Here is a 112,532-nt window from a genome sequence, read left to right on the forward strand (position 1 = left end):
GGGGCACCTTCCCGCGCTACCTGGGGCACTACGTCCGCGAGCTGGGAGTGCTCGGGCTGGCCGAGTGCGTCCAGCACCTGACCTCCCGTCCGGCCCGCCGGCTGCGGCTGCCGGACCGGGGCCTGGTCCGCACCGGCTACCGCGCCGACCTGGTGCTGCTCGACCCCGCCACGGTCGCCGCCGGGGCCGACTTCGAACGGCCCAGGACCCCGCCGCTGGGCATCCCGTACGTGCTGGTCGACGGCGTGCCGGTGATCGCGGACCACCGGCGCACCGGGGCCACCCCCGGACGGTCCGTCAGGAGGTCGACGGGGTGACCGTCAGCGTGTGCACCAGCCCGGCCTTCGGGGGAACGGTGATCGACAGGATGTGCGTCCTGGGGTTCCAGGTGCTGGTGTACTCGCCGTTGAGGCTGACGTCCCCGCCGTTGGGGAAGTCGGACGGCGGCAGGTACAGGTCGGTGCTGCCGGTGACCCCGGCCTTGTCGGTCCAGTCCACGGTCAGCTGCAGCGTGCCCTTGTCGTAGCCGAAGGACACCGGCTCCCCGGCGATGGCCCTGGGGTACGCCGTGCCCAGCACCGGCGCGATGTCGGAGGGCTTGCCCGGCGCCTGCCAGGGCGACCAGCTGCCGGGGTCGCTGGACCAGTACGACTCACCGATCATCATCTGGTCCAGCAGCGTCTGCACATGGTCCACGTAGAGGTGCGAGCCCGGCTGGGTCGCGTCCAGGCCCCACTCCCCCAGCAGCACCGGGGCGTCCAGCCGGGTCGCGGTGCGCTGCACCTGGGCCGCCCAGGAGGCCAGGGTGCGGTCGGTCAGGAAGACGTTGCCACCGGTGTAGCTGCCGCCGGAGTCGATCGGCTCGGGGTAGAGGTGCGGGGCGTACCCGATCCTGGCCTCCCCGGCGCGCGGGTCGGCCAGCTTGGGCAGCGCGCTGGGCATCCCCCAGTTGGTGCTGACCGCGGCCGGCTCGACGAACAGCCAGTGCTTCTGGTCGACGGTGCGGATGGCGTCGATGGTGTCCTGGTACATCGAGGCCAGCGGCCCGGACTCGAACGCGGCGCCCTGTACCGAGCCGCCCCAGGGCTCGTTCATCAGGTCGTAGCCGATGACGGTGTCGTCACCGGCGAAGTACTTGGCGACATGGGTCCAGGCCGCCGCGTACTGCTGCCGGTACTCGGGGTGGTCCGGGGCCGTGCCCCAGAACTCGTCGAAGGCGTGGATCACGCCGGGCTGAATGTAGGTCAGCTCCCAGGGGTTCTGCGGCTTCGCGGGCAGTCCGTCGCTGTCGGTGGCCCACGGCGGCGCGCCGTTGCCGCCCACGGCGGGGCCGTAGACGTCCTGGTGCATGTCGAGCAGCACGTGGTAGCCCTGCTGCCGGTACCAGGCCACCCGCTGCGCCACCTGGGCCAGATAGGCGTCGTCGTAGTGCCCCGGCCGCGGTTCGACCTGGCGCCACTGGATCAGGTAGCGCACGAAGTCGGTGCCCAGCAGGTTGTACTCGGCCGCGACGTCCCCCTGCTTGATCCAGGGCATGCCGTCGGCCGAACTCTTCGCACTGCTGGACGTGTTGAGCCCGTACAGGATCAGCGCCCGGCCCTGGGCGTCGGTGATGAACCGCTCCTGCCACGGCCCTGTTCCCGAGGGCTGCGGCCCCACCGCGGCCAGTAGTCCGACCGCACAGGCCAGCGCTACCAAGCCCACCAGCCAACGCCGCAGCCGACCCATCCCCACACCCCGCCCCTAGTGCTGAACGAGGTGATCCTAGATCGTCGGGCCGGGCGCGGCCCAGCGATCCCTTGTCATGATTCTGTACCGGAAATCCGGGCCGGGGTTTCGCGGGCAGTCGGCGGAAACTAGAGTCCGCGCATGGCCATGATCGAACAGCAGCCCGCCCAGCCCATCGCGGTGCTCGCCCGCACCGCGGCGGGCATCGTGGCCCGGGCGGTGCTCAGGGGTTCCGGACGGGCCCTGGCCGGCCGCAGGGTGGCGGTGGTCGGCGCCGCGGTGGCCCTGCTGCTGGTGCTGCTGCTCGGACTTCCCGGGCTGCGGCTGTGGATCACCACCAGCTACGGCTACCTGCTGATACCCGGCGCCCTGGGCGTCCCCATGCTGCTGCCGGGACTGCGGCTGACGCCGCTGCCGGACCAGAGCTGGACCGCCCTGGGCTGTGAGGACTTCGCCGCACTGCTGCTGGTCGGCATGGTGTACTTGCTGCTGGGACGGCACCGCAGGAACAACCCCGGCTCCGGCCGGCTGCACCGTTTCCTGGTCGGCTGGGGCGCGCTGATGGCCGGCGGGCTGCTCTCGGGCTTCTTCCGCGGCCTGGTGGTGGCCCGGGTGACGGCCGGCGGCCCGCTCGCCTACTTCGGCTACCCGGTGCTGGGCGCCGTCTTCGAACTCGGCTGGTGCCTGATGCTGGGCTGGCTGACCGGCCTCGCCGCGGTGTTTGCCCTGGTCCCGTCGGCGGCCGTGGAGCGGGGCCGGGAGTGGTGGGCCGAGAGCGGCCGGCTGGTGCTGGTGTACCTGGTCGAACCGGTCGGCGAGGGCCTCGCCCGGCTGCGCGCCGAGCTCCGCGAGAGGAACATCGTCTGGCCCGGCACCGGGGCGGGCAGCGGGATGGACGCCGGGACCGGCACCGGGCCCGGCACCGCGACCGGCACCACGACCGGCAGCGGTGACGCCGGGCCACAGGACGAAAATCACAGGGCGTCGGGCGGCACCGCCCCGTAGAGTACCGAGCCATGCAGGTGATCCAGTCCAGCAAGCTCGCCAATGTCTGCTACGACATCCGCGGCCCGATCCTCGACGAGGCCATGCGGCTTGAGGACCAGGGGCACCGGATCCTCAAGCTGAACACCGGGAACCCGGCACCCTTCGGCTTCGAGGCGCCCCCCGAGATCCTGCAGGACATCCTGCGCAACCTCGCCACCGCACACGGCTACGGCGACTCCAAGGGCCTGCTCGCGGCCCGCCGCGCCGTGGTGATGCACTACGAGCAGCGCGGCTTCGAGGGCCTGACGGTCGAGGACGTCTACATCGGCAACGGCGTCTCCGAGCTGATCCAGATGTCGATGCAGGCGCTGCTGGACGACGGCGACGAGGTGCTGGTCCCCTCGCCCGACTACCCGCTGTGGACCGCCTCGGTCAGCCTGGCCGGCGGCACCGCCGTGCACTACCGCTGCGACGAGGAGGCCGACTGGTACCCGGACCTCGCCGACATCGAGGCGAAGATCACCGACCGCACCCGCGGCATCGTGGTGATCAACCCCAACAACCCCACCGGCGCGGTCTACTCCGACGAGCTGCTCCGCGGCCTCACCGAGATCGCCCGCAGGCACAACCTGATCGTCTACTCGGACGAGATCTACGACAAGATCCTCTACGACGACGCCACCCACACCCCCACCGCGCTGTTCGCCCCGGACCTGCTCTGCATCACCTTCAACGGCCTGTCCAAGGCCTACCGGGTGGCCGGCTTCCGCTCCGGCTGGATGACCATCTCCGGCCCCAAGGAGCACGCCCGCAGCTACATCGAGGGCCTGGGCATCCTGGCCAGCATGCGGCTCTGCGCCAACATGCCGGCCCAGCACGCGATCGCCGCCGCGCTCGGCGGCAAGCAGTCCATCAAGGACCTGATCCTCCCGGGCGGGCGGCTGCTGGAGCAGCGCGACGCCGCCTGGAAGCTGCTGAACGACATCCCCGGCGTCTCCTGCGTCAAGCCCCGGGGCGCCCTCTACGCCTTCCCCCGGCTCGACCCCAAGGTCTACAAGATCAAGGACGACGCCCAGCTGGTGCTCGACCTGCTCAAGCGCGAGCACATCTACGTGGTCCAGGGCACCGGCTTCAACTGGCCCGACCCGGACCACTTCCGCCTGGTCACGCTGCCGCGGGTGGAGGACCTGACCGACGCCGTCACCCGGATCGGCACCTTCCTGGACGGCTACTCGCAGCCCTGACCCGCACCGTCGCGCACCGCCCCCGGCCGTCGGCGACACGGGGCGCCGACCACGATATGGGACACCATCCTTTCCTGGACTCAGTCCAAGTTAGGATGGTGTCCCATTCCGTCAGCACCGGCCTGACAGCACCGGCCCGCAGCAAGGGGGCGCCCCATGTACGAGCCGCCCAGAACGGTCCCGACGCGGCGCCGCGGCAGCCACCGGCTCACCTCCGCGCCCGCCCAGTCCTCGCCCGGCCAGTCCGCACCCGCCCACGAACCGCCGGCCACCGGCCGCGCCCACCAGCTGGCCGGCCACCTGGCCGCACTGGTCGCCGCGACCGAGTCGCTCCGCACCACGGTGACCGGAGACACGGCGGCCGACGCGGCCCAGCGGGCCGAGCTCGACGCCGCGCTGGCAGAGCTGCGGGACCGGCTCACCGAGCTGGGCCCGGTCGGCGCCCCGAGCCCGCCGGGCGGCCTCGTCCCCGCGGCGACCCCGGCCGAACGGCACGACCGCGCCCATGCGCTGGCCGGACGGCTGCTGGTGGTGGCCGCCGCCCAGCAGGACACCACCACCGCGATGCTGGCGTGCCGCCGCATGGATGCCCATGCGGCGGCACGTACGGCCTCGGCCTGAGCAGACCCGGCCCGAGCAGACCCGGCCCAAATCGGTCGGCGCGAACCGGTCGGCCCGAATCTGTCGGCCGGACTCAGCCCAGGCGCTGGACCAGCTTGTCGTACTCGGCCCACAGCTCCCGCGGCGTGTGCTCGCCGAACAGCTCCAGGTGGGCCGGGATCAGAGCGGCCTCCTGCCGCCAGATCTCCGGGTCCACGCTCAGCAGCAGCTCCAGGTCGGCGTCGCTGATGTCGAGCCCGTCCAGGTCCAGCGCCGCGCGGGTCGGCAGCACGCCGATCGGCGTCTCCACCCCGGCGGCCCGGCCCTGCAGCCGCTCCACGATCCACTTCAGCACGCGGCTGTTCTCGCCGAAGCCCGGCCAGACGAACTTGCCGTCGGCGTTCTTGCGGAACCAGTTCACGTAGTAGATCTTCGGCAGCTTGGCGGCGTCCGCCTGCTGGCCCAGTTTCACCCAGTGGGCGAAGTAGTCGCCCATGTTGTAGCCGCAGAACGGCAGCATGGCGAAGGGGTCGCGGCGCAGCTCGCCGACCGTGCCCTCGGCCGCCGCGGTCTTCTCGCTGGCCACGTTGGCGCCGAGGAAGACGCCGTGCTGCCAGTCGAAGGACTCGGTGACCAGCGGGACCGCGCTGGCGCGGCGCCCGCCGAAGAGGATCGCCGAGATCGGCACGCCGGCCGGGTCCTCCCACTCCGGGGCGATGATCGGGCACTGCGACGCGGGCACGGTGAAGCGCGCGTTGGGGTGTGCCGCCGGGGTGCCGCTCTCCGGCGTCCAGCTGTTGCCGCGCCAGTCGGTGAGGTGCGCCGGGGGCTCCGCGGTGAGGCCCTCCCACCACACGTCGCCGTCGTCGGTGAGCGCCACGTTGGTGAAGACCGTGTTGCCCCACATCGACTCGATGGCGTTGGCGTTGGTGTCCGCGCCGGTACCCGGGGCGACGCCGAAGAAGCCGAACTCCGGGTTGATGGCGTACAGGCGCCCGTCCGCGCCGAAGCGCATCCAGGCGATGTCGTCACCGATGGTCTCGACCTTCCAGCCCGGGATGGTGGGCTGGAGCATGGCCAGGTTGGTCTTGCCGCAGGCGCTCGGGAACGCGGCCGTGACGTAGACCGGCTCGCCCTCCCCGCCCTCGACCGCGGGCGGGGTGAGCTTGAGGATGAGCATGTGCTCGGCCAGCCAGCCCTCGTCGCGGGCCATGGTCGAGGCGATGCGCAGCGCGTAGCACTTCTTACCCAGCAGCGCGTTGCCGCCGTAGCCGGAACCGTACGACCAGATCTCGCGGGTCTCCGGGAAGTGCGAGATGTACTTGGTGTCGTTGCACGGCCACGGCACGTCGGCCTGCCCCTCGGCGAGCGGAGCCCCGAGACTGTGCACGGCCTTGACGAAGTCGCCGTCCTCGCCCAGGAAGTCCAGCACGGCCTGACCCATTCGGGTCATGGTGCGCATGGAGACCGCGACATAGGCGGAGTCCGTGATCTCGACGCCGCACGCGGCGAGCGGGGAGCCCACGGGGCCCATGCTGAACGGGACGACGTACATCGTCCGGCCGCGCATCGAGCCCTCGAACAGACCGGAACTGTGCTTGTCTGAACCGAAAATCTCCCGCATCTCCGCGGGGGCCTTCCAGTGGTTGGTGGGTCCGGCATCCTTCTCCTGCTCCGAGCAGATGAAGGTACGGTCCTCCACGCGGGCGACGTCGCTGGGGTCGGAGGCGGCGTAGTAGGAGTTGGGGCGCTTCTCCGGGTTGAGCTTGGTGAAGGTTCCCTTGTCGACCAGGAGATCGCACAGGCGCTGGTACTCGGCTTCGGAGCCGTCGCACCACTCGATTCGGTCCGGCTGGGTGAGCTCTGCGATCTCCGAGACCCAGGCGAGCAGCCGTTTGTGCTGCGTGGGCGCGGAGGTGGCCAGGGCAGAGTTCTCGTACGGCACGATCGCTCCGTTTCACGCCGAATCGTCCTTGATCCGGCGGCGGGGGTTGAGGGTGTTGGCAGCGTAACGCTGAAGTCCGTAAAGCGACATACCGCCCCTGTCGACCCAATGTGACGCGGCGCACACGAACGGTGTCCCATGCGGTGACGAATCCGGAAATCAACGGCACGGCAAAGATCGCCGAGTGATGATTCACACCTTCTACCCGCCAGTAACCTACGGTCCCGTAAGTAGGGTGTCCCCATGACCCCCGAAGAGGCCGTACCAGCGGCCGCACCAGCGGCCGCCGAGCAGACCGTCAAACCCAAACTGCGCGGCTGGCTGCATGCCGGGATGTTCCCCGCCTCCGTGGCCGCGGGCATCGTGCTGATCTGCCTGGCCGACTCGACCCAGGCCCGGATCGCCTGCGCCGTCTACTCCGCGTCCGCCTGGCTACTGTTCGGCATCAGCGCCCTCTACCACCGCTTCAGCTGGGGCCCGCGCGGCGAGGCGGTGCTGCGCCGGCTCGACCACAGCAACATCTTCCTGATCATCGCGGGCAGCTACACCCCGTTCACCATCCTGCTGCTGCACGGCGGACGCCAGCAGCTGCTGCTCTGGCTGGTCTGGGCGGGCGCGCTGGCCGGTATCGCCTTCCGGGTCTTCTGGGTCGGGGCGCCGCGCTGGCTCTACACCCCCTGCTACATCGCGCTGGGCTGGGCCGCGGTGTTCTTCCTCCCCGACTTCCTGCGCACCGGCGGGACGGCGGTGGTGGTGCTGCTGGTCATCGGCGGACTGCTCTACAGCGCCGGCGGGGTGATCTACGGCCTGAAGCGGCCCAACCCCTCACCGCGCTGGTTCGGCTTCCACGAGGTGTTCCACCTCTGCACGCTGGCCGCCTTCATCGTCCAGTACGTCGGCGTCTCACTGATCGCCTACACGGCGGTCGCCTGACAGCGGATATCTCTTGACGCAGACATCAATCCGAGAGTTACTGTCATAAGACGTAGCCACTCAGTTGATGGAGCCTGCCATGTCCCAGCAGTCCCAGCCCATCCGCGCCGCCGCCCCGGAGCTGCGCGACCGGCCCGCCCCCGGCCCGCCCGTCCCCGAGCCGCCCGGCGCCGCCGCGCCGGTGCCGCGCCGCTGGTGGGCCCTGGGCGCGGTCTGCCTCAGCGTCCTGGTGCTCGGCTTCGACAGCACCGTCCTCAACGTCGCCCTGCCCGACATGGCCGTGCAGCTGCACGCCGGCACCGGGCAGCTGCAGTGGATCGTGGACGCCTACCTGGTCGTCTTCGCCGCCGCGATGCTCCCGGCCGGGCTGCTCGGCGACCGCTTCGGCCGCCGCCGGCTGCTGATCGCCGGGCTCACCCTGTTCGGCGCCGCCTCCCTGGTCGGCACGCTGACCAGCTCCGCGGCCGCGCTGATCGCGGTCCGCGCGGTGATGGGGCTCGGCGGGGCGTTCATCATGCCGCTCGCCATGGCGATCATCCCCAGCCTGTTCCCCGCGGCCGAACGCGCCCGCGCGGTCGCGGTGATGACCGCGGGTATGGCCGTCGGCATGCCGCTCGGCCCGATCATCGGCGGGTTCCTGCTCAACCACTTCTGGTGGGGCTCGATCTTCCTGATCAACGTGCCGCTGATCGCCGTCGGCATCCTCGCCCTGGTGCTGCTGGTCCCGGAGTCCCGCGACCCCTCGGTGCCCCGGGTGGACGCCGTCAGCGGCCTGCTCGGCGTCGCCGGACTGGCCGCGCTGACCTACGGGATCATCCAGGCACCCGCCGACGGCTGGGGCGCCCCGCTGATCGTCGGCATGCTGGCCGCTTCGGTGCTGCTGCTCACCGGACTCGTGCTGCGCGAACGCCGCCAGGCGCACCCCATGCTGGACCTCGGCCTGCTCGCCGACCGCACCTTCCGCTGGAGCACCGTGGCCACCGTGCTGGTCACCGCGGTGCTGGTCGGCGCCCTGTTCGTGCTGCCGCAGTACCTGGAGTCGGTGCTCGGCGCCGACGCGATGGGCACCGGCGTGCGGCTGATGCCGCTGATGGGCGGCCTGCTGGTGGCCGCGCGGCTGGCCGAACGACTGGTCGAACGGGTCTCCGTACGCTGGGTCGTCACCGCCGGGCTGCTGCTGGTGTCCGCCGCGATGCTGCTGGGCAGCCGGACCACCCCGGCCGACGGCTACGGCTGGACCGCCCTCTGGCTCAGCCTGCTCGGCCTGGGCATGGGCTTCACCATGGTCCCGGCGATGGGCGCGGCCATGGCCGCGCTCCCCGAGGACCGGGCCGGGGTCGGCTCGGGGCTGCTGCAGACGTTCCGTCAGTCCGCGGGCGCCATCGGCGTGGCACTCCTGGGCAGCCTGCTCGCCGGCATCTACGGCGACCACCTGGACACCCGCGCCCTGCCACCGGCGCTCGCCCACACCGCCCGGGGCTCCGTCTCCGCCGCCCAGTCCGTCGCCGACGCGCTGCACTCCCCGGCCCTGGCCGCCTCCGCGCACGGCGCGTTCCTGGACGGCATGACCACGGTCCTGCTGATCTGCGGCATCGGCGCGGCGCTGTCCGCCCTGCTGATCGCCCTGCGGATGCCCGGGCACGTCGCCAAGCCGTCCGGTGATCACGCACAATCAGTGGCATGACCCCTGCCGCACCGACGCCCATCGAGGACCTGCTCGCCGCCCCGCTCGGGCTGCGGGAGCGCAAGAAGCTGAAGACCCGCCGCGCGATCCGCGCGGCGGCCTTCCGCCTCTTCACCGAGCAGGGCTACGACGGCACCACGGTCGACCAGATCGCCGATGCCGCCGAGGTCTCGCCCAGCACCTTCTTCCGGTACTTCCCCACCAAGGAAGACCTGGTCGTCGGTGACGAGTACGACCCGGTGATGGAGGCCGCGCTGCGCGCCCGCCCGGCCGGTGAGCCGGTGCTGGAGTCCATGCGGCAGTCGTTCCTCCCCGCGTTGCGCCAGATCGTCACGGCCGAACCCGAGGAGATGCTGCTGCGGATGCGGCTGATGCAGGAGAACGCGGTGATCCGCGCGCGCAGCGCCGCGGAGATGATCCGCACCGTCGACCTGCTCGCCGGCATCCTCTCCGACCGCACCGGGGAACCACGCGACAGCCTGGAACTGCGCGCCGTCGTCGCCGCCGTCACGGCCGCCTGCGGCCAGGCGGTCGAGCACTGGGCCCAGCACGGCGGCAGCGAGGACGTGGTCACCCTCGTCGAACGCTCCCTCGACGCGGTGGCCGCGGCCTTCAGCGCCTAGCCGCCCCCCTCGGCCGCTCCGGTCGGCCGCGCCAGTCAGCGGCTCCGGTCAGCGCAACTGCTCTGCCAGCGCGGCCGGGTCGGTGACCGGGGCGTCGCAGCTGAAGTGGCGGCAGACGTACGCCGTCGCCCGGCCCTCGCGCAGCGGCCGGTCCGCCAGCAGCGCCACCTCCACGTCGCCGGTGTCACCCGCGTCGCGTCCGTCGCCCGCGCCCTCCCCGTCAGCGACTGTGGCGGCAGCCGGTGCGCCGACGGCGACCACCGCGCCCGGCGCGGTGGCGAGCAGCGCCGCGCGGTGCAGCGCCGCCCGCGCCGGGTCGTCGGCCCGCCCGAGCACGGCCACCTCCCGGGGGCCGTCGAGGAGTGCCTGGGCCACCGCGAGACCCCAGCCGATGAAGCGCGGGGCGCGCGAGCCCAGCGCGGTGACCACGCCGAGCGCCCGCTCGGCCGCCGTACGGTGCCGTGCCGAGCCGGTCAGCGCCGCGTAGCCCAGCAGCGCGCCGGCCGCCGCCGTCCACCCGGACGGGGCGGCGTTGTCGGTGGGGTCCTGCGGCCGCTTGATCAGCCGCTCCGCGTCACCCGCCGTGTCGTACATCCCGCCTGACGCCGGGTCGGCGAACTGGTCGAGCACCACGTCGAGCAGCAGCCCGGCCAGGGTGAGCCAGCTGGTCTCCCCGGTGACCGAGTACAGCGCCAGAAAGCCCTCGGCGGTGTCGGCGTAGTCCTCCAGCACCCCCGCATGACCGCCGGGCCGCCCGTCCCGCGAGGTGCGCAACAGCCGCCCCTCCGACGTCAGGTGCACCGAGAGCAGCAGGTCGGCGGCCGCGAGCGCGGCCTCGACGTACTCCGGCCGTTCCAGCAGCGCGCCGGTCTCGGCCAGCGCGGCGACGGCCAGGCCGTTCCAGGCCGCGACCACCTTGTCGTCCCGGGCCGGCCGGGGCCGCTCCGCGCGCGCGGCCAGCAGCCGGGCCCGGACCGAGGCGTACCACTCGGCGTCCTCGCAGTCGGCCGGAAGCTGCAGTACCGAGGCGCCGGCCTCGAACGTCCCCACCGCCGTCACCGCGAACAGGGCCGCCGCCCGCTCCGCGTCCTGCGGCCCGAGCACCCCCGTGAGCTGCTCCGGCGTCCAGGCGTAGAACGCGCCCTCGTGGTGCCCGCCGTCCGGTCCCTCGCTGTCGGCGTCGAGTGCCGAGGCGAACCCGCCCTCGGGCGTCCGCAGCTCCGCGAGCAGGAAGTCCGCCGTCTCCAGCGCCACCCGGCGGGCCGACGCGTCGCCGGTGGCGCGCCACAGGTGCAGGTAGACCCGCAGCAGCAGCGCGTTGTCGTAGAGCATTTTCTCGAAGTGCGGGACCACCCACCCGGCGTCCACCGAGTAGCGGGCGAAGCCGCCGCCGAGCTGGTCGTAGATCCCGCCCCGGGCCATCGCCGCACAGGTCTGCCCGACCATCCGCAGCGCCGCAGCCGAGCCGGTGGCGGCATGGTGCCGCAGCAGGAACTCCAGGACCATGGACGGCGGGAACTTCGGCGCCCCGCCGAAGCCGCCGCGCGCCTCGTCGAAGCCGCGGCCGAGCTCGACCACCGCCTCGTGCAGCTCCGCCGCTCCCGGCGGACGCTGTCCGGCCGCCCCGTACACGTCCCCGCGCGCCGCCAGGTCGGCCGCGATCCGCGCGGAGACCTCCGCCACCTCGGCCCGGCGGTCCGTCCACGCGGCCCGCACCCCCTCCAGCACCTGCCGGAACGAGGGCAGCCCGTGCTGCGGCTGCGGCGGGAAGTAGGTCCCGAAGTAGAACGGCTCCCCACCCGGCATGAGGAACACCGTCATCGGCCAGCCGCCCTGCCCGGTGGCCGCCTGCACCGCCTCCATGTAGACCGCGTCGACGTCCGGCCGCTCCTCGCGGTCCACCTTCACCGGCAGGAAGTGCTCGTTCAGATAGGCCGCCAGCTCGGCGTCCTCGAAACTCTCATGCGCCATCACATGGCACCAGTGGCACGCAGAGTAACCGACTGACAACAGAACGGGCACCCCCCGCCGCTCCGCCTCCGCAAACGCCTCCGAGCCCCACTCCCACCAGTCCACGGGGTTGTCGGCGTGCTGCAACAGGTACGGGGAGGTGGCATCGGCCAGGCGGTTCACCATGTGGGCAGTATCGCAGCACCGGCCGCGGGAACCCCGAAACCGGAACGACTGGTGGGACCGGTGCCAGCCGGTCGATCCGTGCAGACCCGCCGCACGCGCCGCGGCTATGGGGTCGAGCGGCGCAGCAATCCTCATCGCCTCCCTTCTTGTGCAAGTGACAGTAACTGAAGTACCTTGCAGAACATGCAAGATGACGTGTGGTCACCACCTCCTGTACTGCTGACGGTCGATCTCGTGATCCTGACGCTGCGGGAGAGCCGCCTGCACGTCCTCCTGGTGGAGCGGGGCGAAGATCCCTTCCGGGGCATGCTCGCCCTGCCCGGAGGATTCCTGAACCACGATGGTGAGGAGATTCTGGATGCCGCCCACCGCGAACTGAGCGAGGAAACGGCCCTGGCCGCCGGCTGGGTGCACCTTGAACAGCTGGCCGTGTACGGGGACTCGGGCCGCGATCCGCGGGGCCGAGTCGTCTCCGTGGCCCACCTGGCGATCGCACCGGGGCTGCCCGACCCGATCGCGGGAACGGATGCCACCGATGCCGCGTGGATTCCCGCGGAAGCCGTCCTGTCCGGCGAGGTGGCGCTCGCCTTCGACCACCGTCGAATCGCTACGGACGGGATCGAACACGCTCGCACCAAGCTCGAGTTCTCGGCGCTGGCCACTGCATTCTGCGGGGAGAACTTCACCATCGCAGAGCTGCAACAAGTGTACGAGGCCGTCTGGGGTACCGAACTCGACACCCGCAATTTCTACCGGAAGGTCCAAGCCGCGAAGGGATTCATCGTCCCCGTCGGCACGGATCGCAGGACCACGGGAGGACGGCCCGCACGGCTGTACCAAGCCGGTCCGAAAACCGTGCTGTTCCCACCGCTGATCCGACCCGCGCCATCCGCGATGGAAGAGAACACGAGAGGGGAAGAGGGATAGATGTCGAATGGCCCGGTGGTGGTTCTCACTGCCCTCAATCTTGAATACCAGGCTGTGCGCCAGAGGCTGGCGGATCCGCAGGTGCATCGCCATAAGCGTGGCACCCGGTTCGAGGTGGGAACCGTTCAGGGCACATCGTGCCGTGTCGCACTCGGCCTGACGAACAAGGGGAACCATTCCGCCGCAGTGATCGCCGAACGCGCGATTCAGGAATTCTCGCCGGTGGCTGTGCTGTTCGTCGGTGTCGCCGGCGCCCTATGGGACACCGCCAGGCTGGGCGACGTGGTGATGGCGACACACGTGTATGCCTACCACGGCGGGACCAGCGAGGACGACGGGCTCAAAGCCCGCCCCCGGGTGTGGGAAGCACCGCATGGCATCAGCCAGCTCGCCTCCCACCTAGCCCGCTTGAACGACTGGACGGACCCCACACCCGGTCACGAGGACGTGCCGCAGGTGCGCTTCGGGGCGATCGCCGCTGGCGAGGTCGTCCAGAACTCGAGGATCTCGGCCGAGGCGAAGTGGATCCGACAGCACTACAACGACGCACTCGCCATCGAGATGGAGGCGGCCGGTGTGGCACAGGCCGGCCATCTCAACGGGGCACCAGTGGCCATCGTCCGGGGGATCAGCGACCGGGCGGACGGCACGAAGAGCAGTGCGGAGGACCGCAACTGGCAGCCGCGGGCCGCAGCGAACGCGGCGGCGTTCGCTACCCGGCTGGCAGTGGAACTGGTGGGGGAACAGGAGGAGACCGCAATGCCCCGGGACGACAGGGTCCGTTCGGCCGACAGGTTCGACCGACGCGTCAGCAACGCCGCCCACAACAGCACCGTCGGCATCATGGCCGGCTCGGTCACGGGCAGCAGCGTGCACATGAATGCGGTCCCGAAGGCATCCGGCCCGACAGACCTGATCGCGGAACTGAACGGTTTCCGCGAGCAGCTGGGGCGGCACCTCGTCGAAGGTGTCCTCGACGAGGACACCTACCAAGAAGCCCTGACCGATCTGGACTCCGCCGTCCGGGCGGCCGGGAGGAACACCCCTGAATCGTCGAAGCGGACGGCCATGGCGCTCAGAAGGCTGCGTGGATTGGTAGCGGAGTGCCCCGCGCTGGTGGCCGAGTTGGCTCCCATGATCGCCGCGGCCGGTGACCTGGCATGAGCCACAGCAACGGTGCCGCGTACAACTCGGCCGCCTACGACTCCACCGTCGGGATCCAGGCCGAGACCGTACACAACTCCAACGTCTACTTCGTCCACCCGGACGCCTCGCCGCAGGAGAAGTACAGGGTGGGCGTGCGGTTCCTGGAGGACGGCATCCCCAGCCGCGCCCGCGAAATGATCACCGATGCGATCGCCCACGGGTACGACGTCGCAGAGGTTCGTTTCCACTTGGTGCTCGCCGTACTCAGCGCACGCACCTACCACGACCTCAGCACCGAAGAGATCCACTGGCTGCGCTACACCTCCGAGCTCGTACGGGTATGCGCCGAGGACGAGTGGAAGGAAGCCCTGCGCGTCACTTTCGACCTGCTGGCGGTGCTCAGCAGCGCAAGCGGCGAGACCGGCCCCGTGCTGAAGCAGTTGCAAGACCTGCCGCTCCGCCAGCACGACGCGATCCTCCGCCACCTCGACCTCATGCTCACCGGAGGGCTGAAGGACGACCTGTGGGCGGAGACCCGCGAACAGGCCAGGGCGGAGCGCTTCGGCAACGACCGGAGCCGGCGGGTCTGGGCCTACTTCGAGCCCGCCCCCATTGGGGCGCGGGCAGTTCCGCCCCGTCCGAGCACCACTCCCGCCGCCAAGGCGGCCCTCCCGGTCCGGGCGGTCCTGTTCGTCGTGAGCAGCGTGCTCCTCTGGGCCCTGGCACTGATCGCGGATCCAGCCAAGGCGATCGTCGAGTTACCGGTTGCGCTCGGCGCGGGTCTGACCGCGGCCCGCTTCGGCGTCCGGTGGTGGGGCCAGGAACCCCGGTTGGACCTCACGGCCGTGACCCGCGTCCCGCACACGCGCGGCCCCGCCTCCGCCGAGGACGGGTTCACCAACCACGTCCGCCATTCGTTCGATCACTACTTCAGCGTTCGCACGCCCTACGGGTTCACCCCGGACGCCTGGCTCGCCCACACCGACCAGGTCCGCAAAAGCCTCGCCGCCGAGATCGCGGACCTCTACCGGGAGAGCCGGATCAGTGTGGACCGGGTCACCTGGTTGATCCGGTACCTCGCTGAGGACGCCCGGAACCGTCACAACAACGGCACCCCGTTCGATCATCACCGCCAGGACCCGACTCCGGTCAGGACGAAGGCCCTGACCGTGGTGGCCCTGACCGTTCTCGGCAGCGCGGCTCTGACCGCGTTCGGAACGGCAGTCTCGGGTGCCGCCTCGCCGCAGCCTCTGTGGGCGTTCCTGGCCTTACTCGGTGCGGCCTGGTCCGGGCACGCGGCGGCTTCCCTCTGGCTGAAGGTCCGGCGTGAAGAGCACCGGGTGGCCCGGGAGACCCAGAAGTACAGTGAACAGCTCACCGCACGACAGATCGCCCACCAGCGCTGGCAGTCGCTCCTGGACGCCACGCGCCCCAGCGAGCTGGAAATGGCGACCTGGCTCACCTGCGACAAGACTTCGTTCGTCGATGAAGCGCTCCGGCACCACCGGCTCACTTGGCGCGACCTGATCACCCACACCATCCTGGTGGCCCCAGCCCCTTCCTATAAACGAGGCCGGGTCAGGGGCGGCCCCTGGCGGTACTCGCACTACGTCTTCCGCCTGTTCCTGTTCACCCAGGACGGCATCCGCGAGATCAGCTCCGAGTTCAACTTCTCCGACGCAACGCGCAAGAACGAGCAGCGGAGCAACTACCGGTTCGACGTGCTGTCCTCCGTGCAGGTGACGGAGAACGTCGACGTCGGCTACGACCTGGAACTCGTCCTCACCAACGGACCAGCCAGGAAGATCCGCGTCAAGGACGCCGATGCCCATCAACTGGCGCCGGACGAGAATTCTCAGGAAATCTCCGAGATCAACCTCAGCGCGGCTGGCTCCACCCACACCTTCCGGCTCCTGGAGGGGATAGCGGCGGACGGAAAGGGTTGGATCGAACGGCACAGCCCCAACAAGCTGACGCCCTTCCGGATCGCCGGCTGATCCTGAACTCGAGCATGGGAATGCCTGTGACCTCCACGGACGATGTCACCGAGAGCAAAATCCTGCTGGCCGAATACGACTGCCTCAAGGAGGAACAGAAGACCCGCATCGGGTTCCGCGACAACCTGCTCTACTTCACGCTCGCCGCGGCCACCGCGGTCGTGGCGGTCACCGTCCAGAGCGGACAGTCCCGACTGCTGCTCTTCGTCCCCGCGATCTGTCTGATCCTGGGTTGGACCTACCTGGTCAACGACGAGAAGATCTCGGCGATCGGCTGCTACGTCCGCGACCAACTGGGACCGCGCCTGGGGGAACTCGCCTCCGCCCACGGCACAGTGTTCGGCTGGGAGGTCTACCACCGCAACGTTGCGGGTCGCTCCATGCGCAAGCGGCTTCAGACCGCGGTGGACCTGTTCACGTACCTGGTCCTGCCAATGGTCTGCACGACCGCGTTCTGGTGCTCTCCCACCGTTCAGCCCCTACTCGTGCTCACTTCTCTCGTGCAGACACTCGCCCTGGCCGTACTGGGCTGGCAGCTCCTGCGCTGTGCGGAGCGGTAGCACCAGCCCCGCCGGACCCGCTCCACACACGCGTACGACGCCTCCGGTGCCCGGAGGCGCGGGCCGAGCTCCGCTATGCGGTCAGCAGGCGTCCGGCTCGGGCCGGGGCAGTTCGTCCAGGTCGAGGGTGTAGGTCCGCCCGTCGGCCAGCTCGATGGGCAGCTTGCCCGAGCCGTACTTGTGGGTGTGCGCCGCGATGTAACCGGAGCTGGTGGGCTGGGTGTGGACGACGACCTCCCCGGCGTACGGGTCCACCACCACATAGACCGGGATGCCGTAGCGGCCGTACTTCGCGGTGCAGTCGTCGTAGTCCTTGCGCGCGGAGGAGACGGACACCACCTCGGCGATCAGCAGCACGTCCTCGAAGCCGTAGCGCTTGCCCTGCCGTTGCGCGTCCTCCCGCATGATTGCGAGATCGGGGGCCGAGTTCTCGTCCGCGGGGAAGTCGATGTAGACGTCGGAGACAGTCTTCGCATGGCGCCCGAACGACAGGATCGTGTCGTACTGCATCGACTTGATGGTGCTGGAATGCTCTTCGCTCTGCGGGGTCATGACCACCTTCCCGTCGGCTCCGAAGAAGACCACGTACCCAGTGGGGAACTCGGTGTGCATGACCGCGTCGACGCTCATCAACGGCTCCTTCCTGTCGCCTCTCAGGATATGGGGCCACGGTCTCCGACGGGGTGCGGCAGCGAGGATGTGCGCTCGGGCGGGGTGGCCAGCTGGTCTTCGACCCAGGCATCCATGTCCCTGCCTAGCCACTCATCTTACGTGTCCATCCCGGTACTCCCCGGAAACACCCCAGGTCAGGACTACCTACTTGTGCGAGATCACTGGCACCAGTGGCATGCGGAGTACCCCACTGACAGCAGCACCGGCACCCCCCGCCGCGCCGCCTCCGCGATCGCCTCCGCCTCCCAGGGCCACCAGTCGACCGGGTTCTCGCCATGCTGCAGCAGATAGGGCGAGGTCGCACCGGCGAGACGATTCACGCCGCCACCCTACTCATGGCGGGCAACGGAACCACTGCCAAAACAACGGCCCGGCGCACCCGAGTACCGGCGGTACCCCCGGGCAGACTTTCCGCCTGGGGGTACCGCCGGCCACGGCACCGCTTACCGGCCGACTCAGGGCTTCACGGCCTCCACAGCTCCCCTCGGCTGTGCGTTCGCGGTGTGCTCGACACCCCGGAACCCGTTCCCGAGGTAGCCGCCGATCATGATGACGGTCGCCGCCGCGCCAAGGGCGAGCGCCAGTCGTTCGCCTCTCGACAGAGCGGTCGCGCCCTCCGACGGTGTGGTCCAGCGGTAGACGAGCGCCCCGGCCGCGAAGGCCCCGGAAACAACAAGGGCAGTCATCAGGTCAAAGGTTACGTACAAGAAGCCCCCTGGATCGGAGCCCGCCGCCGAAACGGGATGTCTTGGCGGCGGGAACAGGCAAACGGCTGGTTCACGGACGGATGTGGCGCCCCTCGGTCGAGGGCTGCCTGGGTCGGCTACTCGGCATCCAGCTTCTGTCGCAGCTGGTCCAACGTCGAGCCGTCGGGCGTCCGCCATAGGGTCCAGCCATTGATGATGTTGCCGGTCACGGCTTCTGCGGCCTTCGACGGCGAGGGGAAGGGAGAGGAGTGCCCGTCGACGACGAGCTGGCCGTCGGCGGTGACGACAGCGCGGCCCGACCTGTTGGCGCGGCGCTGACGAAACGTGAGGACCGTCCCCGGTTCGAGCAGGTCGGCGCGCATCAGCCCGGCCAGGGGCCCTTGGGGAATCACCGGAGCAGCCTGAGCGGAGACGACCCCTCCACCGAGGGACAGGGTGACGTGGACGGTGTCGTCACGGCTCGCACTCACGAGTCGGGCGATGACAGCGGGGTCGAAGTGGATGCTCAGCGTGGCCATGCCCGCTCCTGACGTAGACGGCCTCCCCGACGGGATGCCTTGGCTTGCCTTCGATTCTAAGCAGCATGAGCGACTTGATTCAACTCTTTATTCCAGCGACTCAGGAGAAACTTCGGGAGTGCCGGACAACGACCGGCTCGCCTGCGGACGCGGTTGGCAATGGAGCGCCGACAGGGCGCGGGACCTGCAGGCGCCACAGCCGCACGGGAGGCACCCGGAGCAGCGCCGCCTGCCGGACCCCGGGCCGGGGCTCCGGCCACCTTCATCTCGCCAGGAAGCTGTCCAGCGCCTTGCCGCGGATGTCCCGCGTCGTTGCAAGTTGGTCCAGCAACCGCCGCTCATGGGCATCGAAGCTCGCCATGGCTTCGCCAATGGACCGCTGGGTGTCGAGATCGGGAAGGGCGACGGGCAGCATCCCGAGCACCTCGAGCGAGATGGTCCGCAGAGCCAGGCTCCCGGTCGAATGCGTGTCGAGCCAATCCCGAGCTCCGGGACTGCGCAGAAATGCCGCCAAGTAGTGCGAGTCAACGGTGCCGGGAGGACTGATCACGAAACAGCCGGTGCCGCAGACCCAGTCCTGCTGTTCTTCTCCGACCACGGCGCATCGCCCGAGATCGCCCCGGCGGGCGACGACAATGTCCCCGCGATTCAACCGAAAGCGGTCAAGTCGTTCGGCATGCTGCTCGGAGATGTACTTGATGCCGTCCTCGATGAAGCCGATGTTCGAGATGTCCTTCGGCATCACAACGGGCACCCCTGCGGCGTGCACGTAGTCCTGAGCCCGGACCAGGCTCCCCGAAGGCCCTGCGAGCAGCCGCACGGAACGACCACCGACCGCCGGCCCGCCGCTCACCACGTCCTTCAGCAGCAGGTCCTGGCATCGGATGCCGTCCTGCGCCAGCTGATCCTGTGCGCCGGCGATCTGCGCCAGTTCCGCTCCAAGCTCCGATGTCTCGCGGTTGCGCCGCTCGAAATCGGCCAGCATGACGCTCAGGTCTGCGGACCCGCCCGGCCCGCTCTCCGTCCGGAGGTAGGTCCGCGGATCCAAGCTGCCGGCGTTCTCGATGAGTTCGGCGTAGGCAACCGATCGGGAGAAACCCGACTCGTCCGCCTCCTCCGAGGTTCCGAGCCAGAGCCGGAAGCGATCTGCGATGCGGTCGACCTCCTCGCCAGACAGCACGCGGGGCCGCTCCGACGACCGGCCCCCCACGCTGCGCGCATCGACAAGGATCACGGAGTCGCTTCGGTGCGCCGGGCGGGACCGACGGCCCCGGCCGAGCACCCAGACGTGCACGGCGATGTTGGTACCCGCGAAGAGGTGCGCCGGCAGGGCGATCACCGCGAGAACCGCGCCCAGGGTGACCATCTCGCGCCGGATCAGCGCCTCCGCTCCTCCCGCCCAAGCCGCCCGCGCAGGCATCACGACCGCCGCGATCCCGCCTTCCTTGAGCTGGGACCAGGCAAGCTGCAGCCAGGCGAAGTTGGCGCTCGACTCCGGTGGTGCGATGAACTGCCCCTGTCCCCACCCGTCGATCCGCTGATTGAACGGCGGGTTGCTCAGCACCCGATCGGCACGGCCCAGGTTCCGGTCCCGCAACAGCGTCGCCGGATCCGCCAGTTCCACCTGCGGCAGGCTCACCCCGTGCAGGGCCAGGTTCAACATCGCCGGACGCACGTTGCTCCGATCCACCGCGTAGACGGGTTGCACGGGCACAAGTACGCGATCGACGCCCTCGTCGCCGCACTTGCGCTCCGTGTTCCGGCCCCCGTGATCGTCCTGACCTCCGACCGCGACGACTGGTCGAAGCTCTGCGGGAGCCGCGTGATCATCAGAGAGGTGTGAGCACCTCCGACTACCGCGTTTGCGAGTTCACTGGCACCAATGACATGCGGTGTAGCCGACACTCAGCAGGACCGGCACCCCGCGCCGCGCCGCTTCGGCAAACGCCTCGGGGCCCCGGGGCCACCAGTCCACGGGATTGTCTGCGTGCTGGAGCAGGTAGGGCGAGGTGGCATCACCGAGCGGGCGTCCTGACCACTACGGACAACTCCTTGGACAAGTCTCTGCTCCTGCGTCTGGAGGACATGCTGCTGCGCAAGGCGGAGACAGACGGAACCATCGAGATCGACGACCCAACCCGGACGGTGAACGAACCGGTGCGGTCTCCCGCCAGCCGTTGACCGGCGGCCCTCGACGGCCCGGTCGCCGTTCAGTCGCCGGGAATCAGCTGGTCAGGCCCTTGAGGATCTCGCGGCCGGCCGGCCAGTCGCCGACCCCGGAGGCGCTGTTGAGGTGGCCGAGCGGTCCGGCGTCGACGAAGTCGGAGCCCCAGGCGTCGGCGAAGCGGCGGGCCCGCTCGATGGTCGCCCACGGGTCGTCGGTGCTGGCGACGACGATGCTCGGGAACGGCAGGGGCGCGAGCGGGACCGGGGCGAAGGTGGAGATTGCGTCGAGCCCGGCGTTGTCGATGTCGACCGGCGCGACGAGCAACGCGCCCTGGATGACCACGCCGTGACGGGCCGCCCAGTGCGCGACCGTCGCGCAGCCGAGGCTGTGGGCGACGATGACGACCGGTCCGGTCTGGGCCCGGACGGTCTCGTCGAGGGTCCGGACCCAGTCGTCCAGGAGCGGGGCGTCCCAGTCGGCTTGCTCGACACGGACGAAGTCCGGGTTCGCCTGCTCCCACAGGCTCTGCCAGTGCTCGGGCCCCGAGTTCTCGTATCCGGGCTGGATCAGGACGACGGGTTCGGTGGTCATGGCGGCTCTCCAGTTCACAGGCTTGGAACGGCGAGCCTAGCGAGCCGAGCCTGCGGACGGCTCCAGGGGTCCGCAGGACGGACAGCTCGGCGGCCGGGCTGTGCGCCCTGGACGCGTGTTCAGCGCCTGTGCCTCAGGCCACCTCGAGCATTCGATCTTGTTCACTTCGAATCCTTCCATCAGACACCGCATCGACCCCGGGTGACCCGAAACTCCAGGGCAACCAGTCCTCCCGGACTGCCATCACCTCCGGAGAAACCATGACCAAGACCCTTCGCGTGCGCCACCTCGTCACCGCGCTGACCCTGACCGCCGCGATCGCCGCCGCAGCACCCCTCGCCGCCAGCGTGTCAGCGGCACCGTCTGCGAAGACCCACGCGGTCGCCACCCAGATCAAGTGGGGCCTGAGCTACTGACCGCCGGCCGCGCGAGTCAGGCCGGGCCCTGCTCCGCAGTGGAGCCGGCCCGGCCTGTCGCGCGTGTTGCCGTGCACCATCAGGCCGGCGAGCCCGCGCGCAACGCGCTACCCCGCTGCGGTGTCAGCGCCGGTGCAGGGTCTGCAGGGCCTCGACGAGAATCTTGGGGTCGTGCCGGCCCTTGTAGACCGGCGGCGGCTGCTTGTCGAGGTGAAGCGGACCGGCGACCGCCGCCCAGGCGGTACGCACGGAGTACTCCACGGTGAAGACGACGTCGTCGGGGACCTCGGCGTACTGGCCGATGAAGGCCAGTTCGTGGTGTCCAGAACCGGGGCGGCATCGGTGGAGCCCAGGGTCGAGTTCGCGGTCATCGACCCGTTGGTCACCAGCACCAGATCCCCCGGGGTCAGGGCGACCTCCTCGCTCTTCCCGTCGCGGACCCAGCTGACGGCCTCCACGGTCAGCGCTTCGCCCGGCGTCAGCCGCAGGTCGGTGACCCGGGTGCCGAGTTGGACGGTGACGCCCTGGTCGGTGAGCCACTTCAGCAGCGGGCGCACGATCGAGTCGAACTGGTTGAACTTGGTGCGGTAGATCCCCGACATGGTGTCGAAGGTCTTGAACAGGTGCACGAAGCGGTTCAGGTAGCGGCGGAACTCGATCGCGCTGTGCCAGGGCTCGAACGCGAAGGTGGTGCACCACATCGCCCAGAAGTTGGTGGAGAAGAACTCCTCGTGGAACATGTCCGCGATGCGCTTGCCGTTCAGCAGCTTCTCCGGGGTCGACACGCACGTGACCAGCTCAAGCCGCCCGGAGCTGCGGACGGACTGGCAGCCCAGCGAGCGTGCGACCAGAAGGGGTACCCCACGCCGGCGGCACCGACTCCGCCCCACACCCCGGGTCACCGGATTGGCCGCAGGCCAGATCGCACAGCCGCTGACCTCTGCCCCACCAGCGGGAGGACAGTACGCTGAGCCGAACGGCACCGGAACTGTCGAGCGTCCACGAGGGAGGTAGGCCATGACCGCGGAGATGGTCGCGCCCGCATGGATGCACGCGCAGATCAGCGCGGAGCAGTACGACTCCTGGTCCGAGGAGCAGTGCGCCGGCATCGAGATCATGGACGGGATGGTCGTCGTGAGTCCGAGCGCGTCCAAGCGGCACAACCGGCTGGCCCGGATCCTGGCCAATGCCCTGGACGCCGCCGCAGGCCCGGACTGGAACGCCGACACGGACTTCGACGTCCGCCTGCAGGACGTTCCGCTCACCAACCGGCGTCCGGACGTCGTCGTGTACCGGGCGGAGACCATCGACCTCACACCCACCCGCCCCGAGCATCTGCTCCTGGTGGTCGAGGTCGTGTCGCCCGGCTCGGAGACCACCGACCGGATCGTCAAGGTGGACCAGTACGCCAGGGCCGGGATCCCCTTCTACTGGCGAATCGAGCACGCCGCCACCGGAGTCCCGCTCGTCTACACCTACGTCCTCGACCCCGCCGGCCGGGTCTACCGGGACGGCGAGATGTTCACCGGCGTGATCAAAGCCGTCGTGCCCTTCGCCGTCACGGTCGACCTGGGAGCCGCCTGACCGACTCGGGCGCTCTTCGCTCCTACGGGGCGCGCTCGATTGCGACCGGGTTCTCAGCGTGCGCCCGATGTGACCATGCAGGATGCCTACGTGCCGTAGTAGCCGAGGATGTCGACGACTTCATGCGCATGGATCCGTTCTCCGGAGCGAGCGACGTCAGGTGTGGACTGGGTGTGCCGAAGCAGTCCTCGCCTTGTGCGTGCCTTCTACGTGCCTTCTACGTGCCTTGTACGGATCGACGGGACACCGCAGCTGTCTCACACCCCGTCGTGTACCCGGCGGGGGGCCATGGACCGGATCGTGATGGTGGACCAGTACGCCAAGGCCGGGATCCCCCTTCTCCTGGTGAATCGAGCAGGCTGCCACCGCTGTCCCGCGCGAGCCCTTGCCTGTGGCGCTGTCTGGTAAGTTGCGCAGCCGACACTTCGCGCTGCCCCGAGACGGGGCGCTGTGGCGGAGAGCAGAACCCAGGGGGAACACCGTGTCCAGATCTCGCGCGGCCGGGCTCGCCGCTCTGACGCTCCTGGCCGCGGGTGTGGTCCTGCCGCCCACCACAGCGTCGGCCTCCGCAAGGACGCTGTACGTCGACGTCCGCAACGCCCACTGCTCGGACACCACCGCAGACACCGGTACCGCGGCGGATCCCTACTGCACCATTCAGGCCGCGACGGAATCCGCCCAGCCCGGCGACACCGTCCAGATAGCCACCGGCGGCACCTACCCGACGACCACGATCACCACCTCAGGCACCCCTGGGGCCCCGATCACCATCACCGGCGACAACTACATCAACCTTCCGCAGTTGAGCTTCCGGGGCGTCCACGACGTGGCGCTACGCAACCTGCAGCTGGTCATGTCCACAAGCAGCCTGCTGGTCAAGGACTCCAGTGACGTCACCCTGGACGGCGTACGCGTCGACGTCCCGGCGAATACCACGGCCGTCGAGGTGTCCGGCCAGAGCAACGGCGTCACCGTGAGCCGCAGCTTCCTCGAACCGCAGGCCGGTGACGCCATCAAGGTGGACCAGGGCGTTCAGCACACGGTCATCACGACCGACCAGATCAGCTCGGGCAACGGCTCCGGCACGGGTGTCGTCCTCGACGGAGCCATCGACACCGACGTCACCAGCAACACCTTCGAGCAGGCCCGAACGGCGCTGACCGCGGGCGGCGGCTCAACCGGCCTCAGCATCGAGAACAACCTGGTCTACGGCGGCGAGATCCAGGTCAGCGCCGACTCCACCGGTCAGTCGACAAGCGGGTACAACCTCTTCTACCCGCTGTCAGGTGCCGACCTCTACACCTGGTCGGGAGCCCCCTACACCACCGTGGCGGCATTCCAGACCGCCACCGGTCAGGGCAAGCAGGACATCGTCGGCGGTAAGGCCGGCCCGTCGGGCCCGGGGTGGCCCAGGGAGGGCAGTCCGGGCATCGACTCGGCCGACGCCGGCGCACCCGGCGAGCTGGCCACCGACATCTTCGGCAGGCCTCGTGTGGACGACCCGCTCGTCCGCGACACGGGTACCGGCAGCGGCTACTACGACCGTGGGGCGATCGAGTTCCAGAACCCCCTGTGGTACGACGCCCCGACCGTCGAGCCCCAGAATGCGGCGGTCGGCTATCCGGTGACCGTCACCCCGGATGACAGCAACCCCTGGGGCACGGTCATCACCCGCACCTTCGACTTCGGCGACGGAACCCCCCTCCTCACCTCGACCGCCGCGTCCGTGCACCACAGTTACACCACCCTGACCGGCGGCAGGAGCACCGTCTACGCCATCACCGAGACCGAGGGCGGACAGAGCTACACGCGGGGGGTCACCATCAACCCGCCCGGCCCACTGATCGACCGGATCAGCTCCAACGAGCAGAATCCGAACGCCCCGCTGAGCGTGACGGTGCATGCAGACGGCAGCAACTCGCCGTTCGACTTGGCCTCCTGCACGCTCAACTTCGGTGACGGGACGCCGGTCGTCCAGGCCGACAGTTGCGAGGGGGTCGAGCACGCCTACAGCAGGCCCGGTACATACACCATCAACAGCACCCTGACCGACATCGGCGGACGCAGCGCCACCGCGAGCACCAAGGCCGCCGTCGGTCCCGTGTTCGTGCCGGTCGGCCCCACGCGCGTGCTGGACACCCGAGCGGGTCTGGGTGCACCCAGGGCCCGGCTCGGAGCGGGCGGCGTGGTCCGGCTACGCGTGAACGGTGCCGCAGGCGTGTCCAACGCCTCGTCCGTGCTGCTCAACCTCACCGCCACCGACACCACGGGCAACGGCTTCGTCACCGCCTACCCCGACGGTGGAAGCCGCCCCACGGCCGCCGGTCTCAACTACCGTCCGGGACAGACCGTCGCCAACCTGGTGGACGTTCCGGTCGGGGCCGACGGCGTCGTGGACCTCTACAGCTCCGCCGGATCCCTCGACATGGTCGCCGATCTCGAGGGGTACAACACCGTCACACCCTCGTCGAACGGCACGACCCTGATCAACGACGACAACACCTGGGGGCAGTTCCGTCCGGTCCTGGACACCCGGGGCGAGCAGGGGCTGCCCAGGCTCGGCAAGGTCGGACCGGGCGCGTCGGTCACGTTCTCGACCCTGCAGACCGAGAACCCGGGCTCCTACGAGTACGGCGCGACCGCAGTGGTCCTGGACGTCACCGAAACCAATGCGACCGCGAGCAGTTACGTCACCGCGTCCAAGCCCGGCACCGGTCGGCCAAGCACGTCAGACCTCAACTTCACAGCAGGCGAGACCCGTTCGACGACGGTCGTGGCTCCGGTGGACGCGCAGGGCCGGGTCTCGTTGTTCAACCACTCCGGCTCGGTGGACCTCATCGCCTCGGTGGAGGGCTTCTACCTGCCCTTCGGCCCAACGACCGATCCCGTCAACGAGCCCATGACCCCGATCACCCCCGTGCGGGTCCTCGACACGCGCTCGGGCGTCGGTGCCCGCAAGGCGCCGATGGGGCCCACCAACGACCTGAGCTTCAAGGTCGCCGGTGTCGACGGAATCCCCGCCGGTGCCACCGGGGTGCTGGTCAACCTGACCGCCATCGGCCCCACCGCCGACGGCTACCTCACCGCCTGGGGCGACCTGGCGAGCCAGCCGTTCGACTCGGCGCTCAACTTCATGCGCGGCCGGATCACACCGGTCCTGGTCTACCTGCCCATCGCCCACGGATACGCCAGTCTCTACAACCCCTTCGGCTCGGTCGACGTCACCGCTGACATCGAGGCGTACTCGACGAACTGACCAGCACGGTCAGTGAGGCCCAGTGCCAAGCTGCCGGAGGACGGTCTGCGCCGCAGCGCGGTGGTCGGCGGCTGCGGTGGGATCCGACTCGTCGAGGAGGATCGCCATCCCCTCGTGGGCCAGCGCCTGCTCGTGCCGGTAGGCCGGTCCCGGGGCCAGCTCCAGGGCCTGGCGGTGCAGCCGTAGCGCCTCCTCGGGGAGGCCCGCGAGGCGGCAGGTCTCGGCGTACCCGTTGAGGAAACGGATCTTCCAGTGCTCCTCGAACAGCTCGTCCAGCAGCGCGAACGCCTCCCGGTGGCTGACGAGCGCCTGCTCGTACCGGCCCATCCGCCGGTACGCGACGCCCAGGCAGTTGAGGCACGATGCCTCGTTGTGCAGGTGCCCGTCCTCGCGGGCCAGGGCCAGCGCCCGGTGCAGGTGCTCCGCCGCCTCGTCGGGTTGCTCGTGGGCGATGGCCACGCCGAGGGTGATCCGGGCCCTCAGCGTGGGCGGCCAACCGGGGTCGGTGTGCGGGAAGTCCAGCACCTTCCGGGCCCGCTGTGCCGCCTCCTCGCGGTGTCCCAGCTGCAGCATCGCCCAGGCCTCCGACGCGGCCGCGTGGGCGGCGCCGGTCGGGCAACCGGCCTCCCGGTACAACGTCCCGGCCTGTCTGAAGAGTTCGAGCGGCTCCTCGACATATCCCTGATCCCAGCTCAGATAGCCGCGACGCATCGCCGGTTCGGCCTCCGCCCGGGCGTCCCCCGCCCGGGACAGCTGCGGTTCCGCCGCCTCGTACGCGGCGGAGGCCTCCGCCGCGCGGCCCGCGTTATCCAGAAAACAGCCGGGCCTGGGCCCGGTCCAACTGCCGTACGGACATGGCGAACGCGGTGTCGAACTCGCTCGCGCCCTCCGCCAGCCGCTCGACCAGGATGCCCACGGTCCAGCCCGGCCGGTGTCGCAGCCGGGCCGCGGCCAGCCGCAGCGCCAGCGGCAGACGGCCGCACATCCGCAGCACCTCGGCGGCGGACTCCGGCTCGCGGGCCAGGTGCTGATGATCGGCGTGACCAACCTGTTCAACCGGCTCAACGCCACGACCCGTCAGATCGCCGGTGCCTGGGGGTGACATGCGCCGGATGCCGGGGAGCCGCGGCGGCGGCTCCCCGGCTCGACCACGCTCCCGCGCAGCGCTACGGCTGTTCCGGTGTCAGCCGGGTGGTGAAGCTGAAGCGGTCACCGCGGTAGAGGGATCGGACGCATTCGATCGGGTGGCCGTCCCGGTCGCGGGAGACCCGGTTGATCAGCAGCATCGGCAACGCCGGGCTGGTGCCGATGAGTTGTACCTCGCGCGGCGAGGCGAGGACGGTCTCGATCCGCTCGTCGGCCTCGGCGAACTGCACCCCGGCCGCGCGCAGGAACGCGTAGAGGGAGGTGGCCGGGTCGAAGTGGGTGGCGAGGGTGGGGAAGCGCTGCACCGGCAGGTAGGTGCTCTCGATGCCGATCCGCTCGTCGTCGGCGAGCAGCAGACGTTCGAGGTGCATCACCGCGGCCGCGGTCGGGATCTGCAGCAGCGCGGCCAGATCGGCTCCGGCGGGGAGCTGTTCCAGGGTGAGCAGTTGCCGGCCCGGTCGCCGGCCCTGCCTGCGGACCCCCTCGGTGTAGCTGGCCAGGATCAGCGGCTGGACGAACTTGGGCCCCGCCACGACGGTGGAGCGGCCACGGCGCTGGAGCCGGCCCTCCAGGCGCAGCTCCCTGATGGCCTGACGCACCGTCATCCGCGAGACGCTGAAGCGCTCGGCCAGATCCCGCTCGGTGGGCACGGTGGCCCCCCGGCCCAGGGTGTCCAGGACCGCTGAGATCTTGTGCTTCACCTGGAAGTACTTGGGCGCCTCGCCGTGTTCGGGCAGGCCCTCGCGGGCGGGCCGCAGCGCGGCGGACGGTGGGGCGCTGACCTCGGCCGGGCGTGTGCTCACCCCGTCGAGAGTAGCCGAGGCGGGGTGCTGGACCGCCGCGGCCCCGCGTAGGCACCGGCTCTCGGGGCCGCCCAGGCACCGCCCCGGGGCGCCGGCCCTGGCGTCCGGGGCACCTGGCGACGGGTGCGCCCGGCTCCGGGCCCGGGCGCACCGGACGCCGTTCGCCCAGCCGTCGCCTGCCGGGCAGATCCCGGTTGTGCGCCGTCCTCCCGCCACGGCCATCCTCCACGTGATTGGGCTAGCCCAATTGCACGGACGGACCCCCTGTGGCTCGGATCCCGCATCCCTCGGAGGAACTCGATGTACGGCACGCTCAGATCAGCCCACCCGTGGACCCGATGGACGAGCCGGGCGGTAGCGGCCGCGCTGCTCGGCGCGGCACTGTCCGCCCCGACCGTCGGCCCGGCCGCCGCCGCGACCACCAGCGCGAACCTGCTGCTCAACTCCGGCGCGGAGACCTCGCAGTGCAGCCCCGGCGGCTGGGAGGAGACCACCCTGCCGGGCTGGCAGATCACCTCCGGCGACCCGGTGATCAACTGCTACAACGCCACCAACGGCGCCAACACGACCACCCCCGGCTCGCCGACGAAGGGCACCGCCTACTTCCAGGGCGGCTCCCGCGGCTCCTCGGAGATGACCCAGACCACCGACGTCTCCTCGGCGGCCGCCGCGATCGACGCCGGCGGCGTGCACGCCACCGTGTCCGGATGGCTCGGCGGCGTCGGCAGCTACAACGACGCCGCCGCGGTCACGACCACCTACCTCAGCGCGTCCGGCGCCGCACTGGGCACCTCGTCCATCGGCCCGGTGCTGGCCGCCGACCGCTCGAACACCACCCAGTTCCTGCAGCGCAGCACCACCGCCGCGGTCCCGGCCGGCACCCGCTCGATCCTGACCGCGGTCGACTTCACCATGACCGGGACGCAGAACGACGGGATGGCCGACGACCTCTCGCTCACCCTCGACACCGCGGCCACCGCGCCGACCCTGAGCGTCCCCACCTCCACCGTGCCCGGGTACGACCACGTCTTCGTCGTGATGATGGAGAACAACAACTACTCGGCCAGCTCCAACACCGCCGACGGCGGCGCCGGGATCATCGGCAACTCCGCCGCCCCGTACATCAACAACACCCTGGTCCCCATGGGGTCGCTGCTGACGAACTACCACGCCAACACCCACAGCTCGGACCCCAACTACGAGGCCATCGCGTTCGGCAACTCCTTCGGGCGCAGCAACAACAGCAATCCCGGGGCCGACTGCATCACCAACCCGGCCTGCGCCGCGACCAACAACGGCCTGAACGACAACCTCGACGCGGCCGGCAAGAGCTGGAAGCAGTACGTCCAGAGCCAGACCAGCAACTGCCAGACCAGCAGCAGCGGCAACTACGAGAGCGACGACGTCCCCTTCTACTACGACCCGAAGATGCAGAGCGACAACGCCTACTGCCAGTCCCACTGGCAGCCGCTGCCGCAGCTGCTCAACACCGACCTGGCCTCCACCGCGACGACCCCCGCGTTCGTCTGGGCCGACGCCGACTCCTGCAGTGACATGGAGGGCTGCGGCATCGCCTCCGGCGACACCTGGCTGAGCCAGACCCTGCCCACGCTGTTCCAGTCCCCTGCGTGGACCCAGCAGAAGTCGCTGCTGGTCCTCACCTGGGACGAGGACGGCGCCAACTCCCCCGGCGGCTTCGGCCCCGGCCAGACCAACCAGGTCGCCACGCTCCTGATCGGATCGCAGGGCACGGTCAAGGCCGGCTACCAGGACGCCACCCGGTACGACCACTACAGCACCGCGCGGGTCATCGAGGGCGCGCTCGGGCTGACCACCACGATGACCAACAACGACAAGTGGGCCACCCCGTACAACGAGGTGTTCACCAACGGCAGCACCGGCGGGAACAGCGTCACCGTCACCAACCCCGGCTCGCAGACCTCGACCGTCGGCACCGCGATCAGCCCGCTGCCGATCCAGGCCTCGGACTCGGCCGGTGGCCAGACCCTGACCTACACAGCCACCGGACTGCCCGCCGGCCTGGCGGTCGACGCGAACACCGGCCAGATCGCCGGCACCCCGACCGCAGTGGGCAGTTCCACGGCGACGGTCACCGCCACCGACACCACCGGCGCGGCCGGCAGCACCTCCTTCGCCTGGACCGTCGGCTCCGGCACGGGGTCCGCGTACTCGGTCCCGATCGCCAACCCCGACGCCGAGACCGGGGCCTGCCAGAGCTCCATGGGCACCGGAACCCCGGCCCAGGGCTGGACCCTGACCAACGCGCCGCAGCAGGTCTGTTACGGCGCCTCCGGCGGCTTCCCGACCTCCGCCGAGGGACCGACCTCTCCGGCGTCGCCGGGCAACGCCTTCTTCGACGGCGGGAGCACCGCCACCGCCTCGATGACCCAGACCGACAGCGTCGCGGCCCAGGCCGGCCAGATCGCCGCCGGCGACCTCCCGTACTCACTGTCCGCCTGGATCGGCGGCTACTCCACCCAGGGTGACAACGCCGGACTCGTCGCCACCTTCCTCAGCTCCTCCGGCGCGTCACTGGGCACCGCCACCCTGGCTCCGGTCACCCCGGCCCAGCGCGGCAACCAGACCGAACTGCTCTACCGGTCGGCCACCGGCACCGTGCCGACCGGCACCGCCTCCGTCACGTTCACCGTGAACTTCAAGCGTCTGGTGGGCACCGGCGACGACGGCTACATCGACGACATCGCCATGTCCTTCGGCAGCTGATCCTCGGCACGGCCGGCTCCCGGCGGGGCTGATCCGATTCCGGCAGCCCCGCCGGGAGCACCGTCATCCGGTCATCCGGCCGGGCGCTCGGCGGCGAACGGGCCCTCCTGGACGAAGCGGGCGAGGTGACGGGCGAAGGTCCGGGCCTCCTCCGGCGGCCAGTCGGCCAGGGAGTCCTCGATGCGGGCGGCGAGCCGCTCCCGCAGGATCCCGACCACCCGGCGGCCCTCGTCGGTGAGGACGAGCAGCGAGGCGCGGCGATCGGTGGGGTCCGGCTCGCGACGCAGCAGACCCGCGTGTTCCAGCCGGTCGGCGCGGCGGGTGACGTTGGAGCGGTCCAGCCCGGTCTCCGGGGCGAGGTCGGCGGCGCTGCGCGGTCCGGTGCGGGCCAGGCCGCTGAGAACCGGATAGCTGAGCTCGTCCACGGCCTCGCCCAGCCCCCGGGTCAGCTCCTGGTAGAGGCGGGCCCGGACGCTGCGCCGCAGCAGCGTGCCCAGGGAGTCGGCGATGTCGCGCCCTGCGTCGTTCATGGTCACGGTCATCAGTTTAGCGTGCGCCGCGCACGCTTCTGGGTGGTACAGTTGCAGCAATGCGTGCGCCGCGCACGCATCTCTGCCCCCGGAGGTCCACCATGCCCCGTACCGACGCCACGCCCCGCACCGACATCGCCACCGCGCTGACCGATCTGCTGTTCCGGCCCGGCCTGGACCTGCACGAGGCCGCCGACCGGCACTTCGCGCCGGACTACCGCCAGCGCACCGACGGCCGCTGGGACGACCGCGCCGGCTTCCTCGCGCACATCGCGCACCTGCGCCAGGTGGTGGCGAGCGGCTCGGTCGAGGTCCACGACGAGCTGGCCCAGGGCGACCGCTACGCCGACCGGCACACCGTCCGGATCACCAAGACGGACGGCTCCACGGTGTGCGTGGAGGTGTACCTGTTCGGCGAGTTCGCCCCGGACGGGCGGTTCCGCACGATCAACGAGACCACCCTGATGCTCGCCGGCGCCGAGGCCGACCGGGGCATCGGCAGCGCCCGCTGAGCGGTCGCGGTCCCGCGCCGCCGGGGGCAGCCTGGAGCCATGGACGCCAACACCCCCGACACCCCGCACACCGCCGGCACCACGCCCGGCGAGCCGCCGAAGCACCTGGTCCACGTGGACGCCTTCGCCATCGACCCGCGCCGCAGGCTGGTCAGCTTCAACGGCGCCCCGCACGAGCTGATGACCCGTGAGGAGTTCGAGCGGCGGGTGCACGCGGAGTTCCCGGACCTCGACCTCGACGACGCCCAGCAGGTGTACTGGGTGGACAGCCCGGGCGGCTGGCCGGTCTGGGATTCCGAGGAGCAGTGACTCCGAGGAGCAGTGACGCGGAGGAGCAGTGACGCGGAGGAGCAGTGACGCGGAGGAGCAGTGACTCCGAGGGTCCCCGCCGTCAGGCCGCGTCGCGCAGCCCCTCGGACCACTTCTCCTCGACCCGGCCGAAGCGCCAGACCAGCAGTGCCACCACCCAGGTGGCGACGAACAGCCCGACGATGACGAAGCCGACGTTGTTGAGGTCCAGACCGGCGACCCAGCCGATCGGACCGCCGCTGATGTTCAGCTGCTGGGCCAGCAGCCCGGTCAGCTCGATCCCGCCGATGATCACGGCGACGGCGACACTCAGCCCGGTGATGGTGATGTTGTAGTAGACCTTGCGGACCGGCTTGGAGAAGGCCCAGTCGTAGGCGAAGTTCATGAACGAGCCGTCGATGGTGTCCAGCAGCGACATCCCCGCCGCGAAGAGCACCGGCAGCACCAGGATCGCGTACCAGGGCAGCGCGAAGGCGGACGCCCCGCCCGCCAGGACCAGCAGCGACACCTCGGTCGCGGTGTCGAATCCGAGCCCGAACAGCAGCCCGACCAGGTACATCTGCCAGGGCTTGGTGACCGTCCGCATGATCGGGGCGAGGATCCGGTTCATCAGCCCGCGCTTGGCCAGGTGCTCCTCCAGCTCCACCTCGCTGTAGCCGCCGTGCCGCATCTCCCGGAAGACCTTGACCACACCCCGGAGCACCACCGCGTTCAGCACCGCGATGATCATGAGGAAGCCGCCGGACACGCTGGTGCCGATCAGGCTGGTCCAGTGCTGCAGCGACGAGGAGCTGTTCTCGACCTGGCCGGCCAGGGTCCGCACCCCCAGCGAGAGCAGCGCGCACAGCCCGAAGACCACGGACGAGTGGCCGAGCGAGAACCAGAAGCCGACCGAGAGCGGCCGCTGCCCGTCCGCCATCAGCTTGCGGGTGGTGTTGTCGATCGCGGCGATGTGGTCGGCGTCGAAGGCGTGCCGCATGCCCAGGGTGTAGGCGGTGACGCCCATGCCCGCGCCGAAGAGCTGGGTGCCGACGGTGTAGTGCGCCGGGGCGACGACGGCGAGCAGGGTGAACCAGCCGACGATGTGCAGCCCGGCGATGAACGCGACCATGCCGCCCATCCGGGCCCACTCCCGGCGGGTCAGCGCCCCCCGGATCCGCGCGACCGTCCCCATGCCAGTCGTCCCCGCCATGGCACGCCCCTCCCGATGATCAGTACTGACCTGACCACGTTAGGGGCTGACGATATGCAGTTGCAAGTAATGTGCAATAGCGACCGGGTCGCCGTGCGGTTCGGCGCTACGGCTTCTCGGCCGGGCCCGGCTCCTCCGGCTCCTCGACGAAGTCGACCCGGCCCAGGGACCGGTTCATGGCCTTGAGGATCCACCAGGTGCCCACGCCCAGCACGGCGAAGACGATGAACCCGAGCACGCCCGGGGTGACCTTGTTGTCGTCCAGGGCGAGCAGGGTGGCGGCGGTGTGTACGGAAGCAGGGCTCATGGCTCCATGGTCCCCCCACCGCCCGGCGGCGGGGGGACCGGGGTAGGTGTGTCACGCGTGCCGGTTCACGCGTACCGGTTCACGCGTGTCGGTCCAGCCGTGTCAGGCGGGGACGCTGGCGGTGATGCCGGCGAACAGGTCGTTCTCGGGCAGCGAGGTGTCCACCAGGGACCGGGCCAGCTCGTAGTCCTCGGTGGGCCACACCTCGCGCTGGATCTCCAGCGGGATCCGGAACCACGGGCCGTCCGGGTCGATCTGGGTCGCGTGCGCCAGCAGCGCCCGGTCCCGCACCTCGAACCAGTCGCCGCACGGCACCTTCGTGGTGATCTCGCGTGCCTTGCGCTCGAACTCCTTCCAGCGCGCGATCCACTCCTTGTACGGGGACTCCAGGCCGCGCTCGTCCATCGCCGCGTCCAGCGCCTTGATCCGGTCCAGCGAGATGCCCTGGTTGTAGTAGAGCTTCAGCGGCTGCCAGGGCTCGCCGGCGTCCGGGAAGGCGTCCGGGTCGCCGGCCGCCTCGAAGGCCGCCATCGAGATCTTGTGGGTCATGATGTGGTCCGGGTGCGGGTAGCCGCCGTTCTCGTCGTACGTGGTGACCACGTGCGGACGGAACTCGCGGATCAGCCGCACCAGCGGCTCGGTCGCCACCTCCAGCGGCTGCAGGGCGAAGCAGCCCTCCGGCAGCGGCGGCAGCGGGTCGCCCTCGGGCAGACCCGAGTCGACGAAGCCCAGCCACGCCTGCTTCACCCCGAGGATCTCCCGGGCCGCGTCCATCTCCTTGGCCCGGACCTCGTGGATGTTCTCCTCGATCCAGGGGTCGCCCTGGAGCTTGGGGTTGAGAATCGACCCGCGCTCGCCCCCCGTACATGTGGCCACCAGTACATCGACGCCCCGCGCCACGTACGAGGCCATGGTGGCCGCACCCTTGCTGGACTCGTCGTCCGGGTGCGCGTGTACCGCCATCAGTCGCAGCTGCTCAGTCAACGCCCCAAAGCCCTTCGTCGGTATTGCCTGCTTCTATAGTGACGGACTGGGAGGCGCGGACATTCCTCGATCCCGGAGCGAACCAGCGGTGGAGGCGAAAGTCCGATGAGTACTACGGCGCAGGGCGTAGCCGGTCGCTACGGCACCGACCCGGCCCGCTCGGACCGCCGCTGGAAGCGGGCCTACTGGGTCTTCGCCGGACTGTTCGTCCTGGTGGTCGCCGCGGTGGGCACCTCCTACGTGCTGCAGTCGCAGGTCAGCGGCGAGATCGTGGCCTTCCAGGTGGTCTCCGCCTCCGAGGTGCAGATCCATCTCCAGGTGGACAAGTCCGGCGGCAAGGCCGCCAGCTGCACGGTCCGCTCGCGCGACACCGACGGCAACGAGGTCGGCCGGCTCACCGTGCCGGTCCCGGCGTCCGGCAGCGAGTACGACACCGTGGTGACCTTGCGCACCAGCGCCCGGGGCACGACCGGAGAACTGGTCGGCTGTTCCTGAGATTGTTAGGCTGCTGGTTTCGCCCCATCCGGGGCGTTCCGTCCGCATGCACCACCAGCCATGTACCTACGAGGAGCACCTGTGGCCCAGACCAGCGAAAACGTCACCTGGCTCACCCAGGAGGCGTACGACCAGCTCCGCGCGGAGCTGGAACACCTGTCGGGTCCTGCACGCGCCGAGATCACCCAGAAGATCGAGGCGGCCCGCGAGGAGGGCGATCTCAAGGAGAACGCCGGCTACCACGCGGCGCGTGAGGAGCAGGGCAAGATGGAGCTGCGGATCCGCCAGCTCACCCAGCTCCTGGAGCGGGCCCAGGTCGGCGCCGCCCCCGCCGACAACGGGGTGGTCGGCCCCGGCATGGTCGTCGTCATCGCCTGGGACGGCGACGCGGACGACACCACCACCTTCCTGCTCGGCTCCCGCGAGGCGGCCTCCAGCGACCTGGAGACCTACTCGCCGCAGTCACCGCTGGGCCGGGCCATCGACGGGCGCAAGGTCGGCGAGAGCGCCACCTACGAGCTGCCCAACGGCCGCAAGGCCAACGTCAGCATCGTCTCGGCCAAGCCGTACCAGGGCTGACAGCCGGTCGCCGCTCCGCCGTGGGCCCCGCCGCACGCCCCGCGTGCCGCGGGCTCAGCCCACGGCGGAGCGGTACTTGCGTACCGACAGCCACGAGAACAGCGCCATGATCAGCAGTGACCAGCCGATCGACACCTCGATCGCGTGTGCCATCGGCCACTGCGTCGGCGCGGGCCCCGGCGGCAGGTTGCCGAACAGCTGACGGCAGGCCTGCACGGTGGCGCTGAACGGGTTCCAGTAGGCGACCGCCTGCAGCCAGCCCGGCATGGTGCTGACCGGGACGAAGGCGTTGGAGATGAAGGTCAGCGGGAACAGCCAGATCAGTCCCGCCGAGGTGGCCGCCTCCGGACTGCGCACGGACAGCCCGATCAGCGCGCCGATCCAGGAGAAGGCGTAGCCGAGCAGCAACAGCAGCCCGAAGCCGCCCAGCGCCTTCGGCACCCCGTTGTGGATCCGCCAGCCGATCAGGAACGCCACCAGCGCCAGCACCAGCACGGTGAGGCCGGTCTGCACCAGATCCGCCATGGTCCGGCCGACCAGCACCGCGGAGCGGGCCATCGGCAGCGACCGGAACCGGTCCACCAGACCCTTGGTCATGTCCTCGGCGATGCCGGCGGAGGCGCCGGCCACCGCGAAGGTCACCGTCTGCGCGAAGATGCCGGCCATCAGGTACTGCTTGTAGGCGTTGGGGTCGCCGCTCGCCCCCGGCACCTTGATCGCGCCGCCCATCACATAGGTGAACAGCAGCACGAACATCACCGGCTGCATCAGCCCGAACACCACGATCTCCGGGATCCGGGTCATCCGGCGCAGGTTGCGCTTCGCCACGACCCAGGAGTCGCGCAGGCTCTGCAGCGCGCCGCCGCGCTGGACCGGGACGGCGGAGCCGATCGCCCCTGTGGTCGCCGTCATCAGGACTCCCTCCCTTCCAGGACCTTCTCGTCGTCCGGCGCGCCCTCGTCCTGGGCGTCCTCGGCCTCCTCGTCCTCCGGCGCAGTGATGTGGCCGGTGAGCGCCAGGAAGACGTCGTCCAGGGTGGGCCGGCGCAGCCCGATGTCCTGGATCACGATGTCGCGCGCGTCCAGGTCCCTGATCACGTCGGCGAGCACCCGCGCGCCGCCGCTGACCGGGAAGGTGATCCGCCGGGTGTGCGGCTCCACCGTCGGCTCGCCCTTGGCGTACGGGACGAGCGCCTGGACCGCGGTGCCGAGCAGCGCCGGGTTCTGCACCACCACCTCCACCCGCTCGCCGCCGATCTGCGCCTTGAGCTGGTCGGCGCTGCCCCGGGCGATCACCCGGCCGTGGTCGACCACGGCGATGTCGTGCGCCAGCCGGTCCGCCTCCTCCAGGTACTGGGTGGTGAGCAGCAGCGTCGTGCCCTGCGCGACCAGGGTCTCGATGACCTCCCACAGCGCCATCCGGTTGCGCGGGTCGAGCCCGGTGGTCGGCTCGTCCAGGAACATCACCGGCGGCCGGACCACCAGCGCGGCGGCCAGGTCGAGCCGGCGGCGCATACCGCCGGAGTAGGTCTTGGCGGTGCGGTTGGCGGCCTCGGCGAGGTTGAACCACTCCAGCAGCTCGACCGCCCTGGCCCGGGCCTCGCGCGGGCTCATCTGGTACAGCTCGCCGACCATCTGCAGGTTCTCACGCCCGGTCAGGTACTCGTCGACGGCGGCGTACTGGCCGGACAGGCCGATCAGGCTGCGGACCTTCTCGGGATGCCTGAGGACGTCGACCCCGGCCACGGTCGCGTGTCCGGAGTCCGGTCTGAGCAGAGTGGTGAGCACCCGGACGGTGGTGGTCTTCCCGGCGCCGTTGGGGCCGAGCAGCCCCAGCACGGTGCCCTCCGGCACATCCAGGTCCACCCCGTCCAGGGCGCGGACCTCGCCGAAGGTCCGCACCAGGCCCTCGGCCGTTATGGCTCCCGCCATCTGCCTCTCCCTACGCCGCGGTGGATACCCCCCGGTCGGTACCCCTCCGTTGGTACTCCCCCAGCCTCCACCGGCCGGGAAAGGGCCGCTACCCGGCGTACCGGACTCAGTTCTGCGGCAGTACGGCGTAGCCGGCCTCGCGGAGCTCGGAGATCACGGCGTCGCAGTGCTCCGGGCCCTTGGTCTCCAGGTGCAGATCCACCTCGGCCTCGCCCAGGTCCAGGGTGGGATCGGTGCGCACGTGCGCGATGTCCACGACGTTGGCGTCCACCCGGCTGAGCACGCCCAGCAGCGTGGCCAGCGCGCCGGGACGGTCGGTGATCCGCAGCCGCAGCGACAGGTAGCGCCCGGTGGCGACCATGCCGTGCCGCAGCACCCGCTGCATCAGCAGCGGGTCGATGTTGCCGCCGGACAGCACCGCGACCACCGGTCCCTCCAGCTCCGCCCCGTGCTCCAGCAGCGCGGCGACGGTACTGGCGCCGGCCGGCTCGACCACCAGCTTGCACCGCTCCAGGCAGATCAGCAGCGCCCGCGCCAGCGCGTTCTCGCTGACCGTGAGCACACCGTCGGCCAGCCGGCTGACGATGTCGAAGGGGATGTCACCCGGGCGGCCCACCTGGATGCCGTCGGCCATGGTGGAGAAGCCGTCCAGGGTGACCGGCCGTCCGGCCCGCAGCGACGGCGGGTACGCGGCCGCGCCGGCCGCCTGCACGCCGATCACCCGGACGTCCGGGCGCAGCAGCTTCACCGCGGTGGCGATCCCGGCCAGCAGTCCGCCGCCGCCCACGCCGACCAGGATGGTGCGCACCTCCGGGCACTGCTCCAGGATCTCCAGGCCGACGGTGCCCTGCCCGGCCACCACGTCCTGGTGGTCGAAGGGGTGGATCACCACCGCCCCGGTGCTCTGCGCGTGCTCCAGCGCGGCGGCCAGGGTCGCGTCGAAGTTCTCCCCGTACAGCCTGACCTCGGCGCCGTACTCGCGGGTCGCGGCGACCTTCGGCAGCGGCGCCGCCACCGGCATGAACACGGTGGAGTGCACCCCGAGCGTGGTCGCGGCCAGGGCCACGCCCTGGGCGTGGTTCCCGGCGCTGGCGGCGACCACCCCGGCGGCGCGCTCCACCGGGCTGAGCCCGGCGATCCTGACGTACGCGCCGCGCAGCTTGAAGGAACCGGTGCGCTGCAGGTTCTCGCACTTGAGGTGCACCGGCGCGCCGAGCAGCCGGGAGAGGTGACGGCTGCCCTCCATCGGGGTGACCCGGGCCACCCCGGCCAGCATCTTGTGCGCGCCGCGCAGGTCGTCGAGCGTGATCTGGGGGTCCGACCAGCGGTTCATGGGGTTCAGCCTAGGGCGTCGGCCCGATACGCTCGGATGAGTTCACCGAACGACAGATCGTGACCACGATGACCTCAGAAGACAGCGCCCCGTCCGCCGTCGCCCCTTCCGGCGTCGCCGCGGACGGGACGGACGCGGCGGGCAGCACGGCCGACCGGCTCCAGTACCAGGTCGCGATCTTCGCGCGCCGGGTCGAGCAGGTGCGTATCGGCGGCGTCGGCGACCAGCGCAACTCCATGGACCGGGCCGCGTTCCTGCTGCTCAACCGGCTCGACTGGACCGGGGCCGTGGGCGTCAAGGCGCTGGCGCAGGCGATGGGGATCGACTCCTCCACCGTGACCCGGCAGGTCGCCCCGCTGGTGGACTGCGGCCTGGTGGAGCGGGTGCCCAACCCCGACGACGGGCGGGCGGTCCTCCTTGAGCTGTCCCCGCGCGGGCGGGAACGGCTCCAGGAGGTGCGCGTCTCCCGGCAGACGATGATCCGTCAGCTCCTGGCGGAGTGGCCGGAGCAGGACCAGGAGCAGTTCTGCGAACTGCTCACCCGGTTCAACCTGTCGATGCAGACGTTCAAGCCCTGATCGTTCAGGCCCTGATCGTTCAGGCCCCGATCGTTCAGGCCCCGATCGCTCAGGGCCCGAACGGTCAACCCCTCAGCCCTTCAGGGCGTCGGCCAGGTCGGCCAGCAGGTCGTCCACGGACTCGATGCCGACGGACAGCCGGACCAGGTCGGAGGGCACCTCCAGGGCCGATCCCGCCGCCGATGCGTGCGTCATCCGGCCCGGGTGCTCGATCAGCGACTCCACGCCGCCCAGCGACTCGCCGAGGGTGAACAGCTGCGCACGGTTGCACACCTGCACCGCCGCCTCCTCGCCGTCCTTGTGCCGGAACGACACCATGCCGCCGAAGGCCCTCATCTGCTTGACCGCGATGTCGTGCCCGGCGTGCTCCGGCAGGCCCGGGTACAGCACCTGGGCCACCTTGGGGTGGCCCACCAGGAACTCGGCGACCTTCGCGGCGTTGGAGCTGTGCCGGTCCATCCGCACGCCCAGGGTCTTGATCCCGCGCATCACCAGCCAGGCGTCGAACGGTCCGGCCACCCCGCCCATGGCGTTCTGGTGGTAGGCCAGTTCCTCGCCGAGCTCGGCGTCGTCGGTGACCAGCGCGCCGCCGACCACGTCCGAGTGGCCGCCCATGTACTTGGTGGTGGAGTAGACGACCACGTCGGCGCCGAGCGCCAGCGGCTGCTGCAGGTAGGGGCTGGCGAAGGTGTTGTCGACCACCAGCTTGGCGCCGGCTTCGTGGGCGATGTGCGCGACGGCGGGGATGTCGGTGATGCCCAGCAGCGGGTTGCTGGGCGTCTCGACCCAGACCACCTTGGTGTTCGGGCGGATCGCGGCGCGCACCGCCTCCGGGTGGTGGGTGTCGGCGACGGACCACTCGACGCCCCAGCGCGACAGCACCTTGGCGAACAGCCGGAAGGTGCCGCCGTAGGCGTCGTTGGGGATCACGATGTGGTCGCCCGGCTTGGTCACGGTGCGCAGCAGGCAGTCCTCGGCCGCCAGCCCGGAGGCGAAGGCCAGACCCCGGCGGCCGCCGTCCAGCGCGGCCAGGTTCGTCTCCAGCGCGGTGCGGGTGGGGTTGGCGGAACGGCTGTACTCGTAGCCGCCGCGCAGGCCGCCGACGCCGTCCTGCTTGTAGGTGGAGACCTGGTAGATGGGGGTGACCACGGCCCCGGTCTGCGGATCGGCCTCCTGCCCGGCGTGGATGGCCAGGGTCTCGAAGGCGTGCTGAGGGTGGGAGTGAGGGTGCTCGGTACTCATGGGTCCCGAGGGTAGTGGGAAACACGCTGTCACGCCGGTTGCGGCTGCCGGTACGATCCCCAATCGCACAGACGATCCTGTGCTGTTCGAGGGGGGCTTCATTCATGCGTACCTCCGTGCGCGCCGTCCAGGCACTCGCCCTGCTGGCGGGCTTCTATCTGATCGCGCTCGGCTGCCTGGCCGCCCTGGCGGCCGTGGACGTGCTGATCCTGACGCACAGTGACACGGTCGGCAGCGCCGGCGGGCTGAAGCTGGTGGGGGTCACCCTGCTGGTCGCGATCCCGCTGCTGCGCGGGGTGTTCTTCGTCCGCCGTCCCAAGGACGTGGCGCCCCCCGGAGTGAGCGTCAGCGAGCAGCAGCAGCCGGAACTGTGGGCGCGGGTCCGCACCCTGGCCGACCAGGTCGGCACCCGGGCCCCGGCCGAGATCCGGCTGATCCCGGCCGTCAACGCGGCCGTCAGCGAGAACCCCCGGCTGCTCGGGCTGATCCCCGGTCACCGCCGGATGCTGATCGGCGTACCGCTGATGATCGGGCTCACCGAACCGCAGCTGGACGCGGTGCTGGCCCACGAGCTGGGCCATTACAGCAACCGCGACACCCGGCTCGCCGGGATCACCGTCCGCGGCCGGCAGAGCCTGATCGCCGTGGTCCAGCACGCCCGGGCCGGCGGCCGCCACGTCACCGCGAGCCTGTTCGCCCGCTACGCCAACCTGTACATCCGGGTCTCCGAGTCGGTCGGACGGCGCCAGGAACTCGCCGCCGACCTGGCCGCGGCCCGGATCGCCGGCCGCGACCACGCCGCCGCCGCGCTGCGGCAGCTCCCCGCGCTGGACGCGGCCTACGACTTCTACCTGGACCGCTACGCGGGCGTCGGCTGGGACGCGGGGCTGCTGCCGCTGGCCGAGGAGTTCTACGGCGGCTTCCGGTCGCTGCTGGGCTCCGCGCAGCGACAGGAGGAGCTGGAGAAGGTCCGGCGCGAGCCCCCGGTCCAGGAGACCTCGCCGTACGACTCGCATCCGCCGATCACCGAGCGGGTCGCCGCGCTGGAGGCGCTGCCCCCGGACGGTCGCACGGTGACCGGCGCGGAGCGGCCCGCGCTGGCGGTGCTGCGCGACGTGGCACCGCTGTTCGCGGCGGTCGCGGCGACCGCGCTCTCCCCCAGGGCGGCCGGTAAGCGCCCGGTGCCCTGGCCCGAGCTGGCCAGCGGCGCGGGCCGCGCGGCGCTGGTGGCGGACTGCGCCAAGCTCACCGACGCGGCCGGCCGGGCCCTGGGCCGTCCGCTGCAGAGCCTGCCCGACCTGCTGGGCGCCATCGACGCGGGCTGGCTGGACGCCGTCAGGGCCCAGCTCCCGGCCGCCGCTCCGGCCGCCGACGGCCCGCCGTCCGACGCCGCGGCGGACGCCCTGCGGCCCCTGGTCCTGCTCGCGCTGCTGGACCAGGGACGGGTCGCCTTCACCCAGTCCTGGGAGCAGGTGCTGCACCTCGACTTCCCCGACCCCGCACTGCGCGAGGCGCTCGGTCCCGCGGTGGAATCCGCCGTCGCCACCCCACCCGACACCACCCCCCTCCGAGCCCTGCTCGGGACCGGGCAACCATCGGCCTGACCCGCTGTCACCGGGCGGCGGGCACAGCGGCGGGACACCGCGCCGGGAACAGGCCGCTACTCCGTGCGGAGCAGGGGACCGCCGAGAAGTGTTGCTCCGCAGCGCGCCGGAGGAGAATGAGACATCCCATTCCGGTTGCATCGACTGGGGAGTCGCCATGAGTCCTCCACCCGCAGATCCCGACGTACTGGAACCCCTCCCCGGGATGGGCTCCGGTTCGGGCGAGAAGGGGCTGAAGGGCAACGCGCTCGGCCTGTTCTCGTCCGTCGCGATCGGTCTGGCCTCCACCGCCCCCGCCTACAGCCTCGCGGCGACCCTGGGGATCATCGTGGCCGGGGTCGGCCTGCAGGCGCCGATCATCACCATCATGGGCTTCGTGCCGATGCTGCTGATCGCCATCGCCTACAAGGAGCTCAACGCCGTCGACCCGGACTGCGGCACCACCTTCACCTGGGCGGCGCGGGCCTTCGGGCCGCGGACCGGGTGGATGGGCGGCTGGGGCATCATCATCGCCGACGTGATCGTGATGGCGAACCTGGCGCAGATCGCCGGAAGCTACGGCTTCCAGCTGATCGGCAAACCCGGCCTGTCGTCCAACACGCTGTGGACCACGCTGGCCGGGGTCCTGTGGATCATCGTGATGACGGCCATCTGCTACGTCGGCATCGAGGTCTCCGCGACACTCCAGCGCTGGCTGCTCTGCGTCGAGGTGGCCATGCTGGTGGTGCTGTCGGTGACCGCGCTGGTCAAGGTCTACGGCAGCAACGCTCCGCACTCCTCGATCCATATCGCCGGCTCCTGGTTCAACCCGTTCGACGTGACCTCCACCAGCGCGTTCACCGCGGGCATCCTCTCCGCGGTGTTCATCTACTGGGGCTGGGACACCGCCGTGTCGGTCAACGAGGAGACCGCCGACAAGGAGCGCACCCCCGGCCGGGCGGCCGTGATGTCCACGGTGCTGCTGCTGCTCATCTACGCCCTGGTCTCCACCTCGGCCCAGGCCTTCGCCGGCGTCGGCACCACCGGGAACGGGCTGGGCAATCCGGACAACTCCGGGGACGTGCTGTCCGGCCTCGGCAACGCGATCTTCGGGACGGTGGGCTTCGGCGCGTTCATGTCCAAGCTGCTCATCTTCATGGTGCTCACCTCCGCCGCCGCCTCGACCCAGACCACCATCCTGCCGACCGCCCGCACCAGCTTCTCGATGGCCCTGCACAAGGCCATCCCGTCCCACTTCGGCCGGGTGCACCGGCGCTTCCTCACCCCGACCTGGTCGACGGTGGCGATGGGGCTGGTCTCGATCGCCTTCTACGTGCTGCTGACCCGGATCAGCACCAACGTGCTCAGCGACTCCATCGCCTCGGTCGGCCTCGGCATCGCCTTCTACTACGGGCTCACCGGCTTCGCCTGCGCCTGGTACTTCCGCAGGGTGCTCCGGCGCAGCGCGCGCGACCTGTGGATGAAGGGCATCCTGCCGGGGCTCGGCGGGCTGATGCTGCTGTACTTCTTCTGCTACGCCGCCTTCGACGTCTACGCCGACCCCTCCTACGGCCACACCACCATCAGCCTGCCGTTCATCGGCAGGACCGGCGGCGTGTCCGTCATCGGGGTCGGCTCGCTGGTGCTCGGCGTGGTGCTGATGCTGATCCAGTGGGCGGTCAGCGGCAGCTGGTTCCGCGACCCGGACGTCCCCAAGGGCGACGCGGTCAGCGACGGGGTGGCCGGGTCAGTCTGACGCCGCCGCCGTGCCGGGGCGGCGGAAGTCCATGGACCAGTTGGACTCCCAGCCGCCCGCCCCGGTGAGGTCACGGGTGAAGGCCTGCTCCCAGCGCGGCGTCGCGGTGTCGGTGCCGGACCAGATGTAGCGGACCCGGATCGGGCTGCCCTGGTACACGTCCTCGCAGAAGAACTCGCCGTAGCCGGGCGCGGTGAAGCGGCCGACCATCGGCGGGTCGAGGACGCCGGTGGAACTGGTGCTGGTCCAGTACAGCGACCACTGACCGCTGGCGGCGTCGAAAAGCCGCAGCGTGAGGCCCCGGCGGCCCAGGGTCGGGAAGTCGATCTCGTCGGTGTTGCCGGCGCCGCCCAGCACCATCGACGCCACCGAGTGGCCGGGGAACTCCTCCCACTCCTGCGAGTCGACGAAGCAGGCGGCGAGCCGGCGGTTCGTCACCTCCCAGACGCCGGTGAAGAAGTCGAAGCCCCGCCGGTTCAGCGCGGCCGTGGCGTCGTCGGATGTCGCAGTGGTGTCGGGCGCATTCGTGTCCGTGGTCATGGGACGACCGTAAACGGCAACCCTGACAGAACCTGTCAGGGAAAGCTGGCAGGATCCGGCCATGCGTGCAAGCCGACTGCTCTCGCTCCTGCTGCTGCTGCAGAACCGCGGCCGGATGACCGCCGAGGCCCTGGCGGCCGAACTGGAGGTGTCGGTCCGCACCGTGTACCGCGACGTCGACTCGCTCTCCGCGGCCGGGGTGCCGGTGTACGGGGAGCCGGGACGGGACGGCGGCTACCGGCTGGTCGACGGCTACCGGACCCGGCTGACCGGGCTGTCACCGGAGGAGGCGCAGTCGCTGGTGCTGGCCGGGCTCCCGGACGCGGCGGCCGAGCTGGGCATGGCCCAGGCCCTGGCGGCGGCCCGGCTGAAGGTGCAGGCGGCGCTGCCGGATCCGCAGCGGGACCGGGCCCAGGCCTTCCATGAGCGCTTCCACATCGACGCGCCCGGCTGGTACGGCGAGCCGGAACAGGTGCCGCGGCTGGCGGCGCTGGTCGAGGCGATCCTGCAGCAGCTCCGGATCCGGATCGTGTACCGGCGCTGGGCCGCGCCGCACGAGGTGGAGCGGCTGCTGGAGCCGTACGGCGTGGTGCTGAAGGCCGGACGCTGGTACGCGGTGGCCCGCACCGAGGGGGGCTTCCGCACCTACCGGGTGTCCAAGATCCTGGAGCTGGAGCCGGCGGCGGAGTCCGGCCGGCAGCACTTCGAGCGGCAGCCCTTCGACCTGGCCGCGCACTGGCGCGCCTACACCGCCGACTACGACGCCCGCCGGCTCAGTGGCAGCGCGGAGATCCGGCTCTCCCCCGCGGGTCTCGAACGGCTGCCGGACCTGCTGGACGCCCCGGTGGTCCGGGCCGCGCTCGCCGCCGCCCGCCCGGAGGCCGACGGCGGCTGGAGCAGGACCACCCTGCCGATCGAGTCGGTACCGCACGCGCACGGCGAGCTGCTGCGGCTCGGAGCGGACGTGGAGGTCCTGGCACCGCCGGAGCTGCGCGCGCGGATGGCGGCGAGCGCCCGCGCGATGCGGGCGGTGTACGCGGACGGTGTGGAGGACGCGGACGACGCGGGTTAGCGCTCCGGAGTGGGGGTGCCCGAACCCGGCGCCGCGATGAAGTCGCGGACCGCGGCGGCCAGCGGGGTGGGCTGGTCCTCCGGGATCAGCGTGCGGCTGTCCGGGATCTCCAGGAAACTGCCCCGCGGGAACAGCGCGGACAGCCGCCGGCCGTGCGCGAGCGGCATCACCCGGTCGTCCGCACCCCAGACCACCAGCACCGGACGGTCGAAGCCGGAGGCCCGCGCCGCCGCCTCCTGCAGCTGCCCCCGCCGCGCTCCGCGCAGATACGCCGTCAGGTCGCGGCGCGCCTCCGGCGAGTGGACCAGCGGCCGGACCCAGCCGTCGGTGACCGGCCGCGGCACGGTCCGCCTGGACAGCAGCCCGTACGCCAGCGGCAGCCGCCGCAGCGCGGCGATCCGCAGCGGCTGGACGGCGGCGTTGACTCCGCCGGGCAGTTTGGCCGCCAGCCAGACGGTGCGTCCGGGCAGTCCCGGCGGGAAGTTGTCGAAGGCCTCGACGGAGACCAGCACCAGCCGGGCGATCCTGGCCACGGCCGGGGCGTCGGAGACGGCCAGCAGCATGCCGGTGGCCACGTCGTTCTGCACCAGGGTGACCTCGTGCAGGTCCAGGGCGTCCAGGAAGTCGCCGAGCAGCGCGGCCATCCCGGCCGGGGACAGGTCCGCGTCCGGACGCATCGGCCGCAGATGGGAGCCGAGCGGCAGGGTGGGCACGACGACCCGGTGGGTCTCGCTCAGCTCGTCGACCACGTAGCGCCACACCGTGCCGTCCATCGCCAGCCCGTGGACCAGCACCACGGTCGGGCCCGACCCGCCGGTGTCGGTGTAGTCGAGGATTCCGGCCGGGAGCTCGATCGTGGCGGTGTCAGACATGCCGACCACCCTAGCCCGGAGGCTGACCGGGCGTCAGACGGCCTCGGAAGGGCGATGACTCTACGTCAGATCGCGCTGCCCGCCTTCCAGGCGGCCCAGTCCAGATTCCAGCCGTTCAGGCCGTTGGAGGGACTCACGGTGCGGTCGCCGGAGTTGACGACCTCGACCACGTCGCCGGTGATGGAGCTGTTGTAGAAGCGGGCCGCAGGGGTGCCGCCGTCGCTCGCGCCCTGGGCGTCGTGCAGTCCGATGCAGCCGTGGCTGGTGTTCTGGCTGCCGAAGATGGAGGGGTTGCTCCAGTAGTTGCCGTGGATGAAGGTCCCCGAGGTGGTCAGCCGCTGGGCGTGCGGGACGTCGGCGATGTCGTACTCGCCGCCGAGGCTGACGGTCTGCGAGTTCATCCGGGTCTGCAGCAGCTTCTCGGAGATCACCATCTTCCCGCCCCAGGTGGTGTGCTGCGGACTGCCACCGGCGATGGGGAAGCTCTGGGTGACCCGGCCGTCGCGGGTGACGGTGAGCGTGTGGGAGCTGAGGTCGGCGACGCTGACCTGGCTGCGGCCGATGGTGAAGCTCACGGTCCTGACCTGGGTGCCGAAGACACCGGGGGCGCCCTCGACGTCCTTGAGCGCCAGGGTGAGGGTCACCCTGGTGCCCGGCGCCCAGTAGGACTCCGGGCGGAAGTCGAGCCGGGAGTCGCTGAACCAGTGGCCGGCCACCGGTACCGCCGGGGAGGCGGTGACCGTGATCCCCCGCTGCACCGTCGCCCGGTCGGTGACCGGCTTGTTGAAGACGATGGAGACCGGCATCCCGACGCCGACGGTGGTGCCGTGCTCCGGGGTGTAGCTGCCTATGAAGGTCTTGGCCGGAGCGCCGGTGGTGAAGGCCGCGGTCCTGGTGGTCTGCACCTTGTCGGAGTCGGCGGCGACGACGGAGAGACGGTAGCCGGTGCCGGAGCTGAGCTTGCCGGAGCTGGTCCAGCCGCTGCCGTCGCCCGCCAGCCGTCCGGCGACCGGCTTGCCGTCGGCCGTGGTGAGGGTGACCGAACCGATGGTGCCGCCGGTGACCGCGACCGTGACCGGCTTGGTGAAATCGACCGTTTGGCTGCCGTCCGCCGGGGTGACGACCACCTGGGCCCTGGAGGCCGCCGGGGACTTCCCGGACCGCCCGGACCCACCGGACCCGGAGCCACCGCCGGTGCACGCCGCGGCCAGCAGCACCGGGGTCGCCGCCAGCCCTGACACGACGGCCCGGCGGCTCCAGGTGCCGCCGGGCCCGGGGTCCCGATGCTCTGCTGTCGTCACGGTCCGCTCCCTCATCCGCACGAGTCATACGAACATATGCCAGGAAGGGCCATCTCTCCCAATCCGGACTATTCATATGATCCTGCATTCAGGAACCGACGGTGCGCCAGTTGTGCGCCGTGCCGCGGCGTGGGCTTCCGCTGTTCGGCTACCGCGCCTCGGCCTCCGAGTCGTACTCGTCCCACCCCTCGTTCTCGGGGTCGTACTCGACCGGCTGGGACTCCCAGGTGGCCTCGGCCAGCTCGATGCCGGGGATGCCCTCCAGCATCGCGACCGGGTCCACGAAGTGGGCGATGGCGCCGGTCGGGTCGATCTCGATGGCGGCCACGGCCTCGGCCCGCTCGTCGTCCTCCAGGAACTCGTCCGCGCGCACCTGCTCCAGGGCGGCCACCTGAAGGGCCTTCTCGTCGACGATCTCGGCGATGAGTTCGATCTGCAGCCGGACGTAACGCGGTCCGGTCTCGGCTGTGGGGCTGGTCTCACTAGTCATGCACGAGAGCCTATACAAACCCTGTTCAACCAGGCCCGTGCTGATTAGCATCATCCGGACCAGTCACTGCTTTGGGAGTGTCATTGACCACCCGCCGCCCCCTCACCATCACCGCTGTCGCCGCCGGCATCGGGACCGTGTTCGCGCTGGCCCTGGGCCCGATCGCCTCGGCCGCGACCGTCCAGGCGGGCCACCGGGAGGCGTCGCGTCCGGCGGCCGGGACCGGCCACGGCGGGAGCAGACTGGCGCTGGCCGACACCGGAGCGGCGGACACCACCCCCTACGCGGTCGGCGGGGCCGGCTTCCTGGTCGCCGGCGTGGGCCTGGTGCTGGTGGGACGGCGCCTGGCCGGCTGAGACCGGACCGGCCGACACGCGACAGACCGACACGCGCCCGGCTCACGCCGGGCCGGGCGACAGACACCAGAAGGGCCGGTCCCGAGGGACCGGCCCTTCTGTCTCCGCTGGGTTCCCCCACCCGGGAACGCGGAGCCTGGTGCCGTGGGGACCGCCGCACCCCGTCGGGCCCGGACCTGACGGTCCAGGACGGACAGGGGCGGGACGACGGCGGTCCCCGCGGGCGGGACGCGGCCGGCCGGGTCAGGGCCGTCCGACGCGTCCTGAGGTGGCTGCGGAATCCGGGAGCCGCTCCGGACCCTCACTGCCACCACGCTCGGCTTCGTGCCGTGGTGACAACGATGCCGGTCCGTTGTTAAGCCCGTGCTGCCGGTACGTGTCGCGGGTGTACCAGTTCAGTGCACAGGACGGTTCTCGGTTGCTCCGGATTCCTCGCGGCGCTCCGAACCTCAGTGCACGGGACGGTGCGCCGCCATGAAGGCGAGCAGGTCCTGCCGGGTGACGATGCCCTGCGGCTTCCCGTCCACCAGCACCACCGCGGCGTCGGCCTTCTCCAGCACCCCCATCAGCCGGGTGACCGACTCGCCCGAGCCCACCACCGGGAGCGGGGGCGACATGTGACTGCCGATCAGGTCCGCCGGCTCGAACCGCCGGGCGAACAGCCCGTCCAGCAGGTCGCGCTCCACGATGGAGCCGATGACCTCACCGGCCATCACGTCCGGGTGCCCGGCACCGGGCGAGACCACCGGCATCTGCGAGACGCCGTACTCGCGCAGGATGTGTACGGCCTCGCCCACCGTCTCGTTCGGGTGGATGTGCACGAACTGCGGAATCCCGCCGTGCTCCAGCGCGTCCTTACGGCCGAGGACGTCGGCGGCGACCGCCTCCGGGCCGCCCTCGTCCAGGAAGCCGTAGTCCTGCATCCAGTCGTCGTTGAAGATCTTGGAGAGGTAGCCGCGGCCGGAGTCCGGCAGCAGCACCACGACCACGTCGTCCGGGCCGAGCCGCTCGGCCACCCGCAGCGCCGCCACGACCGCCATCCCGCAGGAGCCGCCGACCAGCAGGCCCTCCTCCTTGGCGAGCCGGCGGGTCATCTGGAAGGAGTCCTTGTCGGAGACCGCGACGATCTCGTCGGCCACCTCGCGGTCGTAGGCGGTCGGCCAGAAGTCCTCGCCCACGCCCTCGACCAGGTAGGGACGGCCGGTGCCGCCGGAGTAGACCGAGCCCTCCGGGTCCGCGCCGATCACCTTCACCGCGCCGCCGGAGACGTCCTTGAGGTAGCGGCCGGTGCCGGAGATGGTGCCGCCGGTGCCCACGCCCGCGACGAAGTGCGTGATCCGGCCATCCGTCTGCTCCCACAGCTCGGGGCCGGTGGAGTGGTAGTGGCTGGCCGGGTTGTTGGGGTTGGAGTACTGGTCAGGCTTCCAGGCGCCCGGGGTCTCCCGGACCAGCCGGTCGCTGACGTTGTAGTAGGAGTCCGGGTGCTCGGGGGCCACCGCGGTCGGGCAGACCACGACCTCGGCGCCGTACGCACGGAGCACGTTGATCTTGTCCGTGGACACCTTGTCCGGGCAGACGAAGATGCAGCGGTAGCCCTTCTGCTGGGCCACGATGGCCAGGCCGACACCGGTGTTGCCGGAGGTGGGCTCGACGATGGTGCCGCCGGGCTTCAGCTCGCCCGAGGCCTCGGCGGCCTCGATCATCCGCATGGCGATGCGGTCCTTCACCGATCCGCCGGGGTTGAAGTACTCCACCTTGGCCAGAACGGTGGCACTGATTCCCTCAGCGACCTTGTTGAGTCGTACCAGTGGGGTGTTGCCCACCAGGTCGATGATCGAGTCGTGGAACCGCACGGGGTCTCCATTCGCGGTAATGCCGTAGGGCGCCCGGTTTGTCGCCCCGTCGGGATCAGCGTAGTGGGGCAGACTGGCTGGGTAGGAACAGGAGTGTTGGGGCTCTGACGCTAGGGGGTCGTTCATGTCGAGGGCGCGAGTGGCACGACGGATCGCCGCGGCGGCGGCGTACGGGGGCGGGGGACTCGGCCTGGTCGGCGTCGGCTTCGCCGGTCTGCTGCTGACCGAGGCGAAACTTGCCGAGCACAGCTTGAACACCCTTCAGGGTGAACCACCCAACGCCGACGGGACGTACGGCCGGGACTTCGCCGAGGGCGACGCCGCGCCGCTGGTCCTGGGCGTGCTCGGCGACTCCACGGCGGCCGGCTTCGGGGTGAACCGGGGCCGGGAGACCCCGGGGGCGCTGCTGGCCGGCGGGATCGCCTCGATCGCCGAGCGCCCGGTCCGGCTCACGGTGGCCGCGGCGAACGGCGCCACATCCAAGGATCTGGAACGCCAGCTGGGCGTCATCCTGCCGCAGCAACCGGACGTCTGCCTGATCATGATCGGCGCCAATGACGTGACCCAGCGGATCAAGGTCACCGAGTCGGTGCGGATGCTGGCCGACACGGTCCGACGGCTGCGGGCCGGCGGCTCCGAGGTGGTCGTCGGCACCTGCCCCGACCTGGGCACCATCGAGCCGGTCCGGCCGCCGCTGCGCTGGCTGGCCAGGCGGGCCAGCCGGCAGCTCGCGGCGGCGCAGACCATCGGGGTGGTCGAGGCCGGCGGCCGCACCGTGTCGCTGGGCGACCTGCTCGGCTCGGAGTTCCGGGGCCGTCCGGAGATGTTCGCCTCGGACCGCTACCACCCTTCGGTGCAGGGGTACGCGACCGCGGCGATGGCGATGCTGCCGACGATCTGCGCCTCGCTGGACCTGTGGCCCGAGGGGCTGCTCGGCGAGCGTCCGGACGCCTTCAGGGGCGAGGGCGTGCTGCCGGTCGCCCAGGCGGCGGCGGAGGCGGCCGGGCGCGGCGGCACCGAGGTCGCCGCGGCCGCGGTGCTGGGTGCGGAGTCCGGCCCACGGGGCCGCTGGGCCCTGCTGAAGCACCGGCGGAGGCGCACCCTGCCCGACGCGGCGGGCGCGACGGACGCCGGACCCGGTGACGCAAGGTCAGGTAATTCACACTCGGTCGGCGCTGACGTCACGGCTACCTGAGGGTAACTTGACGGCAGGACCGACCATCCACCACCGCCCGTCCTCCTGGAGTCCCGATGCCCGAAGCCGTCATCGTCAGTGCCACCCGCTCGCCGATCGGCCGGGCCTTCAAGGGGTCGCTCAAGGACGTCCGCCCCGACGACCTGACCTCGCAGATCATCCAGGCCGCTCTGGCGAAGATCCCGGAGCTGGACCCCCGGGACATCGACGACCTGATGCTGGGCTGCGGCCTGCCCGGCGGCGAGCAGGGCTACAACCTGGGCCGCGTGGTCGCGGTGCAGATGGGCATGGACCACCTGCCCGGCTGCACCATCACCCGCTACTGCTCCTCCTCGCTGCAGACCTCGCGGATGGCGCTGCACGCGATCAAGGCCGGCGAGGGCGACGTCTTCATCTCGGCCGGTGTCGAGACCGTCTCGCGCAGCGTCAAGGGCTCCTCGGACGGCCTGCCGGACACCAAGAACCCGCTGTTCGCCGAGGCCGAGGCGCGTACCGCCGCCACCGCCGCCACGGCCGGCGCGCCGGTCTGGTCGGACCCGCGCGAGAACGGGCTGGCCCCGGACGTCTACATCGCCATGGGCCAGACCGCGGAGAACCTCGCCGGGCTGAAGGGGATCTCCCGCCGCGAGCAGGACGAGTTCGGCGTCCGCTCGCAGAACCTGGCCGAGAAGGCCATCGCGGACGGCTTCTGGGCCCGCGAGATCACCCCGGTGACCACGCCGGACGGCACCGTGGTGAGCCAGGACGACGGCCCGCGCGCGGGGGTCACCCTGGAGGCGGTCTCCGGTCTCAAGCCGGTGTTCCGCCCGGACGGTACCGTCAACGCGGGCAACTGCTGCCCGCTGAACGACGGCGCCGCCGCACTGGTGATCATGTCCGACACCAAGGCCCGCGAGCTGGGGCTGACCCCGCTGGCCCGGATCGTCTCCACCGGGGTGTCCGGGCTCTCCCCGGAGATCATGGGCTACGGGCCGGTCGAGGCCTCCCGGCAGGCGCTGAAGCGGGCCGGCCTGGGCATCGGCGACATCGACCTGGTGGAGATCAACGAGGCCTTCGCGGCCCAGGTCATCCCCTCCTACCGGGACCTCGGCGTGGACCTGGACAAGCTGAACGTCAACGGCGGCGGCATCGCGGTGGGCCACCCCTTCGGCATGACCGGCGCGCGCATCACCGGAACGCTGATCAACTCGCTGCAGTGGCACGACAAGCAGTTCGGCCTGGAGACCATGTGCGTCGGCGGCGGCCAGGGTATGGCCATGGTGATCGAGCGGCTCAGCTGACGCGGACCGTTCGTCTCAGCAGATTTTCATAATGACCCGTTTGGCCCCTTGGCCAGCGGGTAAGGTCCGGGTCGCCATTGGTAGCGGCCCGGACCGATTTCTTTATCCGGGGACAACAACTCGTCGACGGAAAGTAACCGCACGGTCGCATTGCGTCGACTTTTCACCACTTCGCGAATCGGACAATGTCGGACGTCACAAATGAAAAGGACATTACGCACTGCCGTTATTTGCGGCAGTGCGGCACTGTGGGGTTGACCGCCAGTTCGACCCTCCGCAAGGGGTGCCTCCCGTGACCGTCCTGCTGCCCGTACTCATCGCCCTGCTCACCCTCGTCGCCGTCGCCGCGGTGGCCACGCTCGTCTCCGTGCGCCGCCTCTCCCGGCGCTTCGACGCCGCCGTGCACCAGGCCGTCGCCGCCGCCCTCGCCGACGACCGCGAGCGCGAGATGGCCGAGGCCCGCGCGTTCTGGGCGGAGCAGGAGGCCCGCGCCGCCGAGGACGGCGTCTTTGGCGGCGACGTCTTCGGCAATGACGTCTTCGGCAGCGACGGCCTCGGGGGCGAGTCCTTCGGGAACGACGGCTACGGGACCGAGAGCCTGTTCGGCGAGGACGGCGTCGTGGTACTGCCGGCGCCGCGCGGCTATGCCGACGACGAGGGCGAGATGAACCCCGAGTTCGCCGACGCGCTGCGCACCGCGCTGGAGGAGCTGATCTCGGAGAGCAACGGCAGCGCCGGGCACCCGGTGGCCCACCCGGCCCCGCACCCCTCGCTGCCCGGCTTCACCCCGCAGCCCACGCCCACCCCCGAGTGGACCGATCTGCGGCTGGAGGAACTGGTCAGCGTCGGCACCACGCTGCGCGACGTGCGGCCCGGACCGATGGGGACCCTGGACGTCTACGTCTTCGAGGACGAGACCACCCTCTGCGTCGCCCCCGGCGACCCCGCGGCCGGCGCCCGGCTGCGCGAGGCCGTGCTGGGCGGCGAGGAGGTGCGGCTGCTGGGCAGCTCCCGGCTCACCGGCGCCCATGCGCTGACCTTCGCGCTGGGCGACGGACGCGCGACCGTCTACATCCTGGCCGACCGGGTGGTCGCCAGCCTGTAGCCGTCGGCCACCGCCGCGGTCGCCGCGGCGAGCACCGCCGCCGCCTCGGAGTCCGGCTCGCCGCCACCGCGGCCCCGCAGCGCCGCCGCCAGGTCGTGCGCGGCGAGCGCGATCTGGTCGCCGACCACGAAGGCGCCCGCCTCGGGCAGCTCGCCCCGGCTCGGCCCGCCCTCCAGCCGCTGAGCGGCACGGGCGAGCCTGCGGGCCAGTGCCAGGCCGTCGGCGGCCAGGGCCGTCAGCCGGCCGTGCGGCATCGAGCGGTAGCGGTCCGCCAACCGGTCGGCGGCGGCGAGCAGTTCGCCGAGCTCGGCGGCGAGCGGGTCGGGCAGTGCTTCGGGGAGCGGTCGGGGCATGGCTGGAGCGTATCCGGCGCGAAGCTGTTGCCAAGGACCGTGGGCTCAGGCAGAGTCGAAAGACGGTCAGGCCCATCTCTGGAGGCAGCCCAGTGTCCCTCATGTACTCCGCGGAAACCCACCAGAACCTGCTGTCCCGTATCCCCGCCGTCACCGGTCGCCCGCTGGACGAGTGGCTCAAGGCCGTCGACGACGGCCCCGGCCTGCTCCGCTGCGAGGAGAAGATCGAGTGGCTGCGCGTGGAGTACGGCATCTCCTACGGCTACGCCAAGGCGCTGGTCCACGAGTACGACCTGCGTCGAGCCGCCGCGCGCATGTCAAGCCACTAGTTGGCGTGGGGTGCCCGGAGCCGGATTTGAACCGGCACGGCCTGGCGGCCAGCGAGGTTTAAGCTCGCCGTGTCTGCGTTCCACCATCCGGGCCCTTCCGCATTCCCGAGCCTAACCTCAGGGCGGCCCCCTAGGTGGCCACTGGGCAGGAAGTTGTCTCATTTCACTGCAACTTGACGCTTCGTCGGCGCGGAGTACGCACTCGTGTAAGCAAGGGTCGCGGTCATCCCTGCGGAGGAGAGCAGGCTGCCCCCGGGTCCGACGGGAGGCAGTACCGGCAACCCTTCCCCAGGGCGACTACAGGGCGTGATCACACGGAGAGGATGGGGGACGTTCCCATCAGCTCCGACCGGACTGGAGAAGTCCTGTGACGACCACCCTGCTCACCGCCGCGGCCCGAGCCGTCGGCCTCAGCAAGGTCTACGGCGAGGGCGACACCCGTGTCACCGCCCTGGACAGCGTCTCCGTCGAGTTCGCCCGCGGGCAGTACACCGCGATCATGGGCCCGTCCGGATCGGGCAAGTCCACGCTGATGCACTGCATGGCCGGCCTGGACACGGTCTCCTCCGGCTCCGCGCAGATCGGCGACACCGAGCTCGGCGGCCTGAAGGACAGGCAGCTCACCAAGCTGCGCCGGGATCAGATCGGGTTCGTCTTCCAGGCGTTCAACCTGCTGCCCACGCTCACCGCGCTGGAGAACATCACCCTCCCCATGGACATCGCCGGGCGCAAGCCCGACCAGGCCTGGCTGCGGCAGGTGGTGGCCACCGTCGGGCTGGCCGACCGGCTCGGGCACCGCCCGTCCCAGCTCTCCGGCGGCCAGCAACAGCGCGTCGCCTGCGCCCGCGCGCTGGCGAGCAAGCCGGAGATAATCTTCGCCGACGAGCCCACCGGCAACCTGGACTCCCGCTCCGGGGCCGAGATCCTCTCCTTCCTGCGCTCCTCGGTACGCGAGCTGAACCAGACCGTGGTGATGGTGACCCACGACCCCGTCGCCGCCTCCTACGCGGACCGGGTGGTGTTCCTCGCCGACGGCCGGATCGTCGACGAGATGTACGGCCCGACGGCCGACAGTGTCCTGGACCGGATGCGTCGTTTCGACGCCAAGGGCCGCACCAGCTGACGGGGGGTCCGCAACCATGTACCGCACCGCACTGCGCAACGTGCTGGCCCACAAGGGCCGGCTGCTGATGACCATGCTGGCCGTGCTGCTCGGCACCGCCTTCGTGGCCGGCACCCTGGTCTTCTCCGACTCGGTCGGACAGTCCTTCAAGGACAGCATCTCCTCCAGCTACAACAGCATCTCGGTCCAGGTCAACGACACCTACGCGGGCGCCGGGACCGGGCCCAAGGACCTCACCGGCGCGCACCCGAAGCTCACCGACGCCGACCTGAAGGCGGTGGCCGCACTGCCCGGCACCGCGAGCGCCCGCGGCACCGTGAGCGGCTTCGCCGGTCTCTCGGACCCGCACGGCGACCTGATCGGCAGCCGCGGCAACACCTACGGCGGCAACTGGGTCCCCGCCGGCGACGGCCAGGACCCCAAGTACCCGATGGTCCAGGGCACCGGACCGACCGGCAGCAACGGGCTGGCGATCGACCGGAAGACCGCCGCGGACAACCACTTCGCGGTCGGCGACACGGTCCGGCTGGCCGTCAACGGACCGGTCCTGAAGATGACCGTGACCGGCATCTTCAGCACCGACGACCCGCAGGTGAAGGCGGGCGGCTCGCTGGTGCTCTTCGACACCGCCACCGCCCAGTCGCTCTACCTCCAGCCCGGCCAGTACGGCAGCATCGAGGCCACCGCCAGGCCCGGGGTCGGCCAGGACCAGCTGCTCGCCCAGGTGAAGCCGGTGGTCCCGCACGACAGCGGGATCACCGTCGAGACCGGCACTCAGCTCACCGCCGACCAGCAGGCGGCGGTCAACCAGGACACGTCCGGGATGCAGACCGCGCTGCTGGCCTTCGCCGGGATCGCGCTGTTCGTCGGGATCTTCCTGATCTCCAACACCTTCACCATGCTGATCGCCCAGCGCACCCGGGAGCTGGCGCTGATGCGGGCGATCGGCGCGAGCCGCCGTCAGATCACCCTGTCGGTGCTGCTGGAGGCCCTGTTCGTGGGCGTCACCGCCTCACTGCTGGGGCTCGGCGTGGGCATCGGCCTGGGCGCCGCGATGCAGGCGGCGCTGGGCTCGATGGGCAGCCAGATCTCGGTGAGCAGCCTGGTGGTCAGCCCCTCCACGGTGCTGGCCACGCTGCTCACCGGCGTCCTGGTGACCATGGTGGCCGCGCTGCTGCCCAGCATCCGCGCGTCCCGGGTCGCCCCGGTGGCCGCGATGCGCAGCAACGACACCCCGGCCAGCCAGAAGAGCCTGATCGTCCGCAACAGCATCGGCCTGGTCCTGGCCGGCCTCGGCCTGGCCGGGGTGGCGCTGGGCGCGGGGAAGAGCGGCAGCACCGGGCAGTCACTGGTCGGCGCGGGCGCGGTACTGCTGCTGGTCGGCGTGTTCGTGCTGACACCGCTGCTGTCCCGTCCGGCGATCGCGCTGGTCGGCCCGCTGTACGGGCGGCTGTTCGGCATCTCCGGCAAGCTGGCCCGGCAGAACGCGGTGCGCAACCCGCGCCGTACCGCGGCCACCGCCTCGGCGCTGACCATCGGGGTGACCCTGATCAGCGCGCTGACGGTGATCGGCGCCTCGATGAACCACGCCATCGCCCAGGACGTCACCCAGGGCATGAAGGCCGACTACGCGGTCGGCGCGATGCTCGGCCAGCCGGTCTCCCCCCAGCTGCTGCCGGTGATCGCCAAGGCCCCCGGGGTGGTCGCCGCCAGCCCGCTGGACCAGGTGGACCTGACCCTGCCGCACCAGCGGGACCTCACGGTCACCGGCGTCGACGCGGGCACCATCAGCCGGCTGATCAGTCCGACGATGGTCAGCGGCTCGCTGTCGGCGCTGGGACAGGGGCAGATCCTGCTCGACCAGGAGCACGCCACCGGCGGCGGCTGGACCCTCGGCAGCAGCGTCCCGGTCACCTATCCGGACGGCAGCAGCGGGCAGCTGACGCTCGGTGGGATCTACCAGAACTCCGGTCTGATGGGCCAGGCCCTGATGAGCGACGCGGCACTGCTGCCGCACGTCGCGGCGCCGTACTACGGCAACGTCCTGGTGAAGGGGGCCGACGGCGCCACGCCGCAGCTCAAGCAGGCGCTGAAGGACGCGACCGGCGACAGCCCGCTGATCACCGTGCAGTCGCAGCAGGACATCAGGGACCAGTTCAGCGGGCAGATCAGCCTGCTGCTGAACGTCATGTACGGGCTGCTGGGGATGGCCGTGCTGATCGCGATCCTCGGTGTGGTCAACACGCTGGCGATGTCGGTGTTCGAGCGCAAGCGCGAGATCGGGATGCTGCGGGCGATCGGCCTGGACCGGCACGGGATCAAGCGGATGGTCCGGCTGGAGTCGGTGGTGATCGCGTCCTTCGGGGCGGTGCTGGGCGTCACCATCGGCGGCTTCCTGGCCTGGGCCGCGGTCCGGCTGCTGAGCGGCTCGGTGGGCGGCCTGACCACCACCCTGCCGTACGGGCAGCTGGCGGCCTACGTGGTCGGCGCGGCCCTGGTGGGCCTGCTGGCGGCGCTGTGGCCGGCCCGCCGGGCCGCCCGGCTGGACATCCTGGGCAGCATCAAGACGGACTGAGCGCCGGAGCACCTAGCCCCGGAAGAGATGCCGGCGGGAAACGCGAGTGCCCCGGTCCTGTGAGGGACCGGGGCACTCGGGGCAGCGGTGCCGGTTATGAGCACCACGGTTGTGGTCCGGCGACGCTGCCGGGCATGAGGACGGTGCTACGCGGGGACCTTCTCGGTCGCGGAGGCCTTGTCGGTCGAGGATGCCTCGGCCGGCTTCGGCTTCGGGGCGGGGGCCGCCGCCTCGACGAAGGTCCCGCGCGGGCTCTCCATCTCCACCAGGGAGACGGTCTCGCGCTTGAGGAACATCGCCAGGGTCCAGTCGGCGAAGACCCGGACCTTGCGGTTCATGGTGGGGACCCGGCTGCCGTGGTACAGGCGGTGGAACCACCAGGCCGGACGGCCCTTCAGCTTGTACTTGCCGAAGAGGATCGCCACGCCCTTGTGCAGGCCCAGGCCGGCGACCGCACCGAGGTTCTTGTGCTTGTACTCCTCCTGCGGGAAGCCCCGCATGCCGGCGATCACGTTGTCGCCGAGCTTGATCGCCTGCCGGACCGCGTGCTGGGCGTTCGGCGGGCACCAGGCGCCCTCGCCCACGGCGAGGTCGGGGACCTGGGCGTTGTCGCCGGCGGACCAGACGTTGTCGAAGCCCTGGACCTGGAGGGTCGGGGCGGTGTCGACGTGGCCGCGCGGGCCGAGCGGCAGACCGAAGTTCGCCAGCGCCGGGTTCGGCTTGACGCCGGCGGTCCACACGATGGTGGAGGCGTCGACCTCGATGCCGTTCTTCAGCACCACGTGCTTGTCGACGCAGGAGTCCATCGAGGTCTCGATGTAGATCTCGATGCCGCGCTCTTCGAGCTTCTCCTTGGTCCACAGACCGAGGTCCGGGCCCATCTCCGGAAGGATGCGGTTGGCCGCCTCCACCACGATGAAGCGCATGTCCTCACGCTTCACGTTGCGGTAGATCTTGGCCGCGTCGCGGGCCATGTCCTCCAGCTCGGCCACCGTCTCGATGCCGGCGAAGCCGCCGCCGACCACGACGAAGGTGAGCGCCTGCTTGCGCACCTTCTCGTCGGTGGTGGACTCGGCCTTGTCCAGCTGGGCGATCACGTGGTTGCGGAGGCTGATGGCCTCCTCGACCGACTTGATGCCGATGCCGTTCTCGGCCAGGCCGGGGATCGGGAAGGTGCGGGAGACCGAACCGAGCGCGACGACCAGGTAGTCGAAGGGCAGCTCGTACGAGTCGCCGCCGGCCGGGGTGATGGTCGCCACCTTGCGGCCCTGGTCCACGGAGGTCACGTGGCCCGTGAGGACCTCCGCGCCCTTGAGGACACTGCGCAGGGGTGCGACGAGGTTGCGAGGGGCGACGTTGCCGCCGGCCGCCTCGGGAAGGAAGGGCAGATAGGTCATGTAGGACCGGGGGTCGACGACCGTGACGGTCGCCTCCCCGTAGCGCATCTTCTTGAGGATGCGCATCGCGGCATACATGCCGACGTATCCACCGCCGACGATGAGGATGCGGGGACGCTCCGTGGTGCTCATATCCGAAAGTATCCACCCCCCTCCGGAGCACCCTCTGTGGCCCTCCTCACATACCTCTGGACATCGTCTGCTACACTTCGCGGCCCATGAAAGCGGACCGGTGGCACACCGGGTCCAGCGGGCCGTTCAGCAGGACATAGCCGCAGCTCGACGCCCTTATTGCGATTGTGCCTGCGAAAGCGGGCCGAAGCCTTGGAAGCCTTCAGCCCGGGCCCTCGGGCACCTTGGGTCTCGCAATTCGGACTTACAGCCCAGCCGGGTGAGCCATCCACCCAGAACCTCATGTGAAGAAATTCACGAAGTTTCTCCGGCGACGCTCTCAGCAGCGCGTTCGGCGATGCTCCAGGCGATGCCGTCGAGGATGTCGTGCTCGCTCACCACGACCTCGGACGCGCCGGTCCGCTCCATGATCCCGAGCAGCACCAGGGCGCCCGCGCCGATCACGTCGACCCGCCCGGGGTGCATCACCGGGATCGCCGCGCGCTCGTCGTGCGAGGCGGCCAGCAGCATCGAGGTGACGTTGTGCACCTGGGCCAGCGAGATCCGCGAGTGGTGGATCGCGGCCGAGTCGTAGGCCGGCAGGCCCAGGGCGATCCCGGCCACCGTGGTGACCGTCCCGGCCAGGCCGACCAGGGTGTGCGCGCCGGTCAGCGGGACGGTCCCGGCGGCCAGGTCCAGGCCCTGCTTGATGTCGGCCCGCATGGACAGGGTGTCCTCGCCGTGACGCTCCGTCATCCGGACGCAGCCGATGTCGACCGAGCGGGCGGCCTGGACCCGGTCCGTGCCCAGCACGAACTCGGTCGAGCCGCCGCCGAGGTCGAACACCAGGTAGGGGCCCTCGGCCGGGTCGAGCTCCCGGGTGGCGCCGGTAAAGGAGAGCTGCGCCTCCTCGTCCCCGGTGATCACCTCGGGCTCCACGCCGAGGATCTCGCGGACCCCGTCGACGAACTCGGCCCGGTTCTCGGCGTCCCTGGAGGCGCTGGTGGCGACGAAGCGCAGCGGTGCGGTACCGCGCGGCCCCGTTCCGTGCAGCCCGATGCCGTGCGACTCGATGACGGCCGCGTACTCGCGGCAGGCGGCGAAGGTGCGCTCCAGCGCCTCGGGGGCGAGCCGGCCGGTGCGGTCGACGCCCTGGCCGAGCCGGACGATGGTCATCCGCCGGTCCAGGTCGTGCAGTTCGCCGGTGGCAGGGTCGAGGTCGGCGACCAGGAGCCGGATGGAGTTGGTGCCGCAGTCGATCGCGGCCACGCGCTGCGGCGTCTTGTCACGCGGCGTCTTGTCACGCGAGGTCATGACGTCCCGTCCTCGTCGGCGTCGTTGCCGGTGCAGACACAGGGTCCCTTGCGCCACCACTCCGGCAGCGCCGCCAGCGCCTCGTCGCCCAGCGGGTTGACGCCGGGTCCGGCCGCGAGGCTGTGACCGACCAGGACGTGCAGGCACTTCACCCGGTCCGGCATCCCGCCGGCACTGGGGAAGCCCTCCAGCACCTCGATGGCGTCGCGCTTGGCGATGTAGTCCTCGTGGGCGCGCTGGTAGGCGGCGGCCAGCTCGGGGTCCTCGGCCAGCCGCGCGGTCTGCTCCTTCATCATCCCGTCGGCCTCCAGGGTGCCGATGGCGGAGGCGGCGCGCGGGCAGGTCAGGTAGTACAGGGTGGGGAACGGGCTGCCGTCCTCCAGCCGCGGGGCGGTCTCCACCACGTCGGGCAGGCCGCAGGGGCAGCGGTGCGCCACGCCGCGCAGCCCGCGCGGCACCCGGCCGAGCTGGGCGGCGATGGCGGCGATGTCCTCGTCCGCGACCGGTTCGGGCGCGGGTACCGGGTTGTGCGTCATGGCCTTGCTTTCGTCGGTGATGAACTGTCGGCGCTGTCGAGCGACTCGAACATGCTGTCGTACCAGGGCTGCCGCACCGCGCCGGGCGCCGTCTGCGCGGAGGCGGCGGCCGGGGCCGAGTCGGCCGGGGTCGGATCGACCGAGGTGAACGGGGTCTCCCCGGGGAAGCCGTAGTGCAGCCGGGCCCGCGCCTGGGCCTCGACATAGGCGGGGTCCTGCCAGCGGGCCTTGTCCCGGCGCAGCTCGTCCACCTGGGCCTGGGCCTGCTGGGCGGCGGCCCGCTGCTGCGCGATCTGGGCGCGCTGGGCGATGAACTGACGGGTCGGGTAGGCCAGCGCCGCGACCAGCGAGCAGAGCACCAGGGCCAGCACCGCGGCCCGCCCGGTGAACCGCGGCCTGCGGCTGCGCGCGCCGGTGCCCTGCCCGCCGCTACCGCCCTTGCTGCCGCTCACGCGCTCGCCCCTCCCGTCGATGCCCGACCGTGCTGCTGAACAGGGATACGCCGGTGCCCCGCCGACCCACCCTAAAGGGTGCGGGCGACGGGGCACCGGAGCGACGTCAGCTCGCCGAGCTGTGCTGGAAGCGCGGGAACGCGGCGCGGCCCGCGTACTCCGCGGCGTCGTCGAGGATCTCCTCGATGCGCAGCAGCTGGTTGTACTTGGCGGTGCGGTCCGAGCGGGCCGGGGCGCCGGTCTTGATCTGGCCGCAGTTGGTGGCGACGGCGAGGTCGGCGATGGTGACGTCCTCGGTCTCGCCGGAGCGGTGCGACATCATGCAGCGGAAGCCGTTGCGCTGGGCCATCTCGACCGCGTCCAGGGTCTCGGTCAGCGAACCGATCTGGTTGACCTTCACCAGCAGCGAGTTCGCGATGCCCTCCTTGATGCCCCGGGCCAGGCGGGTCGGGTTGGTCACGAACAGGTCGTCACCGACCAGCTGGACCTTGCTGCCCAGACGCTCGGTGATGACCTTCCAGCCGGCCCAGTCGTCCTCGAACAGCGGGTCCTCGATGGAGACCAGCGGGTAGGCCGCGACCAGCTCCTCGTAGTACTCGGTCATCTCGGCGGCCGAGCGGGACTTGCCCTCGAACTCGTACTTGCCGTCCTTGTAGAACTCGGACGCGGCGACGTCCAGCGCCAGCGCGACATCGCGGCCGGGGACGTAGCCGGCCTCCTTGATGGCCTCGATGATGAGGTCCAGCGCGGCGCGGTTGGACTCCAGGTTCGGCGCGAAGCCGCCCTCGTCGCCCAGGCCGGTGGACAGGCCGCGCTGCTTCAGCACCGACTTGAGCTGGTGGTAGACCTCGACACCCCAGCGCACGGCCTCGGAGAAGGACTCGGCGCCGATCGGAGCGATCATGAACTCCTGGATGTCGACGTTGGAGTCCGCGTGCGAACCGCCGTTGAGGATGTTCATCATCGGGACCGGCAGCAGGTGCGCGTTCGGGCCGCCCAGGTAGCGGAACAGCGGCAGGTCGCTGGCCTCGGAGGCCGCGTGGGCCACCGCGAGGGAGACGCCGAGGATGGCGTTGGCGCCGAGCGAGGACTTGTCCGGAGTGGCGTCCAGGTCCAGCATCGCCTGGTCGATCAGGCGCTGCTCGGTGGCGTCGTAGCCGACCAGCTCCGGGCCGATCTGCTCGATGACCGCGAGCACGGCCTTCTCCACGCCCTTGCCGCCGTAACGGTTCTTGTCACCGTCGCGCATTTCCAGGGCCTCGAAGGCGCCGGTCGAGGCGCCGGACGGAACGGCGGCACGGCCGGTGCTGCCGTCGTCGAGGCCGACCTCGACCTCGACCGTGGGGTTGCCTCGCGAGTCGAGGATCTCCCGGGCTACGACGACGTCGATGGACGGCACAGGCATCTCCTTGGGGCTGCTCCTACTGGTTTACCCCCTGAGCCTATCCGCAGGAGGGCTCGCAGCGACGCGGCGCTCGCGGGAGTCCCACGATGCGGCGCCCCTACTCACCAGTAGTTCACCCAGGGGTGCGCTGGCGGGCAGGGACGCCCTCGTCCCGTCGGAGTCGACCCGTCAGCCGACCTGGAGCTGCTGGCCCGGGTAGATGAGGTTCGGGTTGCCGCCCACCGTCGACCTGTTGTCCTGGTAGAGCGTCTGCCAGCCACCGCCCAGGTGCGCGGACGCGGCGATCCCGGACAGGGTGTCACCGGGCTTGACGGTGTAGCCGCCGTGGCCGACCGCGTGCTGCCCGGGCACCGATGCCTGCGGCGCGGACTGCGCGGCGGGCTGCGTGGTGGACTGTGCAGTGGTGGACTGCGGCGCGGACTGCTCGGTGGCGGTCGGCTTGCGGTGCTTGCCGGTGCCGGTGTGGGTCGTGGTGCCGTGGGTCGGGGAGCTCTTGGTCGGCGTGCTCTTGGTCGTGGTGCTCCGCGCCGGGGTACCGGTGTCGACGGAGGCCGGGGCGCCGCCACGGGTCAGGCCGGCCTGCGGGCCGCACACCGGCCAGGCGCCGGGGCCCTGCGAGGCCAGCACCTTCTCGGCGACGGCGATCTGCTGGGCCTTGCTGGCCCGGTTCGCGGTGGACGCGTACGAACCGCCGCCGTAGGCGGACCAGGTCGAGGCGGAGAACTGCAGTCCGCCGTAGTAGCCGTTGCCGGTGTTGATCGACCAGTCGCCGCTGCTCTCGCAGTTGGCGACCTTGTCCCAGGTGGACACCGAGGCCGCGGAGGCGGAGGTGGCACCGATGAGCGGCAGGGCTATCCCGGCGGTGGCCAGGCCACCGGTGGCGACCAGGCGCCGGGTCTGGCTGGTGCGCGGCTTGCGATGGCGGCCGGTGCTGTTCACGGGCATGGCGAAGGGCATGGCAGGTGTCCTCTCCGACGCCTGCGAGGTGAGCTGTCGGGTTCGGGCCGTGAGGTAGCCCGGGCGCATGACACGCCTTCACCCCCAGCCGCAGCCCCGTGGACTGCGGCGACTTACCTGGGTCCCCCGCTCCTGCCCAATGAAGAAGTCTTGGTACCGGCGCACGGCTGGACAGGACTCGGCGTCCCGTACGACGGCCGCCCACGTGTGCGGGCGTTCTGGGCAGGCTAGACAGACCGGACTGATAATCACAAGCCCATCAGTTCGCCTCACCCGTCCCGGAACTGGCGCGGCGGCTACTCCGGCAGCGCCTCGGGCGGCTGCTTCGCGGGCTGCTCCGGGCGGTAGCCGACCGGGAGTTGGCGCAGCCCACGCATGATCAGGCCGCCGCGCCAGCGCAGTTCCCCGGGCGCGACGGTGAGGTGCAGATCGGGGAGGCGGGTGAGCAGCGCGGCGAGAGCGTACTGGGCCTCAAGTCGGGCCAGCGGGGCGCCGATGCAGTAGTGGATGCCGTGACCGAAGCCGAGGTGCGGGTTGTCCCGGCGTTCGAGGTCCAGCAGGTCGGGCTGGTCGAAGCGGGCCGGATCGCGGTCCGCGCCGGCCAGCACCACCAGCACCGGATCGCCGACCGCGATGTCCTGGCCGCCCAGGGTGATCGGGCTGGTGGCGAAGCGCCAGGTGGCGAGCTCCACCGGGCCGTCGTAGCGCAGCAGTTCCTCGACCGCGGTGGCCAGCAGCGCGGTCTCGCCGGCGGCGAGCGAGGCCTGCAGCTCGGCCCGCTGCCGGGGATGGTTCAGCAGGTGGTAGAGGCCGTTGCCGATGAGGTTGACAGTGGTCTCGAAGCCGGCGAAGAGCAGGATGAAGGCCATCGCCGCGGCCTCGTTCTCGGTCAGGTGCTCGCCGTGGTCGCTGGCCCGGATCAGGTCGGAGATCAGGTCGTCACCGGCCTGTCCCGAGGCGATGTCGGCGCGCTTGCGGTGGATCAGTTCGGCGAGGTAGGCCCGGATCCGCTTCACCGCGCGGGCCACGCCGCCGCGCGGGCTGCCGCCGCCGGCGCCCGGCTTCTCGTGCCGGACCATCATCCCGGCCCAGTCCCGGAAGTCGTCCTGGTCCTCGGCGGGGACGCCGAGCAGGTCGCAGATGGCGTAGATGGGCAGCGGGAAGGCGAACTCGTGGATCAGGTCGGCCTCACCCCGCTCCGCGAAGCCGTCGATCAGCCGGTCGGTGAGCTCCCGGACCCGGGGTTCGAACAGGGCGACGCGGCGCGGAGTGAAGGCCTTGGAGACCAGCCGCCGCAGCCGGGTGTGGTCCGGCGGGTCGATATTCAGCAGATGGGTCATCAGGTCCGCGTTGCGCTCGCCGGGGATGCCGACCCGGCCGCTGCGGTGGCCCTGGCCGCTGTGGTGGGCCGGGCTCTTGCTCAGCCGGGCGTCCGCCAGCGCCTGCCGGGCGTCGTCGTAGCGGGTGACCAGCCAGGCCTCGACCCCGCTGGGCAGCGTGGTCCGGTGCACCGGATCATGGCTCCGCAGCCAGGCGTACGCGGGGTAGGGGTCGGCCGCGAACTCCCAGGTGAAGAGTTCCGGGCCGGTCTCGGCGACAGCGCTCGGGACAGCACTCGGGACACTGCCCGGGAGAGTGGTCGGGGCGGCTGTCGGAACGGTGGGCGGCTTGTGCACTCCTTGACGGTAGCCGGAGGTTGACCCGCGTCACGGACGGGCACTGTTGCGGTGGCGGGCGGGATGCTTACGATCACCGGCAGTGAACGGGCCGTGCGGGGGCCCGGCGAGAGGAGTCAGGACATGCAGATACGCGGATCCGTCGTGGTCGTGACCGGTGCGGCCGGTGGCATCGGGGCGGCTTTGGCGCGCCGTTTCGCCGCCGAGGGCGCGCGCGGGCTGCTGCTCGCGGACCTGGACGCGGCCCGGGTGGAGGACCTCGCGCTCGAACTGGACCGTGAGGGTTGTCACACCGTCGGCGTCGGCAGCGACGTGACCCGGGAGAGCGACGTCCGCGCCCTGGTGGAGACCGCCGAGAAGCACCTCGGTCCGGTGGACCTGTTCTGCAGCAACGCCGGCATCGGCTCCGGCGCCGGCATCGAGGCCTCGAACGAGGTCTGGCAGGCCTGCTGGGACGTCAACGTGATGGCGCACGTGTACGCGGCGCGGGCGGTGCTGCCGGGCATGCTGAAGCGCGGCCGGGGCTACCTGCTGCAGACCGCGTCCGCCGCAGGGCTGCTGCAGATGCCCGGCGACGCCGCCTACACCGCGACCAAGCACGCCGCGGTGGCCTTCGCCGAGTCGCTGGCGGTGACCTACGGCGACCGCGGCATCAAGGTCAGCGCGCTGTGCCCGCAGGGCGTGCAGACGGCGATGACCGCCGATCCGGCGGTGAACGCGGTGCTGTCGGCGCTGGGGCCGATCCTGACCACCGAGGAGGTCGCCGACGCGGTGGTGGCGGGCCTGGCCGAGGAGCGGTTCCTGATCCTGCCGCACCCCCAGGTCGCCGCCTACGAGCAGGGCCGGGCCGCGGACCGGGACGGCTGGCTGGCCGGGGTCCGCGGCGCGGTCAGGGGCCTGGAGCTCACTGCTCCCCGGGACTGACGGCGAGGACGGCGGCCGCGACGGCCTGACGGCGGTCGCGGGGCTCCGCCGTGCCGTCCAGCATCTCCGGGGTGGGCAGGATCGCCGGGACCGGCACGGTCACCCCGTTGTCCGCGTAGCGCCGCAGCTGCTCGCGCACCTGCCCCGGGGCGCCGTGCAGCACCAGGGCGTCCACCACGTGGTCCGGGACCGAGGCGGCGGCACCCTTGCGGTCACCGGCGGCCCAGGCGTCCCACATCGGCTTCAGCACGTCCCCGCGGCCGAGCCAGCGGTGGAAGGCCGCGTAGGCGGGCACGGTGAGGTAGCCGGCGATCAGCCGCCGTCCCAGCGCCCGGGCGTGATCCGCGTCACCGGTCGGGCAGACGAAGATGCGCGCGGCCACGGTCTTTCCGGTGCCGCCGGCGGCGTTGAACTCCTCGACGACGGTGGTCACGTCGTCGGCGGAGAGCCAGTTGAGGATGGTGCCGTCGGCCTCCCGCGCGGCCAGTCCGAGCATCCCCGGGCGCAGCGCGGCCAGCAGCACCGGCGGGGTGGCCGCCGGGACCCGCTCCAGCCGGAACCGGCGTACCGCGAAGGTCTCGTACTGCTCGTCGACGGCCTGGCCGGTGAAGGCGGCCTTCAGGAACCGCAGGGTGTCGCGGCTGCGCTGGAAGGGCCGGTCGTGCGGGACCGCGTTCCAGTCGCTGACGATGACCGGGGACGAGGCGCCGATGCCGAGGGTGAACCGGCCGGGCGCGGCCTCGGCGAGCGCGGCGGCCTGCATCGCCAGCAGCGCCGGACCGCGGGTGTGCACCGGCACGATGGCGGTGCCGAGGTTCAGCTGCGGGGCCCAGACCGAGGCCAGCGCCAGCGGGGTGAAGGCGTCGGCGCCGGCCGTCTCCATCGACCACAGGTCGGTGAAGCCCAGGTCGGGAAGGGCCTCGACGAGGCGGCGCTGGTCGGCGAGCGGGATTCCGTCCAGCGGGAAGGTGAGGCCCCAGCGGGGTCCTTCGGACGGTGCGGTGAGGGACATGCCGCGATGCCACCAGGTTTCGGCCAAGTTGTCGAGGCCGTCTATCCCCCGTCCGGCCGGGGCTGCGACGATCCGCGAAGTCTCCGCGAAGTCCCGACACCCGTTCGTACCCGGAGGGTCAGATGTCCGTCAGAGGCACCCTCGCCGTGGTCGGCGCGATCGCGCTGACCACGGTCGCCGTTGTGCTCGCGCCCGCCCAGACCGCCCTCGCCGGGCAGGGCCCGGCCGCCGGACCACCCCCGGCCACCAGCACGCAGGGCGGCACGGCCCCGGCCGGCCCGGCGGCGGCACCGGCACCCCGGGTCGACGCGGTGTACCGCACGTCCGACGGCGTCAGCCACGGGACCAGCTACCTGGCCGCCCCCGGGGTGACCGCCGATCAGCTGTACCAACTGCTGGCCGCCCAGGGTGTCCAGGGGCTGACCGCGCCGGTGGCGGGCGCCGGGGCCCCGGGCTCCTGCGGCTACGGCAGCGCGAGCGACCTCGTCGGCGGCTGCCCGACGGTGGGCTGGGCCCGCAACGGCTACACCAACCCGCAGATCTACTACCACGACATGTCCGGCTCGTCCTGGCCCGAGGGCACCGTCATCTCCGAGTGGAACAACTCCGCCAACATCCACGTCGCCTGGGCGCCCGGCGGCTGCCCCGGCTACGGCGGCACCCACTGCGTCCCGGTCTGGGACGGCTACCAGGGGGCGAACGGCTACGAGGCCGTGGTCTCCTACGACTGGGACGGGGCCGACCACTTCATCGACGGCTCCGTCTCCATCGACTTCAACGACTCGTACAGCACCAACCACCGCGTGGTGGCCTGCGCCGAGACCGGCGTCACCGTCGGCATGGGCGGCAACAGCTCCGGCAGCAGCTGCCTCTACTACGGCTCGGCGACGGCGACCTGGCCCAACAGTGACGACTACAACGAGCTGCTGTACGAGATCTACCCGCGCTGACCCACGCAGGAGCGGGCCCACCTGCGCGAGCAGGCCCAGACGCTGGAAAGGCTCAGACGCAGGAGCGGGCGGCGGGCGCGGCCCTGAGCAGCACCGGCTGGGCCAGATAGCCCGGGGCGTCGAAGCGCGCGCTGCCCGGTCCGGTCACGGTGACGTAGCCGGGAAGTTCCGGCGGCCCCGACCTGACGCCGTGCCGGCCGTGCAGCCCGGCGGGCAGGTGCAGCGGCGCGACCAGGTCCCAGGTACGGCCCGCGAACACCAGGAACGGCGTCCCGCACTGCAGGTTCCAGTCGAAGGCGTAGGCCTGGCCCTGCCGCACCGCAGCCGGTGGGGCCGGTGGCCCGGCCGGATCCAGCTGACGCTTCGCCAGGGCGGCGGCCGCGGGCGTCGTCGCGGCGGCTCGGGGCGTCGTCGCGGCGGCCGACGGGCGGGTGCTCGCTGTGGCGGCGACCGCCGGAGCCGTGCGGGCGGAGGGCGTGGACAGCGGATGGGTCAGCAGCCCGGCCGCCAGGGTGCAGGCGGCGACGGCCGCGGCCAGCCCGAACACCCGGATCCGGCGCTGCCGCCGGCCCTCCGCCAGCACCGCGCCGATCGGCACCGACACCTGCTCCTGACGGTCCGCCAGCGCCCGCAGGCCGCTGCGCAACAGCTCCTGCTGGTGCAGCTGGTGCCCTTCGGACTGTCGCCCGTCGTGCTCGTATCCGCTCATCAGCCGCGCCTCCCAGCGCCGTACGACAGTTCGACCTGCCCGCGCATCCGCTCCAGGCCGCGACTGGTGCGCGACTTGACCGTCCCCTCCGAGCAGCCCAGCAGCTGGGCCACCTCCGCCACGCTCAGATCCTCGTAGAACCGCAGCACCAGTACCGTCCGCTGGGCGGCCGGCAGGGCCGCCAGGGCCCGCTCCAGGTCGACCAGGTCGCTCCAGCCCTGGGCCGGGTCGTCCGGGCGGAGCGGCTCACCCGGATCCTCGTGCGGGACCTCCCGGTGCCAGAACCGGCGGCGCCAGGTCGCGTGCACGTTGACCAGGGTCTTGCGCGCGTAGGCGGACGGGTTGTCCCAGGCGTTGGAGCGGCCCCAGGACAGGTAGATGCGCAGCAGCGCGGCCTGCGCCAGGTCCTGGGCGGTGTCCGGGTCGCCGGTGAGCAGCCTGGCGGTGCGCAGCATGGCCGGGTGCACATGGGCGGCGAAGCTGATGAATTCCGCCTCGCGATCGGACGGCGAGTCCCGCACGGCTGGCCCCTCCGGAAGATCGGTGTGGTCCTGTCCTCCCTATCGACCACCTGGGGTACCGGCCGGGTTCCATCGCGGATTGCCGAACGGTGGCGCGCCGTCAGCGCGCGCCCTCCGCGGCCCGGATCGCGTCACGGTAGCGGCGGGCCGCGGCCCTCAGCGCTGCCTCCGGGTCCACGCCCTGCTGCTGCGCCCGGACCGCCAGCGCCAGCAACTCGTCGCCCAGGCTGTCGGCAGTGCTGCCGTCCGGGGCGCTGTTGTCCGGGGCGCTGCCGTCCGGGGCGCCGGGCAGCGCCACGTCGAGGCCGGCCCTGGCGGCGCGCGAGTGCAGCTTGGCGGCCAGCGCGAGGGCCGGCTGGGCCAGCGGCACGCCGTCCACCACCGAGCCCCGCGCCTTCTCGGCGGCCTTCAGCTGCTCCCAGTTGGCCTCGACATGGTCCGCGGTGGGCGCGTGCACGTCTCCAAAGACGTGAGGGTGACGGTAGGTCAGCTTCTCCACGATGCCACCGGCCACGTCGTCGATGGTGAAGGGCTCGTCGGGGTCCTCCTCGGCGATCCTGGCGTGGAACACCACCTGCAGCAGGACGTCGCCGAGCTCCTCCAGGAGCATCTCGCGGTCACCCTCCTCGATCGCCTCGACCAGCTCGAACGACTCCTCGACCAGGTACTTCACCAGCGACTCGGAGGTCTGCCCGGCGTCCCAGGGGCAGCCGCCGGGCGAGCGCAGCCGGTCCATCACCGCGACCAGGTCCAGCAGCCGGGCACCGGGGAGGTCGTAGGAGCCGGGCAGCAGTTCGATCACCGGCATCGGGTCGACGGCGCCCTCGATCCCGCCCTCGACGGCGATCCGGGCCAGCGAGTCGGTCAGCCCCGGGTCGCCGTCCTCGCCGATGATCCAGACCACGGTGGTGCCGGACGCCGCTTCCGCCAGGGTCAGCCCGAGCGCGTAGGGGGCCACGTCCAGCAGCTCGACGTCCACGCCCGCCTGCCGTACCCAGGGCAGCAGTGGGTGTGCCGGATCCCCGGCCAGCACCCGGTCCGCGCCGCGCAGCGCCTCCCAGGCGGGCCAGGACAGCAGCCCCGGGGCGATCCGGTGGGTGCTGGAGAGCAGGACGAGCCGTCCGCCGGGCTCAGGGGTGAGGTCATGGTCTGCCACGGTACGAAACTACCGCGACGCCACGACCGCGCGCGATCAGCGCCGGACTTGATCAGCTCCGCCCCTGATGAGTTCTGGCCGGGATCAGCTCCGGCCGGGATCAGCTCTGGGCCGGTGCGGTGGGCTTCAGCCAGGGCTGGTCGGCCGCGACCATGGCCAGGGTGGCGGCGTTCCAGCTGCCGTAGCGCGGGTTGACCGTGACGCCGACGCTGCTGGACGCCTGCTCCAGGAGCTTCTGCAGCGAGGCCTGGACCGCCGTCTGGTCGCCGTTGAGGTCCACCCCGGCCTGCTGCAGCAGCTTCACCTCGCCCAGCTTGAACCGGTAGTAGAGGTCCACGTCGGACGGGGCCAGGCTGAGCTTGCTGACGAAGTCCTGCTGCAGCGCCTGGGCGCCGCCGAGCTGGCGCACGTCCGCGGCTTCGGCCTGCTGGACCTCGCCCTCGGTCACGGCGAGGCCGTGCGCCGACAGGGTCTGGTCCACGATCTGGCTCGCCACCAGCAGCGACAGGGTCTGCGCCGGAACCCCGGCCGGCTCCTGGGCGGCCTGCCCGTCGGCGACGGCCGCCGCACGGTAGGCGGAGACGTGCGCCTGCAGGGCGGACTCGGTGATCCGCTGGTCGCCGACGACGGCGGCGGCACCGGGGTGCGCCGTCCCGGAGCAGGCCGACAGTGCGCCCACCGCGCAGACGGCGAGGACGGCGGCGGCGGTGCGACGGCGGTTCACTGGGCCTCCCGGCGATGGCGCTTACTGGCACGTGCGGGACTGACGTTACGTCTGCGGCTGATCCGAGAAACGAGGATAGGCAGCAGACCGCGCCAGTGTCACCAGGTCGGGCGTCACTGGGTCGGATGTCACCGGGTCGGGCGTCACCATGTCGGATGTCACCAGGTCGGCGGAGGCGGACCGAAGCCGGCCGGGGCGGTGCCGCTCGCCGCCGCGAGCAGACCGCGCACCTCGGCCACCCTGGGATGGTGCGGGCCGTACAGCCGTTCGAGATCGTGCCACAGCGGCAGCAGCAGGGCCTGGGACGCCGCCGGGTCGTGGACCGCGACCAGCAGCTCGCCGACACGCTGCCGCACCCGGAACACCCGGTCCTGGTCGACCGGCAGCCCCTGGGACCGTCGCCGCTCGTAGCCGGCCAGGACCTCGCGGCAACCGGCCAGCGCCGCGGCCGGCTCCCCGGCCCGGGCCAGGCAGTCGGCGGCCCGGGTGGCGCAGTCCAGCGCCTCGACGTCGTCCGGACCGCGCTCCGCCGCGTAGGCGCGGGCCAGCAGCTGGAACTCGTCCCGGGCGCGCAGGTACTGCCGGTCGTCCATCAGCACCCGGGCGTGCATCCGGCGCAGGTCGCGCACCGGCGACGCGGTCGCGCCGTGCTCGGCGGCGGCCCGGGGCAGCGCGGCGGCGAGGAGGGCGGCCGCCTCCCCGTAGCGGCGCGCCTCGTAGAGACCGGAGGCACGCTCGGCGGCCTCGGCCGGGTCGGGTCCCGGCACGGCGGCGAAGGGACGGGGCGGCGGGGCCGAGGGGTGGCGGAAGGGACGGGACGGGTCCGGCAGCGCGGTGGCGCGCAGCGCGGCCTCACCGTCCGCGCTGGAGGCGGGGAGCAGCGGCAGCAGTTGCCGGTACACCTGCTCGGCGGAGCCGGGGCGGGCGGCGGGGTCCTTGGCCAGCAGCGCCGCGACCAGCTGATCCAGCAGGGCGGGCACCTCGGGGCGCAGCTGGCGCACCGGGCGGGGCGGCTGCGACACATGCTGGGTCATCACCGCGAGCGGGGTCGGGCCGTGGAACGGGGCGTCACCGGTGAGCATCGCGTACAGGGTGCAGCCGAGCGCGTAGAGGTCGCTGCGGGCGTCGGCCCGTCCGGTCATGGCCTGCTCGGGGGCCATGTAGGCGGGGGTCCCGACCGGGTGGCCGGTTCGGGTGAGGGTGCTGAGTTCGGGCTCGAAGGCGGAGGCGATGCCGAGGTCGAGCAGGACGACCCGGCCGTCCGGGCGGAGCATCACATTGCCCGGCTTGAGGTCGCGGTGAACCACCGGGACCGAGTGCACCACCGCGAGCGCCGCGCAGAGCTGCGCGACCACGGACACCGCCCACAGCGGGGGCAGGGCTCCGTTCTCGGCGATCAGGTCGGCCAGGGTCAGCCCCTCGACGCGCTGCATGACCATGTAGTGGTGCCGACCGTCGGTCCCCGCGTCGAAGACGGTCACCAGACCGGGGTGGTCGAGCCGGGCGGTGATCCGGTACTCGCGCTCGAACCGGGCGCCCTGGTCGGCCAGGTCGAGGGAGCTGGTGACGGCGCCACCGGTGGTGGAGGAGACCAGGTCGTCGCGGAGCAGCTTCACCGCGACCTGGCGGCCGAGGCGCAGGTCCGTGCCGGCCCATACCTGACCCATGCCGCCCTTGCCGATGAGCGAGTCCAGCCGGTAGCGCCCGCCGATGGTCCGCTCGCCGAGGAGATGCTGCGCGTCGGTCACTGCGGGCCGCGGAGGCGCTGGCTGAGGCGGCGCAGCTCCTCGCCGACGTCGTCGGTGGCGGGCGCGGCCGGGGGCACGGCAGGCAGCCCGTAGTACGGCGGCGGCGACGGTACCGGCATCGCTACGGGCATCGCTCCCGGCGGTAGTACGGCCGCGGGGGCCCGCCGGGTCTCGTGCTGCCAGCGGATCATGCTGGTCAGGTAGTGCGCGAGCGCGCCGAGCGAGGCGCCGAGGACCAGCGGCAGGAACACCGCCGTGGGCGGCGTCCTGGGGGTCGGGTACAGCTCGGCGACGACGACCTCGGCACAGGTCAGCGCGGAGAATCCGGCCAGCCCCAGCCACGACCCCGCCGTCCGCCGGTAGCCCGCGAGCCACGCCGCCGGGACGAAGCCGAGCAGCCCGCAGCTGGCTATCGGGACCAGGGCGAGCAGCACCGTCCCGACGTGCCAGCGGATCGCCGGACGAGGGGATTGACCTGCCATAGGAACGCTCCGGACGGTACGGGTGGGCGATGCAACGCTCACCGTACCGCCGCTGAGCGACAGTCAGCCCGGGGTTCGGTCAGTCCTCGGGTGTGAGGCTGCCCTGGACCAGTCCGGCGGTGATCCCCTGGGTCAGCTGCTCGCCCAGCTCCGCGATCCGGCGCAGCCGCTGCTCGAAGGCGGCGAGCTGCCGGAACGGCTGGGCGTAGCGCCGCTGTTCGGCGAGCGACAGGCGTGGGACGCGGATCCGGCGGACATCCCGGCGGGAGGTCGTGGAGGTCAGGGTGCCGGCACGTTCGGCGCGTGCGGCGGAGCCGAGGAACCCGGCCAGGAACCAGGGGTCCAGCACGGACTGATCGGGCCTCAGCAGCTGTGCCGGGAGGCGGATATCGTCTGCCGCACCCTCGTGGACGGTGGCGGATCCGCCGGTGCCGGGGGCCGGCAGCACGATGTCGCCCGGGCGCGGCTCCGCGCCCTCGGGGAGCAGTTCCAGGGCGCCCGAGCGCAGCAGTTCGGCGACGCTGGAAGCGGCGCGGTGGGCGACGTCGCCGGCTGCGGCGCGGTAGCCGGGCAGCGGCCGGGCGGGCGGCGCCAGCTCGGCGAGGAGCGCGTCCAGTCGGCGGTGCGCGGCCTCGAGTTCGCCCAGGGCGTCGACCGGGCGCTGCGGCAGATGCCGGGCCGGGGTGAGGTCGGTCTCGTCGTCCAGCAGGTCGATGACCGGGACGGCCCGGTACCGGCCGGGCTCGTCCACCGGCCCGGAGCCGGACGCCCCGAACGCGGCCCAGGCCTCCCGGGCGATGCGGGCGACCGCGGCACCGGTGCCTGCGGCGTTGGCGGCTGCGGCACCGGTGCCTGCGGCGTCGACGGCTGCCGCGTCGACCAGCAGCACCCGGGCCGGCAGCGGCTCACCGGGAAGGGGCCGGCGCAGCAGCCAGATGTGCAGCGCCGCCGCGTAGGGCGGGGCGATACCCGCGGGCAGCGCGACGACCCCGCGCAGCGCGCCGCGGCGCAGCAGCTCGGCTCGGATGCGGCGGCCCGAGCGGCGCGCGGCCACGGCTCCGGGCAGCAGCAGGGTGACCGGTCCGCCGGGGCGGACCCGGGCCAGGGCGTGCTGTACCCAGGCGAGTTCGGACTCGGCGCGCGGCGGCAGCCCGTACTCCCAGCGCGGGTCGTAGCCGAGCTCGTCCGCGCCCCAGTTGCGCTCGTTGTAGGGGGGCCGGCTGAGGACCGCGTGCGGGGCGGCGTCGGAGTGGGCATCGGCGCGGAGCGCGTCGCCGGCGGCGATGTGCGGGACGGCGGTCGGCCGCGAGAGCGCCAGCCGGAGCAGCGCGACGGCGGCGAGGGCGGGGTCGGCCTCCTGCCCGTAGAGGGTGACGGCGCCGTGCTCGGCTGCCGCCAGCAGCAGGTCGCCGCCGCAGCAGGCGGGGTCGAGCAGGGTGGGGTGCTCGCCGGTCAGCTCGACCAGCAGCGCCGTGAGCGACGCCGGCAGGGCGGTGCCGACCAGGGCGGCCGCGGTGGCGTCGATGCCCTGCTCGGCGGCGAGGGCGGCGAGCAGCCGGGTCAGCTCCAGCTGGGTGCTGCCGTACAGGCCGGGGAGGCGGAGCAGCCGGGCCCCGTCCGGACCGAGGACCTCGCTGCACAGCTCGGCGACCCCCCCGGGCAGGGCCACGGCGAGGTCGAGGTCGTCGCGGGCCGCCAGGGACTGCCAGCGCGCGGGGTCGCGGCGGAGCAGGAGCAGCAGCGCCAGAGCGGGGACCAGCGGAGCGGCCGGTGACGCGGCGGGGTCGCGCAGCCGCTCCAGCCGCTGCCGGACGCGCTCGCGCAGCGGCACCTCGGCGATCTTGCCCTGGGCCCGGAGCCACGCCTCGACCTCGGGGAGGGCGAAGGCAGGGCTGTTCTCGGTGCCGCCGACGGGCTTGGGGAAGTCGGCGTGGCGGCGGCGCCAGTTGCTGACCGCGGCCCGGCCGACCCCCGCCAGCCGGGCGATCTCGACGGCGCTCACCTGCTGCTGGGGCTCGTGGTCAGGCATGAACGTGAGCATAGCGAATGATGTTCGACCAAGGCGTTCACGGCGTGAACGTATCGAGATTCATAGTTGTGGTTGACGACGTACACAGCTCATGGTCTAGTTGGTCTCGCCAGCCCGGAGAACGCCGGGAGCACCCGCACAGCAGGGGGTTCTGCCATGTCAGTCCGTACTCGCTCGCACCGCCGCCAGGTTCTCGCCGTGTTCACAGGCGCGCTGATCGTTGCCACCAGCGCCGCCTGCGGGCCCACCACCACGGGCGTCTCCACCGCGCCCAAGGCCACCACCGGCGGAGCGAGCGCTCCGGCCAAGGCAAAGGCGACGGCGGCGAAGGTCGGCGACACGATCGGGCTCAGCGGGATGAACGGCGGCAAGGACGACGTCACCGTCGTGAAGATCGTCGACAACCCCAAGGGCGCCGACGACTACACCACCCCGGACAGCGGCAAGCGCTTCTACGCCGTCCAGTTCCGGATCAAGGACACCGGCAGCGCCGCGTACAGCGACTCGCCGTCGAACGGCGCCAAGGTGGTCGACAGCCAGGGGCAGTCCTACGACGCGGATGTCAGCGACACCGCGGCCGGGCAGAGCTTCCCGGCTGCCGTGAACATCGCCCCGGGCGCGAGCGGCCTCGGGTTCATCACCTTCCAGGTGCCGGCCAACGCCACCATCACGCAGATCCAGTTCGGCCTGGACAGCGGCATGGCCGACCAGACCGGCCAGTGGAACGTCAGCTGACCCGGGTGCCCTCGACGGCCGCCGGAGTCTCCTGTGCCGCCGGGCTCTCCGGTGCCGCCGGGGTTGGGGCGGCGGGCTCCGGAGGCGGGGCGACCTCGCCGAACCGGGCCAGGGCCAGGGCGCCCGCGACCGCGACCGCGAAGCCCGCCACAGCCAGCGGCAGCATGCCGGGGCGGGTGCCGTCGCCCAGCAGGATCACGCCGAGCACGGCCGGCAGCGCGGTCTCGCCCAGCACCATGCTCGCGGTGGCGGTGGTGACCTTGCCGCCGCGGACGCCCTCGGTCATGAAGGCGAAGGAGACTCCGCCGCCGGCCAGCAGCGCATAGGTGGCCGGCTCGGACAGCAGCGGGACGACGTCCAGGCCGTGCACCGGCGGCAGCACCCGGACGGCCAGACCGACCACACCGAAGCCCAGGCCGCAGAGGCTGCCCATCACCGCGGCGCGACGCGGCTCGGCCATCTTCCAGGCCAGCCCGCCGAGCCCGGCGATCACCACGACGGCGCCCACCAGCATCCAGTGGAAGGCCTGCGAGGGCTGCTTGTGCCCCTCCGCCCCGGCGGTCGCGCCGAGCACCGCCAGACCCACGCACACCCCGGCGACGCCCAGCCACTCACCGCGCCCCAGCCGGAGCTTCAGCATCGCCGCGCCCAGCACCGCGGTCACCGCGAGGGCGCCGGCCAGCGCCGCCTGCACCACGTACAGCGGCAGCGAGCGCAGCGCGATCAGCTGCGCGACGAAACCGAAGCAGTCCAGCAGCAGGCCGCAGGCGAACGGCAGGTTGAGCATGGCCCTGGCCGTACCCAGCAGGCCCTCGCCCGGGGTGACCGCGTGCCGCTGCGCGCCGAGGGCCTGCAGTACCATCGCCACGCCGAAGCAGAGGGCGGCGGCGAGGGCCATCGTCAGTCCTAGGAGCATGCTGTGAGTCTATGCGCCCCGGGGACCGACCGGCCGGACCAGCCTGGGCCGGTCCGGCCGGACCGGCCTCAGGACTGCCGGAGTTCGTCGAACATCGTGGTGAGGAACTCGGTACACCAGCTGAGCAGTTCCCGGCCGACGACCGGCTTGCCGCCGATGGTGCGGCCGGCCGGCCTGGGCACCAGCAGCAGCCGGGTGGAGGCCTTGACCTGGCTGCGCGGGTAGATCCGCTGAAGCCGCAGCTCCTGCGACTCCCGCAGCTCCACCGGGCCGAAGCGGATGTTCTGGCCCTGCAGCGTGATGTCGGAGATCCCGCAGCGCCGGGCGAACAGCCGCAGGCCCGCGACCAGCAGCAGGTTCTCCACCGGCTCCGGCAGCTTGCCGTAGCGGTCGGTGAGCTCGGCGCGCACCGCGACGATGTCGTCCTCGGAGTTGACCGAGGCGATGGACCGGTACGCCTGCAGCCGCAGCCGCTCGCCGGGGGCGTACTCGTGCGGCAGGTGGGCGTCGACCGGCAGCTCGATCTTGACGTCCAACGGCTCCTCGGCCTCCTCGCCCGCGGTGCCGTCCACGTTCTCCCGGTACTCGGCGACGGCCTCGCCGACCATCCGGATGTAGAGGTCGAAGCCGACCCCGGCGATGTGCCCGGACTGCTCGCCGCCGAGCAGGTTGCCGGCGCCGCGGATCTCCAGGTCCTTCATCGCCACGTACATGCCCGCGCCCATCTCGGTGTGCTGGGCGATGGTGGCCAGCCGCTCGTGCGCGGTCTCGGTGAGCGGCTTCTCCGGCGGGTAGAGCATGTAGGCGTAGCCGCGCTCGCGGCCACGGCCGACGCGTCCGCGCAGCTGGTGCAGCTGGGACAGCCCGAAGGTGTCCCCACGCTCCACGATCAGGGTGTTGGCGTTGGAGATGTCGATGCCGGACTCCACGATGGTGGTGGAGACCAGGACGTCGAACTCCTTCTCCCAGAAGTCGACCACGACCTTCTCCAGCGCGGTCTCCCCCATCTGCCCGTGCGCGGTCGCGATCCGGGCCTCCGGGACCAGCTCCTTGAGCTTGGCGGCGGCCTTGTCGATCGACTCCACCCGGTTGTGGATGTAGAAGACCTGGCCCTCGCGCAGCAGCTCGCGGCGGATCGCGGCGGAGATCTGCTTCTCGTCGTAGGCGCCGACGAAGGTCAGCACCGGGTGCCGCTCCTCCGGCGGGGTGGTGATGGTGGACATCTCCCGGATGCCGGTGACCGCCATCTCCAGGGTGCGCGGGATCGGGGTCGCGGACATGGTCAGCACGTCGACGTTGGCCCGGAGCTTCTTCAGCTGCTCCTTGTGCTCGACGCCGAAGCGCTGCTCCTCGTCCACGATGACCAGGCCCAGGTCCTTGAACCGGGTCTCGGCCGAGAACAGCCGGTGGGTACCGATGACGATGTCCACGCTGCCGTCGTGCAGGCCCTCCAGCACCGCCTTGGCCTCGGTGTCGGACTGGAACCGGGACAGCGCCTTCACCACGACCGGGAAGTTGGAGTAGCGCTCGGAGAAGGTGGAGAAGTGCTGCTGCACCAGCAGCGTGGTGGGGACCAGCACGGCGCACTGCTTGCCGTCCTGGACCGCCTTGAACGCCGCCCTGACCGCGATCTCGGTCTTGCCGTAACCGACGTCGCCGCAGACCAGTCGGTCCATCGGGACGGTCTTCTCCATGTCGGCCTTGACCTCGGCGATGGTGCTGAGCTGGTCCGGGGTCTCCGCGTACGGGAAGGCGTCCTCCAGCTCGCGCTGCCAGGGGGTGTCCGGGCCGAAGGCGTGGCCGGGGGCGGCCATCCGGGCCGAGTAGAGCCGGATCAGGTCCCCGGCGATCTCCTTGACCGCCTTCTTCGCCCGCGACTTGGTCTTGGTCCAGTCGGCGCCGCCGAGCCGGTGCAGCGAGGGGGCTTCGCCGCCGACGTACTTGGTGACCTGCTCCAGCTGGTCGGTGGGGACGAACAGCCGGTCGCCGGGCTGGCCCCGCTTGGCCGGGGCGTACTCCAGCACCAGGTACTCGCGGGTGGCGCCCTGCACGGTGCGCTGCACCATCTCCACATAGCGGCCGACGCCGTGCGCCTCGTGCACCACGTAGTCGCCGGCCTGCAGCGCCAGCGGGTCGATGCCGTTGCGGCGGCGCGAGGGCATCCGGCGCATGTCCTTGGTGGAGGACTTCTGGCCGGCCAGGTCGGTCTCGGTGACCAGGTGCAGCCGCAGGCCTTCGGAGAACAGCCCGAACTCGATGGAGCCGCAGGCGACATGGACCACGTCGGGGGCCGGGGTAGCGGTCAGGTCGGGGGTGAGCCGGGCCCCGATGCCCTCGCCGGCCAGCATCTCGGCGATCCGGGCGGCCGGGCCCTGGCCTTCCGTCACCAGGACCACCCGCCAGCCCTCGGCGAGCCGGCCCTTGGCGTCCGCGATGGCGCGGGCGGTGTCGCCCCGGTAGGCCTCGGCCGGGTGCAGGTCCAGGTGCAGCACGTCTGGTCCGGTCAGCACTTCGTCGTCGGCGGCGAAGGGGCTGACCGACCACCAGGGCAGACCGATCTCCTCGGCGTGCGCGCGGATGTCGGCGATCGACCACAGCGAGGCCGCACCGACGTCCAGCGGGCGGTCGCCGCCGGAAGCCGCCGCGACCCAGGAGGCGTGCAGGAACTCCTCGCTGGTGGCGACCAGGTCGGCGGCCCGGGTACGGACCCGCTCCGGGTCGCAGACCACCGCGATGCTGCCCTGCGGCAGCACGTCGACCAGCAGCTCCATGTCGTCGACCAGCACCGGGGCCAGCGACTCCATGCCCTCGACGGCGATGCCCTGGGCGATCCGGTCCAGGATGTCGGCGAGTTCGGGGTGGGCCACGGCCAGCTCGGCGGCACGCGCCGTCACGGCGTCCGTGAGCAGCAGCTCGCGGCAGGGCGGGGCCCACAGGCCGTGCTGGGCGACCTCCAGCGAGCGCTGGTCGGCGACCTTGAAGTACCGGATCTCCTCGACCTCGTCGCCCCAGAACTCCACCCGGAGCGGATGCTCCTCGGTCGGCGGGAAGACGTCCAGGATGCCGCCGCGCACGGCGAACTCGCCGCGCTTCTCCACCAGTTCGACGCGCTGGTAGGCGGCGGCGGCGAGCCGGCGGGTGAGGTCGTCCAGGTCGACCTCCTGGCGCGCCCGCAGGCTCACCGGTTCCAGCTCGGCCAGGCCCTTGACCTGCGGCTGCAGCACGCTGCGGATCGGCGCGACGATGACCTGCAGCGGACCCGCCGCCGGGTCGTCGGCGCTGGGGTGGACGATCCGGCGCAGCACCGCGAGCCGGCGGCCCACGGTGTCCGAGCGCGGCGAGAGCCGCTCGTGCGGCAGCGTCTCCCAGGCCGGGAACTCGGCGACGGCGTCCGGCGGCAGCAGCGAGCCCAGCGCGGCGGCCAGGTCCTCGGCCTCCCGGCCGGTGGCGGTGACCGCGAGCAGCGGCCGGCCGCGCTGCCCCCTGGCCTGCTCCGCCAGGGCGCGGGCCAGCACCGCCACCACGAACGGGCGGGCGGCGGGGGGACCGACCAGGTCCAGGTGGCCGCGGTCGCCCGCGAGGGCGGACCGGGCCGCCTCGATGAGGGCGGGGTCGGCGGCGACGACGTCAAGCAGGCCGGTCAGGCTCATGGACTTCTCTCACTGGGCCGGGGCAACGCGAAGCACCCGGAACGCTGTGCGCACCGGGGGTACCCAGCGTACGCCCCGGTACCGACAGCCGCTGCGAGAGTTCGCCGCGCGGCGAAGGGGGCGCCGGGCGCGCCGGGCGCGGGAGCCGTTAGGCGCGGGAGCCGTCAGGCGTCGTTGCCCGGAGCGGGGATCTCGTCGGTGGCGGCCTCGCTGCCGTCGGGTGCGGGAGTCCCGGCGGAGGTGGGGGTCGGGGCGGGGGCGGGGGCGCCGGTGAGGGTGGTGAGGGTGGTGCGGATGTGGTCCAGGTGGGCCTGGAGCGCGTCGCGGCGTTCGGCGTGCGCGGCCTGGTCGCGGGCCGCCGCCTCGGCGATCCGCTCGGCCTCGCGCCTGGCGTCCTCGACGATCCGCTCCGCCCGGGTGGCCGCCTCCGCGTCCATCTCGTCGGCCTTGGCCTGCATCGCCCGGCGGTGCCGCTCGGCCTCGACCTGCTTGCGCTGGGCCCCGGCACCGACCTCCGCCTCCCACGCGGTCCACCGCGCCTCGGCCTCGGCCTGCTCCTGGTCGGCGGCGCGCAGCTGCTCGGTCAGCCAGGCCGACGCGGCCCGTTCGGCCTGTTCGGCCCGGGCCCGGACGTCCCCCGCGTAGGCGTCGGCCTGCTCGCGCAGGGAGCGGGCGTCGCGGTCGGCGGCCCCACGTTCCGCCTCGGACTGTGCCCTGGCCCGTTCCAGCTCCCGGCGGTGCGCCTCGTCGGCGGCGTCGCACAGCTGTACGGCGGCGTGCTCCGCGTCCGCCCGCAGCTGCTGGGCCTCGGCCCTGGTACGGGCGTCCAGGGCGTCGATCCACTGCCCGGCGTCCACGCGCAGCTGCTCCGCCTCCGCGGTGGCCAGGTCCACGATCCGCGCGGCCCGCTCACCGAGCTCGGCGAAGGTCGGCGGTGCGGCCTCCTCGGCGGCCCTGGCCGCGGAGGCCGCCTCGGCGGCGTCGATCAGCCGCTGCTCCAGCGCCCGCATCCGGTCGCCCAGGCCGGACAGCCGCTGCCAGGCCTCGTCCCGGTCCCGGGTGAGCCGGGCCAGCAGCCGCTCGACCTGGGCCGGGTCATAGCCGCGCCGGGTGACGCTGAAGCCGTGCGGAGAGACGGCGTCGCTCATCGGCTGATCCTCTCGTCCGGTCCGGCCAGATCCACACCGATCGGTTCATCGGTGCAAATGATCAATTTGCGATCCATTTTGCACAGATTCATCCCCGGCCTGGAGGCTCCGACACCCCCGGCGCCGTCCCTCCTCCTGCGACTCAGCTCACAGCAGCCCGTCCCACATCTGCTCCAGCAGCACCGCCCACCAGGTCTCCGGCGACTGCAGCGCGGCCGGGTCGAGGGCGGCCAGCTGCGCCTGGAAGTCGGTGGTCCAGTGCCCCGCCTGCTCCGGCGTCAGCCCGTACCGGAACTTCCACATCCGGCCCAGCAGGGCCATGCAGCGGATGAACTCCGGCAGGCCGCTGTTGACGAAGCGCGGTGCGGCGGCCTCGGAACCGGCGGGCTGGGTGGCGGTGCCGAGGTCGACCGCGACGATCGCCGCCGTCCCGTACTGCACGCAGAGCTGGCGGCCGTAGTCGTTGCCCAGCACCAGGTAGGTGCCGGCGTCCGGCTGCGCCGCGATGCCGCGCTCGGCGGCCAGCTCGGCCAGGGTCGGCATCGGACGGCCCGCCTGGGCCTGGGCCCAGAAGAACGGCCCGAACTCGATCGGCAGCCCGGCCCAGGTCAGCGACCCGGACACGGCCTCGGGGATGCCCTGCCGGGACACCGCGGGCGGGTCGTAGCGGAAGATGTTCTGCGGACCGAAGGCCTGCGCCAGCTCGTCCGCGAGCGCCTGCGGCGGGACCGGCGGCGCGGGCGGAACGCTGCCCGGCGCGGGCAGCGGCACCCGGACCGGCCGCTGCGGGGCCGGGCCCGCGGCGTGGGTGTGCAGCTCGCCGTGGTGCTCGAACAGGTGCTGGACGCCGCGCTGCCGGGCGCCGTGGTCCCGCCCGTACGGCGCGATGCTGCTGACCCGGACGTTCGGCCAGGCCTCCTTGACCATCCGCTGGCAGTAGCCACCGGGGAGGTCGCAGCTCTCCAGCTCGGTGTGCAGCTCCAGGACCTGCTCCGGCGGCACGTTCAGCCGCCGCACCTCCTGCAGCACCTGCCACTCGGGGTGCGGCAGGCCCAGGGTGGAGCGCTGGATGATCTGCTGCTCCGACCCGTCCATGCCGCGGTAGCGCAGCACCGCCATGTAGCCGGGGCCGACCGTCGGCACCCCGACGGGCGCCGGCTGCGGCGGCCCGGGGACGGGACCGGGCGCGGGCATGGGACCCGGCGCGGGGACGGGGCCGGGCGCGGGGACGGGGCCGGGCGCGGGGACGGGGCCGGGCGCGGGGGCCGGGCTGCGCTTGAGCGCGGGGGCGAGCTGGGTCGGGACGTAGCTGTCCCCGGCCCCGCCGGCCTGCGGCGCGGCCGTCCCGGGCGGCGGCGGGGGCGGGGGCGGTGCCATGCCGGGCCCGCCGGTGCCGACGAAGCCCGGCGGGGGCGGCGGCGGCATGCCGGGACCCGCGGCGGGGCTGCCGGTCGGCGCGGGCGGCCCCGAGGGCACGGACGGCTCACGGAGCAGCCCGGGCGGCGGCGGAGGCGGCATCCCCGGGCCGCCGGACTGCGGCGCGGGCGGCACGGGCGGCGGGGCGTACTGCGGGGCTTGCTGCTGCGGCGCCGGCGCCGGCGCGGGTGGGGCGGGCGGCAGGCTGCCCGGCCGGGACAGCATCGTCGGCGCGTAGTCCAGCGACGGGGCCTGCTGCGGCGGCACCGGAGCGGCCTGCGGCGGCGCGGGCGGCGGCTGCGGCGGGGCGTACTGCGGGGCGGCCTGCGGCTGGGCGTACTGCTGAGCCGGCTGCGGCTGGCTGTACTGCTGGGCCGGCTGCGGCGGGGCGTACTGCTGGGGCGGCTGGGGCGCGGCCTGCGGCGGGGCGGGCGGCGGGCTCTGCCGGCTCATGGGCTGCGGCGCCGGAGCCACCGGGGCCGGGCCGGCGGCGGCGCTGGAGGGCGGGGCGAGCATGGTGGGGAGCTCGGCCGGGGGTCCGTCCAGCACCGGCGGGGCCACCATCAGCGCCGGCTCGGCACCGTCGTCGGCGGACGGTGCGGCGGGCGTCGCGGGCGCCAGGGACGCGGCCTCGGCGGCGAGGGCGGCCGCCCCCGCCTCCTGGAGCCACTGCGGCGGGCTCAGCAGGAAGGAGGTCGCCTCCGCCATGTCCCGCTCACCCGGCGCGGCCGGGACCCCGGGCGGGGTGGCGCCGGCCGGGCGGCCGTAGGTCTCCTCGTAGCGGCGGACCACCTCGTTGATCGGCAGGGCCGGCCAGAGCGTGGTCACCCCGCTCTCCCGGGCGATCACCATCCGCACCGCTCCGCCGTCGGAGGACGGACCGTCCGGACGGTCCACCGCCCAGGCGACGAAGCCCAGGTCGAACTCGCGCACCCGCACCTCGCGGCGCTGGTACGAGGGCACACCCTCGTTGATCCACTCCTCGGCGCGCTGCTGCGCCTCCGCGTAGGTCACCACGCTCCCGCTCACCCCTCCACCGGGACCGTGCGGGCAAAGCCGCCGTCCACCATCAGCTCGGCCACCGTCTGCAGCTCGGGTGGGTTGCCCGCGAGGCGCAGCAGGAAGGCGTCGAAGTCGTCACCGCACGGCAGCAGCAGCCGCTCGCAGCGCTGTCCGGCCGTCAGGCCCGGGGCGCCGTCGTCCCGCGCGTCGTCGTAGGGCAGGAACCAGACCGAGCCGATCCCCACGCCCTTCACCTTCATCGCGACCAGCCCGCCCTGGACGTAGCCGACGCCCAGGTAGTCCTTGGTCAGATGGTCACGCAGGCACTTGTTGACGTACACCAGGTCGTCCAGGCCGCGCTCCTCGCGGAGCGTCAGGAACGGCTGGTCGACCAGCACCCCGAGGTCGGTGTCCAGCGCCACGCCCTTGGGCGCCCGGCCGCCGGCCGCCTTCAGGAAGGTCCGGTACGGGCCGGGCAGGCTGTAGCCGAGGCCCTCCTCGGCGGCCTGGACCCGCTCCTCGGTGGTACCGGCGGCGAACTCCGGGACCTCCGGGGCGTCGCCGCCCTCACCCAGCGGGAAGTGCACCGGGCGGCGCTCCTGCAACGGCCGGGTGCCGCGCTTGCCGTGGTCCGCGCTGGACACGGCCAGGCCGGCGTGGTGCCGCAGCAGCGCCTTCACCTCGACCGGGACCAGCTCCATCCGGCGGCTGCCGGGCCGGGCCGGGGCCACCGAGTGGTGCCAGGTCCAGCCGGTGGGGGTGACCACGGCGCTCTCCGCGTCGGCCCACAGCTCGTGGCCCTGGGCGTACTGCGCCGCGTTCGCCGAGACGTAGTCGGTCAGGCGCAGCTCGTCCACGCCGAAGCCGTCCGGCGGGTCGGCGACCTCGACGGCCGCGCGGACATAGGGGGCGAAGTCGGGATGTCCCCGGCCGTCGACGCGGACCCCCTGGGGGTACTTCCGCGCGCGGAGTGGATCAGGGAAGTGAACGACCTGCCCGGCATAGGCGGCGTTGGGCCGACCTGTCGTCATCGAGTTTGCCCCCTGCTGGTACTGACTGGCCGTGCCCAGCCTAGGGGGTGCGTGCCGCCGGCGGATCTCCAGAGCCCCGACAAGACCCGGCAAGCCCCGGACCGGCCCGCAGCGGCCACCCCGACTTCCGCCCTCCTGTGGGCATTTGGCAGGCTGGGCGGTGCAGCAGCGGTGATCGACTGACTCACCAACGGGGGCTGCCGCGCGGCAAGTGTCCTTGGCGGAGCCGTGCGCGACGACAGGGAAGGACCACTGGAGCATGGAAACCGAGGAGCGCCGTCCGGCCACCTCAGCGCCGCTGCTGCGGCACCGTCGGGACAGCCTGATGCCGATCGTCGCCGCGGCGCTGTCGGTGCGCGGCGACACCCACACCCACGCCGGCGAGAAGTTCGACCACACGCCGCAGCTGCACCCGCTGGTCGTCGACTTCCTCGACGGGCTGACGCTGGACCAGCGCGAGCGGTTCACCGGCCGTTGTCCCGAGCCCGCGCTGCTGTCGCAGTTTCTCGACGGCGTCGCGAACGGGCGCTCCAAGCGGGCCGCGCGCAAGCCGTTCACCGAGACCGACGCCCGCAAGGCGCTGCGCGGCGCGCGGATGACGACGGTTCGGATCCGCGAGGCCGGGGACCCCGCGCACGGCACCCACCAGCCGCCGTGCCGCTCCTGCGCGCCGCTGCTCGCCCACTTCGGCGTGCAGGTCGTCGCCCTGTCCCCCGCCTCGGCCGGATAGGAGACGCCTGAATGGACGTCAGATTCCCGGCGGACGCCGCCTCCGCGCTGACCAAGGCCGGCTGGTTCCCCGGACGGCGACTGCTGCCCCGGGCCGAGCAGTGGGCCGACGCCCTGGCCGGGTACGTCTCCCCGGAGGGCCACCGGCACGCGGTCTTCCCGGCGGCGGTGGAGGCCTGGGCCGAGTTCGGCGGGCTCCGGGTGGATCTGGAGGGGTCGGGCCGCGAGCTGGCCCGCACCGCGTTCCTGATCGACCCGCTGGCCGGCCTGTACCAACCGCGCACCCTCGGTGACCTGGGCCGCTGCCTGGAGCTGCCGCTGGCCCCGCTCGGGCTGGAGCGGGACGGGCAGGCGCTGCTGGTGCTGGACGCCCTGGGCCGGGTCTACAGCCTGGACCACACCGGCGAGTGGTTCCTCGGCCAGACCGTGGACCTGGCCCTGACCGCGCTGATCATCGGCACCGCCCCGGAGCGCCTGCGCTTCTACGCCGACGCGCTGTAGCCGGCCGCTGCCCGCCGACTACCGCCCGCCGGCGACTACCGCGCGGCGCTGTAGACGGCCTGGATCGCCGCGTCGGCGATGGCGCGGGCCTCCGCCGCCGGGACGCCCAGGGCGTGCACCCGCCGCGCGTAGTCCGCGGCCGCGTCCGCCGCGGCGCCGCGGGAGGCGTCGCCGGAGGCGGCGATCACCGTGCCGTGGCGGCCGCGGGTCTCCACCACCCCGGCCGCCTCCAGCTCGCGGTAGGCCTTGGCCACCGTGTTCGCCGCCAGACCCAGCTGCTCGGCGAGCCCGCGCACGGTCGGCAGCCTGGTTCCGACCGGCGCGGCGCCGCTGCGCGCCAGTTCGGCGATCTGTGCCCGCACCTGCTCGAACGGCGGGACGGCGGAGTCGTGGTCCAGGGTGATCTGCACACTCGGCACGGTACAGGCCCGGTGGGCACCAACTGCTGGAACCCGGCCCGGTCACCGGCCCGCAGCCGCGCCGGTGACCGGGCCGATGGCCGGGCCGGTGGCCGGTGCCGGGCCTAGAGCCGGGCCTCGACCCGGAAGCCGCCCTCGCCGGTGGGCTCGGCGGTGAACCGGCCGCCCAGCGCGGTGACCCGCTCGCGCATGCCGACCAGGCCGTTGCCCCCGCTCGGCAGGGTCCGGGCCCGGCCGGACCCCTCGCCGTCCGGGCAGTTGTTGGAGACCGCCAGCGCGACCCCGCCCGGTACGTACGCCACCACCACCTCGGCGTCGGACCCGGGCGCGTGCTTGAGCACATTGGTCAGCGCCTCCTGGACCACCCGGTAGGCGCACCGCTCGGTCTCGTCGCTCAACGAGCGCCGCGCCCCGCCGACGGTCAGCCGGATCCGCAGTCCCGCCGCCCGGGACTCGTCCACCAGCCTGGGGACGTCCGCGAGCCCGGGGCCGTCCGAGGTGGGCACCGCCAGCACCGCCGCCGCGGCGTCCCCGCTCACCGGATCGGTCTCCACGGTCCGCAGCACCCCGAGGATCTGCCGCAGTTCGTCCAGCGCCTGCCGGCCGATGTCGCCCATCAGCTTGGCGCCGGCCGCCGCCTTGTCCGGGTCCTTGTGCACCACCCGCTCCAGCGCGCCGGCGTGCACCACCAGCAGGCTGACCCGGTGCGCGACCACGTCGTGCATCTCCCGGGCGATCCGGGTCCGCTCCTCCACCCGGGCCCGCCGGGCCCGCTCGCTGGCCTGCTCGGCCAGCAGCGCCAGCTCCGTCTCCAGGCCCTCGGCGCGGTCGTTCAGGGTCTCCCACAGCCGCCGCCGGGCCCCGATGTAGAGGCCCAGCATGGTCGGCGCGACGGTGAGCGCCACCGCCGCCAGCACCGAGATGATCAGCAGGACGTAGCCGGGCACCCCGTTGCGCAGCGCGTCGGCCTGCTGCCTACCCAGCGTGAGCGCCGAGACCACGGTGGCCTCCACGATCGTCACCGCGCACAGGACGGACATCGCCCGGCGCTCGGCGAACCGCCGGGCCACCCCCTCGGGCCGGTACGCGCCCAGCGTGTAGAGCCCCACCGTCAGCAGCAGATAGCCGGCCTGCAGCGGGATCGTCGCCAGCGCCGCCGCCACCGGAACCAGCGGCCAGCGCCGCCGGACCAGCAGCAGCGAGCCCGCCAGCAGCCCGAACACTCCCAGCAGCGCCGAACCGAACAGCCCCACCCCCTGCTTGTACGCGAACTGCCACGCGCCCGACCCGCACTCCAGCGCGGACAGCACCGTCAACGACAGGTCGAACCAGAAACTGCGCCGCCGCGGCCACAGCCGCGTGCCCTCCCCAGGCGTCGCCATGCTCATAGGAACCAGCCTATGCGCCGCGCCGCCGGGTGTGTCCGCCATACGGCCGCTCCGCTGCGTGAACGACCCGCACACCTATGCTGGTGCCGTCGGACAGCGCGGTCCGCAGAGCCGATGCCCCACCCACCAGCCATCAGGGAGCACCAGCGTGAGCGACTCCGCCGAAGCCGACAACCCCGTCCTGCGCGAAGCCGACAACACAGCACTGCGCGCGGACATCCGCCGTCTGGGCGACCTCCTCGGCGAGACCCTGGTCCGCCAGGAGGGTCAGGAACTGCTCGACCTGGTCGAGCGGGTCCGCGCGCTCACCCGCAGTGACGGCGCGGCCGCGGCGGCCCTGCTGGAGGACACCGACCTGGACACCGCCGCCAAGCTGGTCCGGGCCTTCTCCACCTACTTCCACCTCGCCAACGTCACCGAGCAGGTGCACCGCGGCCGCGAGCTGGGCGTGCACCGCGCCGAGGAGGGCTCGCTGCTCTCCCGTACCGCCGACAAGCTCGCGGTGCTCGCCCGGGACAACCCGGAGCAGCTCGCCGACACCCTGGCCCACCTGGCCGTGCGCCCGGTCTTCACCGCGCACCCCACCGAGGCCGCCCGGCGCAGCGTGCTGACCAAGCTGCGCCGGATCGCCGAGCTGCTGGAGCAGACCGACACCCCCACCCGCCCCAGCGGCCGCCGCCAGGCGGACCGCCGGCTGGCCGAGGTGATCGACCTGCTCTGGCAGACCGACGAGCTGCGGATCGCCCGTCCCGAGCCGACCGACGAGGCCCGCAACGCCGTCTACTACCTGGACGAGCTCTACAAGCGCGCCGTCCCCGACGTGCTGGAGGAGCTGAACGAGGAGCTGGCCCGGGTCGGCGTGACGATCCCCGAGGGCGTGCGGCCGCTCAGCTTCGGCACCTGGATCGGCGGCGACCGCGACGGCAACCCCAACGTCACCCCCGCGGTCACCCTGGACGTGCTGCTGCTGCAGCACGAGTACGGCATCAGGGACGCGCTGGAGGTCGTGGACGAGCTGCGCAACCAGCTGTCCTCCTCGGTGCGGCTGTCCGGCGCCAGCGAGGAACTGCTCGCCTCGCTGGCCGACGACCTGGCCCGGCTGCCCGAGATCAGCCCCCGCTACAAGCGGATGAACGCCGAGGAGCCCTACCGGCTCAAGGCCACCTGCATCCGGCAGAAGCTGATCAACACCCGGGACCGGCTCGCCGCCGGCACCCCGCACGACGAGGGCCGCGACTACCTCGGCACCGCCCCGCTGCTCGCCGACCTGAAGGTGCTCCAGGACTCGCTGCGCGAGCACCGGGGCGCGCTGATCGCCGACGGGCGGCTGTCCCGGGCGATCCGCACCGTCGCCGCCTTCGGCCTGCAGCTCGCCACCATGGACGTCCGCGAGCACGCCGACGCGCACCACCACGCGCTGGGGCAGCTCTTCGACCGGCTCGGCGAGGAGGCCTGGCGCTACACCGACATGCCGCGCGAGTACCGGCAGCGGCTGCTGGCCAAGGAGCTGAAGTCGCGCCGCCCGCTGGCGCCCACCCCGGCCCCGCTGGACCCGGCCGGCGCCAGGACCCTCGGCGTCTTCGAGACCATCCGCGACAGCTTCGAGCGCTTCGGCCCGGAGATCGTGGAGAGCTACATCATCTCCATGTGCCAGGGCGCCGACGACGTCTTCGCGGCGGCGGTGCTGGCCCGCGAGGCCGGACTGATCGACCTGCACGCCGGGGTCGCCGCCGTCGGCATCGTGCCGCTGCTGGAGACCACCGACGAGCTGCGCGCCGCCGACACCATCCTCGACGAGATGCTGCGCGACCCCTCCTACCGGCGGCTGGTCGCGCTGCGCGGCGACGTCCAGGAGGTCATGCTCGGCTACTCCGACTCCTCCAAGTTCGGCGGCATCACCACCTCGCAGTGGGAGATCCACCGCGCCCAGCGCCGGCTGCGCGACGTGGCCCACCGCTACGGCATCCGGCTGCGGCTGTTCCACGGCCGCGGCGGCACCGTGGGCCGCGGCGGCGGCCCCTCGCACGAGGCGATCCTGGCCCAGCCGTACGGAACGCTGGAGGGCGAGATCAAGGTCACCGAGCAGGGCGAGGTGATCTCGGACAAGTACCTGATCCCGGCGCTGGCCAGGGAGAACCTGGAGCTGACGGTCTCCGCCACGCTGGAGGCCAGCGCCCTGCACACCACCCCGCGGCAGTCCGACGAGGCGCTGGCCCGCTGGGACGCCACCATGGACACCGTCTCCGACGGCGCGCACACCGCCTACCGGCGCCTGGTCGAGGACCCGGACCTGCCCGCCTACTTCTTCGCGGCCACCCCGGTCGACCAGCTCGCCTCGCTGCACCTCGGCTCCCGTCCCAGCCGCCGCCCGGACAGCGGCGCGGGGCTGGACGGGCTGCGCGCCATCCCGTGGGTGTTCGGCTGGACCCAGTCCCGCCAGATCGTCCCCGGCTGGTACGGCGTCGGCTCCGGTCTCGCCGCGGCGCGGGAGGCCGGGCTCGGCGACATCCTGGACGAGATGCAGCACGAGTGGCACTTCTTCCGGAACTTCCTGTCCAACGTCGCCATGACGCTGGCCAAGACCGACCTGCGGATCGCCCGCCACTACGTCGACCAGCTGGTGCCGGACGACCTCCGGCATGTGTTCGACCTGATCGAGGCCGAGCACACGCTGACCCTGAAGGAGGTGCTGCGGATCACCGGCGAGAACGAACTGCTGGAGCACACCCCGGTGCTGAAGCAGACCTTCGGCATCCGCGACGCCTACCTCGACCCGATCTCGTACCTGCAGGTCGCCCTGCTGCGCCGGCAGCGCGAGGACGCCGCGCAGGGCCTGGCCGAGGACCCGCTGCGCTCGCGGGCCCTGCTGCTCACCGTCAACGGCATCGCCGCCGGCCTGCGCAACACCGGCTGACGGCGCAGCACCGGAACGCGCCGGGGGCGCGGGATCCCGCCTGAGCGGAGTCCCGCGCCCCCGGCGCGTCGGTTCAACGGCGCGTGGTTCGGCGGTGGTTCAGCGGTGCGTGCGCTCAGTGCCGGCCGGCGGAGCGGCGACGGAGCGCGAAGACCGCGCCGCCACCGACGACGACCAGGGCGCCACCGATGCCGGCGATCATCCCGGCACTGCTGCCGCCACCGGTCTCGGCCAGCGTGGTGCCGGTGGGCGAGGCCGAGGGCGAGAGGGTGGACGTGGCCTTGACGGTCATGGTGGGGGTCGGCTTGCCGGTCGGCGTGGGGGCCTTGGTGGGGGTCCTGGTCGGCGACGGCGGAGGCGTGGTCGGGGGGACCACGGGGGCCTTGCAGGTGTCGTCGGCGTTGTACGTCACCTTGAGAGTCTTGTCATCCAGCTGACCCGAGACAATGACGTGCACCCTGATCTGGCTCAGGTCCTTCCACGGCACACCGGTGAAGTCGACACTCTTCGAGTTGATCCCGGAGACGTGCTTCGCGGCGCCGAGCGTCTGCCCGTTGTCGAGCAGCTGCACGATCGCGTCGTTGCCGTCAACGTCGGTGACCGTGACAGTGGCGGTCCAGTCGGTCTTGTTGCAGGCGGCCGTGGCGGTGAAGTCACCGACGTTGCACGCGAAGGCATTACCTGCGACGCCCAGCGCGAGAGCGGCTGCGGCGGAGGCGACACCGAGAGAGCGCACCGCTACTGCGGTACGGCGGGATATGGACACGTCTTCCCCTAACTGCTGGATGATCCAGAGCGGTTGGAGCCATGGGGGACACCGGCAACACCCGCATGAGGAGCGTCCAGCAGGGTGGGCGAGTGACACGAACACACCACCCCCACGAGCACCACACATCGTCAATTCACAGCCAGGGCTTGTCAATTCACTGCAATCACGACAATAGCCATGATTCCCCCCAGCACGTCACGGAGGGACATGCGCTGAGGTGGCACAACGCCGGGAGCCGGCAAACATAACAATCCGACTACCCGTTGTACGTGGACTGCGCCCGCTCCAGTCCCTCGACGATCAGCGCCTCCACCGCGTCGGCGGCCCGGTCGACGAACCAGTCGAGCTCCTTGCGCTCGCCGGAGGAGAAGTCCTTCAGCACGAAGTCGGCGACCTCCATCCGCCCCGGCGGGCGGCCCACCCCGGCCCGCACCCGGAAGTAGTCCGGACCCATCGCCTTGGTCAGCGACTTCAGCCCGTTGTGGCCGTTGTCGCCGCCACCCTGCTTCAGCCGCAACGTGGCGTAGTCGATGTCCAGTTCGTCGTGCACCACCACGATCCGGCCCAGCGGCGCCTTGTAGAAGTCCCGCAGCGCCGTCACCGGACCGCCGGAGAGGTTCATGAAGGACTGCGGCTTGGCCAGCACCACCCGCTGCCCGGAGATCCGGCCCTCGACCACCTGGTTGCGGCTCTTGTGCGCCTTGAACTTCCCGCCCACCCGCGTGGCCAGCAGGTCGGCCACCATGGAGCCGATGTTGTGGCGGTTCCCCGCGTATTCGGGGCCGGGATTGCCGAGGCCGACCACCAGCCACGGTCCGGTGTACTCGTCGCTCACCGTGTGCTCCTTCGGGCTGCGCTGCTTCGGGTGCGCCGCTGCCCCGGCCTGAAGCGGGCCGGGGCAGCGGACAAGAGATTCAGAGCGGTCAGGCTCGGGTGACTCAGGCCTCGGTGGCCGCGGCCTCGGTGCCCTCGGACTCCTCGGCGGGGGCCTCGACCTGGGCGGAGACGACCTGGAGCACGATGGTGTCCGGCTCGACGGACAGCGTGGCGCCCTTGGGGAGGGTGATGTCCTTGGCCAGGATGGAGGCGCCGGCCTCCAGGCCGGTGATGTCGACGGTGACCGACTCCGGCAGGTGGGTGGCCTCGGCCTCGAGCGGCAGGGTGTTGAGGATGTGCTCCAGCAGGTTGCCGCCGGGGGCCAGCTCGCCCTCGGTGTTGATCTGGATCTCGACGGTGACCTTCTCGCCGCGCTTCACCAGCAGCAGGTCGACGTGCTTGAGGTCGCGCTTGATCGGGTGGCGCTGGACCGCCTTCGGCAGCACGAACTCGTCCTTGCCCTCGATCGACAGCGAGAGCAGCACGTTCGGGGTCTTCAGCGCGAGCATCAGCTCGTGGGCCGGGAGGTTCAGGTGCACCGGGGTGTGGCCGTGGCCGTAGACGACGGCGGGGACCAGGCCGGCGCGGCGGGCGCGGCGGGCGGCACCCTTGCCGAACTCGTTGCGGGGCTCGGCTGCAAGACGGATCTCGGCCATGACGGCTCTCCTTGTACGCGGGGCGGGGGAGGCGTCCGGCCTGGCAACGAAAAACGCCGCCGGCGGAACCTCACCCGGGGAAACGGGGGGGGTTTGAGTCGCTCGGCAGCGTCAAGGGCACAAGATCTGGGGTGAAACTGTGCTGCGTCGATCACGGAGTCAGCAGGTCACGCAGTCGCAGGACCGTCGCAACTCCCTCGCCGGGCAATTCCAGCAGTCTAACGGAAGCAAACCCCGATACCTAAACCAGGCAGCGCCCCTCAGGGGCGCGAGGAACTGCGCGATCAACAACCCGCCTCCGTAGAGGCCTGATCACAACAGCTACCCCGCACCCCCGAAAAAACCTAGTGCGCGCCGTCGAACAGGCTGGTGACGGAGCCGTCGTCGAACACCTCACGAATCGCGCGAGCGATCAGCGGGGCGATCGACAGCGTGGTCACCTTGTCCATCTGCAGCTCACCCGGCGTCGGCAGGGTGTTGGTGAAGACGAACTCGCTGGCGCGGGAGTTCTTCAGCCGGTCCGCGGCCGGACCGGACAGCACGCCGTGGGTGGCCGCCACGATCACGTCGGCCGCACCCTGCTCGAACAGCGCGTCGGCGGCCGCGCAGATGGTGCCACCGGTGTCGATCATGTCGTCGACCAGGACGCAGACCCGGTCCTTGACGTCACCGACGACCTCGGCGGACATCACCTTGTTGGCGACATTGGGGTCTCGGCGCTTGTGGATGATCGCCAGCGGGGCACCCAGCCGGTCCGACCACTGGTCGGCCACCCGCACCCGGCCCGCGTCCGGGGAGACGATGGTGAGCCGGTCGCGGTCGACCTTCCCGCCCACGTAGTCCGCCAGCAGCGGCAGCGCGAACAGGTGGTCCACCGGGCCGTCGAAGAAGCCCTGGATCTGCGCGGTGTGCAGGTCCACCGACATCAGCCGGTCCGCGCCCGCCGTCTTCAGCAGGTCGGCGATCAGGCGGGCCGAGATCGGCTCGCGGCCCAGGTGCTTCTTGTCCTGCCGGGCGTAACCGTAGAACGGCATGATCACGGTGATGCTCTTGACCGACGCCCGCTTCAGGGCGTCGATCATGATGAGCTGCTCCATGATCCACTGGTTGATCGGCGCGGTGTGGCTCTGCAGCACGAACGCGTCCGCGCCGCGCACCGACTCCTCGTAGCGGACGTAGATCTCGCCGTTGGCGAAGTCCAGGGCCTTGGTGGGAACCAGGTCCGCACCCAGCTGCTCTGCCACCTCCCGGGCCAACTCGGGGTGTGCGCGGCCGGAGAAGAGCATCAAGTTCTTCTCACCGGACGTTTTGATCCCGGTCACTGCACCGTCTCCTCATTGCGTCACTGACGCGCGCTGCGCCCGCCGCGATGGGCGGCGTGGCTGCTGGGGGGGTTGGCTGGAGCGTCGGCGACATCGGGGTGACGTCAGCTCCGCGGCTCCTGGATGTCCCCCAGGTTACGCGTCGGCGGCGGTTTCCGTCGCCTCAGGGTCGGCCTGAAGGGGCGCACCGGAGTGCGCGGCCTGGGCCGCAAGCGCCGCCGCGGTGCCCGGACGCTTCCGCTCGACCCAGCCCTCGACGTTGCGCTGCTGCGGCCGGGTGACCGCCAGCGAGCCCGCCGGCACGTCCTTGTAGATGACCGATCCGGCCGCTGTGTAGGCCCCGTCCCCCACCGTCACCGGGGCGACGAACATGTTGTCCGAACCGGTCCGGCAGTGGCTGCCGATGGTGGTGTGGTGCTTGTTCACACCGTCGTAGTTGACGAAGACGGAGGCCGCGCCGATGTTGGTGCCCTCGCCGATTGTGGCGTCGCCCACATAGCTCAGGTGCGGCACCTTGCTGCCCTCGCCGATGACCGCGTTCTTGGTCTCGACATAGGTCCCGATCTTGCCCCCGGCGCCGAGCACGGTGCCCGGACGCAGGTAGGCGTAGGGGCCGACGGTGGCGCCCGGGCCGATCACGGCCCGGTCGGCTGTGGTGTTGCTCACATGGGCCCCGGGACCGACCTCGGTGTCGGTCAGCGTGCAGTTCGGGCCGACCTCGGCGCCGGCGCCGATCACGGTCGCGCCCTGCAGCTGGGTGTTGGGCAGCAGCACCGCGTCCGGCTGGTAGCCGACCTGGACGTCCAGCCAGGTGCTGGCCGGGTCGACCACGGTGACCCCGGCCCGCATCGCGGTCTCCAGCAGCCGGTCGTTCATGATCCGGCGGGCCTCGGCGAGCTGGACCCGGTCGTTGATGCCCAGGACGTCCCGGTAGTCCGCGGCGACCACGGCGCCGACCCGGTGGCCGGCCTCGCGCAGGATGCCGAGCACGTCGGTGAGGTACTCCTCGCCCTGGCTGTTGTCGGTGCGGACCTCGGCCAGGCCCTGGGCGAGCAGCTTGGCGTCGAAGGCGTAGACGGCGGAGTTGATCTCGGCGATCCGCAGCTGGGCCTCGGTGGCGTCCTTGTGCTCGACGATGGCCTGCACCTCGTGACTGGGGCCGCGCAGGATCCGGCCGTAACCGGTCGCGTCCGGCACCTCGGCGGTCAGCACGGTGACCGCGTTGCCGTCGGCGGCGTGCGCCTCCACCAGGCGGCGCAGGGTGGCGCCGGTGAGCAGCGGGGTGTCGCCGGTGCTGACCACGACCGTGCCGTCCAGGGACACGTCGTCGTCGGCCAGGGCCTGGAGGGCGACCCGGACCGCGTGGCCGGTGCCGTTCTGCTGCTCCTGCACCACGGTGCGGGCGTCCGGGTCGATCGCGGCGAGGTGGGCGGCGACCTTCTCCCGCATGTGGCCGACGACCACGACCAGGTGTTCCGGCGTCAGTTCGCGCGCCGCGGCCACGGCGTGGCCGACCAGGGTGCGCCCGCAGATCGGGTGCAGCACCTTCGGCAGCACCGCCGACTTCATGCGGGTGCCCCCGCCAGCGGCGAGGACGACGACGGCGGCCGGCGGGTTGAAGCTCACGAGAGGGGGCTCCTCGGCATCACGGGGGTGGAGGGTCCACGGGGACGCCGGAGTGAATCCGCACAGGCGTACCCGAACGGTCCGAGGATAGCGGGGGCCGGAGGCCGCGCCGCCGGGACCGGAGGTTCAGGGTCCGGGCTCAGGGTCCGAGCACCCGGTTCGGGCTCAGGGGCTGGGGCTCCGCTGCTAGGACTCGAACCTAGACCGAACATCTCCAAAGGATGCCGTGCTGCCAATTACACTACAGCGGATCACCGGTCAAGGGGGGTACGGGTCCCCGCCGTGACGCTCCCACAGCCTACGGGTTTCGCCGCCGTGCCTCCACTACCAATCCGGGCCCGCCACGCCGGGGCGGGGTTGACGCGGACGGGAGCGGGCAATCAACCTACGATGCCGTAGGTTACGGATGCGTAGGAACGGTCCCTTCCCTCACCACCCCGAGGTCGCCGTATGTCCGCTCAGTCCTCCGAGGAGGCCCTGGCACCCGCCGCCACGGCCGTACTGCCGACGCAGCCGCGTCCGCTCTCGACGGTGTCGGCCACCAGGGGCGGGGAGAAGCAGGGGTTCGCCGAGCGCTTCGCGCTGGGCTCCTTCATCGCCGTCCCGTTCCTCTCGCTGGTCGCCGCCGTGCCCTTCGCCTGGGGCTGGGGGCTCGACTGGCACGATGTGGTGATCATGGTGGTGATGTACTTCACCGCCTGCCACGGCGTCACCGTGGGCTTCCACCGCTTCTTCACGCACGGCTCGTTCAAGGCCAACCGGGTCCTGAAGATCGCCATGGCGGTGGCCGGCAGCCTGGCCATCGAGGGCCCGGTGGTGCGCTGGGTCGCCGACCACCGCAAGCACCACAAGTTCTCCGACAAGGACGGCGACCCGCACTCGCCGTGGCGCTACGGCGAGTCCGTGCCGGCGCTGCTCAAGGGCCTGTGGTGGGCACACATGGGCTGGCTGTTCGACGAGGAGCAGACCCCGCAGCACACCTACGCGCCGGACTTGGTCGGGGACCGCGACGTCTCCTGGATCTCGCGCCAGTTCGCCTTCTTCACGCTGACCTCGATCCTGCTGCCGCCGCTGGTGGGCGGGCTCTGGGCGTGGTCCTGGCAGGGCGCGCTGACCGCGTTCTTCTGGGGCTCGCTGGTGCGGGTGGCGCTGCTGCACCACGTCACCTGGTCGATCAACTCGATCTGCCACGCGATGGGCAAGCGCCCGTTCAGATCCCGGGACCGGTCCGGGAACGTGGCCTGGCTGGCGGTGCTGTCCTGCGGCGAGTCCTGGCACAACCTGCACCACGCCGACCCCACCTCGGCCCGGCACGGGGTGCTGCGCGGGCAGGTGGACTCCTCGGCCCGGCTGATCCGCTGGTTCGAGCTGGCCGGGTGGGCGCGCGACGTCCGTTGGCCGAGCCCGGAGCGGATCGCGGCCCGGCGCGCGGCATGATGGTGCCGTGAACGAACGCAGCGGTGGGTCAGATGGGGCGGGCGATCCACCCGTTGCCGCGAAGGCGGGACGGGGAGCACCGTCGCCGCGGGCCCGGCGGGCAGCGGGCACGGGCAGGGTGCGGATGAGCGGGAAGCAGCGGCGCGAGCAGCTGCTCGACGTGGGGCGGACACTGTTCGCCGAACGCGGCTACGAGGCGACGTCGGTGGAGGAGATCGCGGCGAAGGCCGGCGTCTCCAAGCCCGTGGTGTACGAGCACTTCGGGGGCAAGGAGGGCCTCTACGCGGTCGTGGTGGACCGCGAGATGCAGCTGCTGCTGGACATGGTCACCGGATCGCTGACCGGCGGCCATCCGCGTGAGCTGTGCGAGGAGGCCGCGTTCGCACTGCTGGACTACATCGAGAAGTCCACCGACGGCTTCCGGATCCTGGTCCGGGACTCGCCGGTGGCCCAGTCGACCGGGACCTTCGCGTCGCTGATCAACGACATCGCGACCCAGGTCGAGGACATCCTCGGACTGGAGTTCAAGTCGCGCGGCTACGACGCGAAACTGGCGCCGATGTACGCGCAGATGCTGGTCGGCATGGTCGCGCTGACCGGCCAGTGGTGGCTGGACGTGCGCAAGCCGAAGAAGGCCGAGGTGGTCGCCCACCTGGTCAACCTGGCCTGGCACGGCCTGGAGGGGATGGAACGCCGACCCCAGCTGGTAGGCCGCCGAAAGGCCTGACCGGCCGGCGGCCTCAGGGCTTGGTGGCGACGACGAAGATGCGGCGGTAGGGCAGCACCGTGCCGTGCGGGCCGGCCGGGTAGGCGGCGGCGAGCAGCGCGCCGTACTCGGCGAGGAACGCCGCGCGCTCGGCGGGGTCGGTGAGCAGTCCGAGGACCGGACGCAGCCCGGTGCCCATCATCCAGTCCAGCACCGGGTCGGGGCCGGGCAGGACCTGGTAGTAGGTGGTCTCCCAGACGTCGGTGTCCAGGCCGAGGGCCAGCAGCTGCCGCAGGTAGTCGGCGGGCTCGTGCACCGCGGGGCGCTGGACGGTGGCGAGATCTGGACCGTCTCCGAGCCGGCCGGCCCAGCGCGGGGAGTTCCTGAGGTCGGCGAGCAGGGTGTGGGTGGGCTCGCCGAAGTTGCCGGGAACCTGGAAGGCGAGGGTGCCGCCGGACGGCAGGGCGTCGGCCCAGCGCGGCAGCAGGTCGGCGTGGCCGGGGACCCACTGCAGCGCGGCGTTGGACAGGATCAGGTCCGGGTGGCCGTCGGCGGCGGGGTCGTAGCCGGTGATGTCACCCAGCCGGAAGTCGACCTGCGGGTGGTCGCGGCGGGCCTGGTCGATCATCGCGGCCGAGTTGTCGATGCCGCTGACCACCGCACCGGGCCAGCGGCCGGTGAGGGTGACGGTGGTGTTGCCGGGGCCGCAACCGAGGTCGACCACCCGGGCGGGGGTCTGCCGGATCCGGTCGACCAGATCGTGGAAGGGGCGGCTGCGGTGGTCGGCGTGCCGCAGGTACTGGTCCGGGTCCCAGGCGGTGGCGGGCATGGCGGCTCTCCCAAGTATCTCGACGTCAAGATACTTCCAGTCTGACCGCTGTTGTTTCTTGATGTCAAGAGACTTCACATCGACACACCTACGACTACACTGATCGCTTATGGAGGACGAGGTCGACCGGCTGGTCGCTGCATGGCGTCGCGAGCGCCCGGACCTCGACGTGGAACCGCTCGAAGTACTGAGCCGCATCAGCCGGCTGGCCCGCCATCTGGACCGCGCCCGGCGCACGGCGTTCGCGGAACACAACCTGGAGCCCTGGGAGTTCGACGTCCTCACCGCACTGCGGCGGGCCGGCGCCCCCTACCAGCTCTCCCCCGGGCAGCTGCTGACGCAGACTCTGGTCACCTCCGGCACCATGACCAACCGCATCGACCGGCTCGCGGTGAAGGGCCTGGTCCAGCGACTGCCCGACCCCGGCGACCGCCGGGGCGTCCTGGTCCGGCTGACCACCGCCGGCCAGGACCTTGCGGACGAGGCGCTGGCCGGACTGCTCGCCCACGAACGCCTGCTGCTCGCCGAACTCTCCGGCGGCCAGCGCGGCGAGCTGGCGGCGCTGCTGCGGCAGTTGGTGGCACCGTTCGACAACCTTCCCGAGTAACGCGGGGCTGACCACTGGTCAGACCGCGCTGCTGCACGGGTATTGCCAGAAGCTACTGACCGGTTGGGATACTCCGGGGGATCGGGAGCCGCATCGTACGCGGCACCCCAGAAGGGGGGCCCACCCATGCCCAGCACTTCCCCGGTACGCAAGGCACTCGCCGCCGGAGCGATGGCGGCGCTCGCCGTGGCCGGCCTGAGCGGCACGGCCTCGGCCCAGGACAGTCAGAGCGGCGGGAGTCAGAGCGCCGGGAGACATCACGAGGCGCACTACTACGTCTCGCTCGGTGACTCGCTCGCGGCCGGGTACCAGCCCAATGTGCGCACCAACACCAACGTCTCCTACACCGACCAGCTGTACGCGAAGCTCAAGCAGCACGACCCGTCGCTGGTGCACATCAAGCTGGGCTGCAGTGGCGAGACCACCGAGACGATGATCAACGGCGGCATCTGCAGCTACCCGGGGGCGAGCTCGCAGCTGGACGCCGCCGAGAAGTTCCTGCGCACGCACCGGGGCCAGGTGCAGTACCTGACCATCGACATCGGCGCCAACGACGTGGACGGCTGCCTCAGCCCCACCGGCATCGACCTGGCCTGCACCGCCAAGGGCGTGGCCACCGTCGCCGCGCAGCTGCCCGGCATCACCCGCGGCCTCTACCAGGCCGGCGGCCCCCGGGTGCGCTACGCCGGGATGAACTACTACGACCCCTTCCTCGCGGTGTGGCTGACCGGCCCGGCCGGGCAGCAGCTGGCACAGGAGTCGACCGGCCTCTCCACCGTGCTGAACGGGGTGATCAAGGCCTCGCTGCGGGCCGGCCACTTCGCGCTGGCCGACGCGTCCACGGCGTACTCCACCAACGACTTCAAGGACCAGGTCACCCTGCCGGGCCTGGGCCCGGTGCCGCTGAACGTGGCCCGGATCTGCGAGTGGACCTGGGAGTGCACCCCGTACCACGACATCCACGCCAACCCGACCGGCCACGCGGTGCTGGCCGAGGCGTTCGAGGACGTGCTGCGCCACCACGACTGACCGTCCCGCTACGTCCGCAGCGAGAGCCCGCCCCCGCCGATCGGGGGGCGGGCTCTCGCCGTCATGTCTGACGGCATGGTCGAATCGGCATGTAATCATGAAGAATCGCCGAAAATAAGGACGGGGAGGGACGTGTCCTCCGAAATGCCGACGAACCGGCTCGCTGTCTGGCGCCCCCGCGCCGCCGCCGTCGCCGTCTGGTACCTGCGCGTCGCCGCGGCGCTCAACTTCTTCGGAGCCGTCTCCGCCCCCTTCCGCGGCCAGGTGACCCGGCACAACACCGGCGACTTCTTCACCCCGTACATGCTCACCGCCGGTTTCGCCTCGGGCGCGCTGGCGCTGTTCCTGGCGATGATGATGCGCCGCCGCAAGCGGGTCGCGTGGATCTTCAACACCATCCTGGCAGGCCTCTACACGGCCCTGGTGGTGCTCAGCATGGCGGTGTACCCGGAGGTCCGGGAGCACTGGTTCAACTGGGTCTCCGGGACGATCACCCTGGTGTTCCTGGTCGCACTGCTGGTCGGCCGCCGCGAGTTCCACGCCAAGGGCGACCGCTCCAACCCCGGTCTCGCGCTGGGCGCGCTGCTGGGCGGCGGCGCCGTCGGGATGCTGATCGGCACCCTGCTGGTCTCGACGACCAACACCGTCGGCGGCTCCACCTTCAGCGACCGGCTGGAGTACGCGCTGCTGCGCGTCTACACCCTGTCCCCCTCCGGCAGCGACTACCGCAACATCCACACCCCGCACTGGGTGGACATCGCGATCAACGTGATGAGCGCGCTGATCTTCCTGCTGGTCCTGTACGCGCTGTTCCGCTCCCCCAAGGGCAAGGAGTACCTGTGCCCTGCGGACGAGGCACAGCTGCGCGAGCTGCTGGACCGGCACGGCGAGCGCGACTCGCTCGGCTACTTCGCCCTGCGCCGCGACAAGTCGGTGCTGTTCTCGCCCTCGGGCAAGGCGGCGGTGGCCTACCGGGTGGTCGGCGGGGTGTCGCTGGCCTCCGGCGACCCGATCGGGGACATCGAGGCCTGGCCCGGCGCGATCGACCGCTGGCTGGCCCAGGCCCGCGAGCACGCCTGGGTGCCCGCGGTGATGGGCGCCAGCGAGGAGGGCGGCAACGTCTACGCCCGGCACGGCCTCAACGCCCTGGAGCTGGGCGACGAGGCGATCGTCGAGGTGGACGATTTCACTCTGGACGGCCGGGCCATGCGCGGCGTCCGGCAGGCCCACAAGAAGGTCGGCCGGGCCGGCTACACGGTGCGGGTCCGGCGCCACGCGGACATCCCGGAAGCCGAGATGGACACCCTGCTGCAGCGCGCCGACCACTGGCGCGACGGCGAGACCGAACGCGGCTTCTCGATGGCGCTGGGCCGCCTCGGCGACCCCGACGACGGCCAGTGCGTGATGCTGGAGTGCCACGACGGCGAGGGCGAGCTGCGGGCGCTGCTCAGCTTCGTGCCCTGGGGCCGGGAGGGGCTGTCGCTCGACCTGATGCGGCGCGACCGGGACGCCGACAACGGGCTGCTGGAGTTCATGGTGCTCGAACTGATCGCGCAGGCCGAGGTGGTCGGCGTGAAGCGGGTGTCGTTGAACTTCGCGATGTTCCGGGCGGTGTTCGAGCGCGGTTCGAAGCTAGGCGCGGGGCCGGTGCTGCGGATGTGGCGCTCGGTGCTGATGTTCTTCTCCCGCTGGTGGCAGATCGAATCCCTCTATCGGGCCAACGCCAAGTACCGGCCCATCTGGGAGCCCCGCTACCTGCTGTTCGCCCGCAGCAGCGACCTGCCCAGGATCGGCCTGGCCTCGGCCCGCGCCGAGGGTTTCATCACCGCCCCCAGCCTCCCCAGCCTCTTCAAGCGCCGCCACCGGCCCGGCGCGGCACTGCCGAGCGCCCAGCGGCAGATCGGATAGGGCGGAGCACAGGGCACGGTCACAGCTGATCGAGTTCCCGAATTGTTCTACCTTGGAAGGGTGCTGCGTGACGCCGTCGAGGCCGAGTGGGGCGACCTGTACCGGGCCGTGCGGAACCGGCTGGTCCGGGACAGGCTGGCCGCCCTCCCGCTGACCCTGACCGCGACGCTGGCCGTGCTGGTGTTCCAGGTGCTGCAGCACACCCCGGGCGGGGCCGCGCTGGTGGAGCGGGTCGGGGTGGTCCGCGCCTCGCTGCCGCTGTGGGAGTCGCTGCTGCGCACCCCCCTGTCGCTGTTCGTGCCGGCGCCCGCGCTGCCGGTGTGGGGCGCAGCGGCGCAGGTCTTCGTGGTGTTCGGGGTGGCCGAGCTGGCGGTGGGCCGCTGGCGCACCCTGGCCGTCGCCTACGCGGGCACCCTCGCCGGAACCGTCTACGCCCGGGGCGGCATGCCCTGGGACAACGTGTTCGCCCGCGACACCGGCCCCTCCGCCGCGGTGGTCGCGCTGGCCGTCTACGTGGCCTGGCGCTGCCGGGCCTGGCTGACCGCGGTGGTGACGGTGACCGCGATGGTGCTTGAACAGGTGCTGGAACCCAACCTGGCCGGGGTCGAGCACCTGGCCGCGATCGCGTGCGCGCTGACGGTGGCCGCCGGCGGGGAGCTGCTGCGGGCCACCTCGGGGCGGGCCCGCGGGGCCTCGCGGGCGGTGTCGTAGGACGCGACGGGGCTACTGCTCGACCGGGCCGACCCCGGCGCGGCGGGCCAGGGCGACGGCGGCCAGGGTGGAGTGCACCCCCAGCTTGCCCAGGACGTTCTGCATATGGGTGCGGACCGTGTGCGGGGACAGGAAGAGCCGGTCGGCGACGGCCTGCCGGCCGAGGCCGGCCACCATGCAGCGCAGCACCTGCTTCTCGCGCGGGGTGAGCGACTCGACCAGGCGCTCGCTCTCGGTCCGGTCCCGGCGCGAGGCGGTGAGTTCCCTGATGACGCCGGTGAGCAGCAGCGGCGGGATGTGGGTCTCCTCCCGCAGCACTCCCCGGATCACGGCCATCAGCCGTCCCAGCGAGCTCTCCTTGGCGACCCACGCGCCCGCGCCGGCCTGCAGCGCCTGCACCACCCGGCGCGGGTCGTCCTCGGCGGCGAGCACCACCACCTGCAGCGCCGGGTGCGCAGCCCGGGCCCGGCCCGCGAAGGAGATGCCGTCCCCGGCCGGGCGGACCGCCGGGGCCGTGGACCTGGGCGCCGCGACGGCCGCGGGCTCGGCGGACCGCCGCTGCGCGGGCAGCGTCAGCGCCGGGCGAACCGGCGGGACCGCGGCCGGTACGACCGCCGCCAGCGGGCGTCTGGGGTCCGCTCCCCCGGCACGCGGCGGGCCGGTGGCCCCGGTCGGCGCGGGGACGGCCGAACCCGGCGCAGACCCCGAGCCCGGCACAGACCCCGAGCCCGGCACAGACCCCGGGGCCGGAGCAGAACCCGGGGCCGGCCCCGGGCCCAGGTCCGCGTCCACCAGCAGGACGTGGAACGGCCGGTTCTCGGCGACGGCGCGTTCCAGCGCCCGCTCCGCCGACTGCGCGCTGCCCGAGGCGGTCACCTCGACGTCGGGCTCCGCCGCGAGCGCGGTGGCGAGCGCTTCCGCGAAGATGCGGTGCCCGTCGGCCACCAGGACCCGGATACGTCCCACAGTCGTCCCCCTGCCCGCAACCACCGGCCACCGGCATACCGGCCCCCGCCGACCTCTGACGTCCCAGGGTAGAGCGTCGGCGGGGGATCGGGCAGACGGCGACCTGTGGTCCCGCTACGCCAGCCGGGCGGCCCCGGCCGCCGGGGTGACCGCGAAGGCGCGCGGCGGCTTCCAGCCCTGGGCGGCGAAGGCCGCGGCGACGGCGTCCGCGACCCGGTCGGCGTCCTCGCGTTCGACCAGGGCGATGATCGAGCCGCCGAAGCCGCCGCCGGTCATCCGGGCGCCCAGCGCGCCCGCCTCGACCGCCGTGGCCACCGCCAGGTCCGTCTCCGCGCAGGAGATGACGAAGTCGTCCCGCATCGAGGCGTGGCCCTCGGTCAGCAGCGGGCCGATGCCGCGCAGGTCGCCCGCGTCCAGCAGTGCGGTGACCCGCTCGACCCGGTCGTCCTCGGTGACGATGTGCCGGGTCAGCGCCCGCAGCTCGCCCTCGGGCAGCCGGGCCAGCGCCGCGTCCAGGTCCTCGCGCCCGATGTCGCGCAGGGCCGGCACGCCCAGCAGCGCGGCCGCCTGCTCGCAGCCCTCGCGGCGGCGCGCGTAGGCGCCGTCCGCGTGCGCGTGCTTGACCTCGGTGTCGATCACCAGCAGCACCAGCCCGGCGGTGGCGAGGTCCAGCGGGACCTGTCGGGTGCGGCCCTGGGGCGGGTCGATGGCGCGCACGTCGACGAAGAGCGCCGCGCCCTCGGCGCAGCAGCTGGAAGCCAGCTGGTCCAGGATGCCGCAGGGCACGCCGACGAACACGTTCTCGGCGCGCTGGGCCAGCAGCGCCAGCTCGGTCGGGGTCAGCCCGAGCCGGTACAGGTCGTTGTAGGCGAAGGCGACCGCGCACTCCAGCGCGGCGGAGGAGGACAGGCCGCCGCCGACCGGCACGTCGCTGTCGAAGAACAGGTCCGCGCCGCCGACCTGGTGTCCCGCGTCGAGCAGCGCCCAGACCACCCCGGCCGGGTAGCCGGCCCAGCCCCCGACGGTGCGCGGGCTGAGCTCGGTGACCCGCAGCTCGGCCGTCTCCGTGCCCTGCGTCCCCGTGTTCTGCGTCCCCGTGTTCTGCGTCCCCGTGTTCTGGGGCGACTGGGCGCTGTGCAGGCGCAGGACGCCGTCGTCACGGCGGGTGGCGGCGACCCGGGCGGCCTGCGGGATGGCGATGGGCAGCATGAAGCCGTCGTTGTAGTCGGTGTGCTCCCCGATCACGTTCACCCGGCCCGGTGCCTGCCAGACGCCCTGCGGGTCGGAGCCGTAGTGGGCGGCGAAGCCCTTGATGACGGCGTCCAGGTTGGTCACTGCTACTCCTGAGAGAGGGCGAAGGTCCAGGCGGTCGCGATGATGTCGTCCAGATCGGTGCGGCGGGGCGTCCAGCCCAGCCGGGTGCGCGCGCGCTCGGCGGAGGCGACCAGGACGGCCGGGTCCCCGGGGCGCCGCTCGGAGGTGAGCGCGGTGATCTCCCGGCCGGTGACCCGGCGGACCGCCTCGACCACCTCGCGGACCGAGAAGCCGCTGCCGTTGCCGAGGTTGCAGACCAGGTGCTCGCCGGGGGTGGCCGCGGCCAGGGCCAGCAGGTGGGCCTCGGCCAGGTCGGCCACGTGGATGTAGTCGCGGACGCAGGTGCCGTCGGGGGTGGGGTAGTCGTCCCCGTAGACGGCGATGTGCGGACGCCGGCCCCGGGCGGCCTGCAGCACCAGCGGGATCAGGTGCGACTCGGGGTCGTGCCGCTCGCCCTGCACACCGTAGGCGCCGGCCACGTTGAAGTAACGCAGCGAGACGGCGGCCAGGCCGTGCGCGGCGGCCTCGCTGGTGATCATGTGGTCCACGGCCAGCTTGGTCGCACCATAGGGGTTGGTCGGGGCGGTCCGGGCGGTCTCCTCGATCGGGCTGCGCTCCGGCTCGCCGTAGACGGCGGCGGTGGAGGAGAAGACCAGCCGGCGCACGTCGGCCTTGCGCATGGCGGCGAGCAGGTCCATCGAGCCGCCGACGTTGTTCCGCCAGTACTTCTCCGGGTCCGCCACCGACTCGCCGACCTGGGAGCTCGCGGCGAAGTGCAGCACGGCGTCGTAGGAGCCGTCGACGACGTCGGCGGCGTCCTGGATCCGGCCCTGGACGAACTCGGCGCCGGCCGGGACCGAGGCGCGGTGCCCGGTGCTGAGGTCGTCCAGGACCACCACCTGGTGCCCGGCCTCCAGCAGGTGCGCCGCGACCACTCCGCCGACATAGCCGGCCCCGCCGGTCACCAGGTACTTGCCGGGCTGCACGCTCATGGGGAGACCTCTCGTAGCCGGCGCGCGGCCGTCTCCGGCGACACGTCGTTGATGAACACGTCCATACCCGACTCGGAGCCGGCCAGGTACTTGAGCTTGCCTACCGTACGACGGATGGTGAAGAGCTCCATGTGAAGGGCCGGTTCACCGCCCCCGCCCGGGGGGGCGGAGCGGACCGGGGCCTGGTGCCAGGCGGCGATGTAGGGGGTACGGGAGCCTCCGGCCGGGTCGAACAGCAGGTCGAAGCGGCGCAGCAGGTCGAGGTAGAGGGTGCAGAACTCGGCACGCTCGGCGTCGTTCAGCGCGCGCAGGTCACCCACCCGGCGGTTGGGGTAGAGGTGCACCTCGTAGGGCCAGCGGGCGGCGTAGGGGACGAACGCGGTCCAGTGGGTTCCGGCGACGACCACCCGTTCGCCGCCGGCCCGCTCGGCGGCGAGCAGGTCGTCGAACAGATTGCGGCCGGTCCGGCGCCGGTGCGCGGCGGCGGCGGCGAGCATCCGTTCGGTGCGGGGGGTGACGAAGGGGTAGGCGTAGATCTGGCCGTGCGGGTGGCCGAGGGTGACGCCGATCTCCTCGCCCCGGTTCTCGAAGCAGAAGACCTGTTCGACGCCGGGGAGCGCGGAGAGCTCGGCGGTGCGGTCGGTCCAGGCGTCCAGGACCAGGCCGACCTGGGCCGGAGTGAGGTCGGCGAAGGAGCCGTCGTGGTCGGAGGTGAAGCAGACCACCTCGCAGCGGCCCACCCCGGGACGGGTGAGGTCCGGCAGCGGGCCGGAGCCGCCGACGGTGCCGTCCGCGCTGGACAGGACCGCCGCCGCGGCGTTGGTGAGCGAGGGGAAGCGGTTCTCGAAGACGACCACGTCGTAGTCGGAGTCCGGGATCTCGCTGAGCCGACCGTCCCGCGACGGGCAGAGCGGGCACTCGTCGGCCGGCGGGTGGTAGGTCCGGCCCTGCCGGTGCGAGGCGATGACCACCCACTGGTCGAGCAGCGGGTCGTAGCGCAGTTCCGTGGCGGTGCTGGTGGCGTCGAGCGGTCGCAGGTCCTGGGCGTCGCGTACGACGTCGTCACGCGAGTCGTAGTAGATCAACTCGCGGCCGTCGGCCAATCGAGTGCTGGTCTTCTTCACGTGACTTCGCTCCACCTTCACGCCTTCACGGCACACTCGCACGGACCCTACCGGCAACATATTCAAACACAACGAACCAGTAGTCAACAGATGCACGTGCGAATCTCCACGGCGGCGCAGGTCACCGGCGGTCCCGTGGAGTCAGGTCACCAACAGATCAGCCCCGTCAGCCGCGTCAGCCCTGCCCGGCCTGGTCCAGCAGTCCGGTACGGGCGGCGACGGCGGCGGCCTCGAGACGGGTCCGCGCGCCCAGCTTCATCAGCACCCGCTGCACATGCGTACGGGCGGTGCTCGGCGCGATGGCCATGCCCGCGGCGATCTCCCGGGTGTCCTCACCCTCAGCGATCCGCAACAGCACCTGCACCTCGCGGCGGGTCAGCAGTCGCAGCAGCCGCACCGCCTCGTCGTCCGGCTCCGGCACCGGGCGCATCAGCTGCCGGAAGGCCGCCTGGAGCAGTTCCGGGGCCACCGCGGCCTCGCCGGCCCGGACCCGGGTCAGGGCGCGCTCCATCACCTCGATCCGCTCGTCCTGCCGGACGTAGCCGGCGGCGCCCGCGCGGAAGGCCGCCGCGACCCCGGTCAGGCTGCCCACGCCGCCGGTGACCACCACCCCCACCTCGGGCCGGTCCCGGCGGATCCGCCGGACCACGTCGAAACAGGCATGGTCCTCCGGATGGGCCACCCCCAGCACGCAGACCTCGGGTCGCCGGTGCGCCACCAGCTCGGCCGCCGCGGCGACCGGGGTGCCCACCGCCAGCACCCGGTGCCCGCGCAACTGCAGCGCGGTCGCCAGCGCCTCCGCCTGCAGCCGGTGGTCGTCCACCACCACGATGCGCACGCCCACCGATCCCCCTCAGGTCGATCGCGCCACCACGGGAGTGAGGTGGCGCACCATCACAACGTATGCAGCACCAGCACCGCCAGCACGCCACGCGACCGGCGCGGGACGGGGCGGCTCGCGCCGGGGACACTGGGTCCATGCCGCGACACCCCGCACCGATCCCCGACCCGCCTGCGTCCGACCCGCTGGCCTCCGACCTGCTGGCCTCCGACCTGCTGATCTCCGGCCCGCTGATCTCGGACCCGCTGATCTCCGACGCCGTCCGGCTGCTGGAGCGGCCGGGGCGTCAGCTGCTGGCCCTGTGCGGGCCGCCCGCCGCCGGCAAGTCCACCCTGGCGCGCGGCATCGTCGACGGCGTCGACCGGCGCCTCGGCGTCGGGAGCGCAGCCTATCTGCCACTGGACGGCTTCCACCTGTCCAACCGGCAACTGGAGCGGCTCGGACTCGCCGACCGCAAGGGCTCGGCGCCCAGCTTCGACGTGCACGGGTATCTGGCACTGCTGCGCCGGGTGCGCTCGACCCCGGCGCACGAGGTGTACGTGCCGGACTACGACCGCTCGCTGCACGAACCGGTGGCGGCCCGGCACGTCATCCCGCCGGCCGCCCGACTGGTCGTCACCGAGGGGAACTACCTGGCCGTGGACGCCGACGGCTGGCGCGAGGTACGGGAACTGGTCGCCGAGCTCTGGTACGTGGACGCGCCGGAGGAACTGCGCGACCGGCGCCTGATCGGCCGCCACCGGGGCAACGGCTCCACCCCGGAGCGCGCCCGGGCCCGGGTCACCGGCAACGACCGGCCCAACGGCCTGCTGGTGCAAGCGAGTCGGGAGCGCTGCGACCGAGTGGTCGCCGGGGTCTGAGGTGAGCCCCCCGCGGAGCGGAAACGCCGAAGGCCCCCGCCGCACGGGCGAGGGCCTTCGGTCTGTTCGGAGCCCCCATGCGGAATCGAACCGCAGACCTTCTCCTTACCATGGAGACGCTCTACCGACTGAGCTATAGGGGCGAACGAGGAAGACAATACCTGGTCACCGCCCCGAACGTAAAATCACCCCCGGCCCGCGCCCCACCCGGGGACGACCAGGCAGTACCGACCGTCTCCACGACGGCCGCGCGGGGGGCACGGCGATGCCGTTCGCCCCCTCAGACGGTGGTGGCCGTCGGCCAGTGCCCTCCGGGGAACGCCGTCGTGTCGATGGTCTCGCCATGGATAGAGGTCATCTGGGTGGCCTGCCCGCCGACCAGGCTCAGCAGGCCCACGATCAGGCCGACCAGCCCAGCACCGGTCAGCAGTGCACTCGTCGTCTCGACAGCCAGGGCCGGTGGAGCAGCCGCCCCGGTGGCCGCAGCGACGGACGCTCCCACAGTGATTTCCACCTCCTGCACACACAGGATCGCGACTGCGCCGTAAAAGACCAGTCCTGAGGCCGCGCAGATACTCAGGGCGGTCGACGTCTTATCAGCGACGGCAGCCAGTCGTGAGGCAGCAGCGGACTGCGGTGCGATGGCCTGGGTATAGGCCGTCGCCGAGGCACCGGTCCAATCCTTCGTCGACCCGAGTGCGCTCACAGTGACTTCTCCGGCAACTCCACTGGCAACCCCCCTGACGTTCTCCCAGGTGTACGCGTTCTCCCACATATACAGGGGGGCGAGAGCGCCTTTCAGGAGCTCCTTCACCTGTTCGAGCAACCAGGTGACGGCCTTGACGAACTCATGGACACACTCCATGAGCAGATCGCCCAGCCCTGCCGGCATGTACCAGGCGTTCGCCGTGGACGCACCCGCCTGCTGGACTTTCGAGAGATTCCTCTCGATTATTGGGATCTTCGCATTGACCTTGTCTATCACGGCCTGATACTGGGATGGACTGAAAGCCATTTCGTCGCCTTCTGTGGAGGGAGCCCTTCAGACTTTATCGAATCCCCTGGAGACATCCTGCTCGCGGAGTTCATAGGCTTGGGCCGTCACGCGCAACCCTTC

103 protein-coding genes, 3 tRNA genes, 5 pseudogenes and 1 riboswitch (2 of these 112 only partly in view) are annotated in these 112,532 nt (G+C 71.8%); of the genes and pseudogenes, 46 read left to right on the top strand and 65 right to left on the bottom strand.

What is annotated here, in order from left to right; translation table 11 throughout:
• Positions 1 to 317: the 3' end of an amidohydrolase family protein gene (locus ABH925_RS11525; protein ID WP_370147291.1), read on the top strand. It extends 1,318 nt beyond the left edge of the window; only the last 317 of its 1,635 coding nucleotides appear in the window; its start codon lies off the left edge, out of view; it ends in the stop codon at positions 315 to 317.
• Here the strand turns inward: ABH925_RS11525 and ABH925_RS11530 are convergent.
• Positions 298 to 1,728, bottom strand: a complete 1,431-nt coding sequence (locus ABH925_RS11530; protein WP_370147293.1) for a cellulase family glycosylhydrolase — start codon at positions 1,726 to 1,728, stop codon at positions 298 to 300. The two genes, ABH925_RS11525 and ABH925_RS11530, sit on opposite strands and share 20 nt — an antisense overlap.
• A gap of 141 nt (positions 1,729 to 1,869) precedes the next feature.
• Between ABH925_RS11530 and ABH925_RS11535 the strand changes: the two genes are divergently transcribed.
• From ABH925_RS11535 to ABH925_RS11545, 3 genes are all read left to right on the top strand, one after another.
• Positions 1,870 to 2,733 carry a hypothetical protein gene (locus ABH925_RS11535; protein ID WP_370147294.1) on the top strand — a complete coding sequence of 288 codons (864 nt, stop codon included), beginning with the start codon at positions 1,870 to 1,872 and terminating at the stop codon, positions 2,731 to 2,733.
• An 11-nt stretch (positions 2,734 to 2,744) separates the two neighbouring features.
• Positions 2,745 to 3,959, top strand: coding sequence for a pyridoxal phosphate-dependent aminotransferase (locus tag ABH925_RS11540; protein WP_370147295.1), 1,215 nt, complete (start codon positions 2,745 to 2,747; stop codon positions 3,957 to 3,959).
• 156 nt (positions 3,960 to 4,115) lie between these two features.
• Positions 4,116 to 4,580 (top strand): hypothetical protein, encoded by a 465-nt coding sequence (locus ABH925_RS11545; RefSeq protein WP_370147296.1) that lies wholly within the window; start codon positions 4,116 to 4,118, stop codon positions 4,578 to 4,580.
• 73 nt (positions 4,581 to 4,653) lie between these two features.
• Here ABH925_RS11545 and ABH925_RS11550 read toward each other — a convergent pair whose 3' ends face one another.
• Entirely contained in the window at positions 4,654 to 6,504 is a 1,851-nt protein-coding gene (locus tag ABH925_RS11550) for a phosphoenolpyruvate carboxykinase (GTP) (protein ID WP_370147297.1), read from the bottom strand.
• 243 nt (positions 6,505 to 6,747) lie between these two features.
• On the opposite strand from ABH925_RS11550, the gene ABH925_RS11555 reads away from it, so the two are divergent.
• The 3 genes from ABH925_RS11555 (at position 6,748) to ABH925_RS11565 (ending at position 9,744) form a co-directional block, all read left to right on the top strand.
• Positions 6,748 to 7,437, top strand: coding sequence for a hemolysin III family protein (locus tag ABH925_RS11555; RefSeq protein ID WP_370147298.1), 690 nt, complete (start codon positions 6,748 to 6,750; stop codon positions 7,435 to 7,437).
• 79 nt (positions 7,438 to 7,516) lie between these two features.
• Positions 7,517 to 9,121 (top strand): MFS transporter, encoded by a 1,605-nt coding sequence (locus ABH925_RS11560; RefSeq protein WP_370147299.1) that lies wholly within the window; start codon positions 7,517 to 7,519, stop codon positions 9,119 to 9,121.
• Positions 9,118 to 9,744 (top strand): TetR family transcriptional regulator, encoded by a 627-nt coding sequence (locus tag ABH925_RS11565; RefSeq protein ID WP_370147300.1) that lies wholly within the window; start codon positions 9,118 to 9,120, stop codon positions 9,742 to 9,744. Before ABH925_RS11560 ends, ABH925_RS11565 begins: the two co-directional genes overlap by 4 nt.
• Positions 9,745 to 9,792: 48 nt before the next feature.
• Here ABH925_RS11565 and ABH925_RS11570 read toward each other — a convergent pair whose 3' ends face one another.
• Positions 9,793 to 11,880 carry a thioredoxin domain-containing protein gene (locus tag ABH925_RS11570; protein ID WP_370147301.1) on the bottom strand — a complete coding sequence of 696 codons (2,088 nt, stop codon included), beginning with the start codon at positions 11,878 to 11,880 and terminating at the stop codon, positions 9,793 to 9,795.
• 183 nt (positions 11,881 to 12,063) lie between these two features.
• On the opposite strand from ABH925_RS11570, the gene ABH925_RS11575 reads away from it, so the two are divergent.
• Genes ABH925_RS11575 through ABH925_RS11590 form a run of 4 tightly spaced genes read left to right on the top strand, consistent with a single transcriptional unit; the run spans position 12,064 to position 16,510 of the window.
• On the top strand, positions 12,064 to 12,807 hold the full coding sequence (locus ABH925_RS11575; RefSeq protein WP_370147302.1) for an NUDIX domain-containing protein: 744 nt from the start codon (positions 12,064 to 12,066) through the stop codon (positions 12,805 to 12,807).
• Positions 12,808 to 13,971: a purine phosphorylase gene (locus tag ABH925_RS11580; RefSeq protein ID WP_370147303.1), complete on the top strand. Its 1,164-nt coding sequence runs from the start codon at positions 12,808 to 12,810 to the stop codon at positions 13,969 to 13,971. It abuts the gene before it with no gap.
• Positions 13,968 to 15,950: a hypothetical protein gene (locus ABH925_RS11585; protein WP_370147304.1), complete on the top strand. Its 1,983-nt coding sequence runs from the start codon at positions 13,968 to 13,970 to the stop codon at positions 15,948 to 15,950. The genes ABH925_RS11580 and ABH925_RS11585 overlap by 4 nt, the downstream gene beginning before the upstream one ends.
• 20 nt (positions 15,951 to 15,970) lie before the next feature.
• Positions 15,971 to 16,510, top strand: coding sequence for a hypothetical protein (locus ABH925_RS11590; RefSeq protein WP_370147450.1), 540 nt, complete (start codon positions 15,971 to 15,973; stop codon positions 16,508 to 16,510).
• A gap of 81 nt (positions 16,511 to 16,591) precedes the next feature.
• Here ABH925_RS11590 and ABH925_RS11595 read toward each other — a convergent pair whose 3' ends face one another.
• From ABH925_RS11595 to ABH925_RS11615, 5 genes and pseudogenes are all read right to left on the bottom strand, one after another.
• Complete coding sequence (locus ABH925_RS11595; protein WP_370147305.1) at positions 16,592 to 17,140, bottom strand: Uma2 family endonuclease; 549 nt, start codon at positions 17,138 to 17,140, stop codon at positions 16,592 to 16,594.
• 206 nt (positions 17,141 to 17,346) lie between these two features.
• Positions 17,347 to 17,502: pseudogene (locus ABH925_RS11600) on the bottom strand (DUF255 domain-containing protein); the annotation flags it as partial.
• Positions 17,503 to 17,637: 135 nt separating this feature from the next.
• On the bottom strand, positions 17,638 to 17,868 hold the full coding sequence (locus ABH925_RS11605; protein WP_370147306.1) for a hypothetical protein: 231 nt from the start codon (positions 17,866 to 17,868) through the stop codon (positions 17,638 to 17,640).
• Between the two features lie 137 nt (positions 17,869 to 18,005).
• On the bottom strand, positions 18,006 to 18,407 hold the full coding sequence (locus tag ABH925_RS11610; protein ID WP_370147307.1) for a DUF4357 domain-containing protein: 402 nt from the start codon (positions 18,405 to 18,407) through the stop codon (positions 18,006 to 18,008).
• Positions 18,408 to 18,669: 262 nt separating this feature from the next.
• Positions 18,670 to 20,121, bottom strand: coding sequence for an N-6 DNA methylase (locus tag ABH925_RS11615; RefSeq protein WP_370147308.1), 1,452 nt, complete (start codon positions 20,119 to 20,121; stop codon positions 18,670 to 18,672).
• On the opposite strand from ABH925_RS11615, the pseudogene ABH925_RS11620 reads away from it, so the two are divergent.
• Positions 20,104 to 20,250 (top strand): annotated as a pseudogene (locus tag ABH925_RS11620) (DNA-binding protein); the annotation flags it as partial. The gene ABH925_RS11615 and the pseudogene ABH925_RS11620 sit on opposite strands and share 18 nt — an antisense overlap.
• A gap of 33 nt (positions 20,251 to 20,283) precedes the next feature.
• Here ABH925_RS11620 and ABH925_RS11625 read toward each other — a convergent pair.
• A pseudogene (locus ABH925_RS11625) lies at positions 20,284 to 20,430 on the bottom strand (DUF255 domain-containing protein); the annotation flags it as partial.
• A gap of 29 nt (positions 20,431 to 20,459) precedes the next feature.
• Between ABH925_RS11625 and ABH925_RS11630 the strand changes: the two are divergent.
• Complete coding sequence (locus ABH925_RS11630; RefSeq protein WP_370147309.1) at positions 20,460 to 20,588, top strand: hypothetical protein; 129 nt, start codon at positions 20,460 to 20,462, stop codon at positions 20,586 to 20,588.
• Positions 20,589 to 20,631: 43 nt separating this feature from the next.
• Here ABH925_RS11630 and ABH925_RS11635 read toward each other — a convergent pair whose 3' ends face one another.
• Positions 20,632 to 21,165, bottom strand: coding sequence for an RBBP9/YdeN family alpha/beta hydrolase (locus ABH925_RS11635; RefSeq protein WP_370147310.1), 534 nt, complete (start codon positions 21,163 to 21,165; stop codon positions 20,632 to 20,634).
• A 260-nt stretch (positions 21,166 to 21,425) separates the two neighbouring features.
• On the opposite strand from ABH925_RS11635, the gene ABH925_RS11640 reads away from it, so the two are divergent.
• Positions 21,426 to 21,581: a hypothetical protein gene (locus tag ABH925_RS11640; RefSeq protein ID WP_370147311.1), complete on the top strand. Its 156-nt coding sequence runs from the start codon at positions 21,426 to 21,428 to the stop codon at positions 21,579 to 21,581.
• A gap of 123 nt (positions 21,582 to 21,704) precedes the next feature.
• On the opposite strand, the pseudogene ABH925_RS11645 reads toward ABH925_RS11640, so the two are convergent.
• Positions 21,705 to 22,387: pseudogene (locus ABH925_RS11645) on the bottom strand (oleate hydratase); the annotation flags it as partial.
• Between the two features lie 211 nt (positions 22,388 to 22,598).
• On the opposite strand from ABH925_RS11645, the gene ABH925_RS11650 reads away from it, so the two are divergent.
• Together ABH925_RS11650 and ABH925_RS11655 are read left to right on the top strand one after the other, a co-directional pair.
• Entirely contained in the window at positions 22,599 to 23,165 is a 567-nt protein-coding gene (locus tag ABH925_RS11650) for a Uma2 family endonuclease (RefSeq protein ID WP_370147312.1), read from the top strand.
• A 481-nt stretch (positions 23,166 to 23,646) separates the two neighbouring features.
• On the top strand, positions 23,647 to 26,421 hold the full coding sequence (locus ABH925_RS11655; protein ID WP_370147313.1) for a PKD domain-containing protein: 2,775 nt from the start codon (positions 23,647 to 23,649) through the stop codon (positions 26,419 to 26,421).
• A 9-nt stretch (positions 26,422 to 26,430) separates the two neighbouring features.
• Here ABH925_RS11655 and ABH925_RS11660 read toward each other — a convergent pair whose 3' ends face one another.
• Complete coding sequence (locus ABH925_RS11660) at positions 26,431 to 27,132, bottom strand: tetratricopeptide repeat protein (protein WP_370147314.1); 702 nt, start codon at positions 27,130 to 27,132, stop codon at positions 26,431 to 26,433.
• Between the two features lie 298 nt (positions 27,133 to 27,430).
• Here ABH925_RS11660 and ABH925_RS11665 point away from each other — a divergent pair.
• Positions 27,431 to 27,523: pseudogene (locus ABH925_RS11665) on the top strand (carboxymuconolactone decarboxylase family protein); the annotation flags it as partial.
• A 64-nt stretch (positions 27,524 to 27,587) separates the two neighbouring features.
• Here ABH925_RS11665 and ABH925_RS11670 read toward each other — a convergent pair.
• Positions 27,588 to 28,370, bottom strand: coding sequence for a GntR family transcriptional regulator (locus ABH925_RS11670; RefSeq protein ID WP_370147315.1), 783 nt, complete (start codon positions 28,368 to 28,370; stop codon positions 27,588 to 27,590).
• A gap of 300 nt (positions 28,371 to 28,670) precedes the next feature.
• Here ABH925_RS11670 and ABH925_RS11675 point away from each other — a divergent pair, with 300 nt between their 5' ends.
• Positions 28,671 to 31,115: an alkaline phosphatase family protein gene (locus tag ABH925_RS11675; RefSeq protein ID WP_370147317.1), complete on the top strand. Its 2,445-nt coding sequence runs from the start codon at positions 28,671 to 28,673 to the stop codon at positions 31,113 to 31,115.
• A 71-nt stretch (positions 31,116 to 31,186) separates the two neighbouring features.
• Here the strand turns inward: ABH925_RS11675 and ABH925_RS11680 are convergent, their stop codons facing one another.
• Positions 31,187 to 31,657 (bottom strand): MarR family winged helix-turn-helix transcriptional regulator, encoded by a 471-nt coding sequence (locus ABH925_RS11680; protein WP_370147318.1) that lies wholly within the window; start codon positions 31,655 to 31,657, stop codon positions 31,187 to 31,189.
• A gap of 89 nt (positions 31,658 to 31,746) precedes the next feature.
• On the opposite strand from ABH925_RS11680, the gene ABH925_RS11685 reads away from it, so the two are divergent.
• Positions 31,747 to 32,157 (top strand): nuclear transport factor 2 family protein, encoded by a 411-nt coding sequence (locus ABH925_RS11685; protein ID WP_370147319.1) that lies wholly within the window; start codon positions 31,747 to 31,749, stop codon positions 32,155 to 32,157.
• A 39-nt stretch (positions 32,158 to 32,196) separates the two neighbouring features.
• On the top strand, positions 32,197 to 32,466 hold the full coding sequence (locus ABH925_RS11690; RefSeq protein ID WP_370147321.1) for a hypothetical protein: 270 nt from the start codon (positions 32,197 to 32,199) through the stop codon (positions 32,464 to 32,466).
• An 82-nt stretch (positions 32,467 to 32,548) separates the two neighbouring features.
• On the opposite strand, the gene ABH925_RS11695 is transcribed toward ABH925_RS11690, so the two are convergent.
• The 3 genes from ABH925_RS11695 to mca form a co-directional block, all read right to left on the bottom strand.
• Positions 32,549 to 33,658 (bottom strand): HoxN/HupN/NixA family nickel/cobalt transporter, encoded by a 1,110-nt coding sequence (locus ABH925_RS11695; RefSeq protein WP_370147322.1) that lies wholly within the window; start codon positions 33,656 to 33,658, stop codon positions 32,549 to 32,551.
• Between the two features lie 106 nt (positions 33,659 to 33,764).
• Positions 33,765 to 33,965, bottom strand: coding sequence for a hypothetical protein (locus ABH925_RS11700; RefSeq protein ID WP_370147323.1), 201 nt, complete (start codon positions 33,963 to 33,965; stop codon positions 33,765 to 33,767).
• Positions 33,966 to 34,067: 102 nt separating this feature from the next.
• The gene (mca, locus tag ABH925_RS11705; RefSeq protein ID WP_370147324.1) at positions 34,068 to 34,949 is read right to left on the bottom strand and encodes a mycothiol conjugate amidase Mca; all 882 of its coding nucleotides are present in this window, start codon (positions 34,947 to 34,949) and stop codon (positions 34,068 to 34,070) included.
• Between the two features lie 105 nt (positions 34,950 to 35,054).
• Here mca and ABH925_RS11710 point away from each other — a divergent pair, with 105 nt between their 5' ends.
• Together ABH925_RS11710 and greA are read left to right on the top strand one after the other, a co-directional pair.
• Positions 35,055 to 35,444, top strand: coding sequence for a DUF4307 domain-containing protein (locus ABH925_RS11710; protein WP_370147325.1), 390 nt, complete (start codon positions 35,055 to 35,057; stop codon positions 35,442 to 35,444).
• Positions 35,445 to 35,525: 81 nt separating this feature from the next.
• Entirely contained in the window at positions 35,526 to 36,023 is a 498-nt protein-coding gene (gene greA, locus ABH925_RS11715) for a transcription elongation factor GreA (RefSeq protein WP_370147326.1), read from the top strand.
• Between the two features lie 54 nt (positions 36,024 to 36,077).
• Here the strand turns inward: greA and ABH925_RS11720 are convergent, their stop codons facing one another.
• From ABH925_RS11720 to ilvA, 3 genes are all read right to left on the bottom strand, one after another.
• Positions 36,078 to 36,935, bottom strand: coding sequence for an ABC transporter permease (locus ABH925_RS11720; RefSeq protein WP_370147327.1), 858 nt, complete (start codon positions 36,933 to 36,935; stop codon positions 36,078 to 36,080).
• Entirely contained in the window at positions 36,935 to 37,954 is a 1,020-nt protein-coding gene (locus tag ABH925_RS11725) for an ATP-binding cassette domain-containing protein (protein ID WP_370147328.1), read from the bottom strand. Before ABH925_RS11725 ends, ABH925_RS11720 begins: the two co-directional genes overlap by 1 nt.
• Before the next feature lie 106 nt (positions 37,955 to 38,060).
• Entirely contained in the window at positions 38,061 to 39,287 is a 1,227-nt protein-coding gene (ilvA, locus tag ABH925_RS11730) for a threonine ammonia-lyase (protein ID WP_370147329.1), read from the bottom strand.
• 68 nt (positions 39,288 to 39,355) lie between these two features.
• Here ilvA and ABH925_RS11735 point away from each other — a divergent pair, with 68 nt between their 5' ends.
• Positions 39,356 to 39,865 (top strand): MarR family winged helix-turn-helix transcriptional regulator, encoded by a 510-nt coding sequence (locus tag ABH925_RS11735; RefSeq protein ID WP_370147330.1) that lies wholly within the window; start codon positions 39,356 to 39,358, stop codon positions 39,863 to 39,865.
• 72 nt (positions 39,866 to 39,937) lie between these two features.
• Here the strand turns inward: ABH925_RS11735 and ABH925_RS11740 are convergent, their stop codons facing one another.
• Positions 39,938 to 41,107: a cystathionine gamma-synthase gene (locus ABH925_RS11740; RefSeq protein ID WP_370147331.1), complete on the bottom strand. Its 1,170-nt coding sequence runs from the start codon at positions 41,105 to 41,107 to the stop codon at positions 39,938 to 39,940.
• A gap of 104 nt (positions 41,108 to 41,211) precedes the next feature.
• On the opposite strand from ABH925_RS11740, the gene ABH925_RS11745 reads away from it, so the two are divergent.
• Positions 41,212 to 42,711 carry a M48 family metalloprotease gene (locus tag ABH925_RS11745; RefSeq protein ID WP_370147333.1) on the top strand — a complete coding sequence of 500 codons (1,500 nt, stop codon included), beginning with the start codon at positions 41,212 to 41,214 and terminating at the stop codon, positions 42,709 to 42,711.
• A gap of 157 nt (positions 42,712 to 42,868) precedes the next feature.
• Positions 42,869 to 44,446 (top strand): APC family permease, encoded by a 1,578-nt coding sequence (locus tag ABH925_RS11750; RefSeq protein WP_370147334.1) that lies wholly within the window; start codon positions 42,869 to 42,871, stop codon positions 44,444 to 44,446.
• On the opposite strand, the gene ABH925_RS11755 is transcribed toward ABH925_RS11750, so the two are convergent.
• Complete coding sequence (locus tag ABH925_RS11755) at positions 44,438 to 44,986, bottom strand: hypothetical protein (RefSeq protein WP_370147335.1); 549 nt, start codon at positions 44,984 to 44,986, stop codon at positions 44,438 to 44,440. The two genes, ABH925_RS11750 and ABH925_RS11755, sit on opposite strands and share 9 nt — an antisense overlap.
• A gap of 61 nt (positions 44,987 to 45,047) precedes the next feature.
• Here ABH925_RS11755 and ABH925_RS11760 point away from each other — a divergent pair, with 61 nt between their 5' ends.
• Positions 45,048 to 46,058: a helix-turn-helix transcriptional regulator gene (locus ABH925_RS11760; RefSeq protein WP_370147336.1), complete on the top strand. Its 1,011-nt coding sequence runs from the start codon at positions 45,048 to 45,050 to the stop codon at positions 46,056 to 46,058.
• Here ABH925_RS11760 and ABH925_RS11765 read toward each other — a convergent pair.
• The 3 genes from ABH925_RS11765 to ABH925_RS11775 all read right to left on the bottom strand — a co-directional run bounded on the left by ABH925_RS11765 (position 46,055) and on the right by ABH925_RS11775 (position 48,721).
• On the bottom strand, positions 46,055 to 46,930 hold the full coding sequence (locus ABH925_RS11765) for an alpha/beta fold hydrolase (RefSeq protein ID WP_370147337.1): 876 nt from the start codon (positions 46,928 to 46,930) through the stop codon (positions 46,055 to 46,057). The two genes, ABH925_RS11760 and ABH925_RS11765, sit on opposite strands and share 4 nt — an antisense overlap.
• 65 nt (positions 46,931 to 46,995) lie before the next feature.
• On the bottom strand, positions 46,996 to 48,246 hold the full coding sequence (locus tag ABH925_RS11770; protein ID WP_370147338.1) for an Ig-like domain-containing protein: 1,251 nt from the start codon (positions 48,244 to 48,246) through the stop codon (positions 46,996 to 46,998).
• 133 nt (positions 48,247 to 48,379) lie between these two features.
• Positions 48,380 to 48,721, bottom strand: coding sequence for a hypothetical protein (locus tag ABH925_RS11775; RefSeq protein WP_370147339.1), 342 nt, complete (start codon positions 48,719 to 48,721; stop codon positions 48,380 to 48,382).
• Positions 48,722 to 48,798: 77 nt separating this feature from the next.
• Here ABH925_RS11775 and ABH925_RS11780 point away from each other — a divergent pair, with 77 nt between their 5' ends.
• A complete protein-coding gene (locus ABH925_RS11780) occupies positions 48,799 to 49,077 on the top strand; it encodes an LPXTG cell wall anchor domain-containing protein (RefSeq protein ID WP_370147340.1) in 279 nt (92 codons plus the stop codon).
• Between the two features lie 449 nt (positions 49,078 to 49,526).
• On the opposite strand, the gene ABH925_RS11785 is transcribed toward ABH925_RS11780, so the two are convergent.
• The gene (locus tag ABH925_RS11785; RefSeq protein WP_370147341.1) at positions 49,527 to 50,930 is read right to left on the bottom strand and encodes a cystathionine beta-synthase; all 1,404 of its coding nucleotides are present in this window, start codon (positions 50,928 to 50,930) and stop codon (positions 49,527 to 49,529) included.
• Between the two features lie 124 nt (positions 50,931 to 51,054).
• On the opposite strand from ABH925_RS11785, the gene ABH925_RS11790 reads away from it, so the two are divergent.
• The 3 genes from ABH925_RS11790 (at position 51,055) to ABH925_RS11800 (ending at position 54,510) form a co-directional block, all read left to right on the top strand.
• Positions 51,055 to 52,125: an SGNH/GDSL hydrolase family protein gene (locus tag ABH925_RS11790; protein ID WP_370147342.1), complete on the top strand. Its 1,071-nt coding sequence runs from the start codon at positions 51,055 to 51,057 to the stop codon at positions 52,123 to 52,125.
• Positions 52,126 to 52,181: 56 nt separating this feature from the next.
• Positions 52,182 to 53,405, top strand: coding sequence for an acetyl-CoA C-acetyltransferase (locus tag ABH925_RS11795; protein WP_370147344.1), 1,224 nt, complete (start codon positions 52,182 to 52,184; stop codon positions 53,403 to 53,405).
• A gap of 292 nt (positions 53,406 to 53,697) precedes the next feature.
• On the top strand, positions 53,698 to 54,510 hold the full coding sequence (locus tag ABH925_RS11800; protein ID WP_370147345.1) for a hypothetical protein: 813 nt from the start codon (positions 53,698 to 53,700) through the stop codon (positions 54,508 to 54,510).
• Here ABH925_RS11800 and ABH925_RS11805 read toward each other — a convergent pair.
• A complete protein-coding gene (locus ABH925_RS11805; RefSeq protein ID WP_370147346.1) occupies positions 54,474 to 54,863 on the bottom strand; it encodes a hypothetical protein in 390 nt (129 codons plus the stop codon). The genes ABH925_RS11800 and ABH925_RS11805 overlap by 37 nt on opposite strands.
• 92 nt (positions 54,864 to 54,955) lie before the next feature.
• Between ABH925_RS11805 and ABH925_RS11810 the strand changes: the two genes are divergently transcribed.
• Positions 54,956 to 55,192, top strand: a complete 237-nt coding sequence (locus ABH925_RS11810) for a DUF4287 domain-containing protein (RefSeq protein ID WP_370147347.1) — start codon at positions 54,956 to 54,958, stop codon at positions 55,190 to 55,192.
• Positions 55,193 to 55,203: 11 nt separating this feature from the next.
• Here the strand turns inward: ABH925_RS11810 and ABH925_RS11815 are convergent.
• Positions 55,204 to 55,285, bottom strand: a tRNA-Leu gene (locus tag ABH925_RS11815).
• 274 nt (positions 55,286 to 55,559) lie between these two features.
• On the opposite strand from ABH925_RS11815, the gene ABH925_RS11820 reads away from it, so the two are divergent.
• Complete coding sequence (locus ABH925_RS11820) at positions 55,560 to 56,315, top strand: ABC transporter ATP-binding protein (protein ID WP_370147348.1); 756 nt, start codon at positions 55,560 to 55,562, stop codon at positions 56,313 to 56,315.
• A 16-nt stretch (positions 56,316 to 56,331) separates the two neighbouring features.
• A complete protein-coding gene (locus tag ABH925_RS11825) occupies positions 56,332 to 58,890 on the top strand; it encodes an ABC transporter permease (protein WP_370147350.1) in 2,559 nt (852 codons plus the stop codon).
• A gap of 146 nt (positions 58,891 to 59,036) precedes the next feature.
• Here the strand turns inward: ABH925_RS11825 and ABH925_RS11830 are convergent, their stop codons facing one another.
• From ABH925_RS11830 to ABH925_RS11860, 7 genes are all read right to left on the bottom strand, one after another.
• Entirely contained in the window at positions 59,037 to 60,419 is a 1,383-nt protein-coding gene (locus ABH925_RS11830) for an NAD(P)/FAD-dependent oxidoreductase (RefSeq protein ID WP_370147351.1), read from the bottom strand.
• Positions 60,420 to 60,713: 294 nt separating this feature from the next.
• Positions 60,714 to 61,712, bottom strand: coding sequence for an exopolyphosphatase (locus tag ABH925_RS11835; RefSeq protein ID WP_370147352.1), 999 nt, complete (start codon positions 61,710 to 61,712; stop codon positions 60,714 to 60,716).
• Positions 61,709 to 62,248 (bottom strand): DUF501 domain-containing protein, encoded by a 540-nt coding sequence (locus ABH925_RS11840; RefSeq protein WP_370147353.1) that lies wholly within the window; start codon positions 62,246 to 62,248, stop codon positions 61,709 to 61,711. The genes ABH925_RS11835 and ABH925_RS11840 overlap by 4 nt, the downstream gene beginning before the upstream one ends.
• Positions 62,245 to 62,700, bottom strand: a complete 456-nt coding sequence (locus tag ABH925_RS11845) for a septum formation initiator family protein (RefSeq protein ID WP_370147354.1) — start codon at positions 62,698 to 62,700, stop codon at positions 62,245 to 62,247. Before ABH925_RS11845 ends, ABH925_RS11840 begins: the two co-directional genes overlap by 4 nt.
• Positions 62,701 to 62,806: 106 nt before the next feature.
• Positions 62,807 to 64,099 (bottom strand): phosphopyruvate hydratase, encoded by a 1,293-nt coding sequence (eno, locus tag ABH925_RS11850; protein ID WP_370147355.1) that lies wholly within the window; start codon positions 64,097 to 64,099, stop codon positions 62,807 to 62,809.
• A 174-nt stretch (positions 64,100 to 64,273) separates the two neighbouring features.
• The gene (locus ABH925_RS11855) at positions 64,274 to 65,062 is read right to left on the bottom strand and encodes a transglycosylase family protein (protein ID WP_370147356.1); all 789 of its coding nucleotides are present in this window, start codon (positions 65,060 to 65,062) and stop codon (positions 64,274 to 64,276) included.
• 3 nt (positions 65,063 to 65,065) lie between these two features.
• A riboswitch (cyclic di-AMP (ydaO/yuaA leader) is annotated at positions 65,066 to 65,234 on the bottom strand.
• Positions 65,235 to 65,358: 124 nt separating this feature from the next.
• Positions 65,359 to 66,738 carry a cytochrome P450 gene (locus ABH925_RS11860; RefSeq protein ID WP_370147357.1) on the bottom strand — a complete coding sequence of 460 codons (1,380 nt, stop codon included), beginning with the start codon at positions 66,736 to 66,738 and terminating at the stop codon, positions 65,359 to 65,361.
• Between the two features lie 123 nt (positions 66,739 to 66,861).
• Between ABH925_RS11860 and ABH925_RS11865 the strand changes: the two genes are divergently transcribed.
• Complete coding sequence (locus tag ABH925_RS11865; protein WP_370147358.1) at positions 66,862 to 67,662, top strand: SDR family NAD(P)-dependent oxidoreductase; 801 nt, start codon at positions 66,862 to 66,864, stop codon at positions 67,660 to 67,662.
• On the opposite strand, the gene ABH925_RS11870 is transcribed toward ABH925_RS11865, so the two are convergent.
• Positions 67,643 to 68,674 carry an LLM class F420-dependent oxidoreductase gene (locus ABH925_RS11870; RefSeq protein WP_370147359.1) on the bottom strand — a complete coding sequence of 344 codons (1,032 nt, stop codon included), beginning with the start codon at positions 68,672 to 68,674 and terminating at the stop codon, positions 67,643 to 67,645. The two genes, ABH925_RS11865 and ABH925_RS11870, sit on opposite strands and share 20 nt — an antisense overlap.
• Before the next feature lie 122 nt (positions 68,675 to 68,796).
• Here ABH925_RS11870 and ABH925_RS11875 point away from each other — a divergent pair, with 122 nt between their 5' ends.
• The gene (locus tag ABH925_RS11875) at positions 68,797 to 69,624 is read left to right on the top strand and encodes a hypothetical protein (RefSeq protein ID WP_370147360.1); all 828 of its coding nucleotides are present in this window, start codon (positions 68,797 to 68,799) and stop codon (positions 69,622 to 69,624) included.
• A 52-nt stretch (positions 69,625 to 69,676) separates the two neighbouring features.
• Here the strand turns inward: ABH925_RS11875 and ABH925_RS11880 are convergent, their stop codons facing one another.
• From ABH925_RS11880 to ABH925_RS11910, 7 genes are all read right to left on the bottom strand, one after another.
• Positions 69,677 to 70,333: a hypothetical protein gene (locus ABH925_RS11880; RefSeq protein ID WP_370147361.1), complete on the bottom strand. Its 657-nt coding sequence runs from the start codon at positions 70,331 to 70,333 to the stop codon at positions 69,677 to 69,679.
• Positions 70,333 to 70,854, bottom strand: a complete 522-nt coding sequence (locus ABH925_RS11885; RefSeq protein ID WP_370147362.1) for a SigE family RNA polymerase sigma factor — start codon at positions 70,852 to 70,854, stop codon at positions 70,333 to 70,335. Before ABH925_RS11885 ends, ABH925_RS11880 begins: the two co-directional genes overlap by 1 nt.
• 100 nt (positions 70,855 to 70,954) lie before the next feature.
• Entirely contained in the window at positions 70,955 to 72,010 is a 1,056-nt protein-coding gene (locus tag ABH925_RS11890; protein WP_370147364.1) for a MazG family protein, read from the bottom strand.
• Positions 72,011 to 72,110: 100 nt separating this feature from the next.
• Positions 72,111 to 72,734, bottom strand: a complete 624-nt coding sequence (locus ABH925_RS11895) for a SurA N-terminal domain-containing protein (RefSeq protein ID WP_370147365.1) — start codon at positions 72,732 to 72,734, stop codon at positions 72,111 to 72,113.
• A gap of 158 nt (positions 72,735 to 72,892) precedes the next feature.
• Positions 72,893 to 74,482 carry a protein kinase gene (locus tag ABH925_RS11900; protein WP_370147366.1) on the bottom strand — a complete coding sequence of 530 codons (1,590 nt, stop codon included), beginning with the start codon at positions 74,480 to 74,482 and terminating at the stop codon, positions 72,893 to 72,895.
• Positions 74,479 to 74,964 carry a hypothetical protein gene (locus tag ABH925_RS11905; RefSeq protein ID WP_370147367.1) on the bottom strand — a complete coding sequence of 162 codons (486 nt, stop codon included), beginning with the start codon at positions 74,962 to 74,964 and terminating at the stop codon, positions 74,479 to 74,481. The genes ABH925_RS11900 and ABH925_RS11905 overlap by 4 nt, the downstream gene beginning before the upstream one ends.
• Positions 74,965 to 75,043: 79 nt before the next feature.
• Positions 75,044 to 76,993, bottom strand: coding sequence for an N-6 DNA methylase (locus ABH925_RS11910; protein WP_370147368.1), 1,950 nt, complete (start codon positions 76,991 to 76,993; stop codon positions 75,044 to 75,046).
• Positions 76,994 to 77,149: 156 nt separating this feature from the next.
• Here ABH925_RS11910 and ABH925_RS11915 point away from each other — a divergent pair, with 156 nt between their 5' ends.
• On the top strand, positions 77,150 to 77,728 hold the full coding sequence (locus ABH925_RS11915; protein ID WP_370147369.1) for a DUF4352 domain-containing protein: 579 nt from the start codon (positions 77,150 to 77,152) through the stop codon (positions 77,726 to 77,728).
• Here ABH925_RS11915 and ABH925_RS11920 read toward each other — a convergent pair.
• The 5 genes from ABH925_RS11920 to ABH925_RS11940 form a co-directional block, all read right to left on the bottom strand.
• Positions 77,721 to 78,644 (bottom strand): hypothetical protein, encoded by a 924-nt coding sequence (locus ABH925_RS11920; protein ID WP_370147370.1) that lies wholly within the window; start codon positions 78,642 to 78,644, stop codon positions 77,721 to 77,723. The genes ABH925_RS11915 and ABH925_RS11920 overlap by 8 nt on opposite strands.
• Positions 78,645 to 78,712: 68 nt before the next feature.
• Complete coding sequence (gene mfd / locus ABH925_RS11925; RefSeq protein WP_370147371.1) at positions 78,713 to 82,294, bottom strand: transcription-repair coupling factor; 3,582 nt, start codon at positions 82,292 to 82,294, stop codon at positions 78,713 to 78,715.
• 164 nt (positions 82,295 to 82,458) lie between these two features.
• Positions 82,459 to 83,442, bottom strand: coding sequence for a hypothetical protein (locus ABH925_RS11930; protein WP_370147372.1), 984 nt, complete (start codon positions 83,440 to 83,442; stop codon positions 82,459 to 82,461).
• Positions 83,443 to 83,589: 147 nt separating this feature from the next.
• On the bottom strand, positions 83,590 to 85,887 hold the full coding sequence (locus ABH925_RS11935; protein ID WP_370147373.1) for an SUKH-4 family immunity protein: 2,298 nt from the start codon (positions 85,885 to 85,887) through the stop codon (positions 83,590 to 83,592).
• Positions 85,884 to 86,891 carry an HNH endonuclease gene (locus ABH925_RS11940; RefSeq protein WP_370147374.1) on the bottom strand — a complete coding sequence of 336 codons (1,008 nt, stop codon included), beginning with the start codon at positions 86,889 to 86,891 and terminating at the stop codon, positions 85,884 to 85,886. The genes ABH925_RS11935 and ABH925_RS11940 overlap by 4 nt, the downstream gene beginning before the upstream one ends.
• Before the next feature lie 259 nt (positions 86,892 to 87,150).
• On the opposite strand from ABH925_RS11940, the gene ABH925_RS11945 reads away from it, so the two are divergent.
• Entirely contained in the window at positions 87,151 to 87,621 is a 471-nt protein-coding gene (locus tag ABH925_RS11945; protein WP_370147375.1) for a YwqJ-related putative deaminase, read from the top strand.
• Positions 87,622 to 87,632: 11 nt separating this feature from the next.
• Positions 87,633 to 88,121, top strand: coding sequence for an SUKH-3 domain-containing protein (locus ABH925_RS11950; protein ID WP_370147376.1), 489 nt, complete (start codon positions 87,633 to 87,635; stop codon positions 88,119 to 88,121).
• 35 nt (positions 88,122 to 88,156) lie between these two features.
• Here the strand turns inward: ABH925_RS11950 and ABH925_RS11955 are convergent, their stop codons facing one another.
• Both ABH925_RS11955 and ABH925_RS11960 read right to left on the bottom strand, forming a co-directional pair.
• A complete protein-coding gene (locus tag ABH925_RS11955; RefSeq protein ID WP_370147377.1) occupies positions 88,157 to 88,531 on the bottom strand; it encodes a GntR family transcriptional regulator in 375 nt (124 codons plus the stop codon).
• Positions 88,532 to 88,644: 113 nt separating this feature from the next.
• Positions 88,645 to 89,928 (bottom strand): sensor histidine kinase, encoded by a 1,284-nt coding sequence (locus tag ABH925_RS11960; RefSeq protein WP_370147379.1) that lies wholly within the window; start codon positions 89,926 to 89,928, stop codon positions 88,645 to 88,647.
• 148 nt (positions 89,929 to 90,076) lie between these two features.
• On the opposite strand from ABH925_RS11960, the gene ppc reads away from it, so the two are divergent.
• The gene (gene ppc, locus ABH925_RS11965) at positions 90,077 to 92,842 is read left to right on the top strand and encodes a phosphoenolpyruvate carboxylase (RefSeq protein ID WP_370147380.1); all 2,766 of its coding nucleotides are present in this window, start codon (positions 90,077 to 90,079) and stop codon (positions 92,840 to 92,842) included.
• 115 nt (positions 92,843 to 92,957) lie between these two features.
• Here the strand turns inward: ppc and ABH925_RS11970 are convergent, their stop codons facing one another.
• The 6 genes from ABH925_RS11970 to ABH925_RS11995 form a co-directional block, all read right to left on the bottom strand.
• Positions 92,958 to 93,578, bottom strand: coding sequence for an LAETG motif-containing sortase-dependent surface protein (locus ABH925_RS11970; protein WP_370147381.1), 621 nt, complete (start codon positions 93,576 to 93,578; stop codon positions 92,958 to 92,960).
• 289 nt (positions 93,579 to 93,867) lie between these two features.
• Complete coding sequence (pth, locus tag ABH925_RS11975) at positions 93,868 to 94,446, bottom strand: aminoacyl-tRNA hydrolase (RefSeq protein WP_370147382.1); 579 nt, start codon at positions 94,444 to 94,446, stop codon at positions 93,868 to 93,870.
• 103 nt (positions 94,447 to 94,549) lie between these two features.
• Positions 94,550 to 95,143 carry a 50S ribosomal protein L25/general stress protein Ctc gene (locus ABH925_RS11980; RefSeq protein WP_370147383.1) on the bottom strand — a complete coding sequence of 198 codons (594 nt, stop codon included), beginning with the start codon at positions 95,141 to 95,143 and terminating at the stop codon, positions 94,550 to 94,552.
• Between the two features lie 344 nt (positions 95,144 to 95,487).
• Positions 95,488 to 96,465, bottom strand: a complete 978-nt coding sequence (locus ABH925_RS11985; RefSeq protein ID WP_370147384.1) for a ribose-phosphate diphosphokinase — start codon at positions 96,463 to 96,465, stop codon at positions 95,488 to 95,490.
• 135 nt (positions 96,466 to 96,600) lie between these two features.
• Positions 96,601 to 98,091 carry a bifunctional UDP-N-acetylglucosamine diphosphorylase/glucosamine-1-phosphate N-acetyltransferase GlmU gene (gene glmU / locus ABH925_RS11990; protein WP_370147385.1) on the bottom strand — a complete coding sequence of 497 codons (1,491 nt, stop codon included), beginning with the start codon at positions 98,089 to 98,091 and terminating at the stop codon, positions 96,601 to 96,603.
• A 178-nt stretch (positions 98,092 to 98,269) separates the two neighbouring features.
• A tRNA-Gln gene (locus tag ABH925_RS11995) sits at positions 98,270 to 98,342 on the bottom strand.
• 199 nt (positions 98,343 to 98,541) lie between these two features.
• Between ABH925_RS11995 and ABH925_RS12000 the strand changes: the two genes are divergently transcribed.
• The gene (locus tag ABH925_RS12000) at positions 98,542 to 99,528 is read left to right on the top strand and encodes an acyl-CoA desaturase (RefSeq protein WP_370147386.1); all 987 of its coding nucleotides are present in this window, start codon (positions 98,542 to 98,544) and stop codon (positions 99,526 to 99,528) included.
• Positions 99,529 to 99,535: 7 nt separating this feature from the next.
• Positions 99,536 to 100,255, top strand: a complete 720-nt coding sequence (locus tag ABH925_RS12005; protein WP_370147387.1) for a TetR family transcriptional regulator — start codon at positions 99,536 to 99,538, stop codon at positions 100,253 to 100,255.
• A 13-nt stretch (positions 100,256 to 100,268) separates the two neighbouring features.
• Here the strand turns inward: ABH925_RS12005 and ABH925_RS12010 are convergent, their stop codons facing one another.
• Positions 100,269 to 101,063 carry a methyltransferase domain-containing protein gene (locus ABH925_RS12010; RefSeq protein ID WP_370147388.1) on the bottom strand — a complete coding sequence of 265 codons (795 nt, stop codon included), beginning with the start codon at positions 101,061 to 101,063 and terminating at the stop codon, positions 100,269 to 100,271.
• 109 nt (positions 101,064 to 101,172) lie between these two features.
• Between ABH925_RS12010 and ABH925_RS12015 the strand changes: the two genes are divergently transcribed.
• From ABH925_RS12015 to ABH925_RS12030, 4 genes are all read left to right on the top strand, one after another.
• A complete protein-coding gene (locus tag ABH925_RS12015; protein WP_370147389.1) occupies positions 101,173 to 101,670 on the top strand; it encodes a MarR family winged helix-turn-helix transcriptional regulator in 498 nt (165 codons plus the stop codon).
• 126 nt (positions 101,671 to 101,796) lie between these two features.
• The gene (locus ABH925_RS12020; RefSeq protein WP_370147390.1) at positions 101,797 to 102,699 is read left to right on the top strand and encodes an SGNH/GDSL hydrolase family protein; all 903 of its coding nucleotides are present in this window, start codon (positions 101,797 to 101,799) and stop codon (positions 102,697 to 102,699) included.
• Positions 102,700 to 102,843: 144 nt separating this feature from the next.
• A complete protein-coding gene (locus tag ABH925_RS12025) occupies positions 102,844 to 104,607 on the top strand; it encodes a phosphatidylglycerol lysyltransferase domain-containing protein (RefSeq protein WP_370147451.1) in 1,764 nt (587 codons plus the stop codon).
• Positions 104,608 to 104,667: 60 nt separating this feature from the next.
• Positions 104,668 to 105,318, top strand: coding sequence for a hypothetical protein (locus ABH925_RS12030; protein ID WP_370147391.1), 651 nt, complete (start codon positions 104,668 to 104,670; stop codon positions 105,316 to 105,318).
• A 12-nt stretch (positions 105,319 to 105,330) separates the two neighbouring features.
• On the opposite strand, the gene ABH925_RS12035 is transcribed toward ABH925_RS12030, so the two are convergent.
• From ABH925_RS12035 to ABH925_RS12055, 5 genes are all read right to left on the bottom strand, one after another.
• Positions 105,331 to 106,284, bottom strand: a complete 954-nt coding sequence (locus ABH925_RS12035) for a LuxR C-terminal-related transcriptional regulator (protein WP_370147392.1) — start codon at positions 106,282 to 106,284, stop codon at positions 105,331 to 105,333.
• Positions 106,285 to 106,398: 114 nt separating this feature from the next.
• On the bottom strand, positions 106,399 to 107,619 hold the full coding sequence (galK, locus tag ABH925_RS12040) for a galactokinase (RefSeq protein WP_370147393.1): 1,221 nt from the start codon (positions 107,617 to 107,619) through the stop codon (positions 106,399 to 106,401).
• 2 nt (positions 107,620 to 107,621) lie between these two features.
• The gene (gene galE, locus ABH925_RS12045; RefSeq protein ID WP_370147394.1) at positions 107,622 to 108,590 is read right to left on the bottom strand and encodes a UDP-glucose 4-epimerase GalE; all 969 of its coding nucleotides are present in this window, start codon (positions 108,588 to 108,590) and stop codon (positions 107,622 to 107,624) included.
• Positions 108,587 to 109,714 carry a galactose-1-phosphate uridylyltransferase gene (gene galT, locus ABH925_RS12050; RefSeq protein ID WP_370147395.1) on the bottom strand — a complete coding sequence of 376 codons (1,128 nt, stop codon included), beginning with the start codon at positions 109,712 to 109,714 and terminating at the stop codon, positions 108,587 to 108,589. Before galT ends, galE begins: the two co-directional genes overlap by 4 nt.
• 175 nt (positions 109,715 to 109,889) lie before the next feature.
• Positions 109,890 to 110,558 carry a DNA-binding response regulator gene (locus ABH925_RS12055; protein WP_370147396.1) on the bottom strand — a complete coding sequence of 223 codons (669 nt, stop codon included), beginning with the start codon at positions 110,556 to 110,558 and terminating at the stop codon, positions 109,890 to 109,892.
• A 134-nt stretch (positions 110,559 to 110,692) separates the two neighbouring features.
• Between ABH925_RS12055 and ABH925_RS12060 the strand changes: the two genes are divergently transcribed.
• Complete coding sequence (locus tag ABH925_RS12060) at positions 110,693 to 111,415, top strand: nucleoside/nucleotide kinase family protein (RefSeq protein WP_370147397.1); 723 nt, start codon at positions 110,693 to 110,695, stop codon at positions 111,413 to 111,415.
• A 70-nt stretch (positions 111,416 to 111,485) separates the two neighbouring features.
• Here the strand turns inward: ABH925_RS12060 and ABH925_RS12065 are convergent.
• The 3 genes from ABH925_RS12065 to ABH925_RS12075 all read right to left on the bottom strand — a co-directional run.
• Positions 111,486 to 111,558 (bottom strand) — tRNA-Thr (locus ABH925_RS12065).
• Between the two features lie 137 nt (positions 111,559 to 111,695).
• Entirely contained in the window at positions 111,696 to 112,400 is a 705-nt protein-coding gene (locus ABH925_RS12070; protein ID WP_370147398.1) for a hypothetical protein, read from the bottom strand.
• Positions 112,401 to 112,457: 57 nt separating this feature from the next.
• Positions 112,458 to 112,532, bottom strand: partial view of a type VII secretion target gene (locus tag ABH925_RS12075; protein WP_370147399.1) — the 3' end only. The gene runs 234 nt beyond the window's last position; 75 of the gene's 309 nt are visible here — the last part of the coding sequence; its start codon lies off the right edge, out of view; its stop codon occupies positions 112,458 to 112,460.

Source organism: Streptacidiphilus sp. EB129 (genome assembly GCF_041262645.1).
Classification (GTDB): Bacteria; Actinomycetota; Actinomycetes; order Streptomycetales; family Streptomycetaceae; genus Streptacidiphilus.

Coding starts and splice junctions, on each gene's coding strand:
- ABH925_RS11675 (WP_370147317.1), top strand. CDS start 28,671: ATGTACGGCACGCTCAGATCAGCCCACCCGTGGACCCGATGGACGAGC.
- ABH925_RS11690 (WP_370147321.1), top strand. CDS start 32,197: ATGGACGCCAACACCCCCGACACCCCGCACACCGCCGGCACCACGCCC.
- ABH925_RS11635 (WP_370147310.1), bottom strand. CDS start 21,165: ATGACCACCGAACCCGTCGTCCTGATCCAGCCCGGATACGAGAACTCG.
- ABH925_RS11570 (WP_370147301.1), bottom strand. CDS start 11,880: ATGGTGAACCGCCTGGCCGATGCCACCTCCCCGTACCTGTTGCAGCAC.
- ABH925_RS11560 (WP_370147299.1), top strand. CDS start 7,517: ATGTCCCAGCAGTCCCAGCCCATCCGCGCCGCCGCCCCGGAGCTGCGC.
- ABH925_RS11945 (WP_370147375.1), top strand. CDS start 87,151: ATGGAAACCGAGGAGCGCCGTCCGGCCACCTCAGCGCCGCTGCTGCGG.
- ABH925_RS11840 (WP_370147353.1), bottom strand. CDS start 62,248: ATGACGCACAACCCGGTACCCGCGCCCGAACCGGTCGCGGACGAGGAC.
- ABH925_RS11980 (WP_370147383.1), bottom strand. CDS start 95,143: ATGGCCGAGATCCGTCTTGCAGCCGAGCCCCGCAACGAGTTCGGCAAG.
- ABH925_RS11760 (WP_370147336.1), top strand. CDS start 45,048: ATGCGTGCAAGCCGACTGCTCTCGCTCCTGCTGCTGCTGCAGAACCGC.
- ABH925_RS11700 (WP_370147323.1), bottom strand. CDS start 33,965: ATGAGCCCTGCTTCCGTACACACCGCCGCCACCCTGCTCGCCCTGGAC.
- ABH925_RS11725 (WP_370147328.1), bottom strand. CDS start 37,954: ATGGCGGGAGCCATAACGGCCGAGGGCCTGGTGCGGACCTTCGGCGAG.
- ABH925_RS11660 (WP_370147314.1), bottom strand. CDS start 27,132: ATGCGTCGCGGCTATCTGAGCTGGGATCAGGGATATGTCGAGGAGCCG.
- ABH925_RS11720 (WP_370147327.1), bottom strand. CDS start 36,935: ATGACGGCGACCACAGGGGCGATCGGCTCCGCCGTCCCGGTCCAGCGC.
- ABH925_RS11745 (WP_370147333.1), top strand. CDS start 41,212: ATGCGTACCTCCGTGCGCGCCGTCCAGGCACTCGCCCTGCTGGCGGGC.
- ABH925_RS11685 (WP_370147319.1), top strand. CDS start 31,747: ATGCCCCGTACCGACGCCACGCCCCGCACCGACATCGCCACCGCGCTG.
- ABH925_RS11680 (WP_370147318.1), bottom strand. CDS start 31,657: ATGACCGTGACCATGAACGACGCAGGGCGCGACATCGCCGACTCCCTG.
- ABH925_RS11580 (WP_370147303.1), top strand. CDS start 12,808: ATGTCGAATGGCCCGGTGGTGGTTCTCACTGCCCTCAATCTTGAATAC.
- ABH925_RS11750 (WP_370147334.1), top strand. CDS start 42,869: ATGAGTCCTCCACCCGCAGATCCCGACGTACTGGAACCCCTCCCCGGG.
- ABH925_RS11710 (WP_370147325.1), top strand. CDS start 35,055: ATGAGTACTACGGCGCAGGGCGTAGCCGGTCGCTACGGCACCGACCCG.
- ABH925_RS11610 (WP_370147307.1), bottom strand. CDS start 18,407: ATGGCCACGCTGAGCATCCACTTCGACCCCGCTGTCATCGCCCGACTC.
- ABH925_RS11540 (WP_370147295.1), top strand. CDS start 2,745: ATGCAGGTGATCCAGTCCAGCAAGCTCGCCAATGTCTGCTACGACATC.
- ABH925_RS11605 (WP_370147306.1), bottom strand. CDS start 17,868: ATGACTGCCCTTGTTGTTTCCGGGGCCTTCGCGGCCGGGGCGCTCGTC.
- ABH925_RS11755 (WP_370147335.1), bottom strand. CDS start 44,986: ATGACCACGGACACGAATGCGCCCGACACCACTGCGACATCCGACGAC.
- ABH925_RS11735 (WP_370147330.1), top strand. CDS start 39,356: ATGACCTCAGAAGACAGCGCCCCGTCCGCCGTCGCCCCTTCCGGCGTC.
- ABH925_RS11825 (WP_370147350.1), top strand. CDS start 56,332: ATGTACCGCACCGCACTGCGCAACGTGCTGGCCCACAAGGGCCGGCTG.
- ABH925_RS11875 (WP_370147360.1), top strand. CDS start 68,797: ATGTCCGTCAGAGGCACCCTCGCCGTGGTCGGCGCGATCGCGCTGACC.
- ABH925_RS11640 (WP_370147311.1), top strand. CDS start 21,426: ATGACCAAGACCCTTCGCGTGCGCCACCTCGTCACCGCGCTGACCCTG.
- ABH925_RS12020 (WP_370147390.1), top strand. CDS start 101,797: ATGCCCAGCACTTCCCCGGTACGCAAGGCACTCGCCGCCGGAGCGATG.
- ABH925_RS11795 (WP_370147344.1), top strand. CDS start 52,182: ATGCCCGAAGCCGTCATCGTCAGTGCCACCCGCTCGCCGATCGGCCGG.
- ABH925_RS12015 (WP_370147389.1), top strand. CDS start 101,173: ATGGAGGACGAGGTCGACCGGCTGGTCGCTGCATGGCGTCGCGAGCGC.
- galE (WP_370147394.1), bottom strand. CDS start 108,590: ATGAGCGTGCAGCCCGGCAAGTACCTGGTGACCGGCGGGGCCGGCTAT.
- ABH925_RS11905 (WP_370147367.1), bottom strand. CDS start 74,964: ATGGCAGGTCAATCCCCTCGTCCGGCGATCCGCTGGCACGTCGGGACG.
- ABH925_RS11555 (WP_370147298.1), top strand. CDS start 6,748: ATGACCCCCGAAGAGGCCGTACCAGCGGCCGCACCAGCGGCCGCCGAG.
- ABH925_RS11575 (WP_370147302.1), top strand. CDS start 12,064: ATGCAAGATGACGTGTGGTCACCACCTCCTGTACTGCTGACGGTCGAT.
- ABH925_RS11650 (WP_370147312.1), top strand. CDS start 22,599: ATGACCGCGGAGATGGTCGCGCCCGCATGGATGCACGCGCAGATCAGC.
- ABH925_RS11910 (WP_370147368.1), bottom strand. CDS start 76,993: ATGCCTGACCACGAGCCCCAGCAGCAGGTGAGCGCCGTCGAGATCGCC.
- ABH925_RS11545 (WP_370147296.1), top strand. CDS start 4,116: ATGTACGAGCCGCCCAGAACGGTCCCGACGCGGCGCCGCGGCAGCCAC.
- ABH925_RS11855 (WP_370147356.1), bottom strand. CDS start 65,062: ATGCCCTTCGCCATGCCCGTGAACAGCACCGGCCGCCATCGCAAGCCG.
- ilvA (WP_370147329.1), bottom strand. CDS start 39,287: ATGAACCGCTGGTCGGACCCCCAGATCACGCTCGACGACCTGCGCGGC.
- ABH925_RS11830 (WP_370147351.1), bottom strand. CDS start 60,419: ATGAGCACCACGGAGCGTCCCCGCATCCTCATCGTCGGCGGTGGATAC.
- ABH925_RS11790 (WP_370147342.1), top strand. CDS start 51,055: ATGTCGAGGGCGCGAGTGGCACGACGGATCGCCGCGGCGGCGGCGTAC.
- ABH925_RS12025 (WP_370147451.1), top strand. CDS start 102,844: ATGCCGACGAACCGGCTCGCTGTCTGGCGCCCCCGCGCCGCCGCCGTC.
- ABH925_RS11835 (WP_370147352.1), bottom strand. CDS start 61,712: ATGACCTCGCGTGACAAGACGCCGCGTGACAAGACGCCGCAGCGCGTG.
- ABH925_RS11775 (WP_370147339.1), bottom strand. CDS start 48,721: ATGACTAGTGAGACCAGCCCCACAGCCGAGACCGGACCGCGTTACGTC.
- ABH925_RS11865 (WP_370147358.1), top strand. CDS start 66,862: ATGCAGATACGCGGATCCGTCGTGGTCGTGACCGGTGCGGCCGGTGGC.
- ABH925_RS11535 (WP_370147294.1), top strand. CDS start 1,870: ATGGCCATGATCGAACAGCAGCCCGCCCAGCCCATCGCGGTGCTCGCC.
- ABH925_RS11585 (WP_370147304.1), top strand. CDS start 13,968: ATGAGCCACAGCAACGGTGCCGCGTACAACTCGGCCGCCTACGACTCC.
- mfd (WP_370147371.1), bottom strand. CDS start 82,294: ATGAGCCTGACCGGCCTGCTTGACGTCGTCGCCGCCGACCCCGCCCTC.
- ABH925_RS12000 (WP_370147386.1), top strand. CDS start 98,542: ATGTCCGCTCAGTCCTCCGAGGAGGCCCTGGCACCCGCCGCCACGGCC.
- ABH925_RS11590 (WP_370147450.1), top strand. CDS start 15,971: ATGCCTGTGACCTCCACGGACGATGTCACCGAGAGCAAAATCCTGCTG.
- ABH925_RS11765 (WP_370147337.1), bottom strand. CDS start 46,930: ATGTCTGACACCGCCACGATCGAGCTCCCGGCCGGAATCCTCGACTAC.
- ABH925_RS11930 (WP_370147372.1), bottom strand. CDS start 83,442: ATGAGCGACGCCGTCTCTCCGCACGGCTTCAGCGTCACCCGGCGCGGC.
- ABH925_RS12010 (WP_370147388.1), bottom strand. CDS start 101,063: ATGCCCGCCACCGCCTGGGACCCGGACCAGTACCTGCGGCACGCCGAC.
- ABH925_RS11770 (WP_370147338.1), bottom strand. CDS start 48,246: ATGAGGGAGCGGACCGTGACGACAGCAGAGCATCGGGACCCCGGGCCC.
- ABH925_RS11595 (WP_370147305.1), bottom strand. CDS start 17,140: ATGAGCGTCGACGCGGTCATGCACACCGAGTTCCCCACTGGGTACGTG.
- ABH925_RS11920 (WP_370147370.1), bottom strand. CDS start 78,644: ATGCTCCTAGGACTGACGATGGCCCTCGCCGCCGCCCTCTGCTTCGGC.
- ABH925_RS11565 (WP_370147300.1), top strand. CDS start 9,118: ATGACCCCTGCCGCACCGACGCCCATCGAGGACCTGCTCGCCGCCCCG.
- ABH925_RS11915 (WP_370147369.1), top strand. CDS start 77,150: ATGTCAGTCCGTACTCGCTCGCACCGCCGCCAGGTTCTCGCCGTGTTC.
- ABH925_RS11530 (WP_370147293.1), bottom strand. CDS start 1,728: ATGGGTCGGCTGCGGCGTTGGCTGGTGGGCTTGGTAGCGCTGGCCTGT.
- ABH925_RS11960 (WP_370147379.1), bottom strand. CDS start 89,928: ATGAGCATGGCGACGCCTGGGGAGGGCACGCGGCTGTGGCCGCGGCGG.
- ABH925_RS11740 (WP_370147331.1), bottom strand. CDS start 41,107: ATGAGTACCGAGCACCCTCACTCCCACCCTCAGCACGCCTTCGAGACC.
- ABH925_RS11870 (WP_370147359.1), bottom strand. CDS start 68,674: ATGTCCCTCACCGCACCGTCCGAAGGACCCCGCTGGGGCCTCACCTTC.
- ABH925_RS11950 (WP_370147376.1), top strand. CDS start 87,633: ATGGACGTCAGATTCCCGGCGGACGCCGCCTCCGCGCTGACCAAGGCC.
- ABH925_RS11880 (WP_370147361.1), bottom strand. CDS start 70,333: ATGAGCGGATACGAGCACGACGGGCGACAGTCCGAAGGGCACCAGCTG.
- ABH925_RS11940 (WP_370147374.1), bottom strand. CDS start 86,891: ATGACGACAGGTCGGCCCAACGCCGCCTATGCCGGGCAGGTCGTTCAC.
- ABH925_RS12060 (WP_370147397.1), top strand. CDS start 110,693: ATGCCGCGACACCCCGCACCGATCCCCGACCCGCCTGCGTCCGACCCG.
- ABH925_RS11805 (WP_370147346.1), bottom strand. CDS start 54,863: ATGCCCCGACCGCTCCCCGAAGCACTGCCCGACCCGCTCGCCGCCGAG.
- ABH925_RS11695 (WP_370147322.1), bottom strand. CDS start 33,658: ATGGCGGGGACGACTGGCATGGGGACGGTCGCGCGGATCCGGGGGGCG.